This is a genomic window from Bacillus mojavensis, from assembly GCF_012648005.1.
Classification (GTDB): Bacteria; Bacillota; Bacilli; order Bacillales; family Bacillaceae; genus Bacillus; species Bacillus mojavensis.
On the sequence record NZ_CP051464.1, the window covers coordinates 1,976,379 to 2,089,898 of the forward strand.

Consider the following 113,520-nt stretch of genomic DNA (forward strand, 5'->3'; position numbering starts at 1 on the left):
TGGGCACTAAACGCGCCGCCGCTATTGAGCGTCATACTTGTGTTCCCATAATCCTTCCACAATTCATAGTCATAGCCATCTTGGGAGCCAGTTTGATTTGAGGTGATTGTAGTTGCCGCCTGTGCGGACCATGCAGGTAATGTCAGCACTAGACTAAATAAAACCGCTAAAAAAAACTTCATTCTTTTTTGTTTCATTTGGTATACCTCCTGTTTGATTAGATTGTATTTGAGTCTTACCGTAATGTTTGTCCCTCACCACCTTTCAAAAGAAAGCAGCCTAGTAGCTATAATATTCTTCTGCTATGCTATCCCCCTAAAAATTTAGCTTGGTAATGTAATAGCTTTGTGTTTTTTGATTATCAATAGAATGGCATTAAATGATTTTTTGATACCGCTTTCAATTTTGTTAACAGATATATAAACCCAACTTCTATGATGCAGCTGTAGTTATATGATTAAAGGGGCTTATGATCATGATGAGCCGTTAATTGTTCTTTCATTGATCTCCTGGAAAAAATAAACGCTTACCGGCCCTCACTAATCATTAGTTTGTTCGAAAGCTCTTCAAAGCTGTATTGAGATCCTTAGTGTGAGTGTAAATTTTCTTATATAAATCGAATAGCGTTTTATATTGTTGAACATTTTGTTCCTTGGGATAAAATGTAGAAGCCTTGTGAATAAACTGCTTTGCACATTCTTCAAGGGATTCAAACCACCCACTTCCAAAGGCAGCTAGCATAGCAGCCCCCATGGCTGGGCCTTGTTCATTTTCTAACTTAATCACGCTCGCATTGAAAATATCAGCTTGCATTTGCAGCCACGTTTCATTTTTAGCTCCCCCACCAATAGAAATAACAGTATTTACTGATTTTCCGGCTTCGCGGAATAGCTCAATTGATTCATGTAAAGAGAATGTGATGCCTTCCATTATTGCCCTCAAAAAATGCTCTCTTTTGTGGGCTCCATCCATTCCGATCAAGCTTCCCCGAATAGAAGAATCAGCATGTGGCGTTCTTTCACCAACCAAATAAGGAGTGTATAGCAGGCCATTTGCTCCTATCGGAATAGATTCCACTCCCTGCAATAATTGCTCAAACGATTCGTTTGGTGCAAATGTTCTTTTAAACCAGTCCAAGCTGTACCCTGCAGCGAGTGTGACTCCCATTGTATAAAAAGAATCCTTTTTTCCATGATTAAAAAAGTGCACTTTTCCTTTAAAGTCTCTTTCTTTGTCTTCTTCGTGGGAAAGTATGACCCCTGACGTCCCAATACTGCATAGTGTTTTTTCGGAAGAAAGAATACCCGCTCCAATAGCACCGCAAGCATTATCAGCTCCCCCGGCGTATACTTTTGTTTTTTCCAATAGCCCTGTCTCCGCCGCAACGTGCGGAAGCAGCGATCCTACACAATCATGAGATTCAACAAGCGGAGGACAAATATCTGCAGAAATACCAAATCGATTGCAAATATCATCGCTCCACTCCTTGCGAGTAATATGTAAAAGCAACGTTCCTGCTGCATCGGAGTATTCGGTGTGAATGGCACCAGTCATACGAAATCTCACATAGTCTTTCGGAAGCAAAAAAACAGCTGTTCTTTTAAAAAGTTCAGGCTCATGTTCCTTCACCCATAAAATTTTAGGTAATGTAAACCCTTCTAAAACTCGGTTTTTTGTGATATCAAGCAGATAATCGCCGAAATTTTCAGTCATCCAAATACATTGAGGCGTCGTTCTGGTGTCATTCCAAAGAATTGCATGACGCAACACCTTTAAGTCTTGGTCAAGCAGGACTAACCCATGCATTTGTCCTGAATAGCTTATCCCGTCAATATCCTTGGCTTGAACGTTGGATATGGAAACCAATTCAGCCAATGCATCAATTGTTTGCTGCACCCAGTCTTCGGGATTTTGCTCACTATACCCTGCCTTCTCTTGAATGAGCGGATAACTCTTCGACGTTTCTGCACACACCTTGCCGTTTTGATTGACTAAAATCGTTTTAACAGCACTCGTTCCAAGATCTACTCCAATGACATACTTCATTTTTTCACCCCTTACCCTTATAAAAAAACCATTCACTCAAAATAAAACCCAATTATAGAAAGTACCCGTCATAACAATAAGCAAAAGGTAAGAAATCATGACGGGCAGCCTCAGGTAACTTGGGTATCATACCTTTTATCGTGATTCTCTTTATCTGTTATACTTCTAAAATGTATTGGTTCAATAAAGCTTTTAATCGCTCTTGTCTTCCTGATTCGTTTTGAATTGATTTATTATTAAGCGCATATTGCTCAAGAGTATGGAAATTAGCTCTTCCTTCTGTAATTTCAAGACCAATTCCTTCAGTAAAGCTGCGATAACGATGTTGAATCACATCATCAAACACACGATCTTCGATCAATTTATGGGCTACTCTCAATCCTCTTGCAAATGCATCCATCCCCGCAACATGGGAATATATTAGATCATCAGGCTCAAAAGAAGATCTTCTAACCTTCGCGTCGAAGTTTAATCCGCCGCTTCCAAGGCCGCCATTTTGCAGGATTTCGTACATTGCTAATGTCGTAGAATATAAATCTGTTGGAAATTCATCTGTATCCCAGCCTAAAAGAGGATCACCCTGGTTCGCGTCAACAGAGCCAAGAAGACCGTGTACTCTTGCCATCCGTAATTCATGTTCAAATGTATGCCCGGCTAATGTGGCATGATTGGCTTCGAGATTTAATTTAAAATGATTGTCTAAGCCATATTGCTTTAAAAAGGCAATGGTTGTTGCTGCATCTGTATCATATTGATGAGTGGTCGGCTCTTTTGGTTTTGGTTCAATCAAAAACTGTCCTGTATATCCGATTTCCTTCGCATAATCCACTGCCATATGCATAAATCTCGCCAAATTATCAAGCTCCAATTTTAAATCGGTATTTAACAATGTGTCATATCCTTCACGGCCGCCCCAAAATACATAGTTCTCGGCGCCAAGCTCTTTTGCTGTTTCTAACCCTTTTTTTACTTGTGCTGCAGCATACGCAAACACATCTGCATTGCAGGAAGTTGCGGCACCATGGACGAAACGGGGATTCGTAAACATGTTTGCAGTATTCCATAATAGCTTAACGTTGCTATTGCTCATGTAATCTTTAATCATGCCCACGATGATATCTAAATTTTGATTTGTTTCTTTTAACGTATTTCCTTCTGGCGCAACATCTCGGTCATGAAAAGCAAAAAATGGTGCATCCAGTTTTTCAAACATCTCAAAAGCTGCTTCTACTCTCGCCTTCGCCAGATCCATTCCTTTATAGTGATCCCATGGTCTTTGCATCGTAGCTGCCCCAAAAACGTCTGTGCCGTCAGCGGTAAATGTGTGCCAATAGGCAATAGAAAATCGCAAATGCTCTTTCATCGTTTTTCCGCCGATTACTTCTTCAGAATTATAATATTTAAATGCTAAAGGATTAGTGGAATCTTTCCCTTCATAAACCACTTTGTTTACGCTTCCAAAATAGTTGACTGAACTAGAATGAGTTTGAGCCATCTTATTTCCCCCTTAAAAATAAATTCAAAACATGATCATACAAATACAGCATTTTTATTTCATAATGTAAGTAAGTTGCACATTAGTTTGTTGTTCGAACAAACTAACTTATTTTAATTTTATATAACCTCATCAGTATTTTCAATATTTTTTTAAGTTTTTCATGAACACATTAGATATAATAAAAGTAAATTAGCTATGTACTATGTCTCATACTGAAACCGAAAACATGTAACTTAATATAAAGTTTATACAATTGGAGTGGATGAAGTGGATATCGCTGATCAAACCTTTGTCAAAAAAGTAAATCAAAAGCTATTATTAAAAGAAATTCTTAAGAATTCACCTATTTCAAGAGCAAAATTATCTGAAAAGACCGGATTAAATAAATCAACTGTTTCATCACAGGTAAACACGCTGATGAAAGAAAATCTTGTATTTGAAATCGGTCAAGGACAATCAAGTGGCGGAAGAAGACCTGTCATGCTTGTTTTTAATAAAAAGGCGGGATACTCCATAGGAATAGATGTTGGTGTGGATTATATTAATGGCATTTTAACAGACCTTGAAGGAACGATCGTTCTTGATCAACACCACCATTTGGAATCGAATTCTCCAGAAATAACCAAAGATATTTTAATTGATATGATTCATCACTTTATTACGCATATGCCACAATCTCCGTACAGGCTTATTGGTATAGGCATATGCGTGCCTGGACTAGTTGATAAAAATCAAAAAATTGTTTTCACTCCGAACTCCAACTGGAAAGATATTGACTTAAAATCTTTCATACAAGAGAAGTTCAATGTGCCCGTTTTTATTGAAAATGAGGCAAATGCCGGCGCATATGGAGAAAAAGTATTTGGTGCTGCAAAAAATCACGATAACATTATATATGCAAGTATCAGTACAGGGATAGGGATTGGTGTTATTATCAATAATGATTTATATAGAGGGATAAGCGGATTCTCCGGAGAAATGGGACATATGACAATAGACTTTAATGGTCCTAAATGCAGTTGCGGAAACCGGGGTTGCTGGGAATTGTATGCTTCAGAGAAGGCTTTATTAAAATCTCTTCAGACTAAAGAGAAAAAAGTGTCCTATCAAGAGATCATAGACCTCGCCCATCTGAATGATATCGGCACTTTAAATGCATTACAGACTTTTGGATTTTATTTAGGAGTAGGCCTTACCAATATTCTAAATACATTCAATCCACAAGCCATCATTTTAAGAAACAGCATAATTGAATCGCATCCTATGGTACTAAATTCAATTAGAAGCGAAGTGTCGTCCAGGGTTTATTCCCAATTAGGCAATAGCTATGAATTATTGCCTTCTTTCTTAGGAAAAAATGCACCAGCATTAGGAATGTCCTCCATTGTTATTGATCATTTTCTAGATATGATTACAATGTAATTTAAGATTAAAATGTCAAATCCCTATGTTCTAGCTCATCTTTAGATGAGCTCTTTTGTTTTGTTATTTTAAAGCTGAATAGGAGTATTTCTGAAGACATATTTGCATATGACACCTTCTAATATGAAAAAAGGAGTTCTAAAATAGAAGTCTCCTTTTTTCATGCAACAATTATTTTTCTTTATAGCGAAAATATCTAAAGTCGGCCGGAATATGATTACCACTGGTATCTTGACATTGCATCCCTACAAAGGCTCCTGTGAAGAACCCTCCCCACGGATGTAGTCATCAGATAATTTTTTCGATTCCAATGCAATGTCAATTTTGTGCCAATCTTCGTTGTTAAAAGAATAGAAATAATAATACTTTTCCTTTTCAATATTTACTCTTAAATATACATACTTTACTTCACGAGGAATAGCAATTTTATTTTTTAATGGTTGAGAAAAAGAAAAGTTATCACATATTGTTAATTCAAGAATACGGCCAAGTTCTTCATCATGCGTGACTTGAAGAGCCGTCCAGTTCTCAGTATTGTAATAGTTCACCAATCCAGCGGCTTGTTGAAAATTCTCCGGGTAAAACTCTACAGCAGTTTCCGCTTCAAAATGAAGACTTTGCCAACGTCTGGCTACAAATGCCTGAGTAAATGTCGAGGTTAATGATTCATGACCGTATAATCGTAAATGATTTGGCACCTGAGTCAATGAACCTAATTCATTCGTAAAAGGAATCCTTAAAGTTTGAAAATTTATATTTAATGTTGAATCCTCAAATTCATCAACTTCCGGGTACGTTGCTTCGAACATTGTTTCGGGTATAGAAGGTGCTTCTACCTCCAAGCTTCCTTCTTTTCCACCTACTACATAAGGCCATTCATCTTTCCAATAGAGTTTTTGAATAGCAGTTTCTCTGCCTAAAGGACAATATCCTCTCTGCTGATAAATTGAATCATGGTCAGGATGAATAGGACGTCCCGTTAAATGAGCCAAATACCACTCACCTGTATGTGTTTGAACAATGGATGCATGACCACATTTTTGCAATGGATTTCCAGGGTCATGCCATGACGTTAAGATTGGATTATCGGGATGAACTTCATATGGACCCTCTATATTTGTAGAGCGGGCCATTGTTGCAGCGTGTTCAAACCGTGTTCCTCCTTCTGCAGTTAATAAATAATAATACTTCCCGATATGATAAAGGTGCGGAGCTTCTGTTAGTTTTCTATCTGTTCCTTTAAAAATAACTTTCGGTTTACCAATTAATTTTTTCTCCTCATCAGAATATTCCTGTATAACAATTCCTCCAAATGAATGCCGGTCAATACGCTGATCCCATAACATATTTAATAAATATTTTTTTCCATCCGTATCATGGAACAAAGAAGCATCAAATCCTGAGCTATTTAATTTGATTGGGTCCCCCCAATCACCATTAACCGTTTCACAAGTAACTAAATAATTATGACAATCTTTCCAAGCGCCATCTACTACCTTAACATCCGTATAGATTAGCCAAAACTTTCCGTCACTATAACTTAAACATGGCGCCCAAACCCCGCCTGAATTAGGGTTTCCTTTCATGTCTAATTGTGAAACTCTCTGTAACGGATGTGCGACTAAACGCCAATTCACTAAATCTTTTGAATGGTGTATCTGGACACCTGGAAACCACTCAAATGTAGAGACAGCGATATAATAATCCTCTCCTACCTTACAAATACTTGGATCGGGATTGAATCCTTTAAGTACTGGATTAATAATCTTCATTTGAACTCCTCCTCAGCCATTTTCTTTTATTTAAGCCTTGAATTCCTCGATATTATCCAAATAAACTTTATCTCTATTCTCTAATTCTCGTACCATTTTTTTGTATTTCTCTTCATCTAAATTATAGAAATTAATATCAATCATGGCTAGAACCAGCAAGAATACTGGAATGATAGTTGCTGTAATTAAAATTCCCGTTAATGCCTCCGGGGTTTGTGTTTGATTTGCCACGTATCCAAACTTATCTAGAACCAATCCAGGAACAATCCCTCCCAGTGCCATACCGAATTTAAAGAAAAATCCGATAATAGCATAAATGAGCCCACCCATTCTTTTCCCAGTCCTATACTCTCCATATTCTATTGTTTCAGGAATGAGCGCCCACATATATCCCCCGGCGGTGATACTTCCAGCAGCAGCAATTAATCGAAAGAAGAGGATAAGATATACATTACTTGACGGAACAAATAGTAAAGCTAAGAGGCCGATAATATTCAGTAATAATGCATAGTTTAGTAGTTTTTTCTTCCCCAATAATTGGTGAAGCCTTGGAATAAACGGTAAAATGACCAAAGCAGGCAAACTTCCAATCAAACCGTACCACTTCACTAAATCCTCTCTTCCTAAGTTATATGTCACGTAATAGATGCCAACTGAATTACTTATTGAATTTACTCCAAAAATAATAATAAAGAAAATGCTTAATACAACAAGTGGACGATTCACATGAAATTGCTCAAATATATCCGATAATTTAATTTTCTCCTCAGACTTTTGAAGAGTGACACGCTCTTTTGTGCTTTTAAAACAAAAGATTAAAAGGCACCCACCTATCATTCCCAAAATACCCATGGTTAGCTGCCAGCCAAGAGATTCGTTGCCGGAAGTATCGCTTAAATAAGCAGCCAATAAGGGAACAAAAAATGCAACGACAAGTCCCCCAAGATTTGCAAATAACATACGAACAGATGTTATACTAACAACTTCTTGATTATTTCTGGTCATTGCAGAAGTTAACGCGCCATATGGAACGTTTATGGTTGTGTATGTAAGCGACAAGCCAACATAGGTAACATAGGCATATATTAATTTCCCCATATCTGAGAAATCTGGAGTTGTAAAACAGAGTATTGCAAGTACTACAAATGGGAAAGCTCCAAATAAAAGATACGGTCGAAAGCGTCCAAATTTGCTATTTGTTCTGTCTACTATTGTTCCAATAAAAGGATCAGCGAGAGCGTCAATGATTCTAACCACTAAGAACATGGTGCCGGCTGCTGCAGCCGATAAACCAAATACATCGGTGTAGAAGAACAAAAGATAAGTAGACACCGTTGCATAAATTAAATTACATGCAAAATCTCCAGAAGCATAACCAACCTTTTCAGTCATGCTAATCTTCCTTAAATTTTCACTGATCATGACTTTTCCTCCCTTTTCGATCCTTAAATAAGGAACAGTATGAAATGGTTTAAAAATTTCTCAATCACATCGGCCGGAAGCGTTTTATTAAAGCGCTTTCAAAAAAAAAACACAAAGTGGTTTAATTTCAAAGAGCATTTTTCATCGTACAAAATGGTCTGTATCAGCAAGCAATAAATTCATTTTTTCGTAATATCTCGTATACTCGGGAAAGAATTTAAAGATTCATTCTTTTGTGTTATATATAGCTCCAATTGGATCGAGCCTCTTATTCCCCCTTTATATTAAGTTTTCTTATGGAACTAATAAGCACCCTTCGTTAGTTTGTTGACTGAACAAACTAACTTGACTTCATATTATATAATCCTATTCACTTTTTCAATGCTTTTTCAGAAAATTTAAATCACCCTGCAGCAAATGGTGATGATCGCCTTCTTTTTTTATACACTCAGTTTCTCAAATATCCTGATGATTCTCTTCAAAAAAACCTGACAAAGTAATGATCGTACCTCATACCATTTTGTTTAATATCTAAGAAGCCTGTAAAATTTTGAATCTAAACCTCACTTTGAATAAAAATATTATTTTATTCCTGCAATTTTCCATGGTAGCCCTAAAAAAAGCAGTCTATTCAGATCTGCTCCTTTACGTTCTCTTCTTTTAACTTTTTGTTTAGCTTGAAACTAATGAAGACATTGATAATCGCAGCTGGAACATATAAAATTCCTGATCCCATTATTCCTAACGCAGTACTTGAACCTACTATAAAAGCCTGTATTTCTGTATTTCTTGACTTCAAACTAAGTAACACTAGAATACCCGCTAATACCCCTATAAACCGAGCAATGCCTGGAATAAAGAAATCGGTTAGGATTCCAAATATTTGTCCAATCATTGATAACACAATTCCCATAAAACTGGATAACACAACTAATGTTTTGATGGCTTTTCACCCCTTTTTAAATCCGTTCCATTATTAAACCGCTTTTGATACAGGTTTACAAGTATAGCAGCCCACTCTACAAACCCTCTCAGCTGCCATGCTTTTTGACTCACCATCCTCTTTCCACTCTATTCCTATACAAATAAATACTCCTTACCCTCAACAAAGGCGATTAGTTTTATTCAAAAGCCTCTGTAAAGAGCGGTGTATTCTTACTTGAATGCCGGAGATGTGGAATGGAAAAGAGCATTTAACTTAATACTCTTTAAGAATCTCACAGTCCATTTCCATAAACTTATATCATTTACTTTTCCTGTTTAAGTTCTTTCTTTTTATTCCTTTTGTAACCTGCATAAGAGCCGCCAAAAATAGCTATAAACATGGCAATCCAAATAAAAATGTTCAAGTTAAACCCCCCAATTTTAAATAAAACACTTCTTTTATCATGACCCCTTTGCCTCTCCCACTAAAAGCTCATATCGTGTTATGGTTTAACAAAACTTCCTAGGAGTGGTTCTTTGCTTAAAGCTTCAAAAATTTTGATCTCATGTGTAGCTTTAATCCTATGCGTGTATTCCTTATATCATCAAAGTGCATTCCTCTTGTTTTCTCTCCAAGTATTGGTTGCACTTCTCTTTGTTTTAATGGGAGTGGAGACACTTTCAAAGAAACAAACAAGGTCTGCGTATTTGTTGTTCGGATCAGCGGCTTTTATACTTGTTGTGAACGTTGTGAAATACATGATTTAAATTGTAGATAAACTACTTCTGCAGGCATATGGAATCCCAGAACCAATAAATTAACGCAGCAGCAATGCTCATTATGTAATAATGTAAGCTCCTGAACACTGTAAAAGCACTAGGCGGATAATCAATAAACAAGAACACGAACACAGCTAAAAAAGCTACTGCAGTATAAATTAAAAAATAGATCAAACTGAACTTTCTGGGATTTCTTCTTAGTAATAATTGTAAAGGAAAAGCAAATATTAAGTAAGTGATAAAAGAGTAGAATGCAATGATGCCTATTGTGATTAATGCGATCGCCATAAAATCTGAATAAACAAACATATACAAGCCAAAGACTAGACCATATGACAAACTTGAGAATACCAGCGTATAAACATAACTGTTTAACGTCTTTTGATTGAGGCTCAATTCAGCACCCCCTACCATGTATCCTTTTTAACCGTTATTGAATTGTTCAACATCTTCATTGATTTTCACGTCATTTTAAAAATTAGACTCCGGATAACAAAGTTCTTAGTAATCTATGTATTGAGCAAACAACTATTAAAGTTTAAAAAAGATCGGCAGATGCATGAACATCTAACCGATCGGCAATAGTATAGCTTCCTCTAAGTAGCTTCACAGTATATGATTCTGAAACTTCCACACTCAAACACTCTGTGTCCTCCCGATTCGTTACAGTTTCATTCGTTGTTACAGTAAAGCTGGTGATGGCTTATCGGATATACTCATCGCTTTTACCGGTATAGTCATAACTATTGGCAGCTATTAAAACCTCAGCGGTAAACACTGTGCCAGATGCGGTGGCAATTTTCTGATGAAGCCTCATATTCTTGTCCATTGGGATTAAGTTTTGTCGTTGGAGGTTAACATCATTGCATTAGGTTTACATCAATTACATTATAAAAGGCATTAGAGGTATCCGCAACGTCCCACACCCCTAGAATGACATGATAACCACTGCGATCAGTTGGTACATAAATCTTATGAGAAAGATTAGTATCTGCCTTAGAACCATCGTGATCTACTGTTCCAATTAATTCAAACTCATCTCTTGTTAATGGTTTGTTTGGATTCCAATCTTTCTTGGTTATATAATAGTGCCACTTTGATGTAGCGTGAGGAGCAGTATAGTGCCAAGTAAAGGTGTTTAGACCTCCATGCATGTTTTGTTTTACCCAATGATCTGCAGTCTGCCTGTCTAGCCCAAAGTCAATTTGACCAGAGCCTCCATTTGCAGATGCAATTTTCCCATCTGGCGGACCCGCGGATGGAAAACCTTTTGGGCCTTCTACCGATTGAGGACTATCAACTACAGAACCATATTTTTGTGTAGCTGCCGTCCAACCAATTATTTGTTTTTCTAATGACCCCATGTACGCTCTACTGGCAGGTTCTTTTATATACCCGTGCGCCGATACCTCACCTGCAAATAAAGTAACACCAACACCTAGAACAGCAGTTAGAACAGCGCCTTTGATAAAACCCTTCATTACCAACTCATTCCTCCCTTTGCTGTAACGTTTTTCTCTTTCCTGATATAATAATTCATTATATGTCAGGTAATCTCCTTCTTTATTTTTGATGGCAAGCACTCTTCAATCTCTACTTTGGCAACTCCAAAACACATATCATATGCAGCATCATTTACCCATGCGGCTCGATATATGTGTTCTGTATATTCTTAAAGTGATTCACCAATTTATTACTTGAATCATTCTTGTCTAAAGTTTTGTTCTTTTTACCTAAACGGGCAGGTATAATGAAACTGTAAAAAGAAAACAAAAAAAATCTTAAGGAGGATTTTTGTGTTTCAAACCTTAGACCATTTTTTGAAATCTTGGGAGTTCGAAGCCGATGCTACACAGAAACTGCTAAATAGTCTAACTGATGAATCACTTAAACAAGAAATCACTTCACAAAATTGGACTTTAGGCCGTATTGCTTGGCATACTGTTGCAGCCATTCGCATCATTACCTCAAATACAGACTTAACATTTCATGCCCCTGCTGATGATTACCCTGTTCCTACTTCGGCTCAGTTTATAGCAGACAGCTATCATCAAGCCAGTAATGCATTTGTACAGGCATTAAAAACCCAATGGACGGATCATACACTTCAAGAACGTATCAACTTTATTGGTCAACAATTGCCAAATGGTTCACTTTTGATGTTTTTGATTCAACATCAAAATCACCACCGAGGACAAATGACTGTTCTTATGAGACAAGCAGGATTAACTGTTCCTGGTATTTATGGTCCAGCAAAAGAGGAATGGACAACATTTGGTTTGGAACCCCCGCAAATGTAAGCAAACTTTTTTATAAAGAAGTTAACCCATTACAATATATAAAAGCATGTGTTGATCAATTTTTTTCAAAACATGCTCTTTTTCTTTTGTTCACATCAGAAATAATGTCTGGCATTTTTTTAATTTCTTTTTAAATTGTGTTGATACACATTAAAATGGGTAAAAATTTATTAAGGTGATTTCTTTGAATAATGATCAAAAAGGTACTCATTACTCTTCATTTATTTTTTCAACGATAATGGTGTTGTTGGTCGCAATCTTTCCTCCATACACTTCTTGGCTTGTGACTGTCTTCTTTTTGGGCTTTGCACTTATATATACTTTCCAAAAACATAAAGCAAGTTCGTCAAAAGCAATATCTTATATTTCATATTTCTTGTTCATCGTTGCGTTGGTTTACACATTAGTAAATATATCGTTTTAATCCTCCCAGAAAGAGAGGATTTTTATTTAACTCTATTCAGCTACCTTTGGGTTACCTCTATCTGTAATGATAAAGCTATCAGATCCAGCAAAATACGATGACCAATGCAAACCCTAGTGTCTGACAAGATACTTCATATAAATTATTGTACTCACCCTTATTAGGAGAGTCTTTCTTATTCTTAATTATATTGTAATAGGGTTTTAAGCCTCCTTGAATACTGAATTTATTACAGTATTCAAGGGCATATCCACTTACCATTTCTACCTGCAATTTATCGTTTTTGAATTGTGAGGGGTTGCTTCTGTCCACTCTTTTTAAGTTAACTCATTTTTGCCGATATAAAAGCTCGATAACTTTTTATAAAAGTTAGACTTTTTGTTCTTAACAGTCCCATCTTTAACGAGGATAACGTTTTGAGGATCTGGTTCAACTACCGAGATATTTTTAATTTGCTTAAGGCTTATATTTGATGAAGAAGGATTATATGAAGGTGTCTGTTGAGAGCAAGAGCAAAAAATTGAAAGCATTCTCATTTAATACTATTCCATTAAACTTATAGGGAAAATTAAAACCTGATGTAGAATACCCTACCAGCAATGCCAAGGCCGTTTGCCTAGTAGAAAACGACCTTTAACCATTACTAACGATTTTAATAATCATTTACCATGCCCGAGGCATATATTAGAATTCCAACTAAAAGACTGTCGCCTCTTAATAACTCACAACCACAATGATTATAAAACTTCTCAAGGAACGATCAGCAGCCCGTTAGCTACCCCTGATTAAAGATGAGCTGTTACCACACTGTTACGTTAGAACTTCCACTACTTCGATATCCCTCTGTCGCTAAGACTTGGTAAGACCAATTACTACCCAGATTCATCCCATATCTCTTCCATGCGTTAACGTGATTGCTGAAAGTGATTGTAGCGTTGCTTCCAGTTGGTCTCTTCGACTGGCGAACACTCCAGTACTGCGTAAAAGTAGTTTTATCGCCATCAATGGAAGGTGCATCATAACGTGTAGTTGTGTACACGTCATATGTACCCCCATCACTGTAAACCGTACCTTTATACGTTCCAGTAGGTCTATAAGTCCCCCATGAATCCACTACATAATATTCTATGAGGGGTGATCGCGTCCAACCATATAAAGTCAAATATGCATTGCCATTCGGCGCCCAAACTCCGGCATTATAGTTTATCGTCCTAAATGGCGAACCTGTAGTCCAACCTTTACCAACAACGAAATTTCCGGTATTAGACCAATTCACGCTGTAATTCCCGCCAGACCCATTGACAGCGTTTACTGTTCCGCCCCCATCAGTCCAATTTTGCCAGTAGTCTGTATTAGCTGCAGAGGCGTTTGCCGAAAACAAGCTCATACTCATCAATGCTGCCGTTAACCCAACTAAGAATTTCTTTGTAAACTTAAACATATGTTACCTCCTATAATATTTTTTCTGACTTTGACATGAGGTAGCACTCGTATCTATTTAAAACATCCTTAATTACTACCCCCAAAGCTTCTGATCGTTCCCTTCAATATAATACCATGAATTTATGAGTGAATATTACAAATATTTGCAATTTAATTACAAGGACCCAAAAATTACATTATAAGTAATCTTGTTTCACCATAACCTAATCCTTTTTTCGTAGAATCGCAATTCTTGTTTCTAAATCTGATGGAGTCTTTATTAATGAAAGCAGCCATATGAATGCCATATAAAAGAGAGTTCATTTTTCAGCTCCTTGAAATCTAAATAACATCACGATTTTAAGTTAAGTTTAAAGAGTATCATCTTGAGAAACTCCCCTTTAATTGGTAAGCTGACACATAGGTCATAAAAGCAGGTGATATCTTGAATAAAAGAATCGGAATAATTGGATTAATTGTTTCCTTAATTGTTCAAGGGTTTTCAGCAAGTGATTCGTTGACTCATGAAATTGCTATGGTTTCTCTATTTGTATTCTTAATGATTTATAATTTCGAACATGCTAAAGATTTCTCTAAAAAATCTCTAATAGCATTAGGAGCAATTTTTATAACTCTAATGCTAGGTATTTATCAGCTCCTTTCCTTGACCGGTGATTACTTTGATAGCCACAACGTAAATATTGGACTTATCATCTTACTTGAGATCGCTTTGATCATTGTATTGGTATCTATTGCAGTGAATTTAATGAAGCTTATTGCGAATCGGTTAAGGAAAACACCTCATGGTAAAGAGTTTTAGCTCTTTGCCTTGTGGTCTCTTATGTATGAAATCACATGTAATATCAAATTTCTCAGTTCTATTTCCTCTGTAATCGCTGCGCAACAATAAAAAACTTGTTTCAGCATTTCCAGCGTTCGCTGCAAGTACAAGCCCGGATCAGGGAATTGCAAATGTTACAAATGATGATTTTAAAGCCCAAGCTATCAAATGGGATCTACCTAGCACTACAGGTATTTTTGCCAACACATTTGAAAAAGACGGAATCCGCTGGTAAAAAGGATTACAAAAGTCTCAGAAGGACATTGGATTCGCCATTACGAAGGTGTACGAATATAAAGATTGCAATTGGGGGCTTCTAGCTCCCTTTTTTAACCTCAAGAACTTCTTCTCGAGTATGATTGAAATATTTGTGCCTAGAACCTTAAGTTTATTCGTATACAACAACGACCCCTCATCATTGGCTAAAAACAGATCTTCCCCATTTGATAAGTGCACCCAAAAAGCTTTCTCTGGTTCATCCCTATAGTCATAAATTGCGACTACCTTTTTATTTGACTCCGCTTATCGGTTTTCCGACAGTTATTTTTGTATTCTCTTTAGCAAAATAATCGATTTAATCATAAACTCCAATCCAAGTTTGACCACGTTTGTACCTTCAAGTAACTTCTAATCACAAGATTGAATATTATTCGTTAACACACTTGGTCCCAACTGTTGAGTTCTAGAATTAGTAAGACGAACTTGAACTTTAACATTCTTCATTTCGGCTGTAATTAAGTCAAACCTTCCCGCCCAACTAGGGATCTCTTCCTCAGGAGTAGGATAAAGTTTAAACCGCCAACTAATCTCACCTGGTATAGTAGCAAATCCTTCGTAACTGTCGTAATTTCCAAAAGAAGAAGGAGCAGGAAGATGGACAGCAAGAATGCTTATATTGGTTCTGGCAGCACTCGGCGGGTTCAATTGCACCTTATAGATTAATGCTACACCTTTAGCATTTTTAAGATTTTTATTTACCGGCTCCAGTATTACACTGCAAGGCATTGGACTCGCGTTTGTTTGAAGGGGATAGGCAACAATCATACTTAATAAGGATAAAACTAAAATAAATTGTTTCATTGAAAGTTCCTCACAATTTTTTCGTTAATTTTCCTGATTTCTGGATTGATTATTCATATGTATATGATTAATACTTCATTTTTTTATCCCTTCAGAAAAATGCTCTTCCTAAATTATTGTTTCTCCCTTTGCACAAGTATTTAAATTTCCTTAACTTCCTCTGTTCAAGTGAACATCATGTTTATGTTTTATAAAGCATCAAAAATCCTTATGTTTACTACTTTTTCAGCTCTTTTTAAATTTTTATGATAAGCCTGTTAATCGTAGAGGAAATATGATTTGACTGTATATGGTGACGATTTGACAGAGAAATTTAATGCCCTTCTAACTGTTTTAACCAATGGATCATATTGTTGGCCCAACTACTCAAGGAATGTCTGATAGTGAACAGGCATTGGAATATGATTCACCAAAAAAAAACCCCCTATCCATCTCTTGTTTTTCCGTTTTTTAAGATAATATTAATCTTCCTTATTCATTTAAATATGATAAAATATTACATATTTAGATATTTCATATAGGAGGGAGATGCAGCGAAGTATTACAATGAAAAAGGAGACCATAAAGTGGCTGTTGCTTATTATGAGAAAGTGCTTTATGCCCGTAAACAAATTCAGAGAGGGGATTGTCTTTATGAAACTTAAGCATGCATCTGTCTTTATTTTAGCCATTGTTTTAATTGGATTTGTTAGCATTTATTTAACTAACACTCAAAAAGATGTCCAAGAAGCACGCAGAGGACATACAGCCAGTATTGGTTTTACTGATGGTCATTCGTATGAAATTGCAAGCAGAGGACATACTTCTTAATATGTTTTTCTTATACCCCCTCCAAATTGAGGGGGGTTATTTTTATGATTTATGTCCCCCAGTAAGTCCAGCTCTGTGAAGTGCAGTTCCTGCGGGTGTATAAGAGACTGCTCTCAGAATGGCTTTCGATCCATACTTGCTTCTAATCCCATCCATTACAAACCTGAGTCTCCTTCTCTTTTCATTATTCACTTCAAATAAACTCAACTGCTGATTAACATCATCCTCAATATTTGATAGTGTGACTGAGATACTTCACACAGTCTTACCCGAGTAAAACGTATGAAAGAGCATCAAGCAGTATTAATCTTATTCATTATGCAATAATTCAAAACGTGCAATTTCCCATTCTTTTTTCGCTTTTAATGGTGTTGTATTAACCTTTTTCCCTGATTTTAAGTCATAGGAGGTTATTTCCCCTAAGACTTTCTCTTTTTGCATGTCAAACCCTTTGATAAGGACGTACATGTTACTATCATCAAATTTAATATCATTCAATAACATTTCACTATTGCCTGCATAAAATTCGAAAGATTTTTTCTTATTTAGATTTTCATCAAAAAAGCTAACTTTTCCATTGTATGAGACAGCAACAATCTCATCATTTATTCTTTTTAATTTTGTTGGTATGAATCCATTCTCCATTACAACTTCTTTTTTTGTTTTTAATGTCTCCTTATCAATCAACAGTATTTTTGAAGCTTCTTTTTCATTTACATTATCATTAATAGCTAACATAAATGTTCTTTCATCAAAAATTTGGAATGCATCTTTATCATCTGTGAAATAAACAGTTTTATTTGGAATGGAGGCCTTCTTTTCCTGCTTGTTCGTTTTGGGATTAATTGAGATGATGGACATATTCTCTTCATCACTAGCAATAGCGTAAATTTTATTATCTAGGACTTGTGCTGAAACAATCTCTCCATCAAGTTTAATTTGGTTTTTCTTTTGTTTGTCATCTTTCCAATAAACCAATTCACCTTGTAATCCTGAGTCAGTGTACCCAACGTTTATATCATGTATCACATAATTCTCTGAAGTGTTAATGAAAAAAGCTCCTTCATCTTCGGTTGCTTTAGACAAGCTTTTATCATTAAATTTCTTAATACGCCCAGGTTTATTATTGACCATAAAATGGTGATTGCTTCTGTTTGAAGAAAAAAACGTATCATCTTTATTGTATGATGATGTGCTAAGATTAACAGCATCCTTTATTATGATGCTATCCTGTATTGATCCATTCTCTTTGTATATAGCAAACTCAGCACCTCTGTTTAATGTGTGTGAAAAGCCAACAATGAAGTCTCCTTTGCTTATATTTTTTAATTCAGTTTTATGATTGCTGCTCCTTTCTGTTTTATTTCCTGTCGGTTGTAAATCACAAGAACACGTGACTATAAGAATACTCGCCAGAATAAAAAGGGTCTTTAGCCTTTTCATTTTTTCCTCCTTATGAAGCAACAAAACAATCGGTTTTAATCCGATTGTTTTGGCTTTTTCTGATTTGTTTAAATCATCATTTTCTGTGGCGGAATATTACCGTATTGTCTGATTTGACTAATTCCATTGGACTTATATTGTCAATGTCGTGTCCTTGTTTTTTCCAAGAACGCCATGCTAGTTGAGAGCAGTAGAATTTTAGGTAAGTAGAATGGTAGTTATAGCTGCTAAACAATTAATAACTATTATAAATGTGTACAAATCCATTTAGTTTCACACCTTTTGATTAAAAGGATTCTTTTATCTTAATGGCTCTCCCGAAGCTATATGCCAATGTAGATGCTTCGAATCCTGATACTTTCCCAAGTTTGTAAGTACTCTACAAGAACCGCTTTCTTTTGTTACCATAGCTGCAACCTTTTTTATTACACCAAGCAACTCAACTAGTAGCTCGTTATCCTCTTCTTCCAAAGTTATTAAAGAAGAAATATGCTTTTTAGGTATTGCAACTATATGGACGGGCCAAAAAGGTCTTGTATGATGATACGCCAATACATTCTCGGTTTCTAAAACTTTATTTACTTTTGTTTTTCCACTTAATACTTCATCGCAATAAAAGTCTTCACTCATTATTAATCCCCCTTATAGTGTTTAGATTTGATCATCATAGCCAATTACAAATTAACCAAATACTCTTCTCAAGTATTTGGTTCTTTGTTGGTTCTATACCATCCTTTAAAGTGGTCAACCAAATGAATCATTTATTTTCTCTGCTTTTCCTTTTGAATCCATGCCTAATTGGGTAAAGCCACCTTTGCTGCTTAGCGGTTCTCCATCCCCTTGCTTATCAGATTGTATAAGAGCTATGTAGTATCTCCTAAGTCTAGGCCAAAAGGTTATAGAGCCACCAAAGTGATCTCGATAGTGATTAACATTAAGCTTTGGTTTATTGCCCTTTGACTTTAAATATTCGGCAATTTCTTTAGCGCCAAATTCTTGATCTATTTGACCTCTTTCTTTAAGCACATTCTAAACCTCACTATAATTAAAATGATTATTTTATTACTATTATACTACAATTTTCCATTGTCACACTAAACAAAAAGCAGTCTATTCAGATCTGCTTTTTATTGTTTTTCTTCTTTTAACTTTTTGTTTAGTTTGAACCCAATTAAGATATTGACAATAGCTGCTGGAAGATATAAAACTCCTGCACCTATTATTCCTAATGCAATACTTGAACTCACTATAAATGTCTGCATTTCTGTGTTTCTTGACTTCAAGCAAAGTAATACTAGGAGGCCAGCTAAAACCCCCATAAGTCGTGCAATACCTGAAATAAAGAAATCTGTTAGGACTCCAAATAATTGCCCTATAATTGATAGCATAATCCCGAAAAAACTGGATAATAAAATTAAATTTTTAATGTCATTTCACTCCTTTTCAAAGCCGCTTCCATTCTACATATTCAAACTGCTTTTGATACATATCTTCCAATATAGCAGCCCATTCAATCCATCCTTCCGCCACTATTCTTTTCTCCGTCCTCAATCCACATCCAATACACCTGAACACTCCTAACGCTTTACGACTTGAATTTCTCTTACCTCACATTGCACATTACACTTTGTTTTGAGCTCACTTGCTATCTTAATGACTTCATAACATTGTTTGCAATTTAGAAGCGCCGTGAAGGTCGCTAGATGTCAAATAACCGTCCTCATCTAACTTAAATGATTTGAAATATTCCTTGTTTTCAAACTGCAGTACATAAAAATCAACCAAAGGCATAAATCAAACTCTTATAAATAATTTTGTAATCCTCATTTTTAATGAGTAACAAACCGATTAACATGAAAAAGGCAATCACTTTAAGCCTATTTTTTCAAAAAAAGATTGGCCAAATTTCTTTCCATTCCAGCTGACGTTTCTTGGTTCATGATCTCTTTAAACTCTTCATCGTAGTCCTGGTCAACAAAAATGAACTTAATGCCGGTCAACTCCAAACTAGATATGCGACATTGCGATTACACTCTGTTCAAAAGCTCAGTAAAAAGTGGTGTATTCTTGCGAGATGCCGGCATTGTGGTATGAAAAAAGAGCATTTAATTTAATGCTCTTTTCAGTTAAATTCTGTGCCTATTTCGGAATTTTAATAGCAGGAACCACTGCTTCACCATCAAAAATATTGATAATCTCCATTCAATCACAGTTGCTTTAACACCAACAAGAGCCTATCTTTTTTCAGAGATGCCTGCGTCTCGGATTAAGACACGTCATCGTGTTAAGGTTAATTCATGACTGCATAAGGAGTGATACCTTGCTAAAAGTTGCAAAATTTTCGGTTTCTTGCATTGCATTATTCTTGTGCGTATACTCACTGTTTAATCAAGATGAATTGTTGTTGCTGGTTGTTCAATTATTTGTTGCAGGCCTTTAATCAGTAGTCGGAGTTGAACCGATATTAAGCAACCAAAAACTGTCTGGATATTTACTGTTTGGATCAGCAGCCTTCTTACTTGTTGTATAAACGTTGTTAAATCCATTATTTAATTTGATTCTTGATAAATACTGAATCCCAGAACCAGTAAACCGCTGCTGCTACAAAACTCAAATAATAAAAGCTCACATGTTTAACCTCACTAAGCACATAAGATGGATCACTCGCTAAGGAAAACAAGAATAATGCGATTAGCGCTACTACGATATAAATTAATAAGTACTGCACACTGAATTTCTTTACTTTTTTTCGAAGTAAAATTTGTAACGGAACAGCAAATATTGTATATGGAATAAATGCATATAATGGTATGATAAAAATGGTTATCAGCATCCAAGGTTCGAAATTGGAGTAAACAAAACCATAAAACCCAATGATAATTCCGTATGTAATGCATGAGAGCGCTAGTGTAAGACCGTATATAGCCAAATTTTTTTTATTAATATTCAAAACTCTTAACCTCCAAAAAAATAACTCACTCTAAAAAGAATTGTAATTCAGTTATGCAATTGATCAAATCTTCGTCCATTTTCGTCAAACTCCAAATAACAAAGTCCCGCCTATAAACCAGAAAAAAGGAAATGGAAACATAATTGCATTTAAGACTATTCCATATACAGCACACCGTTTATTTGCCTTTATTGAGACCAACGCCAAGATGATCCCCATAGGGGAAAGTATTAATGGAAAAAACACCGGCATACCTTGCCATGGTATTGAAATAACTCCAGTAAAAAAATTAATAATTAAGATAGCTGAGATAGTTGGAATAGTGATTGAAAAAACAGCTGCAGTTTTTTTAACATTCATATTGAAGGCATGTCTCCGTTCTCTTTTAAATCGTAGTTTTATTTAAATATATTTCTAATAAAGTTGCTTATCTCAGGAGTATAAGCTGCTATAAACATTGGGATTAACACTACACCAAATATTCACTATATAATATTGAATTTTTGAAAGCACACTGTTAGAAAACTTGTAATTCTTTCCCAACCTTGTAACTTTAGTATACCATTTTTTTCTGAGTGATCGATATTGTTATGATCTTGCTTTTTGAAAATCAATAACTCATGCATCTCAATGTTTAAGTAAGTACAGACTTTATCCAACAGCTCTCTTAGATACTGCTCCATCAGCAATACTTAAAAATCCTTAATAGTTCATTTCCACTCTTCCTCTAAAATAGCGTAGTAATATTCATCCCACCATTCATTGCCTCGTGGAATACATCTCTTGAAAAAGCCTTCTCTTCTCATACCGATTTTCTCCATAACTCGGTATGAGGGAATATTCTCAGGTTGACAAGTAGCTATAATCCTATGTAAATTCATTTCTTTAAATCCATATTCCAAGATCGCTTGTGCTGCTTCAGAAGCATATCCTCTATTTTGATAATTCGGATTAAATACCCACCCAATTTCATATGTATGTTCACCAAAATACTTATAAAAAACAATATGCCCTATAAGGAAATCTTCATCTATTAGTATTACAGGAAATTTTTCAGCGTTATCACCCTTGTTTTTATTTACAAATTCTTTTGCATCTTCTTCAGTAAAAGTCCCTTCTGGTATATACTTCATAACATTAATATCTGATGTATAATCATATACATATTTCCAATCTTTAAATTTAAATTCACGTATTAATAACCTTTTTGTTGTTATATGCATAAAGGAACTCCCTTCAAAATACTTAAACTTAGTCTTTATTTCGATAAAAAGACATCAATAACCTCTTAAACACTACCCTTATTCACAAACAACTCAGGAAATTCTGATAGGGAACAAGCAATAGAATACGATTCACCGAGATAAAACCCCTACCCTTCTCTTAATTGAGGAGGGTATTTAAATGAAAAATCGCCAAAAACTTTACACCCTTTTACATTTTTTTCAATGATTATGTTATGATTGTTTTCTAGAGATTTTTGAAATATTCAGAAAGAGGGGTTTGAATGAGTAAGATTGCTGCAGAAGTTGTCGCTACTACACTGAATGACTGGTACATTGCTATAAAAAAACAAAAGGTAGATGAATCAATTAAATATTATTCAGAGATAAAAAAACTTTTTGATGATATGGAAGAAGATCAAGAAGTTCTCGCGTATTATAGTCTATTAGAAGAAAGACATAAAATGTTGCTGCATTCCTCACGAGGAGAACCTTTGCAAAAGCACACCTATTTTACTGAAGACAATCAAAACTTCATTAAAAAAACAAATGATAAATTAGAATACAACTTTTATTTATTTGAAGCAATGTATGAGGCATACAATAAAAACTATGATCGAGCAATTAACTTATATGGATTAGCTGAGAAAAAGCTTGCAGAAATTCCGGATGAAATTGAAGCAGCTGAATTTTACTCTAAAGTCTCTTACTTATACACTCTTGTTAAACAAAGCATTGTGGCACAACACTATATAAAAAATGCAATTTCAATATATAAGCGACACCCTGATTATAAATGCAAACTAGCTACATCAACAATGATTGCAGCTGCAAACTATGCTGATATGAAACGCTTTGAGGAAGCAGAAAAATATTATTTAGAAGCAATTGATATTGCAAAAGAAACAAAAGATGAATTTTTGAAAGCTCAATTATACCACAATCTTAGTATCGTTTATTCTGATTGGAACAAACCTGATAAATGCATTGAATCTCTTGAAAAAGCAATAGGATATGAATCTTGGTTACATTCAATTTATTATATAAATTCTTTATTCATGATGATTAAAGAACTCTTTAAAATTGACGAAAAAATGAAATCCATTAATTTTTACAATAAAGCACAGGAAAGACTCATATTAATGGAGAATAAAGTATACGAAGCCAAAATTAGCATCTTATATAACCTTTATTGTGGGGAATTAAAAAATAATTTTAATAATTGTAATAGTAATATTGAGTTTTTAAAACAACAAAATGAACTTGAAAGTGTAGATGAATTGTCCTACATCGCTGCAAAAAGGTTTGAATCAATAGGTGCTTTTGAAGAAGCAACAAGCTTTTTCAATGCGAAAATTTGGGCTGAACAGAAAATGAACCAGGTGGAGGGAATCTTATGAAAAAACTTGTGCTTTGCGTATCTATTTTAGCTGTAATTTTAAGTGGGGTAGCTTTAACGCAATTAAGTACAGATTCACCATCTAACATCCAGGTAGCTGAAAGGCCTGTCGGAGGTTAAAAAAGGTTGATTCATTAATCTAGCCCTACTCATACTTTGAGTGGGCTTTTATTTTATGATTTATGTCCCCAGTAAGCCCAGCTCTATGAAGCGTTGTCCCTGCGGGTGTATAAGAAACTGCTCTTAGAATTGCTTTAGAGCCGTATTTACTTCTGATCCCATCCATCACAAACCCGAGTTTCCTTCTCTTTTCATTATCCACTTCAAATAAATTCAACTGCTGATTAACATCACCCTCAATATTTGATAACGTGACAGAAATACTTCTCACTGTCTTACCCAAGTAAAACTTATTAAAGAGCATCAGGCAGCATCTATAAATGTCCATCGTGATATTGTGGAAAGATCAATTGTTTTGGATCGATGGAATCCACCACCAAGCTCTTCTTTACTGTATCCAATTCCCACGCTGATTGTTCGACCAACTTCATCATGCGTACGTGCCTTCTTGCGACTTCCTCACATATCTCCAAAAGAACGGCTTTAATCTCTTCTCTCTTTGTATAATCCCTAAGCAAAATCTGACTCTTGCCAAAACTAATCTGCCCTTGCATCAGTGGAGCTCCTATTTCAGATAAATCGATTCCATGAGCATGATAATACAACTGGTTCCCCATTATTCCAAATCTCTTCTCAAGCAACTCTAAGGGAAAATTAGCTAACTGACCTACAGTTGATATCCCCATTCGGTTCAGGTTTCTTTCCATCCTCCCTCCTATTCCCCACATTTTAGACAACGGGTGAACCTTCCAGAGTTTATTTGGCACATCTTCATATCTCCAACGTGCAATGCCACTCTTCGTTTTCTTACTCTCCAGGTCAAGTTCAAGCTTACTTAGCAACATATTATCTCCAATGCCTACTGTGCACATCAAACCAAATTCTCTCCACATGCTGCTTTGGATTGCTTTGGCCATTTCTTCAGGATCTTCTTTTCCTGCATCTAAATAAGATTCATCAATTAAAGGTGTTCCGCCAACAAAATGCGGATTTCGCATGCCAAGTATTTTTCACATAAAAAAACCGGATTCCCACTCCATGGGTTCCGGCTTTGCTTATATTAAAGTAATGTTTTTACATTTCGTGTATATTTCATTGATTCTCTGATCTTGTCGAAAATAGCTAGGACCTCAATGTGTGTAGCAAACCATCAATATTCATCATTCACTAAGTATCGTTATCGCTGCTCAAGAAGATAAAAGAATAACCGTCCACTTTGACAGTGATTTTTAATTTGATTTAAGCATTACAATATTTCAATGTATCCTTCTGTTCCATTCACGCGAATTCGTTGCCCGTCTTTGATTAGTCTGGTTGCGTTTTCCACTCCGACAACTGCCGGCAAGCCATATTCACGCGCGATAACCGATCCATGGGTCATCAGTCCCCCAACTTCGGTGACTAGACCTTCTATGGATACAAATAATGGTGTCCAGCCAGGGTCGGTAAAGGAGGTGACTAATATATCTCCGTCTTCCAGATCGGCATTTTCCATGTTTAAAATGACACGCGCTCTTCCTTCTATCACTCCGGAAGAAACAGGTAGACCTACAATCGCATTAGCCGGCAAATTTTCTCGCTTGTACTCACCGGAGAATATTTCACCATCAGACGTAAAAACACGCGGAGGGGTTAGTTTTTCGAAAAATTTGTAATCCTCTTTTCGTTTGTTGATGATCTGATCACCAAGTTTGTTTGCGCGTACGACTTCGTGAAGTTCTTCAAAAGTGAGATAGTACACATCTTCTTTGTCATGGATAACGCCAGCTTGAACGAGTCGCTCAGCTTCTTTCAGTAAAGCCTGCTTATAAACGAAGAAACGGCTAACATAACCGTATTTGGGATACTCTCTATACCCAATGAAATTCCGAATGAGGTCAATCATTCGTTTGGTTTCTTTAGCCTTTTGTTCACCATCTGGCAATTGCTTCAATCGACCTATTAACTCTTGTTCTTTTTCTAAAGCTTCTTGGCGGCCTTGCTCAAATTTTCGATTGCCTGCATTAGGCTCAAAGTTCTTGATGTTACCAAGAATCATCGGGACAAGTGTAATTGGTTTTTCACTCCAACGAGCTTTCGTAATATCGATTTCTCCGGCACATCGCATCCCGTATTTGCTTAGATAATCACAGATAGCGTCTTTGGTTTCCCTTCCTCCATCAAACTTAACCAATTCATCCAGAAAGTTATCTTCTTTTGCATGCTGCAAATAATCAATCACTTCTGGATATGGGCGAATCACATCCGCGACATCCATCAGCGCCAGACCCATTTCCGACGTAATATTACCCGGTACAGATTGAGAAAGCGTATCAGCTGCGTTTGTTTCGCCTAACCACGTGTTCATGTTTTCATTGATCCATGCTGAGGCATTCATCGCAGCCATAAAAACAGCCGAACTTTGCGGGTCAAATAAAATCTTCTTTAATTCCTGGATATCTTCCAGAATAAAATCAAACAAATCCGATCCCGATTTCGTTAGAATGTTTTGTTTTAACTCTTTTATTGATGCTTGACTACGCTTAATCAAATCAGAAACGATTGTCGGATCGTTCTCGAATTGTGCCAGCATATCTGTATGACTTCTGCCCAAAATCGGTGCCGTTTGATCATTTGGTAACAATTTAATAAAATCTCGCTCTATTATGGTCATAAGTGCGCCTTTTATAAGCGGATCGGATTCCATGGTATTTAATAAATTTTTTCGGCCGACAGGTGTAGCCAGCCTAGGTGCAACATCTACAAACAACCTTCCACCGGCTTTATGCATAGGCGCAGGAGTAATTAACAGGTAAAAAGACAATCCAAGAGGTTTTATGGGATCTGTCATCATTTGTTGATGACCAACAGATACATAGACGTGATTATCTTGATCATTCGCTTCAGGGATCGGGTATAAAGTAGTGATCGGCCGACTCTGAACAATATAAAACGTATCATCAGCCAAACACCATTCGATATCTTGCGGCTGGCCGAAATGAGCTTCGATCTCCCTTCCAATGTGTTCCAGCTGTAGAATTTGCCCGTCAGTGAGTGTTTGAGACATCTGCCGATCAGGTTCAATCTGCTTAGTCTCTGTTCCGCCTTCTTCCCTTCCATAGATAGCTAATTTTTTGGTTGCGATCCTCTTCTCAACGATTTCCTCTTCCCGCACTTTATAACAATCTGCAGATACGAAGCCAGAAACCAGTGCTTCACCAAGTCCAAAACCGGCATCGATGGATAACACCTTTCGGTTAGAGGTAATCGGATCAGCGGTAAATAAAACCCCCGAAGCCTGAGGGAAAACCATCCTTTGAACGATAACGGATAAATAAACTTGTTTGTGGTCGAATCCATTTTGCATGCGGTAGATTACCGCTCGTTCTGTAAATAGGGAAGCCCAGCATTTGCTGATATGCTGCAAGATCGCTTCTTTGCCGATAATATTTAGATAGGTATCATGTTGACCTGCAAAAGAAGCATGTGGTAGATCTTCAGCAGTCGCACTCGAACGCACGGCATAGGCATGTTCCTCGCCAAACTGGGAGAGATAGTGAGCAACTGCTTTCACAACATCGGAAGGAATTTCTACTTCCATAATGATTTGTCGAATTTTCCTGCTGATTTTACCAATTTGATCTCGATCCTCAACTTTTAACACGGCCAATTGATCCAACAACACTTGTAACGTTAAGTTTTGTTCGATAGCTTTTTGATATCCTATTGTTGTGACACAAAATCCTTCTGGTACTTGTATACCTTGAATTTTTGATAATTCACCTACATTTAACCCTTTTCCTCCAACAAGCAAATGCTGTGTTTTTTCAATTTCGTGAAAACCAAGAACCAAAGAACTCATTCTACATCTCCCCTTCAAAAATAAAAATTGACAAGAGCTTTACAGCATGATATAATGAAAATATAAGATGGATAACTATAACTTTTATTAATAAAGCACACGTAGCATGATTATATCACCGTGTCTATTTTTGTGCAATATAAAAAGAACCTGGGCAATTTCACCAGGTTCTTTTTTAATCTCCCGCTACCATTAACACGACATTAAAAAACAAGGTTTCCTCCAATCTTGTTTATGTAACGCACCCGATTCTGGAACAATTAACTGTCTTATATAAGACGGTTCTCTAAAGATTCGATTGCCAGTTTTAGTGCAGTTAAGCGACGCTCGTTTAATGTTTTTTGAGAACTGCCTTCTTTTGCTTTTGCTATTTGTTTTTTTATAGAAGGAATGATATCTTGTAGAACTTCTTTAGAGGTCAATATGATTTCTTGTTCATAACAAAAATCGTCGCCATTCCAAGTACCTTTTAGACTTTCCAAACCAATTTTTACGGCGTTTAGTCTCTTTTTGACAAGAGTTGTGTTTGAACCTTTTTCTGTCGCGCTTTTATAAGCATTTGAAAGTTTACTAAAAGTTGACTCCAAGGATGTAATGGATAAATCTTGGATTTCTTGACTAACAGTCTTCATATACAATCCTCACTTTTCGTTTTTAATAATCCTACAGTTATTAAATTTCTATTCAGGAATATAGACCGATTGCTGAAAACAACAAATCAACACTTTTTAACAATCCTACTCAATAGTTGAATTAGGGCTGCACATTGAATTTTGCGAGTCGCAAACTACCATATGTGTCTGTCATTTCAAATATAAATGATGTTGATAGAAATTCTTTCACATGCTCGTTGACAGTATATTGTTAATTTTTAACAACAAGGGGATTTATGTATAATATAATATTTCCTGTACACTAAGTTTGCTCACTGAAGGGAGTCTTACTCATCCCCTAACGAAAGGGGGTGATGCTATGTCAACATTACAGGCATTAATGATGCTTGCATTCGGGTCGTTTATAATCGCCCTGTTGACGTATATAAATAAAAAATAGACCTCCCTTGAGCCTCAGAACCTGAAGGGATAAGTCTACCAAGAAACCACATCGAGCAAGCCCTTTGATGGGCAGCTTTTTGTACAAAACCGGGGTGCGCCAACACCCTGGTTTTTTTTATTTTATGCACTTCCATTAAGCACATGCAAAAAATAATTATATTATCTTTCCCTAATTATAACCAGATGGCAATGTTATTTGCAATACAATTGCTTTATGGATAAAACCATTATTTTATTGAATTGGATGCTTATTTCTGCAAGATCTCATACAATTGCAATACTTTTGCTTAGTCGTCTAAACTAACTTTCAATGCATCAGCTAGCATGGCGTTAAAATCATCAAATTTGTTCATAGGCGTTCCAGAGGGTTTATCAAGCTCTAGGTACTCATTTTCAATTACATCTAAGCAATACCAGGCTGTATCTGAGTCACCAAAAAACAGATATTTTTTCTGCTCATCATTTTCGTGCCAAAGTTCATTTGTTTCAAGATAGCCGTAAACCTCTTCATCTTTTTCTTCTTCCAATAAATCATTGTCGATCCCGTTAATCACTATACCATTGTAGTCTAATCCGTTTACACTTTGAAGGAATTCCTTATAACCTGTTGGAATCTCCTTTATTGGAAACTTGCCTACAACCTCCGCTTCAAATTTATTGATTTCTTTTTCTGTGGCGGGAGAGTTCGGTTCATCTCCATACTTTGCTTTTCTTTTTCGAATTTCTCCTAATAAATTATTTACCGACATAAAACTGCCCCCTTTTATCTCGGCTAAATTCTAATCCACTCTTGTACTTTAATAAAAAAGCTCTCCTATCGAGAGCTTAAACATTATCTTTGCAATACTTTTGCTTAACTGTTTAGTAAATCATCATCTAATTCCATGAAAAGAATACCGTCATCTTCTTCATCTGAATCCTCTTCAACTGATAAGCTTTGAATAAAGTCTTCAAATGTATCAGCAATCAGAAAGGTGTCTTTTACTCCATTCGTCAACTCATGATCCCAGAAATAAACCTTTCCTGTTCCTTCCCCTTTTATACCAAGGCATATTTGGTTTCCACCATCAGCATCAGCTATTGGTATTATCCAATCAGGCATTTGATCATCGTATGTATCAGTAAGAGCTGCAATATTAAAGTCGTCCTCGTCCAAGCCAAACCCATAGAATATACCTAATCTAGGTTTGTTATCATCTGCCCATGGGTTTTTCTCAAGTACTGGGAAAACAACATTGTCTGCCAGTATATTACTACCCCCGTAGTACAGTACAAATTGCTTAAATAGATCATCTATTGCGACCCCTAAGTCTTTTTCAAATTTCTCAATTGCTTCGCTACTTTTTTTATGAGAACCTTCTCCATAGTACTTAAGCTCAAATTGCTTCATTTTATTATTGATATCTTGAAAGCTCATATTAATAACCTCTCCTTAAGTCCGATGCAGACCCTATATGCGGTACATTCTTATGTAGTGCAGTTGGGATCAACTGAATAGTTTTGTTGTCTAGGTGGTGTGGAGTAAGCTTTGCAGTATATTTCAACCAATCTTCAGCTTCGGCCTGTGTTTTAAAACCTTTCATTTTTTTGATACGTTTATAAACTTTAGCGAAGTCAGAGTTTTCTCCAGTTAGTTCGCCCTTTTTAAACTTAATTGTTCCCTTAGACCAAGGTGTAAAAATTGGCCTATTGTCTTTAAATACTATAGGCTCTCCTTTAGTTACTGCATTTACTTCTGGTTTATCAGAGTACCATTTACTGTTACCTGGAGTACCTTCCCAGCGCCCTTTAGTTCTCGGCAATCTGGTTCTTGGATTTGCAGATTGAATTAATTGGAGTAGCCTATTTTTTAAACTTTCTCCGTTTACTACATTGTATGGCACGCCCCCTGCCATGGCAAGGTCGTACTTAGGATTATAAGGCAGAAAATCTGGAATCTTGACGTCATTAATTTTCTTCCCTGCCTGACTTGCTTTGTTTATGACCTTACCCGCTGCATCTGCTTTATTAATGGCTCCTGCACCTTTGGTTCCAAAAACAGCTACAGCCACTGAACCAACAGCATAGGTAACCCATCTTGATCTAGAATAGGCATCTCCATTCACCATATCTTTTTGATACGACTCTTCTATTGCTGCTGAAACAGCATCATATGTTTTGACCGGATGAAGAACTGTATTGCCCAGTGCTGACAATGTTTCTCCTGGATCGGTGATGAAATCCCATATGCCGGTTACAGTGTCTTTTCCAACATCGTATAAACCAACTCCTACACCTTTTACGATATCCCAGGTGATTTCTCCTGCTCCTTTTAGTTGCTTCGCTTGTTCAATTTGCACTGCAAGCTGAACTTGAGCCGGCTCGAGATTCTCGTAGCCTACTTTCTTAGCAATCTCTAAATACTCATCAGGGTCAGAAACACCATCATTAAGTTTCTTTTTCAATTCCTTAATTTCTCGTTCTTTTGCTTCCTCTTTCTTCACGCTTAAATAAGCTTCAGAATGCTTCTCAATATCGGCTTTTTTCTTATGTATGTCACTTTCCCTATATGCTTTGGCGTTATAGTGAATCGGTGTGGCGTTCTTCCCTTTACCTGTTGACTCCTGCAACTTTTTAAAATCTTGCTGAATAAATTGTTCGTTTGGCTCAGTCTCAGCGTACTCAGTTTTTAAATCCTCATCAAGTTTGTTTAGCTTATCGATTGTTTTTTCACGTTTGTTATCTGCAGAAGAAAGTTTGTCTTTGAAGTCTTCTGTTGAGAATATCTCAAGGGGGAGAATATCATTGATGTCGTTTAAAATATCTTTCATTGCTTTCTTTTGTTCAGACATAATGGATTTTGATTTTGTGTATGCATTGACAAGTTCATGTTCTAAAAAAGATTCTTCTATGTAAGCATCAGACATCTTGGCATCTTCAAGTTTTGCAGAAATGCTGCTTAAGAAAGCAATTTTCATATCAATAAGGTCAATCCATTGATCGGTAACACCGACATGATCATGATAAAATGCTTTAATGTTGTCTGCTCCCTTACCTGAAAACTCGCTGTCATCTAGGTCAGCTACGTCCTTAAACGCTTTTCTTAGCTTAACCATTTGCGACCTTAGTTCCTTATACTCTTTGGCTCTTTTATCTGCTTCAGAGAGTAATGAATCAGCCTCAAATACCTTCATATCATTCTCCTTCCTAGCCCTACTCTATGTAACTTTTACCACAATCATCTATTTGAATAACAGAAAAAGACAGCCAAAATGACTGTCTTATACATCACACTATCTTGTTCTATAATAATTTTCTGCGGTATAGTAGCGCCAATCCCAAAAAGGTTCCCCATTAGCCAATATATACCGGTCTAAAAATATTTCAAAGTTTAAATTTAATGGATTGTATTCTAAACCACTTTCAAATATATAGAGATAGTTAGGATCACCTTGATTAATTTTATCTTTATCGATCATTAAATGGCATTCTTCCAATAAGTAGCCAATTGGGATACCATTGATACCTTCAAACAAATCCTCATAGTTTAGTCCCTCTTCAATCTCTTCAAGGCTAAATAGCTGAAGTCCTCCCCCTATATTCTCCCCATCAGCAAGAATCTCAAAAATTTTCGCACCGTTATGCAGTGTAATAAACTTTTGATAATCCTCTGGAAGGGTAAGCTGGTGTTTAGCCTCAAAGCTTTGAATCTCGTTAGAGGTTGCTTTGTCCGGTGAAAAAGTAACAAGGCATTCCATGGTATCTCCTTCAGAACAAAGCAATGTAATGGCTCCTTTTTCATCTAAGAGACTTTTCAAACCGTTTACAGTCTTATGAACAAAGTTAGTCATATAACTCACCCCAAATGTAAATACCTATTTATCATTGCCAATACATGGTGAATGAACTTAAAATATTTTAAGCATTAACAATTTTATTCATAATCTTAGCTGCATGAGTGGTGAACAAAATATAAGTGCTATTAGCTGTTTTAATCACTACCCTATCCGTAGAGCCATAAGGAAACCCTATCCTTACTGCACGTTTCTCCTCTCCCCCGTAATATGGATCAAGGAATACATCGTTGATTTCTCTTATTGGAATTTCAACTTTTGATAGTTGCCAATGAATAATTAAGTTTTCGTTTGATTTCTCAACTTTAATCCCTAGCATAATCTCATTCCCCTTTTGATTATGAATCAGTAAAATTTTAACATACCCTGCGTATAAACTGGGCTTGATAATATTATGGGAAAATTAAATTCTCAATAATTGGATACAGGATTATAATTATTGATGGTCTACCAATATAAAGAAAGGAAAATGAAGTTGAAGCAGGAGCTCTCACCCTGATTACCAATCTAAAATGGACAGGGATCTTGACAACTATGCATTTGAACGATGAATGAAAGACCTTTGCGGCTCTCTTTTTTTATTTCTCGGATTGTTTATCATTGAGTAAAAATAATAGTGTCTCTTCAATTTCTATTTCTAAATCATTTTTATTTAAATCGAATAATGTTCCACAACCGGTTCCTTTATATCCACCGTAGAAATACCATAATTCAATTGTATAACAGTCCAAATCTTCATTGTAGGCTTTCGTAGCTCCATAGTTAAATGTTATTTGTGAACGGTATTCTTTTTCAAAACACCTCTCAGCTGTTAAATCACTCAATATGTCACCATCTATGTCCCTACAAATTTGGATGCTAAGGTTTGATTTACCCTGAATTTCAAAAGCATCTGTATACTTATTTTGCAGTTTTTCGGATACTGCTTCCCCTAATCTCTCCAATTCAATTACCTTTTGTTTCAAATCAAGATTTAAATCCTTTTCTGGAATCTGTAAATAACGTTCGTCTATTTGACTGTGATCTTTCTGTTTCTTGAGTAACTGTCTTAAAGCTTTCCACACAGCGTTGTCCTCCTGTCATTTCAAAAGCGAAACAAAAAAAACAAAGGGGAAAGAAGTGGCACCAACGATGATACATATACAGGGCACTTTCTATTCGAGATGTATTCAAATTCGGGCTTATGCTTCGTATCTCCTGCTGTTAGAATTCTAGGTTCCATAAAGATGAAAATGTTAAGCGGCAGCCCAAATTAATTTAGAATGCCAAAAAATAAAAACACCCCCTCAAAATTTGTGAAGGGGTTATTTTAACTATTTAGTTTTAATACTTCTCAGAAAAGCACTTCTGTTCTCTGTGGCGTTTGTCAGCATTGTTGCATTTTCATTGAGTCTTTGTACTAATGCTTCTTTAGCTTTACCTTCAAATGAAGAGAGTAAAGCAACATACACTTCAGCTATAACCTGTTGAGCTGAGGAAAAGTCTGATGCGTTTTTTGCGTCTTCCTTTAGGTTTTGACAATGGTTTTTAAACTTGTACCCACCAGTTTTTTTAATTCTTCATTTTGTTGCAGCCGTCTGTAAAACTCATCTGCATCCATATTAACTCCATATGGCAATTTAAATCCCCCTTACAACCTTAACCAGCTTGCTAATTCATTATCCTTATCTTTTAAATCCTCAGCCATTTTAACAATAAACTCACTAATATCCTCTAAATCTCTAATCAAATAATGAAGAGAAGCCTCAGTTTGATACTGTTCTTCTGAGTCATAAAATGCTGCCCCATCTTTCACATAAGGTGCGTGAAACAATACAGCTTTATCAACATCGCTTGGATCTAGATCCTTGAATTCTCCTAACCTCTTCCCGCAAATCGATTTTACGTCATAAACCATTTTGCTGTGATCATTAGGAAATCGTTCAATTGAAGGATTCCTTTAAATATATTCAAAAGTATTAAAATACAAGGACAGGGATATTATTTTTTATTAAAAGTCAAGAAAATGTTTAATATTATTAATATTTAAGCAACCAAATGAAATGTCACACATTTTATAAACAAAAAGAGAGGATAGATGAACAGGGTGAAAATGCCTGTATTCAACTATCCTTTTTTCGTACAACAAATGACCTCATTTACTACAACAACGGTGTTGTTTGTTCTTCAACTAACGCCCCCGTTACTTTAAGTACATTTATTCACAAAGTAATCTTTTTTACAGGTCATTTAGTGGTAGCCCCAGGAAAATGCGAATTTACAACGTTAATCAAATTCAAACATAAAAAAGTCGAATTCCCTGTCCTTTAAGGAAAACGACTTTTTTATACGACTTCTTCAAGTAAATCCCCATTAACCTTTTTTGGGGACTATTTGTAATCTCTGCGCAGTGAAATTATACCTGTGCTAGTCCGCCATCTACGAACAATTCAACACCCGTCAAGTAACTGCTTTCGTCTGAAGCAAGGAAAGATACAGCGTTTGCTACTTCTTCAGGTGTCCCAACTTTTCCAGCTGGAACAGTATTTCTGGTATTTTCAATTGCTCCTTCAAGTGCATCACCAAAAAGCTCATCGTATGCAGGTGTAAGAATAACTCCTGGACTAACCACATTTACACGGATTTCAGTACCTTTTAGGTCAAGAATCCAGTTGCGAACTAGTGCTCTTAATGCTGCTTTAGATGCTCCATATACACTAAACGCTGGGTTGCCAATTGATCCAGCAGTAGAGCCCGTTACAATAATAGAACCTACTTTGTCCGGGAATAGTGATAACGCTTTTTGAACAGTAAAGATGGTTCCTTTAACGTTAATGTCGAACGTTCTATCAACCTGCTCTTCAGTAATTTCACCTAATGGAAGGAAGTTGCCGGTGCCTGCATTAGCAAAAAGAATGTCCAACTTACCTTTTTCTTGCTTTATCATGTCATATAGTTTGTCTAAGTCTTCAAGCTTAGAAATATCACCTTGAACACCGGTTACGTTCTTGCCAATTTGGTTAACAGCTTTATCAAGTTCGTTTTGTCTACGTCCCGTGATATAAACATATGCACCTTCGTTTACAAATTTTTGTGCTGTAGCAAGACCAATCCCACTTGTTCCACCCGTTACGAGCGCTATTTTACCTTTAAATTTACCCATACTTAACACTCCTTTAGAATTAATTTTATTTTATGTCTAGTACCTTTAAGTACTTGAAGAACAACTTACAAGATATAGTATCCTTCAGTAAGCACATTATCGGAAGTACCCACTTTTTTGTGATATAGTAACTAAAAAGTAATAAATGTGGAATGGAGAGCTTTAGACATGAAAAAATTTAGCTGTGGGTTTGAAGTGACAAAGGAAGTTATTGGTGGAAAATGGAAAGGCCTTGTATTATACTTTTTAATGAATGGACCAAAGAGAACGAGTGAATTAAAGCGCATTATCCCAAATATAACTCAGAAAATGCTGATTCAAACACTTAGAGAGCTTGAAGCCAGTGGACTTGTGAGCAGAAAGATGTATAATCAAGTACCACCGAAGGTTGAATATTCATCCACTGAACTTGGAGAATCTCTTAAACCTATCTTGCAGGAGCTCTGTCAATGGGGAAGCCATTATGCGGAGCAAGAGTATGCAGAAGGTGAATATGAAATTGTACAACCAGAACAACTAAGTTAGGATTGATGTAGCTGCTGAAGTAAATGCTAAACAACTTTCAATACCATCACCTAACAGATGAAGAACAGTCAGAAATAAATGAGATATTCAATTTTGAAAGTGAAGTTCTAATAAGAAGTGTCATGGACTATATTCAGGAGAACTTTGATGAAATTCAAAAAAGAGCTGTTTCAAATGTTAAAGAGAAGGTTCAGAAACTTAGCCAAAAAGTAAATGAAGATATTGATAATAATATTTAATGCCTATGATCCTTTTGTGCATAAAAAAAGACCTGAATTAAAAATCCAGGTCACACTACTCCCCTGTATTCACCTTATCATTTAGTACGTTTTCGTTGATTTAACAGCATTTATTCACTTTCACAAAACGGTGTTTCAGATCACACTCAGGTCACAGTTAAGTCACATTGCGATTGTTGATGACAAGGATAGAACCAATTATTGTCATACAAATTAACAATAATACAGTAATCATAGTCGATTTTTGATTATTTTCGACAAATTTCGTCAAAAGAAGACACGTTTTTACAACAAATTTAATCACAATAACGCAAAGTAACCCTTGCAATTCCTTCCCCACCATGCTATATTCATATAGCGATGAGCTGAATTGTGTAAGCCGATGTACATGCCCTTTGCGGCACACACGAATGTGGCGTGTGGTGCATCGCCTCAATACGCAAAGACGTTTGCCTCTTAGGCAAACGTCTTTTTTGTGTTATCCGATTTTTGTTCCGTTTGGTAACGGTTGTCCCGGTTGAAGCAGGACGACGTCACCTTGGCCGGGAATGCCGCCGAGGACTAACACTTCGGACTTAAAACCTGCGATTCGGCGCGGCGGAAAGTTCACGACAGCGATAATTTGTGAGTTGGTCAGTTCTTCTGGGCGGTAGCGCTTTGTGATTTGCGCGCTTGATTGTTTGACGCCGATCTCTTCTCCAAAATCAATGAACAGTTTAATCGCCGGGACTCTTGCTTCAGGAAATTCTTCTGCTTTGATAATGGTCCCAGTTCTGATATCCAATTTTTCAAAATCCTCAATTACAGCCATCATTATATCTCCTTTTTCTTACTATTTTAAAAGAGACACTTGTTAATTGTTTAACCAAAAGCTCATATTTTTTTATCCGAATGAAAGGTGTTCCGGTATATTCGGGGCGATACACCTGTACTTTTTGCAAACCATCTTGTAAAAGAAGAAAGGTTTTGAAAGCCGAGCGATTGGCTCACAACAGTCAGTGTTTCATTTTTCTCAATCAGCATCCGTTTCGCTTCCTCGAGACGGAGGTCAGCTATATAGGCTTGAGGGGATTTTCCGGTCTGTTTCTTGAACCAGCTTGAATAGTAAGCTGGGTGATAATGTTCAATTTTCGCCAGCTTTTGTATTGTCAGCGGCTCAGACAAATGGCTATGGATGTATGCGATTGAAGCATGAGTATGGGTTTGCAGTTTTTCTTTTATGTATTGAACAAGCAGATGGAGCGTATGTGCTGAGCGTGTATTTGCTTCCTCTATTAATAAGTGCCTGATCGATGACCAAAAAGGATCGATTGCAGCTTCAACCCCTGCGGCTGCATGATACTCCTCAATTTTCATCGCATGAAGCGGCACATCCAGCACAAGACATTCATTTCTGCCAATAGAGCGGAACCGATGCTCGCACTCTGGCGGAATGTATAAAAAATGATCCGGCTTTAATTTGACCTGACGCTCCTCTGTTTCAAGATCGATATTCCCTTCAAGGGGAAAAAGAAATTGGCTGTACGCGTGCTTATGTGAGGAATAAAGGCGTGTATATGTCCGTTTTTCACAGATAATCTCTTGAAGCGAATTCATCAGCCATCCTCCTTTTTGATCCGGTAATGGTGTTCCGATATAGGCGAGAACCCGATTTTTTCATACAAAGAAACGGCGGCTGAGTTTTCTTTCATCACTTGCAAGTACATATACTTAGCTCCATTGTTCATTGACCATTCAGTCAGAGCCCTGATGACTTGAGTCCCTGCCCCTTTTCCTCTATGTTCCTTTGCTACAACAACGTTGCTGAGTCCCCCATAGCCATCGATAACGGAGGACGTGCCCACTGCTGTCAGGCTGCCTTGGTCATACATAGTGAGAAAGGTTTTACACGGCTGCATTCGTTTGAAAATGCTTGAATAGCCGCAATGCCGTTCTTGTGAAAATTCTTCCAATCGGATAAAATCATCAATCCATAAAGACGATGGCTCCTGCTCCCATTTATATGTAAATCGGCTGTTGTCAAAAGTACGTTCTAACATATCACAGCATGATGCTGTCATTTGAAAACATTCATCTATCTTTTCATATCCGCTGTCTGCCAATGCATCATCCAGTCCTTCCGGAGATGCGTCACTGATTTGAATACAAACAGGCAGGCCTGAACTTTTATAAAAATGCTCGATCTCTTTTTGGTAATCTCCTTCTGGCATATCCGCCGATGTCCATACGCTGTTCGCACGTTTGGTTACGCCAAAATTCGCTCTAAGAAGCCATTTCCCTATTCTCTTTTGAATATAAGACGGCCATGATGCTGCCGCTAATTGCTCAATTTTGTAAATAGCATGCATAGCCTCTTGCCTCTCTCTTATCTATACTGCAAGATATATTATACAATATTCAGAAATATAAGACATATATTATTTGGTTTACATAATATTTTTATTGTTTATCGACAGACCCGATAAAAATAATTGAATTGAAAATGCTAAGCTGTCTGAAATGTCTTCCTTTAGTTCAAACGCTTCTTTTCCGATTAAAGTCGCGAATCCGTGCAGCAAGCTTCGCAGCCCTCTTGTTGCATGAATCACAGTCTGTTCGTTTGCATAACCGCTGTCAATAAGCAGTTTCGCGACAAGCCGGACAATTTGGTTTGACAGGCTTTCAGCTCTTTCATCTTGAATTTTAAGCAAAGTCGCTTCATAATAACCCGGATTTTCAACTGCAAACCCAACATATGCATCGCTTAAAGATAGCAAGGCGGACTCCCCCTTCTGTTCTTTGACGGAATCAGCCATCTGATCAAAAAGTTTTGTCAAACCGCTGACAGCAAGCTCTGTTCTGATTCCCCGCAGCCCGCTTATGTGATTATACAGAGACGGGGGCCGTACATTCATTTTTTTAGAGAGTGCGGCCAGCGTCACGCCGTTTATTCCTTCCTGATCAGCAATCTCTGCCGCCGCCTCTATAATCATCTTTTGATGTAGACCTGCTCTCGGTGACATGTTCAAACCCCTTTCTTTGCTTTTTGAATGGCTAATTTCATCGACTGTTCAGGTGAAGCAAGAAAATGACCATGTCCGACCGCAAGACAGCTCGGCGCCTTGTCAACGAGCCGTTCCGCACTTCTTACAGCAGCCTCCTTATTCCAAGTGGCGAAGGCAGGAAAAGGAAATGTCCATCTCATTTGGCCGGAAACGGCTATCCCCCCGCGTAATTGAAATGCATCCCCAGCTATTACAATTCCGTTTCTTGTGTCCAGAAACGACATGCTTCCCGGGGTATGACCGGGAGTTGAAATCGCAAGGAGAGAACCGATTGTTTCGCCACCCGCCAGCAAAACGTCAGGCTTTGTTTTGATATTTTTTGGAATTCCTCCTTTTATAGGCGTCTGCGGTTCATCTTTCCGCAAAGAAACATCACCTTTTAACAAAAATGAATCACGCTCGGAAATGACAACCTTTGCATCAGGAAAAGCTTGGGACAGTACATCCAACGAACCGACATGATCACCGTGCGCATGAGTCAGTAAAATATGTTGCAGTGGTTTTCCCAGCTGATTCACTGCTTGGATAATCCCTTTATAGCTGTTCGGAAGACCAGTATCTATTAAGGTTACTTCATTTTCTTCCTCTACAAGATAACAATTGACCGGAAATAATGCCGGATAAAACGTCAGCTGCCGCATAGTTTGATTCTGAATCATTCTCATATGATAACTCCTCCTGAATAAAAAACTAATGGTGTTAGTTTTATTATTAACTAATACCATTAGTTTTTCAAGAGTGTTATGCTGATTTTATGGCGACAAATATTTTCACCTGCGCCCTCTGCGGTGAAAGCGCACTTTGATCATACTGTTCGAAGTCTCCCGAAAACGTACGCAAATGCCGCTTGTCCCAAGTCCAAATTTCCTTCCACGTCTCGAGTACAACGTCTTCAATAGGACCGATTTTTGAAGTAAAAACAGCATAAGCGGAAGCCGGTAAATATATATCTTCATACGGTTCCGGAAGCATGTCGCTATGCTCGGTAAAAGCGCCGACAGAAAATGTGTAAAACCCATTCTCCTGCTGTTCGTAATGAGAGTATAAAGCGATAATGCTCTGATCCTTTTTATGAGGCGGGAGTAACACGCTCGTATCCTGCTGCCAAAATCGATTCCATAAGAGCGGAATTTGTCTTTTTTCTGTCATTTCCAGTGCATTGCTTGTTCTTTGAGACAGTCCTGAAAAACGCTTTTGTTCTAAATGTGTCACATGTGAATAGTTCATATGATACCTCCTTTTTACCTAGATTATAAAAGAAGAAACCTGACAGCATTGTGTCAGGTTTCATATATTTTTTGCATATGAAAAATCGTTTCTTTTACCTTTTCCCGGATATGAAGAGGTTCCAGGACCTCAATATCCTTGCCAAATTGCAGCAAGAAACCGATCAACCATTGATCCTCGGGCAGGGATATCACCGCTCGGCAGGCTTCATTTTCATCAAATTGAAGGCTATCATGTCCAAACCATTCACTTATACGCTGACGCGCCCCGGGCTGAACAAGAATGACCAGCTCAGTTAAACGATCCTTTCGATACCAATTCACATCCCAGGGCAGAGTCTCCAGCTGTATGTCTTTTCTCATAAATGATTGATGTAAAATAGTCATATCTTTTATGCGGCTTAATTTAAAAAAGCGGAAATCGTTTCTAACCAGACAGTAGGCGTATAAATACCAGCGGCCTGCCTTGCATACCAGCGTGTAAGGCTCTGTTTCACGGAGAAGTGTTTCCCCGTTTGCATTTGTATATGTAAACGATATGGTTGACGACCGATCGATTGCATCACTGATGTTTTCTCGAAGCGCCTTTTGGTCCTCTGTTTGTCCCCATGCCGTCATGTCAATAAACCATTTTTCCGTTTCACGCTTAAATGCCTCTGCGGCCTGGTCTGGTATGAGATGTTTTATTTTTTGATAAGCCGCGCTGTGAGAAGCGGGTTCATACATGGATGAGATGCTCTGCAAAGCGGAAGCAATAGCAAATAGCTCCTCTTCTTTCAGCCACTCTCTTTCTAGCCGATACGTTTCCATCACACTGATCCCGCCCCCGGCGCCTTGTGAGGTTACAATCGGAATGCCCGCTCTGCTGATCGTATCAATATCTCGGTAAATCGTTCTGACTGATACTTCAAATAAATCAGCTAGATCAGCAGCCTGCACTTGTTTTTTGCTGATTAATAACATCACCATCGCTAACATACGTTCCAGTTTCATTTTTCGCACCTTGTCTCCTGCTTTTATTTTCCAATATTATCATACCATTTTATGAGGCTTGGGCATATCTATTATGCAGCCTAAAGGCATCGTGCATATATTATGAAAACAGGGGCCTCCCCTTCTTTTTTTATGGTCATTGTTTATTTAGACTACTATTTCAAAACGGATAAGCATACACTTCTCAACGGAGGGGATTCACATCATGCATCTTACACTTCAAAGCGTTTATCCTGTCATGATTATCGTCTTTTTTCTGTATAAAAAAATCAAGCGCTCCATCGGATATCAGCCGCTGAAGCCTCGCTGGCTTTTTACTCGTTTGGTTCTTTTTTCAATGTTTGCATTCGGTCTCACCATTTTCAGCCTCATTCATCCATTTTTGTACGGATATTTCATTATCGGTATTCTCGGCGGATGTCTGCTGGTTTTTTTCGCCAGGAAAAATCTCTCCTTTGAAAAACGCAGAGGAAAAATTTATTTTCGGACTCATATTTGGGTGGAGCTTATTCTGCTAACCCTATTTCTATCGAGATTTCTTTATCGTGTAACAGAGCTTTACCTTGCCGCGCCTGATTTACACAGCCTGGGATCTTACAGCCAGTCTATCGGAACTGATCCTTTCACGATTGGCGTCTGTTTTCTGATCGCCGTCTATTATATCGGTTTTTCCTCTATTGTCATCAAAATCAGCAGAAACGGGCTGGAGCAAAATGGGCACAGTAAAGAAAAAGACATCCTTGCTTAATCGCGACATGCGGCAGCAAGGATGTCTTTTTTAATCGTGTCTTGTATGGTGGATCATTTGCTGAAGCACATCTAAAACATGCTCATCCTCGGGAGAATAGTAGATTGATGTTCCTTCTCTGCGCGATTTCACGAGCCGGAGATTTTTTAAAAACCTGAGCTGATGGGATACTGTTGATTGCAGTAAATTCAGTTTCTCAGCGATCCCGTTCACAGCATGTTCACCCTGAGAAAGCAAATGGAGAATCCTGATTCTGGTAGGATCAGAAAGCGCTTTGAAGGTTTGTGCGACTAGAAATAAAGTTTCTTCATCCAAATCAGTCACCGTTTCATTTGCACGGTCCGCTTCTCGAAATTCAGTCATGTGTCTCACCTTTCTTATTTCATAGTTTTATCTTATAACAAATGACCTTTCATGCAAACCTGTCTCTTCTTGTTTCAATTCAACCTCACAGTTTAAATTTATGTTTCAAATCAGGTTTTTACTTGGTCTGGTATACGTTCTATGTCATAATAAAAAAGTCATACTGCTGCAAACATTGAGGGTGAAACACAGTGAAGAAAAAGAGAAAAGGCTGTTTCGCTGCTGCGGGTTTTATGATGATTTCTGTCTTTGTCATGGCCTCTTTTTTATTGGTCCTGCTTTTGTTCAACCGCGATTTAATCAAAAAACTTCCGATTGACACGAAAACCATTGTCCTCGAACGTTTAACTGATTATAAACCGCTGGTTGAGGACGAGCTTGAAAACCGGGGACTCTCCAATTACACATCGCTGATACTCGGCATGATGTATCAGGAGTCAAAAGGAAAAGGCAATGATCCGATGCAGTCCTCTGAATCTCTGGGTTTAAAGCGTAATGAGATAACAGACCCTCAACTCAGTATTAAACAAGGCATCAAGCAATTTACCCTCATGTACAAAACCGGTAAAGAAAAAGGTGTGGATTTGGACACGATTATTCAAAGCTACAACATGGGGGCAGGTTATATTGATTTTGTAGCTGAACATGGAGGAACGCATACTGAGGAATTGGCAAAACAATACTCCGAGCAGCAAGTCGAAAAAAATCCCGGGCTCTATACTTGCGGAGGAAATGAAAACAATTTCCGTTATCCGTATTGCTACGGTGATTACACGTACGCGGAAAAAGTAAAAGAAAAAACGAAAACGGTTGAAAAATCTTTACAAGTCGCAACACTTGAAACCATGGAATCAACGGCTCATTAAAGGAGCCTGTTAATTTACTGACAAAGCCCAAAACGATATTTGGGCTTTTGTCATGTTTACAAACCTCAAAAAAGCCATACTGAGTATGGCTTTTAATAATACGGTGATATCATCAAATAAACAATAACACCTGTAAGGCTGACATACAGCCACAGCGGCATTGTCCATCTGGCGATTTTTTTATGACGCTCCACCTGCATGCTGAAGCCTCTGATCAGCGTAAACAGCGCAAGCGGCACGATGATTGCAGAAAGGCAGATATGCGTAATTAATATAAAGAAATAAATCGGACGCATAATACCTTCTCCGCCATACAGCGTATTCTCCGCAATCGAATGGTATGTGACATAGCAAATCAAAAACAATAATGTTGTCGTAAAAGCAGCTAAAATAAAGCGTTTATGCGCCTTAATGTTTTTTTGTTTAATCATAATCAATGCCGCCAACAAGAAGATAAACGTAAAGCTGTTGAATATCGCATTCAGCATTGGCAAAATGTGAATATTCGCATGGCTGAACTGATCTAATTTAGGCATAAAAAACAGCACTGCGATCAAACCGTTAATCAGAACTGTCAGTGTAAGGACAATTCCAGTATAATTTTTCGGTTTATTTTCTGTTTGATTCATTTGGTGACCTCTCCTAATTTGTACTGGCTATCCAAATCGTATGCAAATTCAACGGAGATGTCAACGTTTTCTATGGCTTCGTCAGAAATTAGACACACTTCAGAAGGCCGATGCTTAAAAAGCACCAGCCTTTTGGTTTATGCCTCTTGCATTAAATGATCAACGACCTTATGTTCATTTTCATTCAGCAAATTCTTTTGGATTTTCGAATGAATGGGTTTGTTCATATGCTGATCTAGGATGTCAGCTGTTTTTTTATCACCGGCAATGATCATTCGCTCCCATTTTTTTGCCGCGGCTTTCTGGTCGAGATTGGCCGCCAGCCGCTTGTACAGTCTCGTTTGATTCTCCGTTACATGATTCTTCAGGTGTTCCTCTTCTAATGATGCCGATTTGGTTTTAGAAGACTGGCTGCTCTCCCAAGACTCATTGATTGCGTCATATTCATAATGTTCGACCGCTTCAATTTTGCCTAAAACGGTTTCTATAATTTTCACTTCATTTTGCTGCGTTAAAATAAAAGCTGTACTTGGATACGTTTTGCGCAAATTTTCCAGCTGGTCAAGTACAGCTGTCTCCTCCCAGAAAAATGTTGTTTCAACAGGAATCTGAAGCGTGATCGCTTCCCATATCCCGCTATTTGAAACAAAAAATACAAGGCTGCGCGGCATATTTTTTCCTATTCCGTTAAGGTGCTGATAGATTTTGTCACTGATTGCATTCAGACACTTTTCTTCCTCCGGGTCACTTGCTGCCAGATATTCTTTTAATCTCCCGAACCCTGACTTAAGGGTAATTTTCCATTCTCCCCCCTGTTGCTCTGGATCCCTCATATCTGTGTTGAGATATAACGAAAGAATTTTGTCAGGGGGTTCCAATTGGACATAACGCAATTTCTTAATCAATGAATCAATCGGCATTCATCTTCCTCCTTTTGCAACGGGTTACTTTTCTTTTTCCTCTCTTAAAACCAACTAAACCTTACTTGCGCTAAATTCTAGCAATTATGGATTTATCATTTACAAACGCCTCTTCTATCTACTACAATTGGTTACTGTGTTTCTAACTATTTTTGAAAGGGGTTTGATTTTGATTACCATTAAGGAAAAAAACCGCCAAGAGCTTGAAGAAGAGCTGAATCATTTAGAATTTCAACTTTATCGCATGCAGGAAAATATAAAGGATCTATCGAAAGATGCCAGAGTGCTTGGTATTGATCAATCGAAAGATGAAGATTGGATGATTGTTTCCTCGATTGATGATGGCCAAACATGCAAAATTATGCTCACGGATTGTGAAACAGCTTATAGAGGGGAAAGCTGCTTTTCACTTGTAGCATCCTATCAGGACGATGCCATTCATATTGGAGATATTAAAGGACCTCCGAATTACGGTTTCGGTTCTATTTGTATGAAATATTTAAAGGATATTGCCAGAGACTGCAATATCCCGAAAGTTACCGGCGACATAGCCAAACGGGATTGGAATCATGTGGACAGGCTCATTCATTTTTATGAAAAACATCAATTTGAAGTATGTATTGACTACGATACACAATCAGGAAGCATTAAATGGACAGATTTCTAAAAAAAATCTGGAAGAATATGCCGAAATATGCTGTAATGGTGTAAAACCGCTTAGGAGGACCTGAAGTGTTTGCACCCAAACTGAAACCGGGAGACGAAATTCGAATCGTGTCTCCCGCCACCAGCATGTCCATATTAACAAATGAAGCAAAGTTGCACGCAAAAACGACATTAGAACAATTGGGTTTTCGGGTGACCATTGCTGAACACGCAGAGGAATTAAACGAATTCCAGTCATCCTCTATTGAATCAAGAGTAAGTGATCTGCACAGCGCCTTTTTCGATCCCGACGTCAAAGCTATTTTAACGACACTTGGCGGATTCAACAGCAATCAGCTGCTGCGTTATCTTGATTACGAGAAAATCAAACAGAATCCAAAAATTCTTTGCGGCTATTCCGATATTACGGCTCTCGCCAATGCCATTTATCAAAAAACGGGCCTCGTTACATATTCTGGCCCCCACTTTTCTACATTTGCAATGAAAAAAGGATTGGAATATATAAAAGATTATTTTCTGGCTTGCTGCGCTTCGGATGAAGCCTTTGAAATTCTGCCATCACAAGAGTGGAGCGATGATCAATGGTTTTTAGATCAAGAGAACAGGCACTTTCACCCTCATTCCGGTCCTATTGTGATCCAGGATGGCTATGCTGAAGGCACATTGATTGGCGGCAACCTGTGTACACTTAATTTGCTGCAGGGAACGGAGTATTTTCCTGAGACAGACAACACAATTTTACTGATTGAAGATGATTATATGTCAGACGCAAACATGTTTGACCGCGATTTACAATCGCTCATCCACCTCCCTTCTTTTTCAAATGTAAAGGGGATATTGATCGGCAGGTTCCAAAAAGCATCAAACGTATCAATAGATCACGTAAAAGCGATAATTGGTACAAAAAAAGAATTATCCGGCCTCCCCGTCGTCGCAAACATAAATGCCGGGCACACCTCTCCAATTGCCACGTTCCCTATTGGGGGAACATGCAGGCTTGAAGCTGTTTCGGGTACATCACGAATATGGATTGACAAACATTAAACAGCTTGTAAAATCTTTTACAAGCTGTTTTCACATCTGCACGCCATCTCTATCCACATGACAAATGTCATATATGATGTATGATGTGTGCTACTACAAAGACATCCTTCTCTTTCGTATACTTAAGCGAGACACACAATGAGAGGATCCTTTACTATGACTGAACCAACCCTTAAACACAAACAAAAACTGCTGACAAAGCAAGTCGCTGCTTTTGCTCAGCCCGAAACAAAAAACAGTCTGATTCAGCTTTTAAACACGTTTATCCCTTTCTTCGGACTTTGGTTTCTTGCTTATTTCAGCCTCAATGTCTCCTATCTTCTTACTTTAGCATTAACAGTGGTTGCCTCAGGGTTTTTGACAAGAATTTTCATTATCTTTCATGACTGCTGCCATCAATCATTTTTCAAACAAAAGCGCTATAACCATATTCTCGGCTTTCTGACAGGTGTTCTGACTTTGTTCCCTTACCTTCAATGGCAGCACAGCCATTCGATTCATCACGCGACCAGCAGCAATCTGGATAAACGCGGAACAGGTGACATCTGGCTGTTAACGGTAAACGAATATATAGCCGCATCTAGACGCACAAAACTTGCATACAGACTTTATAGAAATCCGTTTATCATGTTTATTCTCGGACCAATTTATGTTTTTCTGATCACCAACCGTTTTAACAAAAAAGGCGCAAGACGTAAGGAGCGCGTGAACACGTACCTTACAAACCTGGCAATTGTGTCATTGGCTACTGTTTGCTGTCTCATCTTTGGCTGGCAATCGTTTTTGCTCGTGCAAGGCCCTATCTTTCTGATCTCAGGTTCAATCGGCGTGTGGCTGTTTTATGTACAGCATACATTTGAAGATTCTTATTTTGAAGCAGATGAAAACTGGAGCTACGTTCAGGCCGCTGTGGAGGGCAGTTCATTTTATAAACTCCCGAAACTCCTTCAATGGCTGACAGGCAACATCGGTTACCACCACGTTCACCATTTGAGCCCAAAGGTGCCCAACTACAAGCTTGAAGTTGCTCATGAACATCACGAACCATTAAAAAACGTACCGACAATTACCTTAAAAACAAGCCTGCAATCACTCGCCTTCCGCCTTTGGGATGAAGACAAAAAACAATTTGTATCATTTCGGGGTATAAAACAAATATCTTTCCGCCTTCCGCCTGATTCAACAGAAAAACAGAAGCTGCGGGAGAACGCCTGACTATTAGGAGGTCTTCTTATACAACAAGAAGACTTCCTTTTTATTGTTCGGTGGTGCAATCTGGCTTTTACAATGGTAAAGTTACATTTAAGATGAAAAGCTGAAAATGAGGTTATATCATGATCAAAAAGCATTTTACATTTCAAAAACTAAGCGGAATCACGCCTTATATATGGACGATATTTTTCATCCTGCCGTTCTACTTTATATTTAAATCATCTTCTACATTTGTTATTATCGTCGGAATTATTTTGACGCTTTTATTTTTTTCGGTTTATCGATTTGCTTTTGTCTCAAAAGGCTGGGCCATTTATTTATGGGCGTTTCTGTTAATCGGCATTTCAACCGCCTCCATTACGCTGTTCAGCTATATTTATTTTGCTTTTTTTATCGCGTATTTTATCGGAAACATAAAAGAACGCGTTCCTTTCCACATTTTATATTACGTACATTTAATAAGCGCAGCTGTCGCAGCGAATTTCAGCCTTGTGTTAAAAAAGGAATTCTTTCTGACACAAATTCCTTTTGTCGTCATCACCCTCATCAGTGCGATTTTATTGCCGTTCAGTATCAAAAGCCGCAAGGAGCGCGAACAGCTGGAAGAAAAACTCGAATTTGCAAATGAACGGATTGCCGATTTGGTAAAATTAGAAGAAAGGCAGCGGATTGCCCGCGATCTCCACGATACGCTTGGTCAAAAGCTTTCTCTTATCGGTTTAAAAAGCGACTTGGCGAGAAAATTAATATACAAAGATCCCGAACAAGCAGCGCGTGAGCTGAAAAGCGTTCAGCAAACAGCGAGAACTTCTTTAAATGAAGTCAGAAAAATCGTATCCTCTATGAAAGGCATCCGGCTCAAGGATGAAATCATAAACATCAAACAAATTCTCGAAGCTGCTGACATTACATTTATCTACGAAGATGAGAAAATGCCCGAAAATATCTCATTGCTTAATGAAAACATTTTGAGCATGTGCTTAAAGGAAGCTGTCACAAATGTTGTCAAACACAGTCAGGCTAAAACATGCCGAGTTGATATCCAGGAGCTCTGGAAGGAAGTTGTTATTACAGTGTCAGACGATGGAACATTTCAAGGAGGAGAAACGTGCTTTTCAAAAGGACATGGCTTACTCGGTATGAGAGAGCGTCTTGAATTTGCAAACGGGAGCCTTCACATCAACACCAAAAACGGAACCAAGCTTACCATGAAAATTCCTAATAACTCAAAATAAACAAAAAGGATGGCTTACATGATTAGTATATTTATTGCAGAAGATCAGCAGATGCTGTTGGGCGCTTTAGGATCACTATTAAACTTAGAAGACGATATGAAAGTCGTCGGCAAAGGAACAACCGGACAGGATGCTGTCGAGTTTGCAAAAAAACACCAGCCCGATGTATGCATTATGGACATTGAAATGCCCGGTAAGACAGGACTTGAAGCAGCTGAGGAATTAAAGGATACAGGTTGCAAAATTATTATCTTAACCACTTTTGCCCGCCCCGGCTACTTTCAGAGAGCCATTAAAGCCGGCGTTAAAGGCTATTTGTTAAAGGACAGTCCGAGCGAAGAGCTCGCGAGCGCCATCCGAAGCGTCATGAATGGAAAGCGTATCTACGCACCTGAGCTGATGGAGGATATGTATAGCGAGGCCAACCCTCTCACAGATAGAGAAAAAGAAGTGCTCGAACTTGTGGCTGACGGAAAAAACACAAAAGAAATCGCCCAAGAACTCAGCATTAAAAGCGGAACGGTGCGAAATTATATCTCCATGATTCTAGAAAAGCTTGAAGTGAAAAACCGTATAGAAGCCATTACGCGTTCAAAGGAAAAAGGCTGGTTTAAGTAAAAGAGAATCTTGACATATGTCCAAGATCCTCTTTTTGTTAATCTGCCGCGACCCGCGCTGCACCGATTTCTATGATTTACAAAAATAAAGCCGGTCAGTATATTTATATTTATTGGAGAGACGGGTTAAAAAACTTGCCTTCCACCTGGAATGACAGATTTTCCTCCTTAAGTACGGCTTCGCCTATTTCAAGCTATTCAACGACGCTCTGGGAGCACACTTCAACAATTTAGACATTCTGATTGGTAAGGCAAAACTGCCAATATGGCTTCAGATTGGGACAACAAGGCTTCAGCAATCCAAATCAAATAATCTAGGTAGAAGTTTCAAAATCACTATTCTCTAAAGAAGCATGAGAATAGTGATTTTTTGTATTGTCCTCACAGTTGCTGCCAGTCTGCTGTGCTTAATCCTGAATTTTCACTTACACAAGAGTCAGGTCCGGTTTCAGAATCTATTTTCTTATTAAATTCTGCCTTTTCATGAGAGCCGTCAATCTATCTGTTTAAGTTGGTCCATGTGGCACCCGCCTTGTGCGCAATAATTTTCTCTTTCTAATACGTTCTAATGTATTTATAAGGGAAGATTCATTTTAAATTTTGTAAGCCATAACAACACACCTCATTGGTGCCAGCTAATGCCTTCAACTTTAGACTCCGTACGTCTGTCTCCATGTCTTCAGAAGACATAAAACTATATCTCTCGGCACGATAGGTGTAAAACTCCAACAGCGAACCAGTACAACATTTGCGTTTCCTCGCATCAACATCACCAAACATTATTCCGTAACCAGCATCAGACATTAAACCTAATGACACGGAAGCTGAACTGATCACGAATACCGTCAACCACGATTTCCTATATGAACAGTTAGTATGTTAGGAAGACAGGCAAGATATTTCATTGTTTTGGGAGAACAGCGCAGACAAAGCCCTCTTCCATTTCCACGTCCACCAAATCACAAAATAAGGCGTTATCCCAAGTCTAGGAAACGGCTCATGTCCCTGGCTATACGTATTTAGATGTGATTATCTGATTAAGGGATCTTTCCTTTAGCAGCCTTCTCATTTAAAAACAGTTTTTCATTTTAAATCGCAAATGAACGTGCTGATGCCAAACGACTCCGTAATGCGGAAGGCTTGATTTAAAACAAGATCCCCTGAATACAGCACTTCGGCAGAAATGAAACAGTGTAACCTATGATCAAAAGCTCAGAAACGATCTGTTGTTCTTTAATCAAATCGCTGCTCCAAAAAAATCAGGTATCGTCATGATTCTTGATTTCAAGTAACCTGGCCAAAAGACAAATGCCAGAGAAATTAACGCCAGCGGCGCACAAGCTTCCGAAGACATTCTGTCATAGAGGCCGCGTCGCTTTGTCTTTAACCCCACCATCTTTTCGGTTGATACATTCGTTAATAAAAGCGAGCTTCCAATAATAAAGCAGTAAGGCTTCTCCCCCTAAGGAATAACGGTTAGAGGATGCAAGCTGAGCCCCTTGTCCTTCGCCATAAAAATATGCAGGTATTCATGATAAGAAACGATACAATCTTCAAAGCAAAAGCCAGCAGCTCCTTCTGCAAAGATAAAGATGATAGGGGCCGTTTACCTTCTATTTATCATTGCAGAAGGAGCACAATTTTTTTATCGGCATATTATGTTTTACGTCTCTAAAAACAAAAAAAGGACACGAGCTTAGAGCTACATGTCCTTTATCTTCATCTATTCTATTAATTTAACACTTTTACACTTACTGTTCTGACGCCCCAATTATGTGCATCACTTTTGTTTGGTACAAATACGTCAATTTTATTTCCTTTTATTGCGCCGCCAGTGTCTGCTGCTGTTGCTTCTCCATAACCTTCAACATAGACTTTAGAACCTAGCGGAATCACGTTTGGATCAACCGCAATAACTTTAGCATTCGGGTTCTTGTTTAAGTCGATGCCTGTTGCTGTAACGCCGGAAATGCCGCCGTCGTTAGCAGAGTAAGCAGTAGCCGTAACTGTTAGTTCTTTTGTCGCTTCTTGTTGATTTGTATTAGATTCAACAGCCTTTTCTTCTGTTTTAACAGAAGTGTCTGCTGCAGCCTTTGTTTCTTGTTTAGGTTGCTGTTGAACAGCTTCTTGTTTAGGTTGCTCTTTTTGCACAGCCTCTTGTTTTGTTTCAGTTTGAGGTGCGCTTGTTTGCGCATTCTCAGTCACTGTGTTTGCTGCTGTTGCCTGACCTTTTACTGAAAGTGTAGATCCAGCATAGATCATGTCAGAGCTTAAGTTATTCCAACCTTTCAGGTTGTTAACTGTCGTACCGAATTTTTGAGCAATCTTAGAAAGCGTATCTCCCGCTTTAATTGTATATTGCCCAGATGTGGTTGTTTCTTCTGAAGAAATGGTCAGTTTTTCTCCCGTAATGATTGTATCAGAAGTTAACTTGTTCCATTCTTTTAGGTCCTTCAGGTTCACTCCGTTTTTCTGAGAGATCCCCCAGAGCGTATCACCCTTTTGCACCGTGATTTCTTTTGCAGAAGCGTGAGCTCCGAATGCAGTTGTTGAAAGTGCTGCAACTGCTACAAAGGACATAATCGTCTTCTTCATAAGTAAATCCTCCCTTGTTAGCTTTTTATTGGCGGCTAACAGGTGATATCGTAACACATGTAAATGTCAAATCAATAACAAAAAGATATGATTTAGATTACAGTTCCTTTACATGAAGGATTTCTCTCTGTTGGAAAGTCTTACTGAACCCTTGATATAATAGGCTTTTCAAGTCTTTTAAGTTTGAGTCAAAAAAAAGAAAAGAAAATGTGTTTTTCAAAGAAAAAAAGGTTGATTTATGCTTTTTTTGGGGCTGTCACCTGTACATAAGCTTGTATTTCTTCTAAAAAAAGCCGGCCATATTTTGCTCTTTTTTGTTCTCCGACTCCTTTTATAGACAAAAGTTCTTCATCATTTACAGGCTGTTTTCCTGACATATCTTTCAGTGTCTGATCAGAAAAAACGACAAAAGGCGGCACACCCTGCTCTGCTGCAATTTGCTTGCGTAAGGTGCGCAGGCGTTCAAACAGCTCGTCATTTTCCGTAATGGCTTCTGCTTTTAATGCTTCTTTTCTCGCTACTGCCAATTCGCTTCTCAGCACATTTCTCCCTTTGCCGCTAACAAATAGAGTCGGAAATGTTCCATCTGACATCCTAATAAAGTCGTCAGCAATCAGAAATTCAATAAAGTCGCTGATTTCACTAACTGATCGGTGCTTTAATATTCCGTATGTTGAAAGGCTGCTAAAGCCGTTTTCGAGCACTTTTTTATTTTTTGATCCAGCGAGCACCTGGGCAACCATCGTCTTCCCAAAACGTTCATTCATACGAATGATACACGATAAGACCATTTGCGCTTCTCTCGTCACGTCATGGGCTGTTCTTGTATCTGTACAGTTTCCGCACTGTCCGCAGGCGTCAGGTTCCTTTTCTCCGAAATACATCAGAATAAATCGCTGCAGACAATCTTCCGTATGGCAGTAGTCAACCATTTGTCGCAGTTTTTTCAAGTCCTGCTTTTGCTTTTCTTCATTTTCCGATTGCTCGATTAAAAAGCGCTGCACCATAATATCTTGCGGAGAAAATAAAAGCACACATTCACTGTCGAGGCCATCCCGTCCAGCTCGTCCCGCCTCCTGATAGTAGCTTTCCATATCTTTCGGTATCTGTGCATGAAGAACAAACCTGATATTTGATTTATCGATGCCCATCCCGAAAGCAGATGTGGCAACCATGACCTGCAGCTCATCGTTCAGAAACCTTTCCTGCTGTTCTTTTCTGACTTCGTCCTGTAAGCCCCCGTGATACCGCCCTGCGCTAATTTGATTTCGTTTTAACCGCTCATAAATCCGATCTGCTTCTTTTCTTGTCGCGGTATAGACGATTCCTGCTTCATGTTTGTTTCTTTTTACATACTCATCAATAAAACGATCTTTGTTTTCCCCTTTTGCGACTTTCAAAGTCAGGTTGTCACGGGAGAAACCGGTATACACCGTGTTTTCTTTTTGAATATGCAGCTGACGGCATATATCATCATGCACCTCAGGTGTTGCTGTTGCCGTTAATGCCATGATGACAGGTTTGTCATTTAACTCGTGAAACAGAATTTCAATGTTTCTGTAGCTTGGCCTGAAATCGTGGCCCCATTGAGAAATACAGTGCGCTTCATCTATTGCTACTAAAGGAACGTCGATGCTTTGCAAAATACGTATAAATTCTGTTGAGGTTAACCGCTCTGGTGTAATGTAAAAAAGCTTATAGGCCCCTTCTTTCAGGCCGTTCAGCCTTTCATATATTTCTTGATTGGTTTGCGAACTGTTGATGTAAGCGGCTTTGATTCCCGCTTCTTCAAGAGCATCAACCTGATCCTTCATTAATGATATTAACGGCGAAATGACAATCGTTGTTCCTTCAAACATCAGTGCCGGAATTTGATAGCATATTGATTTTCCCCCGCCCGTCGGCATAATGCAGACCGTGTTTTGTCTCGCTTCTGTCACCGAACGGATGGCTTCCTCCTGCCCTCTGCGCAGCTTTTCATAACCGAAATAATGCGCCAACAGAGATTGGGCTTTATGTAACATAACGTCTAACCCTCGCTTTTCCTTCAATTTCTCCCATCATATCACAAAAAATAGACCTGCATTTCTTCCCGAATGGAAATTGAATTTTCGATATAAAAATCCTTTTTCAGATAAAATAAAAAGCCATTTCCATAAAGGAAATGGCCTTCGCTACATCTTGCCGTATGCAAGTAAGAAAGTTTTAAACCACCACTCCTCAAAGTGGGTGTTTGCAGAAACGTTCCTGTCGTCCTCTGCAATGGAGGCATGACATTCCGGCTTCGATATAAAACTCCCTATTACAGCTTAAAGGTTAAAACTTAATTAACAATACGTACAAAGTAGCTTCTTTTATATAGTACACCATTGGACATATTTTATCAAGGGGGTAAATCAATTGTTCAGAAAAACTTTTTTTCATTCATAAAACTGTTTTTTCGCTAATATATCTAATGATTCGACAAACAAAAGATATATTACAATAAAAAAACATCATTTTTTAGCGGCAAGAAGTGATCACTTTCTTCTATATAATATGTACGCAAAAAAACTCCTATCTCACGGATAGGAGTCTTCATTCATTAAAACTTAGCAGCAAGCTCTTTCGCTTCTTGCAAGCCTTTTTCAACAATTTCTTGTGCTTTATCAGGCGCTGCGTTATGTCCCTCGATGACAACTGTGTGCAAGTCTTGAACACCCCAGAAACCAAGAACTGTTTTCATGAAGTTTAAGGACATTTCTAGTGAAGCCATTGGTCCTTCTGAATAAACGCCGCCGCGCGCGTTAAGAAGTGCAACTTTTTTGTCGCCCATTAAACCAACTGGTCCTTCTTGTGTGTATTTGAATGTAACGCCTGCGCGAGACAGGTAATCCACATAAGTATGAAGCACTGCTGGCACTGTGAAGTTCCAAAGCGGGAATGCGAACACCACTTTATCAGCTTTTACAAATTGGTTCAGATATTTGTCAGCTGTTGCAGCTTGTTTTTTTTCTTCCTCAGTCATTTCCATACCTTGGCCTGCTTTAAATGTTCCGTTAATCATATCTCTTCCAAGGTAAGGAAGGTTTTCTTTATGAAGATCTAATTCAATCACTTCATCATTAGGGTTGTTTTCTTTATATGCAGCTAAAAATGCTTCGTATAGTTTAACTGAAACACCTTCTTCAGCTGTACGGTCACTTGATTTTACAAATAAAACTGTAGACATTTGTATTCCTCCCGGTAAACTTTTTATATCAACTTACAAATAGTATGTTACTTTCTTTTTTATGCAAAGTCAATCACTTTATTTCGAATATGAGATTTTTTTATAAAAAAAAGCAAGTACACCTTATATCGGTGTACTTGCTTGCGATTTTCAATTTGAATCCTGCTCGCGGTCTAAAATCTCATACGTTTGAGAACTTTTTTGATCAATTGTTTCTTTATTAGAAAGATCTTTAACTTGTTGGTGAAACTCCCTTTCAAATGACGGAGCATCCGTTTCCAAATCGTCCTCTACATCAGCTTGGGCTTCCACTGTCATTCTTGCGTATGGAACAGCTTCCAATCTTTCGTATGGGATATCTTGACCTGTTTTTTCACAAATTCCGTACGTTCCGTCTTTTATCTTTTGTAAAGCGTGATTAACTTCCTCCAAAAGCTCCCGGTCTATTTCTTTTACCGTTTGGTCTGTCATGCGGTCTGTTACAAGCGTTCCGTGGTCAGCCATATGGTTATCAACCCCATTAGACAGCTCTCCTACTTCTTCAGTCATTGATTGTGTTTTCTTTTTTTCACCAGACAATTCTTTTTGCATATGAAGCAATTTATGGTAGAGATGCTGAGTTTGTTCTTTAGTCAGTGCCATGTGTATCCTCTCCTTTTTTTCTCTGTTCCCAGTTTTGAATACTGACAAACCAAAAAAGGCGTTTTTACGGCACAAAAAAAGCCAAACCATTCTTTAGAGACGGCTGGCCTCAGTTAGTTTATTCAGTTGCATAAATACTTCGTCAATACCGCTTGCACTTCGCTTAAATCGGTATCTTTCGCAAATTCTAATTCAAAGGTTTTGCTTCTTGTCATTAATAAAAGTCCGGTGTCGGGATCAAACATTCCCGCTTCTTGAATGGCAAAGCTTTCAATCGTTTTATATGGAAGAAATACACGAACCTTCTTTTTAGAAAACACCTTATTATCAAAGAAAATAATACGTTTATTTGTAAAGCAAATTTGGTCAACCCGGAGCTTATAAATCGATTCTATTCTTTCCCCTTCAACGAGCAAAGCTTCAAGCTTCTTTGCGTCAGTTGGTCTGCTAACAGAAAAAATACCCAATGAAGAACCCCTCTTTCTGCATTTATCTATTTTTCTTATGACGAGATTACATTAAATAAAATAAGTCCTTTATCCCTATATAAGAATACGACATAGAAGACATTTAAACCATTACGAACAGATTACATTTTTCACTTTTTTGATTTGTTTCTTGTTTTTTTGTATTGCTGTCATCATGTAGTACGCACCAATAGAGAAAAAAGTTTCATTTTCACAAATATTTTTTGAAAAATGAGTTTTTTAACGTTTTCTTCTTTGTATCTGTTTTATTTTCCCTTTTTGAATCAAAGAAGAACCGCAGCTTAGCTGCGGTCCTTTGCATAACGATCTGTATCTTCAATTGTGCCATCTTATTAGAGTCTGAAATTGATGTGACCTCTTCTGTTTCTTCTTCCATCAGAAATTCAATCGGTGATTATACCTCTTCAAAATATTCTTTATAGTATCCGCCGATTTTATTTGTATTATCGACGACAAACAGAAATTCCTCTGTCTCATTCTTCACTTCATATTCTTTCCCTGGTGTTAATACGCGATTTACAATGTATTTCTTTGCGTTTGTCTGAACACACTTTACTTTTTTAACCGTTTCTTTTTCAAGCCAATTTTTATGTATCATGTTGAAATCTCCTTTACTTGTCTATAAGCCTATTGTAGCTTTTTTCTTTTGTAGATTGCAATATCGGTTATTCATTGATTTTGTCATGTTTTCTAGTATAGAATGGTTGTATACGCTTACTTCCATAGTAACGATCACAGCTAATTTCTGCTCTTCAATGAAGCAATATCCATTCTATCACCAAGAATCTCAGAACAGGCCATAAAAATGACTGGAGGTTTGTTACGAATGAGTTCTTTAACGATGCAAGTGAGTAAAAGGCTGGAGACATTTTTACAGGGAACGAAAAAGCTTTATATTGATGGGAAGTTTGTTCCGAGTGCCTCAGGGGCAACCTTTGACACGCCCAACCCGGCGACAGGCGAAACCTTAATGTCGCTGTATGAAGCCCGGGCAGAAGATGTGGACAAAGCCGTTAAAGCTGCCCGCAAAGCCTTTGATCAAGGCGAGTGGAGAACAATGTCTCCAGCATCGAGAAGCAGACTGATGTATAAGCTGGCAGATTTAATGGAAGAGCATAAAACTGAGCTTGCTCAGCTTGAAACCCTTGATAACGGAAAGCCAATAAACGAAACAACAAATGGAGATATCCCGCTGGCTATTGAGCATATGCGCTATTACGCCGGCTGGTGCACAAAAATAACAGGGCAGACAATCCCTGTTTCCGGCTCCTATTTTAATTATACACGCCATGAGCCTGTCGGCGTCGTCGGCCAAATCATCCCATGGAATTTCCCGCTCCTTATGGCGATGTGGAAAATGGGTGCGGCTCTTGCAACCGGCTGTACAATTGTGCTTAAGCCTGCTGAGCAAACCCCGCTTTCAGCTCTTTATTTGGCTGAGTTAATTGATAAAGCCGGTTTCCCTGACGGTGTGATCAATATCATTCCGGGATTCGGTGAGGATGCTGGAGAAGCACTTACCAACCATGAAGCGGTTGACAAAATTGCCTTTACCGGATCAACAGAAATCGGAAAGAAAATCATGGCCACGGCGGCAAAAAGCATTAAGCGTGTCACCCTGGAACTGGGCGGAAAATCACCTAATATCCTGCTACCGGATGCCAATTTGAAAAAAGCCATTCCAGGCGCTTTAAACGGTGTCATGTTTAACCAAGGCCAAGTCTGCTGTGCGGGCTCACGCGTCTTTATTCATAAAGACCAGTATAATGAAGTTGTCAATGAGATGGTGTCTTATGCTGAATCACTCCGCCAAGGAGCCGGACTTCATAAAGATACCCAAATCGGCCCGCTCGTGAGCAAGGAGCAGCATGAACGCGTTCTTTCTTATATTCAAAAAGGGAAAGATGAAGGAGCAAAAGCTGTCACTGGCGGAAGCTGCCCTTATGAAGAAGGCTACTTTGTCGCGCCGACTGTGTTTGCGAATGTTGAAGACGATATGACAATCGCCAAAGAAGAAATCTTTGGACCAGTCCTGACGGCGATTCCGTATGAAACAGTGGATGAAGTCATTGAACGAGCCAACCATTCTGAATACGGACTTGCTGCCGGCCTATGGACTGAGAATGTAAAACAAGCCCATTATATTGCAGATCGCCTTCAAGCCGGGACTGTCTGGGTAAACTGCTATAATGTGTTTGACGCAGCTTCGCCGTTCGGCGGTTATAAACAATCCGGACTAGGAAGAGAAATGGGCTCATATGCTCTAGATAACTACACAGAAGTCAAAAGTGTATGGATTAATCTTGAAGACTAAAAGCTTTTAAAAAAACTGCTGCCTGCCAGCAGTTTTTTTCTTTCAGTAATGGCAGCAAAAGCTGATGAATATATATCTTTCTGAAGGAGTTGAGCGTGATGAGCACACTTCAGGAGAAGGTGAGGCGCTATCAGCAAAACACGATTTCAGAGCTGAAAGATAGGCAAAATGGTGACGGTTCTTGGACATTTTGCTTTGAAGGGCCAATCATGACGAATTCTTTTTTTATTCTGCTCCTCACCTCACTTGATGAAGGTGAAAATGAAAAAGAACTCATTTCGGCGCTCGCAGCCGGCATTCGCGAAAATCAGCAGCCAGACGGAACGTTTAACAATTTCCCTGACGAAACAGGCGGCAATATAACAGCTACCGTCCAAGGTTATGTCGGAATGCTGGCTTCAGGATGCTACCATCGAACTGATCCGCACATGAAAAAAGCTGAACAATTTATTACATCACATTGCGGCTTGAGGAATATTCATTTCATGACAAAATGGATGCTTGCAGCAAACAGCCTTTACCCTTGGCCCGCATTATATGTACCATTGTCGCTTTTAGCAATTCCCCCAACATTCCCGGTTCATTTCTATCAGTTCAGCACCTATGCCCGTATTCACTTTGCGCCGATGGCTGTCACACTCAATCAGCGATACACACTAAAAAACCGCAATATTCAATCTCTCCGCCACCTCGACCCGCACATGACAAAAAACCCTTTGACATGGCTCCGTTCTGATGCTTTCGAGGAGAGAGACCTCTCTTCTGTTCTGACTCATTGGAAGCGGCTTTTTCGTGCACCCTTTGCTCTTCAGGAGCTTGGCTTACACACTGCTAAAACATATATGCTTGACCGAATTGAAGAAGACGGCACACTGTACAGTTATGCAAGCGCCACAATATTTATGGTATACAGCCTTCTGTCACTTGGTGTGTCACGCCATTCACCGGTCATCCGAAGGGCCATTAATGGCATCAAAGCATTGGTGACTGAATGTGGCGGCATTCCTTATTTAGAAAATTCCACTTCCACTGTTTGGGATACTGCATTAATCACTTATGCGCTTCAGCAAAACGGCGTTGCCGAAACAGACGGTACAATTACAAAAGCCGTTTCTTTTTTACAAAAGCGGCAGCATACCAAGATAGCAGATTGGTCTGTCAACAATCCAAACGTATCTCCAGGCGGCTGGGGATTTTCAAATATTAACACGAATAACCCTGATTGTGACGACACTGCAGCCGTCTTAAAAGCAATTCCCCGCAGCTTCTCTCCTTTTTCTTGGGAGCGAGGCGTGGCTTGGCTTTTATCGATGCAGAACAATGATGGAGGGTTTTCCGCCTTTGAAAAAAATGTGAACCACCCTCTTATCCGCCACCTCCCGCTTGAATCCGCCGAGGATGCGGCTGTTGATCCCTCAACCGCCGACCTTACCGGGCGTGTGCTGCACTTTTTAGGTGAAAAAGCCGGCTTTTCAGTAAAACATCACCACATTCAGCGTGCTGTGAACTGGCTTTATGAAAATCAGGAACATAATGGATCTTGGTACGGACGTTGGGGTGTTTGCTACATTTACGGCACATGGGCTGCCTTAACCGGCATGCACGCCTGCGGAGTTGTTCGAACCCACCCTTCGATACAAAAGGCAATCCGGTGGCTCAAAACCATACAAAATGATGACGGCAGCTGGGGTGAATCCTGCAAAAGCGCGGAGGTCAAAACCTATGTGCCGCTTAAAAAAGGAACCATTATACAAACTGCCTGGGCTTTAGATGCTTTATTGCTATATGAAAAACCCAGTCATCCAGCAATTGTGAAAGGAATGAACTACCTCATGGACAGCAGTTCTCATGACGGTAGAAGCTTGACTTATCCAGTGGGAATCGGGCTGCCAAAGCAGTTTTATATTCGTTACCACAGTTATCCTTATGTGTTCCCTTTGCTGGCTGTCGGCAAATATTTGAATTCTATTGAAAAGGAGACAGCATATGAAACGTGAATCTTATCAAACCGAGATGTTCAATTGGTGTGAAGCCTTAAAAGATCAGATTCAAAAACGAGGACAGCTTGATCAATTTGAGGATCAAATCGAAAGGATGATTGAAGCGCTGGAGGATGACCAGACGACAGAAGAACAGTGGTATCAGCAGGCCGCCACACTCTATCGTGATATTACACAATCAGAAGAAACAGGTGAAAGACGTGCCTTCGTTCCTATAGGAAAACATGTTCTTCCAAAGCTTCCGTACAAGTACTCTGCTTTAGAGCCTTATATTTCACGTGATATTATGGTACTTCATCATACAAAACATCACCAAAGCTATGTTGACGGACTGAATAAAGCAGAATTGGAGCTTAAGAAAGCCAGAGCTTCAAAGAACTATGACTTGATCACTCATTGGGAAAGAGAGCTTGCGTTTCATGGAGCGGGCCATTATTTGCACAGTATTTTTTGGTTTTCTATGCATCCAAACGGAAAAAGACGTCCTACTGGAGCATTGTTTCAAATGATCGATCTTTCATTTGGAAGCTATTCGGCCTTTAAGGAGCATTTTACCCAAGCTGCAAAAAAAGTGGAGGGTGTCGGGTGGGCCATTCTTGTCTGGTCCCCTCGTTCCGGGCGGCTGGAGATTTTAGCCGCAGAGAAGCACCAGCTCTTCAGCCAATGGGATGTAATCCCTCTTTTACCGCTTGATGTATGGGAACATGCTTACTATTTGCAATATAAAAATGACCGCGGAAGCTATGTTGATCATTGGTGGAATGTAGTCGATTGGCGTGAAGCCGAAAAACGTTTTGAACAGGCAAAAGAAGTCGTATGGAAACTCTATTAAAAAAGCCCCCTTTCCAGGGGGCTTCATTTTTTAAAAAATACCTAATACGTGTAAAAATACGATAATGATTGCAACAGGTGAAAGATAACGTATGAGCAGAAGCCAAACCGCAAACCACTTTCGCTTGAGATTTGAGCCGCTTTTCAGCTCGTTAAACAAGTCTTCTTTCGGTATTTTTAACGGTACAAAGATAGAAATCAATAACGCTCCTAACGGCATTAAAATATTGCTGACCAGAAAATCAGCTGCGTCAAAAATGGACATGTGAAAAATGGTGATATCACTTAAAATACCGTATGATAACGCAGACGGTACGCCGACCAGAAAGATAGCCATCCCGCCGATCCAGGCAAATCGTTTTCTTTTACTCACATCGCCTTTAGAAAGCACAGCGACCAAAATTTCAAGCATTGAAAAGGCGGATGTCAGTGCCGCAAATAAAAATAGAATTAAAAATGCTAATAAAAAGACAATTCCAAACGGCATTTGATTAAATACAGTCGGCAGCACATTAAATAACAGGACAGGTCCTTGATCCGGTTTGAGGCCGAATGAAAAAACAGCTGGAAAGATTGCGATTCCCGCCATAATGGCGACAAGAACATTCAAAACCGTAACAGATACAGCAGACTGCACCAGATTTTCTTGTTTTTCTAGATAGGCACTATACGTTACCATTACAGATACACCGACACTTAATAAGAAGAAGGACTGGCCCATCGCATATAATATTGTATTGGCGTCAATAGCGGAGATATCAGGTGTCAGGAAAAACGTAAGGCCTTCCATCGCTCCATGAAGAGTAACTGAACGCACCATTAAAATAATAAATAATATAAATAGCGCCGGCATTAAAATTTGGCTTGCTTTTTCAATTCCGCTGCTTACACCCTTTGCGACAACCAAAATTGTGACCAGCATAAACAGCAGCTGGCCTCCTACAGCCAAATATGGATTTGAAATGGTATTCGCAAACAGCGTATCAAACCCTGATGTATGCGATAAACCGCCGGTAAAGCCTTTAAAAATGTAATTTAAAATCCATCCGCCGACAACGCTGTAGAATGATAACAGAATAAAGCACGTCGCCATGCCCAAATAGCCTATCCAATGCCATTTAGACCCAGGAGCAAGAGATTTATAGGATTGGACGGCATCTTGCTGTGTTTTTCTGCCTATGATGAATTCACCGAGCAATAATGGCAGTCCGATTAATATTGTAAATAAAATGAAAATAAATAAAAACGCGCCTCCTCCGCTGGTGCCTGCGACATATGGGAATTTCCATATCGCACCGAGACCGATAGCCGATCCAGCCGCTGCTAAAATAAAGCCCAGCTTCGAAGACCATTGATTAGCTTCCTTCACCCTATCACTCCTATTTTTCAAAACAGTTTAAAGGTTCATTGTAAGAATATCTACCTATATAGTCAAGAATATTTTGATTAGTTTACATAATATATTTATCATCTATCTACATAGATATATCAGAATACAGTCAATTTATTAATATTGAATTATTCAGAAAATTAATTATAATAGGGGAATACCAAAAAATCTGTAAGAATTTCTGCTGAAGTTCTTGATCAGTGTATGAGGAGTGTTTGTATGGAAAACATCAGAAAGATTAGTCAATTCGCGGGACAAACCTTCGGCATCTGGGTTATTGTTTTTGCCGTACTCGGATTTTCGTTCCCGTTATTATTTTCTTGGATCAGTTCTTATATTACGATTTTTCTCGGCATTATCATGTTTGGAATGGGGCTAACACTGCAAACCGATGATTTTAAAGAGCTGATCAGAAAACCTTTGTACGTCATTATCGGAGTGATTGCCCAATATACGATTATGCCGCTTGTTGCTTTCGGCTTAGCCTATGGCTTGCATCTCCCCTCGGAGATCGCGGTAGGCGTCATTCTTGTTGGCTGCTGTCCGGGTGGAACTGCCTCTAATGTCATGACATTTTTAGCAAAAGGCAACACGGCCCTGTCTGTTGCTGTCACTACAATTTCCACCTTGTTGGCACCTGTTTTGACGCCGGTATTGATTATGCTGTTTGCCAAGGAATGGCTGCCTGTCTCGCCTGGCTCATTATTTATTTCGATTTTGCAGGCTGTATTGTTTCCAATCATTGCAGGCCTAATCGTCAAAATGTTTTTCAAAAAACAGGTCGCAAAAGCCGTTCATGTCCTGCCGCTTGTTTCAGTCATCGGTATCGTTGCGATTGTATCAGCTGTTGTAAGCGGCAATCGGGAAAACCTGCTTCAATCAGGATGGCTTATTTTTTCAGTAGTTATCCTGCATAATGGCATTGGATATTTACTGGGGTTTCTTTGTGCAAAGCTGTTAAAAATGGATTATGCATCTCAAAAAGCGGTTGCAATTGAAGTCGGCATGCAAAACTCAGGGCTTGGCGCAGCACTTGCTACGGCACATTTTTCACCGCTATCCGCTGTTCCTAGCGCGATTTTCAGTGTTTGGCACAACCTTTCAGGCTCTCTGCTCGCTACATATTGGTCTAAAAAAGGTAAGAATCAAAAAGAAGATTCAAACAGCACAGAACTGACTCTTTAACATTCTATTCTATATAAAAAGGTACATCACGTTTAGCCGTGATGTACCTTTTTTGTTTTATCCCTCTAACAAAAGCTGTTCAGGATCTTCTAGTAAGTTCTTAATAGTGACAAGGAATCCAACTGCTTCTTTACCATCTACGATCCGATGATCATAAGATAAAGCAATATACATCATTGGACGGTTTTCAAAACGTTCTTCATCAATTGCGACAGGGCGCAGCTGAATCTTATGCATACCCAGAATACCAACTTGAGGGCTGTTTAAAATCGGTGTCGACATGAGTGAACCGAAAGTCCCTCCGTTTGTAATTGTAAATGAGCCTCCTTGCAGCTCACCAAGGGTTAATTTATTGTTTCTCGCTTTTTTCGCAAGCTCGCCGATTTCTTTTTCAATGCCTGCAAATGTCAGACGGTCTGCATCCCTTACAACTGGAACGACAAGTCCTTCTTCAGCTGCAACAGCGATTCCGATATCATAGAATTTTTTAACAATCAGCTCATCGCCTTGAATTTCTGCATTCAAGAGCGGATATTTTTTCAATGCCGCTACAACAGCTTTAGTAAAGAAAGACATAAAGCCCAGCTTCACTTCATTTTGCTCAAAGAATTGGTCTTTGCGACGTTTTCTGAGATTCATAACAGCCGTCATGTCAACTTCATTAAATGTAGTCAGCATCGCAGATGTTTGCTGAACTTCGACTAGACGTTTAGCAATCGTCTGTCTGCGGCGTGACATTTTTTGCACTTCAACAGGTTTGTCAAAGCTTTGCTGTGTTTTTTGAGCCTGCGGCTGTTGTTTTTGCTGCTGAGGAGCTGGTTTCGCCGCTGGTTTTTCATACGCCTCAACATCCTGTTTGCGCACTCTTCCAAGCGGGTCGCCAGTTGGAACCTGAGACAGGTCAATCCCTTTCTCTCTCGCCAGCTTACGGGCAGAAGGAGATGCAATTGTTCTTGATTTTGCTTCCGTTTGCGCTTCCTGGCTCACTTCTTGCGCCGCTGGTTCAGCTTGCTTTTCTTCTTTTTCACTTTCTTTGCTTTCAGCCTTCTCTGAAGGAGCAGGGGCAGAACTTTCACCCGCGCCTTCTGTAATGGTACCGATAATTTCTCCAACTTGGACGGTATCACCCGAATCTTTCAATACCTCTTGAAGAACACCCGATTCTTCTGCTGTCAATTCAACATTAACTTTATCCGTTTCAAGTTCAAGCAGATATTCACCCTGTTCTACATAATCACCGGGCTGCTTTAACCATTGGGCTATAGTTCCTTCTGAGATTGATTCTGCTAATTCAGGTACCTTAATTTCCGCCATTTTTTCATTTCCCCCTTAGTTTTTGCGAGTCAAGCTATCAGATACAATACGTTCCTGTTCTTTTTTATGAACTGTCGGATCTCCCTCTGCAGGACTGGATCGTCTTCTTCGTCCAATATATTGAACGCTTACTCCTTCTGGTGCAAGTTCTGTCAAATAAGGGCTGATATAGCTCCATGCCCCCATGTTCTGCGGCTCTTCCTGAACCCAAACGATTTCTTTAAGATTCGGAAGCTTTGCAAATAATTCTTTGACTCCTTTTGCAGGGAATGGATACAGCTGTTCAATTCTCGCAATGTGAAGCCACTCTTTCCCGTCTTCTAACTTGTTGAAATGATCGCTGATGTCTATAGATACTTTACCGCTGGATAATACGAGCCGCGTCACTTTTTCATATTCATGAGAAAGTCCTGACTGTTCGTAAACAGGCTGGAAGCGGCTTTCGCTGAGCTCCTGCACTTCAGAAACGGTATTCGGATTGCGCAGAAGGCTCTTCGGCGTCATGATGACGAGCGGACGAATTTCCTCACGCAGCAGCATTTTAGCCTGTCTTCTTAATATATGAAAATATTGAGCGGCGCTTGTCAGGTTGGCAACCGTCCAGTTGTTCTCAGCAGCTAGTTGCAGGAACCGCTCGATTCTACCGCTTGAATGCTCAGGACCCTGTCCCTCGTAACCGTGCGGGAGCAGCATCACTAATCCGGATTTTTGGCCCCATTTTGCGCGTCCGGCAGAAATAAATTGGTCAAAGTACACTTGAGCAGCATTGGCGAAATCTCCATACTGCGCTTCCCACAGGACAAGTGTTTCCGGTGAATGCACGTTATACCCGTATTCAAAGCCGAGAACCGATCCTTCAGACAGCGGGCTGTTATGAACGGCAAATGATGTATCACAATCTGACAAATGGTGCAACGGCACAAATTCTTTGCCTGTCTCACTGTCGTGAAGTACAAGGTTTCTTTGGGCAAACGTTCCGCGCTCAGAATCCTGTCCTGTTAATCGAATCGGTGTTCCGTCTTTCAGAATGGAAGCAAACGCGAGAGATTCAGCCAATGACCATTCCACTTTTCTGTCATCATCAAACGCCTTGGCCCGTCTTTCTAAAATGCGTTTTAGCTTACCGAATACATTAAACGACTCCGGCCAATTGACCAATTCGCCATTCAGCTTGCGGAGCACATCAAAATCAATAGATGTGTCTACATCCGGAAAACCGTTTGAAACAGGTTCCGGAAGTTCTATTTCACAAGCGACAGGTTCCTTTTTAGCCGGCACTTTTTGATAAGCGTCTTCTATGCGTTTCGTTACCGACTTTTCAATGTTTTGAACAACTTCCTCGGTCAGCACCCCATCTTTAATGAGCTTTTCCGCGAAAATATGTTTGACAGTCGGATGCTTTCTTACAGCATCATACAGCATCGGCTGAGTAGTTGACGGCTCATCCATTTCGTTGTGTCCGTAACGTCTGTACCCGATTAAGTCAATCAGAAAGTCCTTGTTGAATGTTTTTCGGTATTCTACCGCAAACTTAACAGCTGAAAGACAGGCTTCAGGATCGTCCGCATTTACGTGAACAATCGGTATTTCATAGCCCTTCGCCAGGTCACTGGCATAGTTTGTTGATCTTGATTCAGCGCTTTCTGTTGTGAATCCGATCATGTTATTGGCGATAATATGAATCGCACCGCCTACTTGATACCCTTTTAAAGAGCTTAAATTCAATGTTTCAGCGACAATTCCTTCCCCAGGGAATGCAGCGTCTCCATGAATTAAAATCGCAAGTGATTTTGTTTCATCCTGAACCGGGTATCCGCTTTGTGTTCTTGTTTCCTGCGCCGCTCTTGTGCTGCCTTCAACGATCGGGTTGATAAATTCCAAGTGGCTCGGGTTATTCGCCAGCGTAATACGCGCCGACTTCGTTTCAGCGTCTTGAAGCTCGCGGTTCGCTCCCAGGTGATACTTGACATCCCCCGTCCATCCGTAGCTGATGCCGATAGATCCTTCAGACGGGACTAAATCTTTGTTCGGCGCGTGCTGGAACTCTGAGAATATGATTTCATACGGTTTGCCCAGCACATGTGCCAGCACATTCAGGCGGCCCCTGTGCGCCATACCGATGTTAACGCTCGTTGTACCTGATTTGACAGATTGTGCGATAATGTCATCAAGCACTGGAACAAGAGCGTCCAGACCCTCAATTGAAAAACGCTTCTGCCCGACGAAGGTCCGGTGTAAAAATTGCTCGAATCCCTCTACTTCCGTCAGTCTTTCCAGCACAGCTGACAGCTTTTCGGCTGAGTTCTTTTGGAACAATTCACCGGATTCAATCTTTTGAGTCAGCCACTCTCGCTCTTTAAAGTCGTGTACATGATCAAATTCAAATGAGATGGTTCTTTTATACGTATTTCGTAAATACTGAATGGCTTCTAAACCGTTCGTAATGTTTTTAGGAGCGTCTTTACAAATGACCGACGCAGGTATTTCTTTTATTTCCTCTTCTGTTAGCCCGTAATCGGATAGTGGAAAGAGCTCGCTCTTTTTCCCATCCTTTCTGAGCGGATTGACGGAAGCGTTCAAATGGCCATAGGTTCGTATATCTTCTGCAAGTCTGATTGCTGATGCGATCTTTTGTATCAGATCGGCTGTAACACGTCCCTTTTCTTTTGTTCCCGATGCCTCTTTTATATCGCTTGGAGGAGCTCCTAGTTCATCGAACATGTCCTTCAGATCCGGATCAATGCTGTTCGGATCCTGGGTGTACTGATCGTAAAGCTCCAGCGCATAGCCGAGGTTCGGACCGTAAAAATCTTCCCAATTCATTCGTTGTTTCATATTATTTTGAAACATTTGAATATTACCCCCAACCTAGATAATCAAGTGATTCATTCACTATCTTAAAATAACTTTCGAACGCTGTGTCCAAAATTATGTAATAAAAACGCTTCCAACGATATTTTACCACTGTTTGCAATTTGATTCTACCTTGATTGTTCACAAAATAGTAAAAAACCTTTATAAAAAACAAAAAATTTAATCATTTACAAAAAGAAACGCCAAAAAGCATAGAATAAAGGGTTATCCTATGCTTTTATGGAGAAGTTTTTTAAGAAGCGGATACAGAACATCCGGAAGCTGATCGACATCCGGGACAAATATACTGAACTTCCCGTACATATCCTGTATCGTTTTCATTTGTGATTCTTCAATTTCTGAGTTGGAGAGAAAAACATTTATGACTTCTATTCCCCTTTTTCGAGCTTCTATAACCGCTTCACTTGTATCGACAATCCCATTTTGCTCATAACCAAATGCGGCCGGCTCTCCGTCAGAGAACACAATTAAGAATTTTTGCGCCTCGCTCCGCTGCAGCATTTTTTTCGTCATTTGCCTGATCGCATAGCCGTCACGGTTGTCTTCCTCAGGTTCAAGCTGCATAATCGCCGGTCCCGCTGCCTGTCTTAAGGACGACTGAAATGGAATTACCGTATTAAAATAGTTCGGCTGACTCGTTTCGGTCGCATCGTTTGTATCCTCCCAGAAGCCGACAATTTGATGCGGAACTGCTACTGATTTCAAGGCTTCATGAAACAATACGATACCCCGCTTCGTTTCATCCATTTTGTCGAACATACTGGCTGAACAGTCGACCAGTAATGTAAAAACAGCGTCAATTTCTGAAGAAGGCTCTTGTTTTTTGTAAAAAAGACGCGGATTCCGCTCCGTAAAATAACGGAGAAGCTTGTTGTTCAGACGGCCCGCGTGGAGGTCAGTCCTTGGCAGCGTTTTTTTGTGTTCAAGCGTTTTTTGAATCATCTGTTTCAAACGCTTCTGATACGATTCGATCGATTTTGCCTGCTGTTTATAAGAAAGCTCTTCATCTTTTGTTGCAGGCTCCGGTTCTTTATAAATCGCAAACGCGAATTTATTTTCCTTTCCGTCGGCAAGACCCGCGCCGTTCGGCTGGTCTTTTTTGGACTCTAGCGCTTCCAGTTTGGAATAGTCTTTTCGTTTTGTCTGTCTAGCTGAACCTTGAACAGAGCCGAGAGCTTGGTCTCCATCGTCCCCTTCACGAGAAGCATCTTTTCCTAAATCGGATTTTGCGCCGTGTTCAATATCAAATTGAAGGAAGCTTTTAGACGGCGCTTCTGTTTCACGGTGCCAAGTCGGCATTTCTTCATCGTGAATATCTTCATCGCCGTCTGATTTTTTCGGAAGCGTTACGTCATCACTCAGCTTCGGCGCTTTTTTCTCTTCTTCAAATAACGGCTGCTCTGCGGCTTTAGCGTAATCTAACTCAGGCAAAAAGAAGTAGGTATTCAGCATGTCTTTATCAAGTACCTCTTCAAGTCCGTCCATGATGTCTTCGACAATTTTCAGAACGTGGCGTGTAGAGTCAGCTTCATACACACGCAAGAGCTGCTGTTCAATAAACGGTCGCATCAGATCAATATCATCACGCATAGACGGGATGGTTTCCAGAGGCGATTCCGCCGTCAGCTTGGTATACATGGCGCAAAAGAGCGCATCCGTAAAAATGCTTCGTTCTAAATTTAAAGTGAGCTGTGTGGAGAAATGTTTTCTGTACATGTCTTTTCGTTTTGCAAATACATGTTTTGTGCCGGGACGCTCGTGTTTGATACATTCTTCAATTCTGATGTCCTCAAGCAGCATAAACAGCTGTTTGGCAAAGCTTTTGAATGTAAGATGCCGATGGATATTATCCAAAAAGTTCGTAAACTCTTGCAGCGAGCTGTATTTAGTTCCGACCGATCGAAGGTAGACATCGCTTTTGAGACCTGCTTCCATATCTTCAGCTGCTCTGTCCTTCCAAAAGTGGCTCATGTAGATTTTTTTTTCAAATGGGTTGTAGTAGGACTGAACGCCATACTCCACTTCCACCGCCTCACTTTTGGTGAGCGTTTTGGCCAAATCGGTCAGCATCATAAATAAAAACGAGTCAATTGTGCTGTCATTAAATTTGATAAATTTCATCGCACATCCCTCATTCAAACAGAGTTTCTGCGATATTTCGGACCGCCGCCTTTTCACGGTCATCGTCAAGCTTTTCTACAATTCCCCGTTCGATGGCCCGTAGCGGCGGAATATAAGCGGCTAAATCACACGTATCAATTAAAGCTCTGATAGATGCCGCTTCTTCAGACACCTGCCCGTTATTGGCCTGAACGATCAAATCAGAAGACAGCGTGATAAACCGGTCAATTAATTTCTCATCATGAAGAGCAGACTGAGACATGAGTACTTGTTTCAGCAGTTCGCCTTTAATATATGGCACATCAATAATGACAAAACGGTTTTTAAGCGCTTCATTCAGCGGTACGGTTCCAACGTAGCCTTCATTGATAGCAGCAATGACTCCAAACCCTTCTTTTGCCCGAACGACTTCTCCTGTAAACGGATTTGTCATCATTTTTCTATAGTCCAATACACCATTTAAGATGGGCAGGGTTTCCGGCTTTGCCATATTGATTTCGTCTATATAAAGAAAGTGGCCTTCATTCATGGCTGTTGTCACAGGCCCCGAGACAAACTCGATCGTTGCCTGGCCAGATTGATTTTCAATGGTTTTATAGCCAACCAGTGCTTCAGCATCCAAATCAACTGAGCAGTTGACACTGTGCATTGGTTTATGAAAATAACTGGACAATGTTTCCGCCAGCTTAGTTTTACCTGAGCCTGTAGGCCCTTTTAACAGGATATTTTTTCCCATCGCCAATGCGATAATGGCATCGAATAAAATGGCTTCATCCTCCGCCTCATAGCCTGATGCCCCGATAAGTGATTGAAATTCTGGAGAAATCGGCTGGCTTTTATATGATAAAAGCTTATTTTGTATATCTTCCGGCAATGTTAAGTGCTGCAATTGAGATGTCATAGACAGGTTTCCTTTCCTATTCGTATTCCATTAACGAGTATACTAAAAAAGCCCCTGTATGCTCAATACAAAGGGCTCCCGCTATATTACTGTTTCTCGTTATTGCCAGAAAGCGCTCCGCACACAATTCGCGCTCCTGAATTTCCGCTCGGATTCGTCAGATAGTCGTCAGCCTGTTCGTGAATAACAAACGCGCTGCCATCGTGGTCGAGAATATTCAATTTGCTTCCTTTTTGTAAAGAGGTTTCAGGCGCATTCATAATAACATCTACTTTCCCGTCAGCACCGACTTCAAGATTCGGAAGATCTCCGGCATGATGTCCCATCGGATTATTGAAGCCGTGTTCTTTGTTCAGCGGATTAAAGGGTCCGCCCGCAGATTCAAAATCCGGCCTGACACATGATCCTTTTTCATAAATATGAAAACCGAGTGAAGCTCCGGGTGTCAGGCTGTGTGCTGAGATGTGAAAATCGAGCCCTTCGTCTTCTGATTCTTTTATTTCAATAAACCCGACTTTTTTGCCTTCTCTATTGACCAGCTGGATCTGATGACTAAACGCTGACGTTTCTATCACCTTTTTATCCGGTACCCGCCGCGGATGGTCAGGCGGTGTTTCCTGACTGCATCCTGCAAGACCCAATGCCGCCACCACGATAAGGAGCAAGAAACGATTCATGCTGTCTCCCCCTTGTTTTTTCTAACAGTGTGGTCAATCATATTCCGATATAAACTAAAAAAAAGCCTTTTAAAAGGCTTTTACATTAGGGCAGCAGGACGTCCTGCCCAAACGCCCCGTCTGTCTAATGTCCATGCTCAAAGTTTAAAAATAGCTTCGTGCTCCTAAGTAGCGCTGTTTCCAATACGAATTGCTGAGATTGGAAATGCCCACACCGTCGGAGCTTGCATGAATAAAATTGCCGCCGCCCAAGTAAATCCCCATGTGAGACGGTCCGGATTTATACGTAGTAAAGAAAACAAAGTCACCGACTGACGGCTGGCTGACTTTTTGCATCACATTCCAGTACCCTGCCGTGCTCAGCCTTGAAATAGATGATACTTTATTAATGAGGTAATAAATATAGCCGCTGCAATCGAAACCGGAAGGCGTATTTCCTCCCCAGCGATACGGAACACCGACATATTTTTTTGCCTCCGTTATCATTCTGTCAATCTTTGTTCCTATTTGAACGTTTGATCCTGATTTGTCTTTCGGGACATTCTTATTGGAATTATTTGATTTAGTCGTTCCTGAAATTGTGAGAATCTGCCCGATTCGCAGAACATCGCTAGACAAATTGTTTCTATCACGAATACTTTGCACAGTGACGCCCAGCTGATTCGCAATCTTCCATAACGAATCACCTGATTTCACTTTGTATGTAGTTGTTGTTGAAGAATTTGAGTTTGACGGCTTTTTTGAACCGCTGCTACCGCTATTGGATGAGCTGCCTTTTTTTATTTTTAATACTTGCTTAGGGTAAAGTGTATCTGATGTTAAGCCATTTAAGGTTTTCAATTCGGCAACCGTCATATTTAAACTGTTTGCGATTTTCCACAGAGAATCACCAAGCTTTACAGTATATGTACTTTTTGATGGACCTGTAGAATTTGAACCGTTGCTTTTTTTCGGTCCATTCGAACCGTTTGAACTGCTTGTCCCTTTAATTCTCAGTTTTTGGCCGGGACGAATCAAATCACTGTTCAGGCTGTTTAAGCTTTTAAGCTCTGAAACACTCATTTTATGATTTTTGGCAATCATCCATAAAGAATCACCATATGCCACGGTGTATGTTGACGTTTTGTTTGAGTTTGATGAGGATGTTTTGCTTTTTTTGCTGCTTTCTGGAACTTTAAGACTTTGTCCGACATAAAGCATTGACGATTTCAATTTGTTTTCGGATTTCAATGCAGAAATACTCGTATGATACTGGCGCGAAAGTTTCCAAAGAGAGTCACCGCTTTTCACCTTTATCGTTTTTGCATCCGCGGGTGCTGCTGCCATCGATGACCCAACAACTGCGGAAACAGCCAAACTGGCTACGATCTTCTTTTTCATTCATGCAACCTCCTAAACTTTTTATGACACAAACAGAAAGAATTAGTATTCCGTTTCCAAAAATGGCACACATACGTTATATCGTCACTTTTTTAGCGTTATAAACAAATTTTTATAGATCCGGCAGCAAATGTAGCTTGGTTCGACCTTAAACCTCTAGATAAACACCTAATATTTTACATAATTTGGATAGGTTTATCGAAAGTCTAAGGAACTATTTAAGCGGGGGTAAAATGATTGGTTTATGTTGATGAAAGAAGCAGATTTTCCTCCTTTTCTGTCTGTTTTTCTTTCAATTCTCTATCAAAGTGTCAAATCCCTTCTTCTGATTGCAACACTGCCCAGCTTTTCTAAACAGTTAAAAGCCTGTCCATTTCAAATGAACAAGCTGAATCCATTATGCATTAGCTGATTGAGTATTGTGTTTAACATATGCAAGAATGCTGACGGCAGCTTTTTCAGCACCGCCTGCCGCTTTCAGTGACTGGCCAATTGCTTTTGCTTTCTTGGCATAGATAGGATTGCTGATCACTTCTTGAATGGTTTCTTTCAGAAGGCTTTCAGACAACTGTTCTTTTTTCAGCACTTTCCCAGCACCTACTTGCTCCACCTGTTTTCCGACAGCGAATTGATCGGCTCCCATCGGAATGACAATGAGCGGTGTTTCAAAATACAAGCCTTCGCTTGTGCTGTTCATTCCGCCGTGGGTGACAAACAAACTGGCTCTTTTCAGGATTTCAAGCTGAGGCACATACGGGCGCACAATAAAATTATGCGGAATATCGTTTAACTCACTTTGTTTAACATGCTTCCCAATGGACAGCACAACTTTTCCGTCAAAGTCTTTGCATACCTCAAGACATTGATTGAAAAACTCTTTTTGATTATTAAAAATAGTTCCCATAGAAATAAACAGCACGTTTTCATTGTTCATTTGATCGAATGGAAAGTCATTGCTTTTGGCTCTTTTTGCAATTGAAGGACCAACAAAAACATAGTTTTCTCCGAATTGCTCTGCCATTGGCTGAAATTCTCTTGACGTAAAGACGATCGTCAAATCTCCATCGGACGAAAAAACGTCAAACGGCTTGGTAATTTCCGCTTGAAACTCGGAATTTAAGGTTTCTGCGAGCTGCTGATAGGATTCGAAATAAGGTGAGTCTTCAAATGGGCTGCTATTGAATGTATCCATCATTTCCTTTAAAAAATCCTCATTCATCGCAAAAGTCGTACATAATGAAAATCTCGGCAGCTTCAGCAGATTGGCAATGATTTTACCGGCCAAGAAATGGTGATCATATATGACATAATCATATGATTCGTTTTTGACTTCATTATAAATATGGGTGGCGATGTCCTTACACGCTTTTAAAAAGGCACATATCATTTCGGCAAAATCTCTTTCCTCATTACCAGTTGCGTTTTTTCCGAAATAATCTTCTCTAAAATCGTTATATTCACGAAATTCAATATCAAGCGCGGTGATTTTTTCTTCGTATTCCTTTACTGCATAGTAAGTAATGTTTTCTCCTCTTGATTTCAGTTCCTTCATTACACCGATAGACGGATTAATATGGCCCTCTCCCGGAAAACCGATCATTAATACATTAGCCATGCGGCCACGCCCTTTCATTAAAATTTATGTAATATTTTATACAGTACTATAAATACAAAATCAGGTAAAGTATTTAACTTAATTAATATTAATCTTATATAACTTTTATACCAGATTACATTTCCCGACTTTCTATTTTCAAGAAAAAAAGCATTCAGTATGGCATGAATGCTTTTGAAAAAGGGTTCTATTTCAGTCTTTTTGTCTCATGAGACAAAAGCAGTTCGGGTCCTTTTGTTTATTTTTATGTTCTCGGCGAGATGAGCGGGTATAACACGCCATCCTTCGCAAACGACATCTTGCCTGTTTCCTCAGAAACAACCAGTACAAGCGCATCTGTATATCCAGACATCCCCAAAGCTGCCCGGTGTCTGGTTCCCAGATGAGTATCCACTTCTTGGGTCGTCAGCGGGAGAACGTTTCCTGCTGAGACGAGTGTATTTTCCCTCACTAATAAAGCGCCGTCATGAAGAGGATTTCCCGGAAAAAAGATGCTTTCAATTAATGAAGCACTGATTTCTGCATGAAGCGATGTTCCTTTTTGAATAAACTTGTCAACCGAGTCTGTCCTTTCAATGACAATTAACGCGCCATGCTTATTTTCCGATAAATTTTTAATCGCCTTGGCCAGTTCCACAAATGACGGTGTAAATTGTTCAATGTATGATTGCAAATAAAAGGATGAGGCGATGCCATGCATATTCTGAAAAATACGTCCCAAATCATCCAATTCACAAAGGAGGCATTGATCTTTTTCATGAAGCGTTTTCAAAATAAGAGAAGCATCCCCTAATATCTGTTCTAAATGCGATTGTATCTTTGCCGTGAATACACTTTCTGTCATCTGTTCGTAATGCATGGGCCTTCATCTCCTTTTCATATTTTCAACTTTGCACGCATGCTTATCTTATTGATGCACATTCTATTGGTAAAGGAGGTATGTAAAGAATGGAAATGGAAAGAATCATTCAGTATATCTGCACCTTTTTAGGCGTTATTTCGCTTTCTTTTATTTATGCCCAAATGTTTAGAAAAACGAAACCGACAAAAAAAGAATAGGCCAGGCGTTCATTGCTTTTTATACATAAAATGTTATAATTTCTCTCGTTATGATAAAGAAACGGGGATCAATGTATGAAAGAAACAAAAAACGCCGGACAAAAGGTAAAACAGCTTTTGCACATTTTAATTCCGATTTTAATCACTCAGGCGGGCCTTTCTCTCATAACCTTTTTAGATACGGTGATGTCAGGGAAAGTCAGCGCCGCCGATTTAGCCGGTGTGGCCATTGGATCAAGTCTTTGGACGCCTGTCTATACTGGACTGGCGGGGATATTAATGGCAGTCACCCCAATCGTCGCGCAGCTATTAGGCGCTGAGAATACCAAACAAATACCCTTTACTGTCTTACAGGCAGTATATGTGGCCGCGCTTCTAAGCATCGCCGTTTTAGCGGCTGGATATGGAATAGTTGATCCTGTTCTATCCCGATTGAACCTTGAGGCTCACGTACATGACATTGCGAAGCACTTTTTAGGTTTTTTATCTTTGGGGATTTTTCCTTTATTTGTTTACACCGTTTTGAGATCGTTCATTGATTCATTAGGAAAAACACGAGTCACCATGATGATTACACTATGTTCACTGCCGATAAATTTTGTGTTAAACTACGTATTTATTTTCGGGAAATTCGGCATGCCTGCCCTTGGCGGAGTCGGCGCCGGGCTTGCATCAGCGCTTACGTATTGGTGCATCTGTATCATCAGTTTTATCATCATTCGTAAAGCAGCGCCGTTTTCTGGATATGGCATTTTCCTTACCATGTATAAGTTCTCTTGGGAAGCGTGCAAAAATATGCTAAAAATCGGATTGCCTATCGGGTTTGCCGTGTTTTTTGAAACGAGCATCTTCGCGGCTGTCACTTTGCTGATGAGCCATTTTAATACAGTGACCATCGCGTCCCATCAGGCCGCCATGAACTTTGCGTCACTTTTATATATGCTGCCGCTCAGCGTGTCCATGGCTTTAACGATAGTTGTCGGGTTTGAGGCCGGAGCAGCTCGTTTTAAAGACGCTCGCTCTTACAGCTTTATCGGCATCATGATGGCGGTAGGCTTTTCTTTGTTAACAGCTGCCTGTATCCTTTTATTCAGAGAGCAAATCGCAGGCATGTACACTTCTGATCCGGATGTCCTCCGGCTCACGCAGCACTTTTTAATTTACGCGCTGTTTTTTCAGCTTTCCGACGCAGTGGCAGCACCTATTCAGGGCGCCCTCAGAGGATATAAAGATGTCAATTATACACTTGCAGCGGCTTTTATTTCTTATTGGGTTATCGGCCTTCCTGTCGGATATGCGGTCGGCACGTTTACAGGACTTGGCGCGTACGGTTATTGGATCGGGTTAATTGCAGGGCTAGCGGCAGGAGCAGTCGGTCTGTTTTTCAGGCTGGTTAAACTGCAAAAACGTTATTTATTGAAACAGGAATTTTAAAAGAGGTGATATGCATGGCACAAAATCAGAAATTATATGAGTATCTGTCTCAGCATGCGGAAGAAATAAGTTCAGCATGGTATGAAACAATCGAGGAAACTGACCCAAATTCAATCTATGCATCAACAGACCCAGCCGTCATTAGAAATTTAAAGAGCCAGAACCTTGCTTTCAATTATAAGATCAGCCGTATCTTTATAGATGAAGAAGAGGTATACTTACCCATTCTAAAAGCCTGGGCTTTTGAAGTCACTCAGGATCAAGAGCATTTAAAAACGCCTATCCACTATATTATTCGTGAGTTTGTCAGAGTAAGAGACTTGTTTGTTTCCTATGTGAAGGAATTTGTTCATATCAATCAGGATACCGTGAAAAGCGAAGAAGCCGAGGATTTGTATCACACTCTTATTAAGGCGTTTGATCTTGTAATTCATATTTTTATAGAAGAAATGTACAAAAACACAAGCCTTCAGCTTCAGGCCCAAAAGGATATGATCACTGAATTGAGCGCACCGGTGATCGTGCTGTTCCACAGTGTGGGACTGCTTCCGTTAATCGGAGATATTGATACCGTCCGTGCTAAATTGATCATGGAAAATACCTTGAATCAATGTGCGAAAAAAAAGGTGACGCAGCTTTACATTGACTTGTCCGGGGTAGCGGTCATTGATACCATGGTTGCCCACCAGCTTTTCAGTCTGATTGAGGCGTTGCGTTTAATTGGCGTTTCATCCACATTGTCGGGGATCCGACCGGAAATTGCGCAAACAGCGGTTCAGCTCGGTTTGTCTTTTGAGGACATCTCACTGAGATCTACCCTTGCGTCAGCAATTGCATCCGACTTGAAATTAAAAAAGGTATAAGGTCCCTATAGACCTTATACCTTTTTTTAATCATCCCATTGATATGTCCAATACACTTCTTCTTCAAACCATGTTGCCATAACAGGTTCATTGTTTTTCAGTTTTTCCTCAAGCTCGCGAAGCATACCTTCCGTCTGGGTGCGATGAGCTCTTAACGCGTTCATTTTAATATCTGCTACTTCTTTGATATCAAGTACGACGTCTGCTTCACCAAGCACCTCTTCTCTATTGCGTGTAATAGCCATGCATAGTGTGCGCGGACGGTCTTCTTTCTTTTTGCGGTACAATGCCCGGATGACCGCTTCCCCGCATGCATCATGGTCAGGGTGCACGCCATGTCCCGGATAAAATGTGACAATTAAGCTTGGTTTTACATCATCTATGATTTCTTCCATGATATCAGCTAAATATTCATCATCTTCAAACTCAAGCGTTTTGTCACGAAGCCCAAGCATCCGCAGGTCATTGATATCCATTGCTTTGCAGGCGTTGATAAGCTCTTGTTTTCTTAATAATGGCAAGGTTTCCCGGTTAGCAAAAAATGGATCTCCCATATTTCTGCCCATTTCGCCTAACGTAGCGCAAGCATATGTAACGGGCACCTCTTTTTTTCTGTTTAAAGCTATCAGACCCGCCACACCGTATGATTCGTCATCAGGGTGAGGCAGGATTACAAGCACGTGTTCTTTCATCATTTTTTCACCCTTTTCTTTAAACTGTGAACGGTTTTTCACTGATTTGAAGTGAAATAGCAAGTTTCCCGCCCGGCAAGTGTCCTGCCATTAATAAGCGGTTTTCTTCATCAACTGTATACTCAGTCAGGCCTTCAGCATAAATCCAGCCTTCTTCTGTTTTTAAGCCGACCCTGTAAGGCCCGCTCCCTTTGATTTTAGCTTGATGATAGGTTACTTTTGCATTGCGTATATAAGCAACAACCGTCATGTTTTTTTCATTTAAATGTGCCGAGTAAGAACCGGTTGTGGTTTCTAAATGGATATATACAGGGCGGTCCGCATATCGTTCTAAAGATGCTTGCACATCTTCTTTTATGATTGCTTTCATAATTGCTCCCCTCTTTCTTCTTTTAAATACTGTACGCGTTCTGTATGTAATTTGACCAGTTGATATTTGACAGCCGGTTCCAGCTGTGAATTCACAATGCGCTGTATAGCGGCATAATATTTTTCCAGCATAGATTTACGGAGTCTCGGATGTGTTCTCTTATCCAAAAGCTCAAGATCAATTGCCTCTGTAATCGCTTCTTCATCTTCATTTGAGAAAGAGCGGCTGTTCCATAGCGAGGCGTATGCTTTTCCTATTTCTATATCATTGTCCATCGTCCTGCTCCTTTATGTCTTACATACATGAAATGATTATACATAATATATAGGCAAACTGAAAAGCCAAAGGCTCAATGGCTTTTTGATGCCCGTTTCCATTTTACTTGTGAAAACGTAAACAAGACTAAAGCAGCCCATATACAGGCAAAAGTAAATGCCTTCGAGCTTGAAAATGGCTCATGATAAACGAACAGCCCGATCAGCAAGGTGATGGTCGGTGCAATATATTGTAATATACCGACTTGATACAGCGGCAGCCGCTTCGCCCCTTCAGCAAACAATAAAAGCGGCAGCGCGGTAAACACACCGGCAAAAAAGAGAAGCACCCATGCCCCGCCGCTTTCTGCACCCGCAGGCTGAATATGGCCGCTAAGCAGCAAATACCCCAATGCAATCGGCATAATCATGAATGTCTCCAGCGTTAAACCGATAGCGCTTGAAAGACTTGTTCTTTTTTTGGTAAACCCGTATAAGCCGAAGCTGAATGCAAGCAGCAGCGCGATATACGGAATGGATCCGTATTGAAACGCAGAAATAATTACACCGGCTGCCGCAATCGAAACAGCAACCAATTGAAGGCGATTCAGCTTTTCCTTTAAAAACAAAATGCCGAGAAGAACTGACACAAGCGGATTTATGTAGTAGCCAAGGCTTGCTTCAAGCAGAAATCCATGATTGACAGCCCATATGTATACAAACCAGTTAATCGAAATAAGGATTGAAGCGAGAAATAAGGATAGTATGCCTCCGTTCTTTTTTAAAGACCGCAGCTCATGCCATCCCATTTTCCATTGACGAAAGAAAAATAGCACGATACACATAAAAACAAAAGACCAAATGATACGGTGAGCTAAAATATCAAGTGCAGGCAGCTGTTCAAGAAGCTTCCAATAGAGCGGAAACAGCCCCCACATGGTAAAGGAAACGGCTGTGTAAAGAACGCCTTTTTTTGTTTCTGAATGATGCATATTTTGTCCCTGCCTTTCTTTAGAGCATCTTATATTATATCACGTGAAAGATCGAGCAGACATATACTATTTTGTCCGTGAAGAAAGGGTGTGACGAAGATGTTTGAGTGGAACAAATACTTTCCTTTCCACAATCAATTTTCCAAGGAAGCATTAAAAAAGGCTGATCCAAAAGAGGTTGAGCATTATGTAAACAGTGTAATGGAAAGTGTGTTCGGAAGTGATTCCGCGGCTCAATTTCCATTTCGCGATCCCCTCCCGACTAAAGAAAAAACACAGCGCACCGAACCTGATATAGATATATTCGAAACAGCAGACCATGTGTTTGTAAAGGTTGCAGTAACCGAAAGCCAGCTGGAACAGCTTAAAATTAAACATACATCTCACAGATTACTGATAGAACATTTCCCAGGTTCGATCCATCCTAAAAAAGTAAATCTTCCGTGTCTTGTCAAGCGGAAAGGGACGAAAGCCGTTTATAAAGACGGCCAGTTGGAAGTCATGTTTCATAAACAGCAGGACTACAATATGTCCGAGGTAGAAATAATGCGATAAAAAACGGCCTGCTTCTGTGCAGGCCGTTTTTGCTAATAGAAACCGGGATAACCTCCGCCATACGGCACTGGACCGTATGGTGCACCTCCGTAACCGTAGGGAACAGGCGGATACGCATAGGGACGCGGATAATTAAAAAGAGCACTCCCAAGAAAACCGCCTAATAAACCGCCGACTAAAGGAGCGCCAAACAAAAAAGGGTTTCGTTCCGGGTATCCGGCCGGACCTGGGTTCCCGCGAAGATACGAGTGTTGAGGGTACATGACTTTTTCCTCCTTTATGTCTGCCTATATGTAAGGTATTCATCCAGGAAGAAAAACGATTGGGCTAGAGGCTATTGTTACATTAATTTTTATTGATAGCATTGTTACAAAAATAATCCAGCCAATAAAACACAGCCCCGCCCTGTTACCGAGAGGACCGTTGAAAGCAGTGTTCATGTTTGAAACGTTTCCTTCGTGCTCAAGCCGAAAAATTCCTTTATCATCCAAAACACTGCGTCATTTACGTGACATGCGATCACGCTTCCCGCACCGGTCGCAAGCACCATCAATCCCGGATTCACACTGCTGTCCGCCATAAGCGGAGCAGCCATCGGGATTCCCAAATAGAGTAAAGGCACCTTTAATTCTATCGCTATGGCATAAACAATAGGAATCAATAGAACAAGGCCGACTTCAAAAAACAGAGCAATGCCAATAATAAATGAGGCAATAACCACAGCTGTCTGTATTCTTTTCCTTCCGAATTTGTCAATCAGTGTAATGGCTATCCGATAACCGCCTCCCGCGTCTGAGACAAGTCTCCCAAGCATTGCAACAAACCCAAATACTAAAGCTAAATGTCCCAACTGACCGCCGATTCCCGCTTTTATAGAAGGTACGATTTTGCTTAGATCCATTCCCAGGCCGATCGCCACTAGAAATGAAACGACAATAAGAGATACAAACGTATGTAATTTCATTTTAATGATCAGAAATAACATAATAAGAACCCCGGTTGCAACGATAAAAATCGGCATGACTAACCTCCATTGCATTTTTGTTTTCTGATATAGCACAGGATGCTTATCAGAAAGCGTTTTCGTTTTTTGCCGAAATAAAATCCTTGGCGATATGATTGTCATCTTTTGATCAACTAGTATTTTCACACTAATCTTCTAATCAACTATTGTCAATAATATTTATGATTTTATAGGCTGTCAGATAATATTATGGTTATATATTGATCAATTATTGGTTATATGTTATGTTTTTTATCAAGCCAGCAAATTTTTAGCTATCAATTGGCTCCGATAACAAAACAATGTGTTAACAAGGCTGATAAAATCTGTGTCTCAAAAGGAGGTATTCAAATGCCATTATTACGTTTCGATCTAATAGAAGGCCGTGATCAAAAAGCATTACAAGCACTATTAGACACTGCTCATCAAGCAATGGTAGAAGCATTTGGCGTGCCGGAGAGTGACCGATATCAAATTGTCCACCAGCATCCCGAGAATGAGCTCGTGATTCACGATACCGGACTAGGGTTTCATAGAAGCAAGGATTTGATCGTCATCAGCATTACAAGTAAAACAAGAACAAAGAGCCAAAAAGAAAAATTATATGCCTTGCTGGCTGAAAAACTAGAAGCAGAATGCGGTATTTCCCCGGAAGACCTCATGGTTTCCATTACAGAAAACGGTGATGCTGATTGGAGTTTCGGGCTCGGCGAAGCACAGTTTTTGAATGGCAAGTTATAAAATGGTGAAACGTATTCATCTGCTTTACACTTAGAAAATGGCCAGTCAATGAAATAAAAAAGAGAGATCCTTATTCAAGACCTCTCTTTTATTATTTCTTTTTCAGAAAAGCTGAAATAACCAGAATGAAAACAGCCAGCAAAACAAAATATAACGGAGTGATCCAGATTTGGTGGATAGAATTAGGGTCTCCCTTTTTATATCCAGTTTCAATGCCTATGTAATTCCAATGAAAGCTGACAGGGTTTTGATCGTAAATATAAAATTCAGGCAGATAGAGTTCCGGTTTGCTGATTTGAACAACAAGATAAATGATGATTCCCATTAACAACAGGATAGCTGTTAGTAACTTTTTCAAGGAAGGACCCCTTCCTATTTATGTATGTTGAATTCATCCTAACATCTCTTTTTATCCATGTAAAATAAAAGCTGATACACATCATGGCCTAAAATAAAAAGTCATGTAAACGGCATGACCCACTTACATGACTTTCTCACTGAAACAAACCCTTTTCTGTTCCCTTCCATTATTTCTCTTCTTCGCATACTGTGACACCAGGCTCACAAAATTGATCGGCCCACGCTTGCATTTCTTGAAATACAGCTTCCAGCGCTGTTCCTTTTTCAGTCAGCGTGTAGATCACTTTTACCGGTGTCTCGGGAAGAACCCGGCGTTCTACAATTTCGTTTTGCTCTAGCTCTTTAAGGCGCTCTGCCAGCATTTTTTGGCTGATCATCGGTATGGTTTCCGTTATCTCTTTAAATCGTTTCGGCCCATCCATTAGTACATGGATGATCAGACCGTTCCATCGTTTTCCCAGCAATGAGAAAGCTGACTCCATTTTAGGGCACATTGTATTTCCCACTAGTCTTCATCCCTTCATCTATTGTTTGACAAGTATTCACTGATCCATTAAAATGATCTTTCAAGTTACATTTAGTAAGCTTCTAACTTTTCTATTATCATACCACGTTTACCCGAAGGAGGAAACATTATGACTGATACTCTGGACATTTTGCAAGCACGGGCATCTGTTAAGGAATATGATACGAATGCCCCGATCTCTAAAGAGGAACTGACTGAACTTTTGGAGCTCGCGACTAAAGCGCCTTCTGCATGGAACCTGCAGCACTGGCATTTTACAGTATTCCACAGCGATGAATCAAAAGCGGCTCTTCTGCCTGTAGCATATAACCAAAAGCAAATTGTTGAATCATCTGCTGTTGTTGCCATTTTAGGCGATCTAAAAGCGAATGAAAACGGTGAAGACGTTTACGCTGAATTGGCAAACCAAGGTTTCATCACGGACGAAATCAAACAAACGCTGCTGGGCCAAATTAACGGTGCTTACCAAAGTGAACAGTTCGCACGCGATTCTGCTTTCTTAAATGCTTCATTGGCTGCTATGCAGCTTATGATTGCCGCAAAAGCGAAAGGCTATGACACCTGCGCAATCGGAGGATTTAATAAGGAGCAGTTCCAAAAGGAATTTGATATCAGCGAGCGCTATGTTCCGGTTATGCTTATTTCTATCGGTAAAGCAGTGAAACCTGCACATCAAAGCAACCGCTTGCCTCTAACAAAAGTGTCAACTTGGCTGTAAATCTAAGAAAAACCTTAGTCCGGATAAACACGGACTAAGGTTTTTTTATTGAAACGTATCTTTGTACCATTGGCGAGCCTGTTCAGCTTCATGCTGTGTGAGCTGATGGCCCCCATCCTGCCAAAAAACTGAAGCAGATGCCCCGCTGTCAAGCAAACAGCGGTGAAGCTCTTCCGATTCTTCCTTTGTGCAGAGCGGATCATATTTCCCGGCCCCAATGAAAACAGGAAGCCCTGTCATATCGGGAAGCTCAAGCCCCCGGATCGGCACCATAGGATGATGCAGAATAGCCCCCTTTAAAACATCCGCATAGTGAAAAAGCAGGCTTGCCGCGATATTTGCACCGTTTGAGTAGCCGACTGCAATCACTCGGCTCCGGTCAAATTGATGCGTTTGTGCCGCCTCGTCGATAAAATCTTTTAATTCTTTTGTCCGCTCAACGAGATCCTTTTCATCAAATACACCTTCGCTGAGGCGTTTGAAAAAGCGCGGCATTCCATTTTCGAGCGCTGATCCCCTGACACCGAGCAAATGAGCATCCGGATCTATAAAACGTCCCAATGAAAGGAGATCATGCTCATTTCCTCCGGTTCCATGTAACAGCAGTAAGACGTTGTCAGATGTTCCTTTTTCAAAAATATGCTTCATCATGTTCCCCTCCTACAATTCAGGCAAAAGATCTGTAATTTGTTTGCGGTGTTGCTCCAGCCATTCGGGCAGCTTTAATGATGTCCCCAGCTCATCAAACGTTTCATCTGTCATAAAGCCTGGTTCATCTGTGGCGATCTCAAATAAGATGCCTCCTTTTTCCCTGAAATAAATTGATGTGAAATACTCCCTGTCAAGAATTTCTGATGAAGGGAGATGTTTTTCAGCAATCACCGGCTGCCAATTGGCCTGCTCCTCACTCGTTGTCCGAAACGCTATATGATGAACTGTTCCATAACCGCCGACGCCTCTTTTTTCCGGCTGCAAATGAACGTCGATCACGTTTCCGACAGCCGCTGCGGATTTGAGTCTAACGATCTGATCTTCTTCCGCCACTTTGCTGTATCCGAAGCTTTCCACTAACAATTGAATCGTCGCTTGCGGATCATAGGAGTACAGCAGCACGCCTTTCATCCCGGTGATGGCTTCATGTTCTGAAATGCCGTCAGGTGTCCACTCGCTTTTTTCGCTATCGCCGTCTTCCATGATCGCTAACGGAAGGTCTTCCGTATCATCAAAGATAAGCGCCTGTTCCCCGCATAGCATTTTCTCCTCTGCATTCAGCCCATTATTTTGAAGGCGTTCCTTCCAGAAAGCCAGAGAGTCTTTAGGGACTGAAAAGTAAATCCGGCCGGCTTGGCCTTTCCCTACCGTCCCCTGCCCGCTTCCTTGAAACGGGAAAAAGGTAATAATGGTCCCTGGATCTCCATTTTGATTCCCAAAGTAAAAATGATATGTTCCCGGGTCATCGAAATTCACTGTTTTTTTGACAAGCCGAAGCCCGAGCACTTCTGTATAAAATCGCAAATTTTCTTGCGGATCTCTTGCAAATGCTGTGACATGGTGCAATCCTTCTGTTTTCATCTCTTCACTCCTTAATTATCTTGATTTCGAGATATTTATTATTTTAAACCTATATTGTGCAGGATGCAAACCATGTGATTTAATTAAATAATTGAAAAAATCATTTTTTTCTAATAATTATCTTGTGATCTTATCTTACAACTGCTATTATAGTGAGCATTATCATGTTTCAGGAGGAAAGTAAATGGTTAAAAAAGCACTTATTGTTATACTCATCATTTTACCATTCGTTCAGCTTGCGCTTTTGCCGCTTGTGAATCGAATTGACCCGATTATTTTCGGCCTTCCTTTTTTCCACTTTTGGCTGCTGCTGTGGATTATTATTACGCCGGTATGTTCATTTGGCATTTACCTGGTGCAAAGAAAAGATGGAGGAATTGAATAATGCAAGGAAATCTCACTGCACTTATGATTACGGCTATTATCGTATTAACTGTTGTCTGTATCGGATTTCTCGCCGGGAGAGACAAATCATCGCGAACCTCGGTGGAAGAATGGTCTGTCGGCGGCAGACGTTTTGGCGGCCTTCTCGTTTGGTTTTTAGTAGGCGCAGACCTTTACACGGCATATACTTTCTTAGGCCTGACCAGTACGGCTTACACAGGCGGTAGTGTTGCGTTTTTTGCCATTCCTTACTCTGTATTGGCTTATTTTATCGCCTATTTCTTCCTGCCGAAGCTTTGGAATGTTGCGAAAATTCACAAATTAACAACTCTCGCAGATTATGCGCGGGAACGTTTTGACAGTAAGCTGTTGGCAAGTCTCGTTGCAATTGTCGGGGTCCTGATGCTTATCCCGTATATCTGTCTTCAGCTTAGCGGAATTCAAGATACGCTTCAGGTTGCGGGCACCGGCTATATCAACGTAAAGTTCGTTGTCATTATCTCATTCATCCTTGTTGCTCTTTACACGTTTTTCAGCGGGATTAAAGGGCCAACTTTTACAGCCATTATTAAAGATATTTTAGTATGGGTGATTATGCTGTTTATGGTCGTTTCACTCCCGCTTATTCATTTCAACGGCTGGACGCCGATGATTGATACATTGGTGAAGGAAGCGCCGCAAATGCTGACGATACCGACAGAAGGCCCAAAAGGCATCCCTTGGTTTATTACAGCATCTATTGTATCCGCCTTGGCACTTTTTATGTGGGCGCATGCCGCTACAGGTGTATTTACGGCGAAAAGTGCCGATGCAGTTAGAAAAAACAGCATGTTTTTGCCGCTTTATAACATCGTTTTAATCTTAGTTATTTTCCTTGGTTTTATCGCTTTTCTTGTGCTGCCGGAAGATACAAATCCAAGACTGGCGCTGCTGCATCTAATTCAGGCGTCTTACGGCGGCGTGGCACAAGGTTTTGCCTATGCCACTATCGCCCTTGCCTCATTGATCCCTTGTTCGATCATGGCTATCGGAGCGTCGAATTTATTTGCCAATAACTTATACCGTGACTTGATCCATCCAAATGTGTCACAAAGCAAGCTGACCCTTATTACACGTTCCATGGTGTTTGTTGTGATCGGTCTTGCTCTTCTATTTGGAATGCTGTTCCCAACTGCCTTAGTGACACTTCAGCTTTTAGGCGTTTCCGGCATGGTGCAGATCTTCCCGGCGATTGCCGTCAGCTTATTCTGGAAGAACCAAACGAGAGAGGCGACAATAATCGGATTATTAGCCGGCCTTGCGGTTACGTTTATTGTGTATATCACGCAATCTGCACACGGTATTTATGAAGGTTTCTGGGGATTGTCCGCCAATATCATCGCTGTAGTCATTCTCAATCCGCTGTTTGTAAAAAGAGCAGGTTCAAATCCAGTCAAGGAAGGTTTATTTGCTAAAAAAACTGAACCGAATTCGAACCAGAAGGGTGCTTAAAAAAAACCATACGCGGTAACCGCGTATGGTTTTTTACATTTCTTTTTTCAGCGTTTCAATTGCTTTTTTCATTTGCGTATCATTATTTGACAGCTTTTGTTGAAGTTCTGTCATTAGTTTTGTTGTAGTATCGCCAGTCAGCACGCCTGTTTCTTTCAGATTCTCTTTTTTCTGGAACTGTTTGATGACTGATACAAAATCTTGATCATACGCACTGTTTACCTTTACCTGATAGCCAAGTGCTTTCAGCATTTGCTGAGCGACTTTGACTTCCGTGCCTGTATTGCCCGATTTGTACGTTTTATCAGCGTCCAAATATGGGAGCTTCGCGTAATCAGGAAGCTCTGCTTTCACTTGCGGTTTGATGCCTTTTTTATGGATCCATTCACCGTCAGCAGTCAGCCATTTGGCCATTGTCAGTTTGACGGTTGAACCATCCTCATACTCTTTTGCGGTTTGCACTGTGCCTTTTCCGAATGTGGTTTCTCCAATTAACGGAATGCCTGATGATTCATGAAGAGCAGCGGCCATGATTTCTGCAGCGCTCGCTGTTCCGTCATTTACTAAAACGACAGTCGGCTTGGTGACTTTTCGTTCTTTTTCTGCTTTCATGACTTCTTTTGAGCCGTTTTTGTACTCAACCTGCATAATATTTTTCCCTTTATCAATAAACAGATTGCTCATTGTAATCGCCTGGTCCATTAATCCGCCCGGGTTGCCCCTCAAGTCTAAAATATAGCCTTTGGCACCTTTTTTCTCTAAACTGTCAATGGCATTTGTCAGCTCTTTAGCAGTTGTTTCAGAGAAAGAAGTGATTTGGATCTCACCGATGCTGTTGTCTTTCATCTCAGAATAGACGGTCTCAACAGGAATCGTATCGCGCTGAATGGAAAGATCAATCTCTCCCACTCCCGCTCTGTTCAGGTCAAGTTTCACTTTTGTGCCCTTTTTGCCGCGGATTAAAGCGACAGCTTCATTTACATTCATGCCTTTTACGCTTTTACCGTTTACTTTCAGGATTTGATCCTTCGGTTTGACTCCGGCTTTTTCAGCAGGTGATCCTTTGATTGGCGCAACAATAAGGATTTCACCGTCTTTTTCCTCTACTTGCGCTCCTATTCCTTCAAAGGATGCAGAAATGCTTTCTTCGAATGATTTTCCTTCCTCTTGATCCATATATGTAGAGTAAGGATCGTCCAGAGACTCAATCATTCCTTTAATTGCTCCATCTACTAATTTGTCATCATTTGTTTTCTTGTAATAATCACTTTTGATTTGCTCATACGCTTTATTTAATTTATCGAACTTACTGTCTCCTGTGCTTGTTGATTTCTGGCCCAGAATGCTTGAATTGCCCGTAATAAATAAAGTCAGCGCCGAAGCGACAACCGCAGTGATCAGCACAACAAAAAACAGTTTCAATTGCCGTTTCAATTAAACACCACCTTTTTCTTCTTACATTATTATCATGGACGATTTCCTATTCGTCAACTCGGAGCAGAAAATATAGAGATAGTGCCCTTCTTTAGCGTTTCATAAACCTATGCCTTTTCACGACATATAATAACGAAAAAGGAGGATACCATTTTGAGCCGATATTTAGAAATGCTGTCCTTATTCGGTGTCTCTGGTGCACATCCAGGCGGGCTTGCTTTTTCAAAAGCCCTATTGCAAAAAGCCGCGCCTCCGCCTGACCAGCCGATTCTTGATGCCGGATGCGGAACGGGGCAAACTGCGGCTTATTTAGGACATTTGCTTTATCCTGTCACAGTCGTTGATAGAGACCCTGTCATGCTTGAGAAGGCCAAAAAAAGATTTGCAAATGAAGGGCTGGCCATCCCTGCATATCTTGGAGAGCTGGAACGTCTTCCGTTTTCTTCAGCATCCTTTTCCTGCGTCCTGTCCGAATCTGTCCTCAGTTTTTCCCATGTGACATCCTCCCTTCAAGAAATTAATAGAGTATTGAAGCCGGGCGGAATGCTGATCGGTATTGAAGCGGCGCTCAAAAAACCGATGCCTCCGCGCGAAAAGAAGCAAATGATGGACTTTTACGGTTTTACAAAGCTTTATGACGAATTGGAGTGGATGGAATCGATTCGTGCCCATGGATTTCAGAAAACAGAAACGATCACCCTTTTGCCGGAAGATATGGAATTTGAACCGACTACAGAAATGGATGTATCGCATGCAATTGATCCTATCTACTACGATACGCTTCAGTCCCACTATGACCTCATGCAGGCATACAGCGAGTATATGGGTCATTGTATCTTTATCGCATACAAGTAAAACGGCGCTTCCCCCCCTCTTTTCGTCCAACCTTTTTTGTCTATCTTTCATAAGCTGATAGAAAGACGGATTAGGAGGGAATTGTATTGGAAAAATACTATCATATTTGCCGCCAGCACCAAGGAAAAGTTGCTAGAATTACAGAAAGAAACGGCAGAGTCCACGTGGGCAGAATTACACGGGTCACCAACAGTAAAGTCTTTATTGCTCCAGTTACTTCAGGTGGCCCCAGAGGCGGATTTGGCTATGGATATTGGGGCGGCTACGGATATGGATATGGAGCCGCGTACGGCATTGGCCTTGGGCTGATTGCAGGTGTGGCGCTCGCCGGTTTATTCTTTTTTTAATGGAAAAACCCGCTTATCCAATGATAAGCGGGTTTTTTATTTTATATCTTCTTCACTTTTTCAAAGTATTCTTCTAATGTTAAGTCATGATCATGGATGACCTTTGCAGCCTTTTTGCCTACATAACGCAAGTGCCATGGTTCGTATTCGTACTTTGTGATGTCTTCTTTGTTTTTAGGGTAGCGAATGATAAAACCGTATTTATATGCATTGTTCTGCACCCATTTTCCGTCTTCGGTGCTGCCGAACGCTTCATTTAGCTCAAAACCATTGCTTCGGCTGGAAATATCCATTGCAAGCCCTGTTTGATGCTCGCTTTCACCAGGATATGCGACTGCTTCTCTTGCTTTCTTTTCCCCTTTTAGGCTAACTTCATTTTTAAAGATAGCCTGCTGTCTGTCATACGAGCGGTATCCTGACACGGCTGCCAGCTCATAGCCATCCTTTTTCGCGGCGTCAAACATCGTTTTTAATGCGTCTGCTGCTTCTTTTCTGATGTATCGCTTTTGAATTTTTTCTTCAAAAGAAAACTCGACATCAGGGATAACTAGATCGCTAGGTTCATAGTCTCCTGGCAGTGCGTATTGCTTATTGACAAGGGCGAGGATATTTTTTGGATTTTGAATGGTTTCCAAACCGTCCACTTTTTTAATGTTATTGAAAAACTTGCTTTCCAATAAGAACTCACTGTCCTGCATATTTGTTTTTTTGCTGTCAGCTGTTTTTTCTTCTGTCTGTTTTGATTCTGCGGTGGTTTTCGTATCCTTTTCAGCATCTCCGTTTGACATGCTGCAGCCGGCTCCGACAATTGCCGTCACACTCAAAGCGGCAGCCAGTGAAAACCATTTACCGGGCTTTTTCATCATCACATTACCTTCCTTTTATCAATCGTTTCCGTATCCATAAAGAAGAGGCTGCCGGCACCCAGCACGCCTCTTGATTTATTTTATTGTGATACAGAATGTAAAGCTACTTCTATCATATCATGAAAAGTGGTTTGACGCTCTTCCGCCGTTGTTTCTTCTCCTGTTAATACGTGATCGCTCACGGTCAGGATCGACAGCGCTTTTCTTCCATGCTTCGCTGCCAATGTATATAGAGCGGTTGTTTCCATCTCTACACCGAGCACACCGTAGTTGGCAAGCTTTTCAATTTGAGAATCGTCATTGTAGAACTGGTCAGCAGTAAATACACTGCCTACCGTCACCGGTACGCCTTTATCCTTAGCTGCGTCATAGGCATTTTTCAAAAGCTCGAAATCTGCATTAGGCGCGAAATCGATACTTCCAAAAGCGACTCTGTTCATTTGTGAATCAGTAGAAGAAGTCATGGCCAAAATGACGTCGCGCACTTTGACATCTTTACGGATGGCGCCGCAAGAGCCTACTCTTATTAAATTTTGCACATCATAGCTTTGGATTAATTCATTGACGTAAATTGAAATGGACGGAACACCCATGCCCGTGCCCTGCACAGAGATTTTTTTGCCTTTATATGTACCTGTAAATCCATACATGCCTCTGACTTCATTATAGCATTCCACATTTTCAAGATACGTTTCAGCGATAAATTTTGCTCTGAGAGGGTCTCCCGGCAAAAGCACCGTATCTGCAATTTGTCCTTTTTCCGCACCGATATGTACACTCATCTCATATCCTCCTATAAACCAAAATTAACAAGCAGTCCGTTCATTTTACAACGGATGTCATGATGAGACAAACTTCAGCATTGATTATAAAGGAATGTTCCGAAAAAAGAAAATGATCCGGGGTATTTTTAAGCGCCTTAGAGAAAATCGGGATAATTGCGCTGCTGATATGAGAACCTAACGGCAAAAGGAGGGATGAAACATGGGTAAAAAACAGCGCAACCGAATTACCGGACAAAAAAAGAACAACCACATACCTGCTAAAGACGTTATCGCGGCTGAAGAGGCGCACGAAAAAGAGTATTCCGCGGCCAAACGAAAACCTTAAAAAACAGAAAACTGCGGATGTCCGCAGTTTTCTTTCGTTATGTTGTTTGCACAATCAGACGATTGATTTTCCTCCATCCGGCGGGAAGCAGTTTATAATATGTTTTCCCTTTTCTGCCTTCATCAATCAAAATCACATCCCCTGTGGCCATAAATCTCGCATCATAATCACTTGGAACCGTATCGAATACATTAAACAGAGAGAATGCTCTTTTTAGCACGTCTTGATGATTGCTCCCGTTCAGTTCAGTTCGATAGACGGCTCTGTAGCCTTTTTTTTCACCAAACCGGGGTGTTTGAAATATTGTCACATCGTAAGAACAAGACTTCTTTTTAAACACGGATAACATCATCAAGATCCCTCCCTTTTATTTCTATAACATATTGGCGTTTCGCCCTCTTTTTCCTCTCTCTACTTTTGTCGAAACGAATGAAACTTTTCGTCAAAACCTTTCATGAGGAAAAACAGCAGCAGGCCGAGACTGAAGCCTCCTAAAACGTCAGTTAAAAAATGCACGCCGAGGTAGACTCTGCTGGCACCAACCAAAATAACCACAGTACCGGCGATTATGTATACCGCTTTTTTATGCTTTGACAAAAACGGGAGGTGTTTCACTAAAAAGTAGGCGATTACAGGATAAACACAAGCAGCGTTCATGGAGTGGCCGCTCGGAAAGCTGAAGGACGACTCATGAACGAGCGGTTCAAAGTCGGGCCTTGCCCGTTCGATCCACTCTTTTAATATTTTGTTTAATAGACGATCGGCACCGAATATGAAGAGCATCAAAAGACCGGCCCAGGTTCTTGTGTAAAAAAACAGCCCTGCCCCAATGACTACGATAAGAGGCAGTAAAAAGGAAGTAGCCCCAAGATGAGTCATCCAAATCATCACATCATTCAGCCAAGGCTGACGGATAGCTGCGGCTGACTTACTGATCATTTCATCTGCTGATTGAACAGCATTTGTATGAATAACCGCGGCTAAAAAAAGAAAGAGAAGAAACAGACTGACTGGCTTGTACAAGATTTTCCCTCCTTTAGTTCTAAACATTCCTATCAGCCGAATAAAAAACCGGAGCTGGCCGCTCCGGTTTCAAGCCTTAACAATCTTCATCCAGCTCTTCATCTATCATACATTTTTCTATCAGATAATCAAAGGTAATATCGGCGATTTCAAACAGCTCATCTTCACTCGGTATGTAGCCCCGTCTTGCAAGCTCTCTGTAAAAAAATTCAGCGATTTCTTCCGTGTCAATCACAAGATCTATTTCTTTCATAACCGTACCGCCTCCTTTTTTATGTTTTATGAAAAAACGGGATGAATTATACCCGGTGTTCTAAACAATTCTTTTATTCATATACATTGAATAAAAAAACAAGCCATAGGAGGCTGACTTATGATCGCTAAAATGATGGAAGCACTGGACGGAGAAAGATTCGATAAGGTGATGGAAAAAACGCTCAGAGGTATGACACATGTCATGATGTGGGGCTGTCTGCCTTATTTTTTATATGTCATCATCCGCTTGTTCACAAACTAACTGAAATGTTCTTTTAAACTTTCCAGCACAAACATCATCATATCTTTATACTCTTCATCTTTAAACATTTCGTACAGAATTTTGTAGTCGTTGTAAATATCCAAAAGCTCATCAACAATTGATACAGCCAGGATGCGCAGGGTATCTTGATCTTCATCTTCGCCTTCAAACTGAAGAAGAGCAGACGGTACAATATCTTCACCGATCTCATGGGCAGTTTCTCCGACATAGTGGACAAACAAAAGCTGATGCACAAACTGGTCCATTTCATACTTTCTGAGAACCAGCGTGAGATCCTCTTCCTCCGTTTCAAGCCACTCTCCATCCTTTAAACGAGTTAGCTCATAAATAATATCTTCCCAGCCATCTTCCAAATACCTCCAAATTTCGGTTCTGTGGCCGATAATGCGAAAGAGTTCTTTTCCATAATCTTTTACATAAACGACATCTCCAATGAGGAATTCATATTCAATATCAAGTTTTTCCATATCGACAATGACGCCTTCATAATCTTTATATAATTGAATGGATGATTCAAAATATAAGACTTCATTGTGGTTTACTTCATAAAGGTAGTGCTTATCGATTTGGTGTACTTTTGTGATTGTGCCGACTGTCCCATACATAATGACGACTACGATATCCCCTACTTGGAATTTCGGTTTATTTTGCTTCATGGTGTCTCCCCCTCGCCGCAACATTTCTGATACGCTATCGTATGCTGGGTTTCACCAATTCGCATGGGCATGAAAACCATAGGAAATATCCAATTATGGTATATGTATGTGCAGAAAAAAATCCGCAGTGGCTCTGCGGATTCAAACGTGCACCTCGGCCTCGTATTTTTCCCAAGCTTCATCAAACGTCGCCATCGTGTCCAGATAATCAACATTCAGCTCCAAATAGGAACTGATTTCGTGATAATCGGTTGATGTTTTTGGGAAGCTGTGATCCTCATACGCCTGATTGGCAAACTCGCTGATGCTGTCCTGCGGCTTGGGATGTCTGTATTTCAATAAATAGTGATAAAAGGATTTCATGGGTTTCCCCTCCTGGTGTCTGTCTTTTGTTGTTCTATTATACAGTGCAAGTGTGAAATTACAACAAAAGAATAACGAAACATCATTCAGGAGAAATCAAAATAGTTGCGTTTTAATATCCTTTCGGTTTCCATGAGCTGTTGATACGTCAGACTTTCAGGGAGTTTTTTTGTGTTGATTAAAAACAGCTGATCCTCAATATCCTTTATCGTCGAATCCTCTTGGTAGGCCATTCCGCAGGAAGAACAAATCATCGCGGGGGTGTTTGTCAGCTCTATGGCTCTCGTGCCGTCAGGAAGCTCCCAGTAAACTGTATTCGTGCCAGACAGCGCCTCAGGCTCGCCGCACCATTCGCATGACTTCATGAAGAATCTCCTCCGCTTTCTACCTCTTTTTCTTTTTTCTGCTGGGCTAAAAATTTCTTTTTCTTTAACTGGTCTCTTTTCTCCCGCCGGTCCTTTAATGTTTCATGCCCCGGATTCGCTGTATATGCTTCTCTCCTTTTGATTCTGACCACGTTATCCGGTGTAAAAGAAATCTGTTTGTCAGCAAAAATGGCACTCAGTCCAATTGGTTCTTTTTTGTCAGCGGTTTCAGGAAAAACAGACTCAAAATAGGCGTCAGCCTGGTTAGGGATATAATTTTCAGGTTCCGGATAAGAGGTAATGACTCCTTCAAAATTTCTCAAAATGATTTTGTCAGGGCTTTGCGACAAAACATAGTTTGGCTGCAGGGCGATCTTCCCCCCGCCGCCTGGTGCGTCAACGACAAAGGTAGGAACCGCGTAGCCTGAAGTATGACCTCGCAGCCCTTCAATAATTTCCAGCCCTTTTGAAACTGGAGCTCTGAAATGTCCGATGCCTTCTGACAGATCACATTGATATATATAATAGGGACGGACTCTGATTTTCACCAAGTCATGCATAAGCTTTTTCATAATGGTTACCGAATCATTAATGCCTGCTAACACGACGGCCTGATTTCCGACCGGCACCCCTGCGTTCACCAGCTTTTCGCAAGCCTCAACGGATTCCTCCGTCATTTCGATGCTTGTGTTGAAATGGGTGTTCAGCCAGACCGGATGATATTTCTTTAAGATATCGCACAGTTGATCGGTGATTCGCTGAGGAAAAACGACAGGCGCTCTTGTACCGATTCTGATAATTTCCAGATGCGGAATACTGCGCAGCTCTTTTAAAATGTATTCTAAAATTTGATCATTGATCAGCAACCCGTCCCCGCCTGAAATCAGGCAGTCCCGGATCTCAGGTGTCTCCCGAATGTAGGCGATCGCGGCATCAAGCTGCTTTTTAGGGACACCCATTCCGATTTGACCGGAAAAACGCCTCCTTGTGCAGTAGCGGCAATACATAGAGCATTGGTTCGTGACAAGGAACAGGACTCGGTCGGGATAACGGTGTGTCAGACCGGGTACAGGAGAGTCTTCATCCTCATGAAGCGGGTCTTCCTGGTCGTATTTTGTTTTGTGCATCTCTTCAGAGAGCGGCACAGACTGCATTCGTATCGGGCATCTCGGGTTGTCGGGATCCATTAAGGAAGCATAGTAGGGTGTGATATTCAAAGGGATCGTTTTGGTAGAAATTCTGACGCCTTCTTCTTCTTCTTCGGTCAGGTTAATCACTTTTTTCAAGTCATCTAAGGTTCTTACAGTATGGGTCAGCTGCCACAGCCAATCATTCCATTTTTCTTCCGGAACATCTTTCCATAGCTCTATCTCCTTCCAATGCCGTTTCGGTTTATACCATTTGTTTGTCAAATGAAATTCCTCCTCGTACATTTCTTTTTGACTTACAGGCGTTTGCACCAGATATTCATATTTTCTAGCCCTTCTCCTATATAACAATTATTGATCAGCCTTCCGCTATACTGATACCCGGAATGATACAGGACAGCATTCATTCCGAAAGACGCAGCGCGGGCGAGTGAAAATACTTGAAAGATATCTTGCTTTATCATTTCTTTTTCTAATACATCTATTAAGATACTAGTCAGCGAACGGCCCCGATAATCCGGAAGCACGGCGCAGTCTGTCATTTCGGCATGACCCAGCTCAGGATTGATATCTGCGCTTGCCGCGCCGATCAGACGGTCATCTTCAAGCATGACATAATAAAGCGTATGCTCATTCATTGTCTTTTCAATATAGGCGGGATCAAACACAGGAGCCGGATACGTGCGGAATACTTTTTTATACAGCATAGATAACTGATACATATCGTTTGTTTCTGCTTTTCTCATTGTAAAAGGAGACTTGATTTCGATTTGTGGCTGAGGCTTTGTTTTATATAATAGCTCTATCATTTCCTGTTCGGCTAAATAGGTATCTGTTTGTCTTCGTTTTTCTGTGAGATAACGGACCATGACGGAAGCGCGATGGCCGAGATAGTAGCCTTCGAGAAAGCCCTCTGGCGTAAACAATTGTTTAGCCAGCTCCGCCTCGTCATGCTGCTTGGTGTACACGATGATTTTTTCGGCACCCTCCTCTTCGGCCGCTGTCATAATATCAGTCAAGGCTTCTTGAATAAAGCCTTCATAACGAATGACTCTAATTCGTTTATTAAAGCGGTCATTGTCTATGACAGCCGTGACACCGCTATTCTTTACCGTTTTGATCATCAGCATCCTCCCCGTCTGTATGAAGCCCGCACCAATCCATCACAAAAAGAGCTATAATTTTAGCTGATTCTAACATGGCTTCAACCTCGATATACTCGTTTGCCTGATGTGCCGTTTTCGTCTCTCCCGGTCCAAAAACGATAACAGGAGTATCTCCCGCATGATACAAAAGGCCGCCGTCTGTTCCCCAAGGCGACGCTTCGATGATCGGCTCTGTTTGTTTCATTTTTTGATAGGCTGATTGCAAGACTGATAGTAAAGGATGGTCATCAGGCAAATCATTCGGCAGCCATTGAGCCCCGAACCATTCCACTTGAATTGGATGGCGTTTAAACCATTCATCATGGTATTGTAAATCTTTCAGCCAGTTTTCCAATTCAATTTTTACGGCTTCAGGTTTTTCATGAGGAGCAATTCCGCATCTTCCTTCTATGACGACGCGGTCTGCTACCGAGGACGGCCATGTTCCGCCTGAGATGGTGCCAATATTGATTGGAACCGGGATTGGAATATGATCATACAGCGGGTCAGAGATTTTTGCGTTTCGGACTTTTTCAAGCTCTTGAATGGCTGTAATGACATGCATGCTTTTTTCAATGGCGCTGACACCTTCATAGCGTGTGCCTCCGTGTGCCGCTAATCCTTTAACCGTAATCCGAAACCACATCGAGCCCTGCTGTTTAATAAAAAGCTTCATATTGGTCGGTTCCGGAATTAACGCCCCATCCGCACGATAGCCTCTCATAATGGCAGAAAGTGTTCCGGCGCCGCCGCACTCTTCATCTATAACACTCTGAAACAACACATCGCCTTTCAGTTTGACATCGCAGGCGTGCAGAGCTTCTAATGCAAATAGAAGGGCTGTATTGCCTCCCTTCATATCAGTGGAGCCGCGGCCGTAAATTTTACCATTTACTTCAGCAGCTTGAAACGGTTCATACTTCCACTCCTTCAAATTTCCTTCTGGCACAACATCGATATGCCCGTTTAATATCAGAGATCGTCCCCCGCCCTCTCCCGCTTTTTTAGCAACAATGTTCGGGCTCTCATGAAAGTCTGTCCGGTCTGATATAAAATAGGGATGCTGTTTTAATTGCTTTAGGCTCGGCTCCCACACATCAATGTCCATATGAAATTGCCGGAGCTTTTCAAGGACCACTGCCTGTGCGTTAAATTCCTTGCCGAGTGTGCTTTTTTCTCCAACCAGCCTTTTCAAAAGACGAATGGCTTTGGCTGAATTCTGATCTAGCCATTCAATTACTTTTCTTTCAATGTCCTGCATCATCACTCCCCCTTATTAAGAAAAAGGCATATCCACTATTATTTCAGCGTCGGTCAACCCGATCACCTCGTCAATTGTTGAGCCATTCATCAGTTCTTTTAAAACAAAATGATCCCGGCCAACTGTAAGAACTGCTTTTTCAGTAATGATCATATCTACACAGCCTGCTGCTGTTAACGGAAGGGTGCAGGCTTCTGTTAATTTGGGCCTCCCTTTTTGGTCAGTATGGCTCATGACGACAACCACTTTTTTCGCTTTCTGGGCGAGCTCCATCGCACCGCCCATGCCCGGCACCTTTTTTCCGGGTACAAGCCAATTCGCAAGGTCTCCCGACTGGCTTACCTGCAGGGCGCCTAAAATCGTAATGTCAATCATGCCTCTTCTGATCATGGCAAAGGACATTGTTGTATCAAAGTAAGATGCTCCCTTTACAGCACGGACAGGGAATCCCGCAGCGTTGCATAAATTTTCATCCTCATTCCCTTTTTCGGGACTTTCTCCAATTCCGAGTACACCGTTTTCCGCCTGCAGCATAACCTGCATATCAGTCGGCAAAAAGTTCGGCACCAAGGAAGGGATGCCGATACCAAGATTCACGATCATGCCCGGCTTGATTTCAGAAGCAGCCCGTCTGGCGATCTGCTCTCTTTCTGTTACTCCCAAGCCCATTTCCACCTCACCCCTTCACTTCTCACAACCCCCTCAACAAAAACCCCGGGCGTTACAATCATTTCTTCTGCCATATTTCCCATCGGCACAATCGTCTCAGCCTCGGCAAAGGTTCTTTTGGCGGCCATTGCCATAAGCGGATTCATGTTGCGCGCTGTTTTGTCATACGTTAAGTTGCCGAATTCATCTGCAATGCAGGCATTGATGAAGGCAAAATCAGCCGTCAGCGCTTCTTCAACCAAGTATTGCTTCCCCGCTACAGACACAATCTCTTTTTTCTCACAAACCATTTGATTATCAATGCCGATATCGGTCAAAATGCCGCCAAGACCGGATCCACCGGCGCGAATCCGTTCTGCGAGCGTGCCCTGAGGCGAAAATCGAACCTCTAATGTGCCGTCTGTCATCTGTTTTCCGGCTACAGGATTTGAACCGATATGCGATGCAATCAGCGTCTTGACTCTCTTATTGACAATAAGCGGTCCAATCCCAATTCCCGGGAATCCGGCATCATTGCAAATGACAGTTAATTCTTTTACACCGCTGTCCAATATCGCTTCAATCAAAGAAGGCGGAGAGCCGACCCCACCGAAGCCGCCAAACATAAGGACCGACCCATCACACACATCTGCAATTGCCGATTCAATGCTGATTGTTTTTTGAAATGGTGACATATTGATTTCAATCCCTTTTCAGTTTTTTTCAACTTCTGCAACTGTTTCCGAAAAAGTTGATATAAGCTCTTCCATCTCTTCGTCTGATATTGTGAATGGAGGAGCGATGATTACGGCATCTCCTTCCCCGCTGTCGATTCCAGCCTTGGCAGGATAGACAATGAGCCCGCGTTTTTTTGCTTCGCTGATGATACGCTGGGTCATCGACCGTTCTTGCGGAAACACTCGCTTTGTCTTTTTATCAGCCACAAATTCAACGCCTAAAAGCAGTCCTTTGCCGCGGACATCTCCAATGATGCCGCTCCGATGCATCATCGCTTCAAGTTTCTTTTTCAGCTTGAATCCCTTTTCTTCAGACTGTTTGATCAAGCCGTGTCTGATAACATAACGCAAAACCTCAAGAGCGGCTTTGGCTGAATAGGGATGAGCACTGTAGGTGTGACCGCTCATAATAACACCCGATCCTTGTTTTATCGTTCGGAGGATCGTATCAGACACAACTGCAGCTGCAATAGGCGCATACCCGGCACCGAGTCCCTTTCCAAGCACAGCGATATCAGGAACGGTATGCCAATGTTCTGTCGCAAGCATCCTTCCAGTTCTCCCGAGTCCTGTCATCACTTCATCCGCAATAAACAGCACACCGTGTGAGCGGCACACCTCTTTCAATCTCTCATAATATCCAGAAGGAGGAGTAATCGCTGCTCCCGCGGCTCCAATAATAGGTTCTGCCACAAAGCCCGCAATAAACTGACTTCCGATTCTTTTTATAGCGGTTTCCAGCTCCTCCGCGGCCGTTTGAACAAAATCTTTTTTTGCCTCTTGATTCAGCCGATATATATGCGGGGCTGAGAGAGCGGGATAACGCTCAAGCAAATGTGTGAACCGGTACCTTCGTTCATAAAATCCCGATAATGAAAGCGCTCCCAAAGTTATTCCGTGGTAACTGCTCCATCTTGAGAGAAAGATGGATTTCTGTGTCTGCTTTTTTTCCTGCCAATATTGAATGGCGATTTTCATTGCCGTTTCTATGGCTTCTGATCCGCTATTGACAAAAAAAGACCAATTCAATTCTCCCGGCAGCTGCTCGGACAGTAAAGCAGCTAATTGCTCGGCCGGCTCACTCGTAAACTGCGAGCGATAAGCAAAAGATACCTTATCAAGCTGTTCTTTCAGCTGCTCAGTTACTTCATCTACCCCGTGACCGATATTGCATGTCACCGCACCAGATGAGCCGTCAAGATATTTTTTTCCGTTCTGATCATACACATATGTGCCCTTTGCATGACTGACAACCGGATATTCCGCACTAAGCTCTGGCTTAATTAAATAACTGCTCATGCTTCCACCTCAAAACACCTTTTCTATATTGTATGAGTGTTTAAATAGCGGCATGACGTTCCCTATAAAACTTTTTCGCACAAAAAAAGAGCCCTTCCGAATTCCGAAAGGCCCTTATGATATGTCATCTTCTAGCAAATAAAAGCGGCTCCGACAATAATTAATAAAATGAACAAGACAACAATCAATACAAATGTATTTGTCCCGCAGCCAAATCCTCCGTAACCGTACCCCTGATATCCATGCATATTGTTTTTCATCCTTTCTTATCACGATATACGGCATTGTATGCGGGCCAAGTCCCAAACGGTCTGTGCAAATGCCCATCTATGTAAGGAAATAATGAAAAACAGTGTGCACCCGCTCATATTTTTGAAACTTGAGCTTTTCATAAAAATGAGTGACGCCGTCAGAATTTGAGGCCACTAAATAAGCATCGTCCATTCCTAAAGATTTGGCAATGGACAGCATCTCACCCACAAGAATACTGCCGTAGCCCCTTCTTTGAAACTGATCCAAAATCGCCACCTCTTCAATTTTAGCCGTTTTCTCTTGCGAATCAATAAAAAGTTCCCCGCAGCCAATCGGAATGTTCTGTGATGAATCGCTGTAACAAACAACAAGCAATATCGTACCCTCTTTGTAAAAAGGATATTTTCTCACTAATTTTTGTTCTGCAATTGCCTCTCCTATATAAAGCGAGTCATAAATTTTCATGATAGAAGAACCGTCACTAAGACTCTTTGCCGTCCCCCATGCCGTGAAAGGGTGTCCCGTCTGTCCCTTCCAGTCTCCAAGCTTCATGCTGTATAACAGCTCATCTTCAACCACAAAACCGCTTTTCACAAGCGACTGCTTCAAAACGAGCGGAAAAACATGCTGAGGAGACGCTTTTAAATGGATATAATTCGCATCAAGCAGCTTCGGTATGAACGGCAAAAAGTCCGGTATATGCTCCATGGGAAACGTATCATGAAGCTGTACAAAATTATGAGAAAAAATTTGCGGCAGATTGGGATCTTTATATACACTGTAATGATCAAACAACTTCGATTCAGACGTTAACGATAGATATTGATGCTCCGTTTTTGAAAAATATCCTGTCATGAATATCTCCTTTTTATGACCTATACATTTACTCGATTGCAATATTTAAATTCTTTATAATCTCATCGTACACCGGATAAAACGGCTTTCCAATTGGAAATTGTTGAATGTTCCGGAAAGAAGCGGGTATTGGTTTCTGCTGTAAAAAGAATTTCCTCACCACTTGCTCGCTGATTGGATGAAAAACACCATGTAGAAATAGAAACCGCTCTCGTTCTATAAAAAACAGCCTTCGTCCAGGCGGATTGGCGATCACCCCAGATCTCTCCCGCGTGATAGGCGGCCCTTCCGGCAGACTCTCGAGCACTTCTTTGTCAATCGTCAAAATATCTTTTCTTTTAAATTGATAAAATTGAAAAGCATGCTGACTTTCTATCCGTCTTTTTTTTCCGGCGTCAATGTAAAATACTGCAGGCCGGTCAGCTTCTTTTACCAAAACATAATTCGGAATGTTTAAACATTTTCCCATATGATATTGAAATAAATACGGATCTGGGATAATAACAGTCCGATCTAGATACACTGAACGCCATCTCTCTCCCACAGGATGCCGTACACCTTGATCAAGAAAATACACATGTTGATCAGATCCTTTTACAAACGTGCCGTCAATCAAATCGGCGGGCAGAAACTGAAAAGCGTTTTGAAAGGAATTCGGGGTCTTATACGTTGTATCTAATACTTCATTTATCGGCAGGAACGGGGCAAATGTGTTTACTCTTAGCCAAAAAATTGAGTCGCCGTGATTCCAATGCTTCATATCATCGTCCCAATAGCTGCCATATTTATCTTTGATTCGATCAAGCAGCAATCGGCGATGCATAACAGAGCAATGGTCGACTTGAAAAGCGGCCTGATCAAGCACCGTATTGGCATTTCTGTAAAAATGGGACATTTCCTCTCCTCTTTCGTTTACATGAACAACTTTTTGTTTGGAATAGACTGCCTGTGCTTCAGGATGACACAAAAATGTCTGCACCATACGGCTCAATCGATTTGGATGATAAACGGTATCATCGGTGAGATAAGAAATATAGTCGCCGGTTGCATACGGTAGTGCGTCATTAATTAGTGTGGCATAACGGGTTGTTTTTAATCGATGTTGAGGATGGACGAAGCTGTTTTTATAGTGAATGCGGTGGTCATAAAGGTACTTGTGAATCACCGCAGTCGTTTCCTCATTTGAATGGTCATCCATGACAAAAAGCTCCCAATTGCTATGAGTTTGATTGATGACACTTTCAATCGCCTTTTGCAGATAATCAGGTTTGTTATAACTCGTTAAAATAATGGAAACTTTGTCCCCCATCTCTCCAAGCCTCCTATTGTCACACATGAAAACGGCTCCGCAGCAAGCAGAGCCTCTGTCATCATTTAAAAAGAACCCCAGCTTACAGTACTTGAGAGGGCAACATTTGATCTCGTTTGATGGTTCTGAAAAATCACCAAATCACCCTTGACTTCTTTAACGATAACATTTTGAAGCGTATCTCCATTGATCAGATTAACTCTTGAAACCGGCACACCAAGCTCTTTAGCAAATACGAGATGGCGTCTGAGATCAGATGGATTTCCGTCTGAAGCTGTTTGACGTATAAGCAGAATCAAATGCGATTCGTCGTCATTTTCTTCTCGGTTCGCTTTGTTTTCTAACTCCAAACAATCCCTCTCATTTATCCTTATGCTCTGTTTCACAATATGAACATGCTGTCAATTGCGGTATAGGCATTGTCCATCCATAGAAAAAAATCAGCATTTTCCTTAAATATATGAAAAATAGCTCAGCTACGGCATTCGACTCATACCAATTGCCAATCAAAAGAATATGATTAAACGTGAGTTCAATAATTTATAGGAGGTGTGTGTGTTGAGCAGTGAAAATGCGCAGTTAAAAAAGGATATTATTAAAAGCCTTTTAAGCCCTTTATTTACAAATGCAACAGAAGGAGGAGAAAACGTGGATAATAACCTTAAAGAATTACTTGAAGCCGCTATAGATAATAAAGTGGACGAAAGCGAAACGGTTACTGCCGAATCTGTTTTAGATCCTTCCCTGCCTGCAAGATGGATTTTTGCCAGAATTACACCTGGCACTACCATCAGCATTGTGACAGATTCCGGTGACATGATCGGTCCGGTTGTCTTTGTTGCTTTTGATCAAGTTCACGGCATCGTATTTGTCACACAGGAAAGCTCTGTAACTCCGCCAGGTCAAGCGACAACATTGATTGATGTAGATAAAGTAGAAAGCGTTACATTCTTCTCATAACCTCTGATGAAAGTTTTATATATCCAGTCGGGATATGGAGGAATATACAGTTATTTTGACCGCTGGGCTGAAGATTGCTTTCGGCGCGCTCAGACAGAATTCATGTCTGCAAATACAACAGACACAGAAGCGCTGTCAAGCATTGAAACGTTTCAGCCGGACTTCGCACTCATGATGGTTGGAGATCACGTTCCTCACGACTGGCTGACCTGGTTAAAGGGTAAGGGTATCCCCGTATATGTTTGGCTGACAGAAGACCCATTTTATATTGATATCAGTCTTCAGGTGATAAAATACGCTGACGCGGTGCTAACAATTGATCAAAATGCTGCTCTCTGTTATCAGGAGCTTGGTTATCAGCATATCTATTATGTTCCGATTCCTGTTAATCATCGGCTGTTTAAAAAAATGGACACCGAACATTCCTTTCATTCACAATTGCTTATCATCGGCTATCCTTACCCTAATCGGGTTCAGCTTGTGAAAGAAGCGGCATATCTCCCGTACACCGTTCGGGTCATCGGAAAGGAATGGAGAAAATACCTGCCTAAAAAAGTACTCAAACAGCCGCATATAGATGTAGTCAGCACATGGGTTCCGCCTGAACAGGCGGTTCATTATTATAACGGGGCAGACATCGTGATCAATCCACATCGGCCGTATCATTTTACGTTCAACAAAAATAAAAGCCGCATTAAAAATGCAAGCTTTAATAACCGCACCTTTGATATCGCTGCATGCGAAGCATTTCAACTAGTGGATCTCCCCGCGGCACATCCTTTTTCATCCTTTATTTCTTATCACAGCGTCGACGACTTTAAGGAAAAAGCCGCTTTCTATATCAATCATTCTGAGGAACGAGACAAAGCTGCGGCGCTAAATTATAAAGAGACGGTTCCTGCTCATACATTTGATGAGCTTCCCGAAAAACTGAAAGCCATTCATCTGGCGCTTACTTGAAAAATCGTTCATTTCATATGAACGATTTTTTCGTGAACATAAAAAAGCAGCCGAAAATAGGCTGCTTTTTTAATCATCAGATCTGTCCTTCAGCTGTCTTGGATTCACCTGTTTATTCAGGTTAGGTTTTCCGCCAAGATGCTGAGAAATCTGTTCCCATGATACAATTTTGAAATTTTGATTGACAGCTTGTCCATTTTCTATATTTTCTCCGTCCTGCGCTACAAAAATGCCATAAGGATATTTTGGCCCCAGCCCGAAACCAAGAACATCAATACCGTCAGTATCACTCGTCCCGTCTATTTTCTCGCCATCCGTAATTTCAAAATTGGCAATATACCGATTGCCTCTTTGCCTTTCATACATCGCATAGCTGTTATTGCCTTGACTTGAGGCGATGAGATAACCTTTTCCGTCCGGCGCATAATAGATGGCCAGTCCCTCAATATCAGCTGTTAAATGCTTTCCATCAGCACGATCAATGACTTTGCCCTGTGATCCTCCAGATGGTTCAGCATTAAATTTCCAAATTGCTGTGTCTTCCTCCGCTATATAGAGATTTCCGTACTCATCATCTGCGACGAGACCTTCAGTTTGAGAATTTAATTTGAATTGCCGCACTTTTTTCCCTGTTACATATCCCTTTCCATTGTCGGCCATTTCATATTGCTCGAACTCTCCTTGTTTTCCCGACACCAACGCATAAAATGCCCCTGTTTTTTGGCTGTGATACAGGCTGAAACCGTAAACCTCAGACATATCAGTGGAAATGGGATGTTTCGGATCTGTGATGCTTTTCAATTCACCTTTTTCCCCATCAATGGCGTAAACTTCAATCGAATTTTTTCCTTCTGTCCGGTTTGAAGCAGCGACAATGTCAATCTGTTTGCCGTTGAGGGGAAAATCATAGCGCAGATCGACATTATTCAGCTTGCCAAACTCGTAAGAATTGATCTGTTTGCCATCCAAATCATACACGACTAACCCGGACTTCTTGTTTGTCGTTATCAATTTGCTTTTTTCCGGATGCTTTGCATCAACCCAAATGGACGGATCATCTGCAGCGTCATCTCCGGAAGCAACCGGCTCAGTCTCTCCCTTTGCCGTCACTTTGAAATGATTCACTTCACCAGCATGATGAGCCGATACCGAATTTGCAGATAGGCTAAGCAATAAACATGCAGCAGCACTAAACAGAATGGTTTTTGGATACTTCATTTTTCAGCCCCCTTATTTAAACCTTCTTTCTTATTGTAAAATATATGAAGTTGGTGAATAGTGAGACAATTGAACCTTTTTTACGTAAAGTTTCTGACTCAAAAGAACGCTTTTTTATATCGGCGTGAGAAGATGAAATGGGACCTGCTTATAAGGCGCGAAAATAGAGAATAAGAATATTTAGTACACTGTTTGTTTAGTTTATATTAAGCCCATCTCTACAATTTCTCTTAAAAATTCCCTGCATTTTGTCTTATTGATTGCTTTTCATTAACTCGAATAAAAAGTTGAACCTATGATGCATGGTAGAGATAAGAATATAAACCAGAAGTTTTAGTCACTGGCGGAGCGGGATCAATCGGAAGTCAGATTGTCAAGCATCTTTTGCTGCTTATACCTTGTATTCAGCAAAGACGACTGTAAACAGTATGGTAAGGAGCCAAAAGTATGCGGAGGATCGGCGGCTTTCAATTGTACTGGGAGATGTTATTACAAAAGACAGAGCTGCCCAAATTATTAAAGATCTGCATATAGAAAAAAAGCATAAAACAAACCTGTCTATCGATTAGACAGGCTTGTTTTTGCTTGCATTTTATTTGTCAAATAGGTGCTGATAGTTTTCATATCCCTCTTCTTTGAGCTTATCCTTAGGAATAAACCGCAGCGCCGCAGAATTGATGCAGTAACGAAGTCCGCTTGGCCCAGGTCCGTCATTAAATACATGTCCCAGATGGGAATCGGCTGTTCGGCTTCTGACTTCTGTTCGAATCATTCCGTGGCTCGTATCCTGTTTTTCTTCCACTTCTTCTTCCTCAATCGGCTTAGTAAAGCTTGGCCAGCCGCAATGGGAATCAAATTTATCCTTGGACGTAAACAAAGGCTTTCCTGACACTATGTCAACATAAAGCCCTTCTTCCTTATGATCCCAATACTCATTTTGAAACGGCGGCTCCGTTCCGTTATTTTGTGTGACCTCGTATTGCATACGGTTTAATGATTTTATTCTTTCTTCTTTATTTAGCGTCATTTATTTCGCCCCCCAATGCTCACTGATAAATCCAGCTCTTCCGGAGCCTGTCCGGTAACGCTGATAATGCCCTGGATTCTTTTTATAAAAATGCTGATGGTAATCTTCCGCTTCATAGAATGGTTCAGCCTTTAAAATGTCTGTCACGATAGGACCTTTAAAAATGCCGCTTTCCGACAGCCGCTGTTTTGATGCTTCAGCAAGCTCCTTTTGTTTTTCAGTATGATAAAAAATCGCTGCACGGTAAGAGCTGCCGCGATCAGCGAACTGGCCGCCTGCATCTGTCGGATCAATTTGCTGCCAGAACAGCTCTAATAGCTTTTCATAAGGGAATACATCAGGTTCAAACGTGATTTGTACGGCTTCACGATGCCCTGTTGTTTCGCTGCATACTTCTTCATAGGTAGGGTTTTCAGTATGGCCGCCTGTATACCCGGACACCACTTTTTCGATTCCAGGCTGTTCGTCAAAAGGTTTGACCATACACCAAAAACAGCCGCCTGCAAATGTGGCGAGTTCTTTTTTTTCAGACATACTGGTGCCTCCTTTGTTAATACGTGGTATTATTATATTATAGCATGTAAAAATAGAATGAAAATGATTCTGCTTTTCAATAAAATTCTATAGGTTTTGAGTATTAGCAATTATGTAATGGGGGTTCACAAATTTGAAAGTAAGAACACAAATGATGTATGATATGGAAACTTTACTCCGTAAAGTTTTTAAACAAATACGCAATGAAATCAATGACATTCTAGATAAAGAGCTGTCGCGGAATGAATTTACCATTTTGCGCATTTTAAGTGAACAGGGACCTAAAAAAGTGACTGAATTTGCGCCCATTTTGGAAGTATCAGCAAGCCACATTACAGCAGTGACTGACGCGCTTGTAGAAAAGGAATGGATCACGAGAATCAGATCGAAGGAAGATCGGCGGATCATCCGCATCCACATCACTGAAGCAGGTGAAAAAATCGTTCAGCATTTCAATGAGAAAAAAACTGAATATTTCTTTAAACGCTTTGATTGTTATACTGATACTGAACTTGCCACATTAATCGAGCTTTTCAGCAAACTTGATAAAAAACGGTAAAAAAAGCACATACCCTCTATCAGGGTATGTGCTTTTCGAAGCGCCTTTCTTATCTATCAGTAAACAATTTCATCGTTTTCCAGCGGCCGTATCTGTAGTACAAAAACGCCACACAGCTGCTGAATAAGAAACTCATACCGATTCCGAGACCGATCCCTTTCTGTCCAAGCCAAGCTGAAAACAGAGCCGTGAAAGGATATCTCAAAACCCAGAAAGAAATTAAATTTAAAATCAAGACCTGCAACATGGCCCCAGCGGCTCTGACAATTCCGTTCAGCACAAAATTAATACCGATAAACGGATAGAAAAACGCAATCCACCGCAAATATTGTTCACCAAACGCTACCGCGTCAGGCTCACTAATAAATAACCTCATTAAGTATTTTCCAAATATCCAAATGATAATAGCAATGACGAGCATGAATGAAATAACAGATATCACCCCAAGCTTCGCAATCGATTCCACTCTTTTATAGTTTCCGAGTCCGATATTCTGCCCAGCCATGCTGTTGACCGCCGTACCGGCCGCCATAGCCGGAAGTGTGATGATGCTGTCCAGCCGCTGCACCGCGCCAAATCCAGAGACCACATGTTCTCCATATGAGTTGACGACACTCATGATCGCCATCATTCCGCCTGTAATTACCATCATCTGCAGACCGGCGGGAATACCGAGTTTCAGAATCAATGCAGTCTCTTCCCACTTAGGAGCTCTTGGCATAGAAAACGGAACTAGCTGATGTTTGATGACATAAAACAAACCATATAGAAACGCAATCCCCTGTGACAAAACAGTTGAATAAGCTGCTCCCGCAATCCCCATGCGGAAAACAGAAATAAAGAGCGGTGCCAGCACAGCATTCAGCACAACGGCAAAAGCGATGAACCTTAACGGTGTTTTGCTGTCACCAAGCGCCCGAAGAACCGTACTGATAAAGTTATAACCAAACAAAAACAGTATGCCGATAAATTGAATCTGCAAATAGATCTCGGCAAGCGGAATCATGGATTCTGGCGTTTGCAGAAGACGCAGCAATGGTTCTGACAAGAAAAAACCGGCTGCGCCGAACCCGATGCTTAAGCCTGTCAATAAAACGACAAAGGCATTGATGTACGACGCCATTCCTTTCTCATCATCTTTTCCTTTTTGCTGAGACAAAATGGTTAAGGTCGCATTATTAAGTCCCAAAATAAAAGACAGCACGGTTAATACAATCGTGCTTGATACCGCGGCCGCGCCAAGCGCTTTTGCCCCCAGCAAATTGCCGACCCATAAACTGTCTATGAATTGAAAAGAAACCTGCAGAGCATTTCCCAGCATAATAGGCATCGAAAATAGGATGAGCTGCCTCAGTACGTTTCCCTTCGTAAAATCGTATGCTTTCATTTCTTCTCCTTGTTCTCTTATATTTTCGTCCAGCCGCATGAAAAAAGAGACGATGCAGCATGTCTCTTTTTTTCACGATTTATCGGCTTTTTTTCGGTCTTTCATGCCAAATGTAAACACCATCACACTCAGAAACAATGCGCAGTACGAAATGTTCAAGTACATTTGATCCATATCTTCAGCGGCCAGATGATGATAAGCAAGCCAGCCGAAGTAAAGGGAAAACGTAAATGATAACAAACTGAAATACTGGTAAATCCGCTTCATTTCAGTCACCTCTATTGTTTAGGATGGTAATAGGAAAATTCAATTTCATCTTGTTCTAAATTAATTTTATTTGCTTTAACATACATACCGTTCGTTAATGGCATTTCAGACAGACGGACCTCAATGCTTTTATCGCCGGGATGAACATGCACAAAGGATGGAAGTTCATAGAAGCTGTCCATATAATTTAACACAAAGCTAATAGGAATACTCAATTTCCCTAAGGAAAATTTCGTTACATTCAGCTCGACATCGCCATTCTTTTTCACGGTCGGCTCAAATGCGATAAACGCGTCAATTGACGTGGAAAATGCTTTGATTTTCCCCGCTACATGGACATCGTCACCAATATCCACTTTGTAATCAAGCTTGTTTGACGCTTTCTCGTTTAAATATGAGTTGACAAAAGCAGCTAAAGATTCTTTTGTGCTGGTCACTTGAAATCCGTACTCGCTTTTAGAGGTATCCTCTACCTGAGCTTGCTTGCCCGGCAGCATGAGCAGCGTCACAAACCCTACTGCTAATACAATATTGATTGCAAGCAATATAAAAAACAGTCGTTTCCAGTTATTCATGATTTCACCCTACTCTTTCGGTAATCCTTCTTTTTCAATTGCTTGATAGACCCGTTTTGCTATTAAGGAATAACCCGTTCCATTAGGATGAAAATCATCTTCCTCAGAAATTCGTTTACTGTCACTTTTTTGATTGAACAAGTCTTCTATATTAATGATTTTTGCATGTTTATCTTTTTTCAGCTCTTTTTTAGCAATGTTGTTCCAATCTGTGACTACCCCGTTAATTTCCTGTAATTCAGATAGAGTAAATGTAAACGGATTATACATGCTGACATAAATCAGTTCTGCGTGATTATTCAGCGCCCGGATCTCTGAAATGATTTTTTTAAAACGCTTTTCGTACGGCTTTTCCTCTTCCTGGAACGGTTCGACGGTTAATTGCAGGAAGTTTTGGCGAAGGACCTTCATCAGATCATTACCGCCAATTGTTAAAAAGACATAATCTGCATCTTTTATGCCTTTTTGAACGTTTTTATCTTTTAGTTTCTCTAACAAATCTTCTGTACGATTCCCTTTGACGGCATAATTTTTGACGTCTACCTTTTTGACTTGCTCATTTGACCGGATAGAATCCGCCACCTTGCCAACATATCCCTTGCCCTCGGGATCTCCGACACCTTCTGTAAGCGAATCTCCGACAGCGGCAATGACAATGTGCTCTTTCGTTTTCAGTTCATGGGCTTTTTGTTTTCCCTCAGATGCTGTACGTAAGCTAGTACACGCAGTAAGAAGCAAAATCAAACTGGCCATGAGTGCAAAAATGCGCAGTTTCAATCTTGTTGCTCCTCCCCATTCTACTAGTGGAAAGTGTATCATGTTTTAGGAGATTTGAAAATGCCTTGTCTTCGAGATTACTTGAGTTTGCTGGCTGTTTTCACATCAGCGATGATGTCATCGTATGGTGTATTTTCTACTCCATTGTAATCTTTCAGCACTTTACCGTCAGGGCCTACTAAATAAAAAGAAGATTGATGAATGACCTGGTCCTGGCCTTCAGGTTTCTTCACGATCGCTTTAAAGCTCTCAAACGCAAACGTCTCGATGTCACTTTGACTGTATCCCGTTAGAAAATCCCAGTTATCAAAAGATAAAGGATAATTTGCCGCAAATTTTTTCAGCTGCTCCGGGTTATCTTTCTCAGGATCAACACTGAAGGATACAATGCGCACATCTATATTCTCAGCCTTTAATTT

At 40.2% G+C, this 113,520-nt stretch carries 123 protein-coding genes, 1 other RNA gene and 15 pseudogenes (2 of these 139 running past the window's edge); 41 read left to right on the plus strand and 98 right to left on the minus strand.

Features of this window, described 5'->3' with window-relative positions; all coding sequences use genetic code 11:
- The 3 genes from HC660_RS10080 to xylA form a co-directional block, all read right to left on the minus strand.
- Positions 1-197 carry the 5' end (the start) of a glycoside hydrolase family 11 protein gene (locus tag HC660_RS10080; protein ID WP_010334501.1) on the minus strand. Its footprint begins 499 nt before the window's first position, so only the first 197 of its 696 coding nucleotides appear in the window; its start codon is at positions 195-197; its stop codon lies beyond the left edge, outside the window.
- Positions 198-546: 349 nt separating this feature from the next.
- Positions 547-2,046: a xylulokinase gene (gene xylB, locus HC660_RS10085; protein WP_168748012.1), complete on the minus strand. Its 1,500-nt coding sequence runs from the start codon at positions 2,044-2,046 to the stop codon at positions 547-549.
- Positions 2,047-2,203: 157 nt separating this feature from the next.
- The gene (xylA, locus tag HC660_RS10090; RefSeq protein ID WP_168748013.1) at positions 2,204-3,541 is read right to left on the minus strand and encodes a xylose isomerase; all 1,338 of its coding nucleotides are present in this window, start codon (positions 3,539-3,541) and stop codon (positions 2,204-2,206) included.
- 270 nt (positions 3,542-3,811) lie between these two features.
- On the opposite strand from xylA, the gene xylR reads away from it, so the two are divergent.
- Positions 3,812-4,966 (plus strand): transcriptional repressor XylR, encoded by a 1,155-nt coding sequence (gene xylR, locus HC660_RS10095; RefSeq protein ID WP_168748014.1) that lies wholly within the window; start codon positions 3,812-3,814, stop codon positions 4,964-4,966.
- Positions 4,967-5,137: 171 nt separating this feature from the next.
- Here the strand turns inward: xylR and xynB are convergent.
- The 3 genes and pseudogenes from xynB to HC660_RS10110 all read right to left on the minus strand — a co-directional run bounded on the left by xynB (position 5,138) and on the right by HC660_RS10110 (position 9,055).
- A pseudogene (gene xynB / locus HC660_RS10100) lies at positions 5,138-6,738 on the minus strand (xylan 1,4-beta-xylosidase).
- A gap of 30 nt (positions 6,739-6,768) precedes the next feature.
- Positions 6,769-8,160, minus strand: a complete 1,392-nt coding sequence (locus HC660_RS10105; protein WP_168748015.1) for an MFS transporter — start codon at positions 8,158-8,160, stop codon at positions 6,769-6,771.
- A gap of 631 nt (positions 8,161-8,791) precedes the next feature.
- Positions 8,792-9,055 (minus strand): hypothetical protein, encoded by a 264-nt coding sequence (locus tag HC660_RS10110; RefSeq protein WP_010334507.1) that lies wholly within the window; start codon positions 9,053-9,055, stop codon positions 8,792-8,794.
- A gap of 566 nt (positions 9,056-9,621) precedes the next feature.
- Between HC660_RS10110 and HC660_RS21050 the strand changes: the two genes are divergently transcribed.
- Entirely contained in the window at positions 9,622-9,852 is a 231-nt protein-coding gene (locus HC660_RS21050) for a hypothetical protein (protein WP_061573089.1), read from the plus strand.
- A 12-nt stretch (positions 9,853-9,864) separates the two neighbouring features.
- Here HC660_RS21050 and HC660_RS10115 read toward each other — a convergent pair whose 3' ends face one another.
- Entirely contained in the window at positions 9,865-10,260 is a 396-nt protein-coding gene (locus tag HC660_RS10115) for a UPF0715 family protein (protein WP_168748016.1), read from the minus strand.
- Between the two features lie 464 nt (positions 10,261-10,724).
- The gene (locus tag HC660_RS10120; RefSeq protein ID WP_168749445.1) at positions 10,725-11,345 is read right to left on the minus strand and encodes a lytic polysaccharide monooxygenase auxiliary activity family 9 protein; all 621 of its coding nucleotides are present in this window, start codon (positions 11,343-11,345) and stop codon (positions 10,725-10,727) included.
- 315 nt (positions 11,346-11,660) lie between these two features.
- Between HC660_RS10120 and HC660_RS10125 the strand changes: the two genes are divergently transcribed.
- Both HC660_RS10125 and HC660_RS21055 read left to right on the plus strand, forming a co-directional pair.
- Entirely contained in the window at positions 11,661-12,164 is a 504-nt protein-coding gene (locus HC660_RS10125; protein WP_168748017.1) for a DinB family protein, read from the plus strand.
- 184 nt (positions 12,165-12,348) lie between these two features.
- A complete protein-coding gene (locus tag HC660_RS21055) occupies positions 12,349-12,588 on the plus strand; it encodes a hypothetical protein (RefSeq protein WP_244956490.1) in 240 nt (79 codons plus the stop codon).
- 799 nt (positions 12,589-13,387) lie between these two features.
- On the opposite strand, the gene HC660_RS10130 is transcribed toward HC660_RS21055, so the two are convergent.
- Complete coding sequence (locus tag HC660_RS10130; RefSeq protein WP_010334513.1) at positions 13,388-14,029, minus strand: endo-1,4-beta-xylanase XynA; 642 nt, start codon at positions 14,027-14,029, stop codon at positions 13,388-13,390.
- A gap of 426 nt (positions 14,030-14,455) precedes the next feature.
- On the opposite strand from HC660_RS10130, the gene HC660_RS10135 reads away from it, so the two are divergent.
- A complete protein-coding gene (locus tag HC660_RS10135) occupies positions 14,456-14,830 on the plus strand; it encodes a YoqO family protein (RefSeq protein ID WP_168748018.1) in 375 nt (124 codons plus the stop codon).
- Between the two features lie 432 nt (positions 14,831-15,262).
- Here HC660_RS10135 and HC660_RS10145 read toward each other — a convergent pair.
- Together HC660_RS10145 and HC660_RS10150 are read right to left on the minus strand one after the other, a co-directional pair.
- Positions 15,263-15,433 (minus strand): annotated as a pseudogene (locus HC660_RS10145) (hypothetical protein); the annotation flags it as partial.
- A 45-nt stretch (positions 15,434-15,478) separates the two neighbouring features.
- Complete coding sequence (locus HC660_RS10150; protein WP_168748019.1) at positions 15,479-15,931, minus strand: YoqH family protein; 453 nt, start codon at positions 15,929-15,931, stop codon at positions 15,479-15,481.
- Positions 15,932-16,304: 373 nt separating this feature from the next.
- On the opposite strand from HC660_RS10150, the gene HC660_RS21065 reads away from it, so the two are divergent.
- From HC660_RS21065 to HC660_RS10160, 3 genes and pseudogenes are all read left to right on the plus strand, one after another.
- Positions 16,305-16,385, plus strand: coding sequence for a hypothetical protein (locus HC660_RS21065; RefSeq protein ID WP_229147583.1), 81 nt, complete (start codon positions 16,305-16,307; stop codon positions 16,383-16,385).
- Between the two features lie 73 nt (positions 16,386-16,458).
- Positions 16,459-16,575, plus strand: a pseudogene (locus HC660_RS21070) (aspartate phosphatase); the annotation flags it as partial.
- Complete coding sequence (locus HC660_RS10160) at positions 16,565-16,741, plus strand: hypothetical protein (RefSeq protein WP_019712878.1); 177 nt, start codon at positions 16,565-16,567, stop codon at positions 16,739-16,741. The pseudogene HC660_RS21070 and the gene HC660_RS10160, both read left to right, overlap by 11 nt.
- Positions 16,742-16,783: 42 nt before the next feature.
- On the opposite strand, the pseudogene HC660_RS21075 reads toward HC660_RS10160, so the two are convergent.
- From HC660_RS21075 to HC660_RS10195, 8 genes and pseudogenes are all read right to left on the minus strand, one after another.
- Positions 16,784-17,041 (minus strand): annotated as a pseudogene (locus HC660_RS21075) (UV damage repair protein UvrX); the annotation flags it as partial.
- Positions 17,042-17,050: 9 nt separating this feature from the next.
- Positions 17,051-18,184 (minus strand): eIF2A family protein, encoded by a 1,134-nt coding sequence (locus HC660_RS10165; protein WP_168748020.1) that lies wholly within the window; start codon positions 18,182-18,184, stop codon positions 17,051-17,053.
- A 300-nt stretch (positions 18,185-18,484) separates the two neighbouring features.
- Positions 18,485-18,814 (minus strand): HIT domain-containing protein, encoded by a 330-nt coding sequence (locus HC660_RS10175; protein ID WP_168748021.1) that lies wholly within the window; start codon positions 18,812-18,814, stop codon positions 18,485-18,487.
- A 114-nt stretch (positions 18,815-18,928) separates the two neighbouring features.
- Positions 18,929-19,210, minus strand: a complete 282-nt coding sequence (locus HC660_RS10180) for a hypothetical protein (protein ID WP_244956491.1) — start codon at positions 19,208-19,210, stop codon at positions 18,929-18,931.
- 88 nt (positions 19,211-19,298) lie between these two features.
- Positions 19,299-19,572, minus strand: a pseudogene (locus HC660_RS21080) (hypothetical protein).
- 55 nt (positions 19,573-19,627) lie between these two features.
- A pseudogene (locus HC660_RS10185) lies at positions 19,628-19,751 on the minus strand (hypothetical protein).
- A 10-nt stretch (positions 19,752-19,761) separates the two neighbouring features.
- Positions 19,762-19,975: pseudogene (locus tag HC660_RS10190) on the minus strand (hypothetical protein).
- A 3-nt stretch (positions 19,976-19,978) separates the two neighbouring features.
- Positions 19,979-20,199 (minus strand): annotated as a pseudogene (locus HC660_RS10195) (hypothetical protein).
- 4 nt (positions 20,200-20,203) lie between these two features.
- Here HC660_RS10195 and HC660_RS21085 point away from each other — a divergent pair.
- Both HC660_RS21085 and HC660_RS10200 read left to right on the plus strand, forming a co-directional pair.
- Positions 20,204-20,298 (plus strand): annotated as a pseudogene (locus HC660_RS21085) (DUF8096 family protein); the annotation flags it as partial.
- A 206-nt stretch (positions 20,299-20,504) separates the two neighbouring features.
- A pseudogene (locus HC660_RS10200) lies at positions 20,505-20,737 on the plus strand (hypothetical protein).
- Here the strand turns inward: HC660_RS10200 and HC660_RS10205 are convergent.
- The 4 genes and pseudogenes from HC660_RS10205 to HC660_RS10220 form a co-directional block, all read right to left on the minus strand.
- Complete coding sequence (locus HC660_RS10205; RefSeq protein ID WP_168748022.1) at positions 20,730-21,134, minus strand: UPF0715 family protein; 405 nt, start codon at positions 21,132-21,134, stop codon at positions 20,730-20,732. The pseudogene HC660_RS10200 and the gene HC660_RS10205 sit on opposite strands and share 8 nt — an antisense overlap.
- 84 nt (positions 21,135-21,218) lie before the next feature.
- Entirely contained in the window at positions 21,219-21,494 is a 276-nt protein-coding gene (locus tag HC660_RS10210; RefSeq protein WP_168748023.1) for a YnaG family membrane protein, read from the minus strand.
- A gap of 212 nt (positions 21,495-21,706) precedes the next feature.
- Positions 21,707-21,817: pseudogene (locus tag HC660_RS10215) on the minus strand (helix-turn-helix domain-containing protein); the annotation flags it as partial.
- Positions 21,818-21,844: 27 nt separating this feature from the next.
- Positions 21,845-22,357, minus strand: coding sequence for a GNAT family N-acetyltransferase (locus tag HC660_RS10220; RefSeq protein WP_168748024.1), 513 nt, complete (start codon positions 22,355-22,357; stop codon positions 21,845-21,847).
- Positions 22,358-22,641: 284 nt separating this feature from the next.
- Here HC660_RS10220 and rapK point away from each other — a divergent pair, with 284 nt between their 5' ends.
- Positions 22,642-23,757 (plus strand): response regulator aspartate phosphatase RapK, encoded by a 1,116-nt coding sequence (gene rapK / locus HC660_RS10225; RefSeq protein ID WP_168748025.1) that lies wholly within the window; start codon positions 22,642-22,644, stop codon positions 23,755-23,757.
- The gene (gene phrK, locus HC660_RS10230; RefSeq protein WP_004399440.1) at positions 23,754-23,876 is read left to right on the plus strand and encodes a phosphatase RapK inhibitor PhrK; all 123 of its coding nucleotides are present in this window, start codon (positions 23,754-23,756) and stop codon (positions 23,874-23,876) included. Before rapK ends, phrK begins: the two co-directional genes overlap by 4 nt.
- A 25-nt stretch (positions 23,877-23,901) precedes the next feature.
- Here the strand turns inward: phrK and HC660_RS10235 are convergent.
- The 3 genes and pseudogenes from HC660_RS10235 to HC660_RS10245 all read right to left on the minus strand — a co-directional run.
- Positions 23,902-24,838: pseudogene (locus tag HC660_RS10235) on the minus strand (DinB/UmuC family translesion DNA polymerase); the annotation flags it as partial.
- A gap of 284 nt (positions 24,839-25,122) precedes the next feature.
- Positions 25,123-27,717 (minus strand): phosphoenolpyruvate synthase, encoded by a 2,595-nt coding sequence (ppsA, locus tag HC660_RS10240; RefSeq protein WP_168748026.1) that lies wholly within the window; start codon positions 27,715-27,717, stop codon positions 25,123-25,125.
- Positions 27,718-27,986: 269 nt separating this feature from the next.
- The gene (locus HC660_RS10245; protein WP_168748027.1) at positions 27,987-28,349 is read right to left on the minus strand and encodes a hypothetical protein; all 363 of its coding nucleotides are present in this window, start codon (positions 28,347-28,349) and stop codon (positions 27,987-27,989) included.
- 340 nt (positions 28,350-28,689) lie between these two features.
- Between HC660_RS10245 and HC660_RS10250 the strand changes: the two genes are divergently transcribed.
- Positions 28,690-28,770 carry a putative holin-like toxin gene (locus HC660_RS10250; RefSeq protein WP_168749447.1) on the plus strand — a complete coding sequence of 27 codons (81 nt, stop codon included), beginning with the start codon at positions 28,690-28,692 and terminating at the stop codon, positions 28,768-28,770.
- A 289-nt stretch (positions 28,771-29,059) separates the two neighbouring features.
- Here the strand turns inward: HC660_RS10250 and HC660_RS10255 are convergent, their stop codons facing one another.
- The 8 genes from HC660_RS10255 to HC660_RS10295 all read right to left on the minus strand — a co-directional run bounded on the left by HC660_RS10255 (position 29,060) and on the right by HC660_RS10295 (position 35,747).
- Complete coding sequence (locus tag HC660_RS10255) at positions 29,060-29,521, minus strand: YrhA family protein (RefSeq protein ID WP_168748028.1); 462 nt, start codon at positions 29,519-29,521, stop codon at positions 29,060-29,062.
- Positions 29,522-29,625: 104 nt separating this feature from the next.
- Complete coding sequence (locus HC660_RS10260) at positions 29,626-30,189, minus strand: SMI1/KNR4 family protein (protein ID WP_168748029.1); 564 nt, start codon at positions 30,187-30,189, stop codon at positions 29,626-29,628.
- Between the two features lies 1 nt (position 30,190).
- The gene (locus HC660_RS10265) at positions 30,191-31,945 is read right to left on the minus strand and encodes a T7SS effector LXG polymorphic toxin (RefSeq protein ID WP_168748030.1); all 1,755 of its coding nucleotides are present in this window, start codon (positions 31,943-31,945) and stop codon (positions 30,191-30,193) included.
- Positions 31,946-32,044: 99 nt separating this feature from the next.
- A complete protein-coding gene (locus HC660_RS10270; protein ID WP_168748031.1) occupies positions 32,045-32,602 on the minus strand; it encodes an SMI1/KNR4 family protein in 558 nt (185 codons plus the stop codon).
- Between the two features lie 67 nt (positions 32,603-32,669).
- The gene (locus HC660_RS10275) at positions 32,670-32,924 is read right to left on the minus strand and encodes a SunI/YnzG family protein (RefSeq protein WP_168748032.1); all 255 of its coding nucleotides are present in this window, start codon (positions 32,922-32,924) and stop codon (positions 32,670-32,672) included.
- A gap of 259 nt (positions 32,925-33,183) precedes the next feature.
- Positions 33,184-33,669, minus strand: coding sequence for a hypothetical protein (locus HC660_RS10280; protein WP_168748033.1), 486 nt, complete (start codon positions 33,667-33,669; stop codon positions 33,184-33,186).
- A gap of 566 nt (positions 33,670-34,235) precedes the next feature.
- Positions 34,236-34,502 (minus strand): hypothetical protein, encoded by a 267-nt coding sequence (locus tag HC660_RS10290; RefSeq protein WP_244956492.1) that lies wholly within the window; start codon positions 34,500-34,502, stop codon positions 34,236-34,238.
- Positions 34,503-35,000: 498 nt separating this feature from the next.
- A complete protein-coding gene (locus HC660_RS10295; protein ID WP_168748034.1) occupies positions 35,001-35,747 on the minus strand; it encodes an SDR family NAD(P)-dependent oxidoreductase in 747 nt (248 codons plus the stop codon).
- A gap of 168 nt (positions 35,748-35,915) precedes the next feature.
- Here HC660_RS10295 and HC660_RS10300 point away from each other — a divergent pair, with 168 nt between their 5' ends.
- Positions 35,916-36,272: a winged helix-turn-helix transcriptional regulator gene (locus HC660_RS10300; RefSeq protein WP_022553431.1), complete on the plus strand. Its 357-nt coding sequence runs from the start codon at positions 35,916-35,918 to the stop codon at positions 36,270-36,272.
- A 23-nt stretch (positions 36,273-36,295) separates the two neighbouring features.
- Entirely contained in the window at positions 36,296-36,511 is a 216-nt protein-coding gene (locus HC660_RS10305; RefSeq protein ID WP_168746728.1) for a hypothetical protein, read from the plus strand.
- A 478-nt stretch (positions 36,512-36,989) separates the two neighbouring features.
- Here the strand turns inward: HC660_RS10305 and csaA are convergent, their stop codons facing one another.
- From csaA to HC660_RS10340, 7 genes are all read right to left on the minus strand, one after another.
- The gene (csaA, locus tag HC660_RS10310) at positions 36,990-37,322 is read right to left on the minus strand and encodes a chaperone CsaA (RefSeq protein ID WP_010334556.1); all 333 of its coding nucleotides are present in this window, start codon (positions 37,320-37,322) and stop codon (positions 36,990-36,992) included.
- Positions 37,323-37,384: 62 nt separating this feature from the next.
- Positions 37,385-38,107, minus strand: coding sequence for a helix-turn-helix domain-containing protein (locus HC660_RS10315; RefSeq protein WP_168748035.1), 723 nt, complete (start codon positions 38,105-38,107; stop codon positions 37,385-37,387).
- Positions 38,107-38,859 (minus strand): GNAT family N-acetyltransferase, encoded by a 753-nt coding sequence (locus tag HC660_RS10320; protein ID WP_168748036.1) that lies wholly within the window; start codon positions 38,857-38,859, stop codon positions 38,107-38,109. The genes HC660_RS10315 and HC660_RS10320 overlap by 1 nt, the downstream gene beginning before the upstream one ends.
- Positions 38,860-38,937: 78 nt before the next feature.
- Complete coding sequence (locus HC660_RS10325; protein WP_168748037.1) at positions 38,938-39,513, minus strand: TetR/AcrR family transcriptional regulator; 576 nt, start codon at positions 39,511-39,513, stop codon at positions 38,938-38,940.
- A gap of 2 nt (positions 39,514-39,515) precedes the next feature.
- Positions 39,516-40,220, minus strand: coding sequence for an MBL fold metallo-hydrolase (locus HC660_RS10330; protein WP_168748038.1), 705 nt, complete (start codon positions 40,218-40,220; stop codon positions 39,516-39,518).
- Positions 40,221-40,296: 76 nt separating this feature from the next.
- A complete protein-coding gene (locus tag HC660_RS10335) occupies positions 40,297-40,782 on the minus strand; it encodes a GyrI-like domain-containing protein (protein ID WP_010334561.1) in 486 nt (161 codons plus the stop codon).
- A 53-nt stretch (positions 40,783-40,835) separates the two neighbouring features.
- Complete coding sequence (locus tag HC660_RS10340) at positions 40,836-41,774, minus strand: helix-turn-helix transcriptional regulator (protein WP_168748039.1); 939 nt, start codon at positions 41,772-41,774, stop codon at positions 40,836-40,838.
- A 205-nt stretch (positions 41,775-41,979) separates the two neighbouring features.
- On the opposite strand from HC660_RS10340, the gene csk22 reads away from it, so the two are divergent.
- Positions 41,980-42,522 (plus strand): mother cell-specific sporulation protein Csk22, encoded by a 543-nt coding sequence (csk22, locus tag HC660_RS10345; protein WP_168748040.1) that lies wholly within the window; start codon positions 41,980-41,982, stop codon positions 42,520-42,522.
- A gap of 30 nt (positions 42,523-42,552) precedes the next feature.
- Here the strand turns inward: csk22 and czrA are convergent, their stop codons facing one another.
- Positions 42,553-42,885, minus strand: coding sequence for a Zn(II)-responsive metalloregulatory transcriptional repressor CzrA (gene czrA / locus HC660_RS10350; RefSeq protein WP_010334564.1), 333 nt, complete (start codon positions 42,883-42,885; stop codon positions 42,553-42,555).
- A 191-nt stretch (positions 42,886-43,076) separates the two neighbouring features.
- Between czrA and HC660_RS10355 the strand changes: the two genes are divergently transcribed.
- Complete coding sequence (locus HC660_RS10355) at positions 43,077-43,751, plus strand: lysozyme family protein (RefSeq protein WP_024121708.1); 675 nt, start codon at positions 43,077-43,079, stop codon at positions 43,749-43,751.
- A gap of 92 nt (positions 43,752-43,843) precedes the next feature.
- Here the strand turns inward: HC660_RS10355 and HC660_RS10360 are convergent, their stop codons facing one another.
- Both HC660_RS10360 and HC660_RS10365 read right to left on the minus strand, forming a co-directional pair.
- Positions 43,844-44,380, minus strand: a complete 537-nt coding sequence (locus HC660_RS10360; protein ID WP_003231280.1) for a DUF420 domain-containing protein — start codon at positions 44,378-44,380, stop codon at positions 43,844-43,846.
- Positions 44,381-44,517: 137 nt separating this feature from the next.
- A complete protein-coding gene (locus HC660_RS10365) occupies positions 44,518-45,300 on the minus strand; it encodes a VLRF1 family aeRF1-type release factor (RefSeq protein ID WP_168748041.1) in 783 nt (260 codons plus the stop codon).
- Between the two features lie 169 nt (positions 45,301-45,469).
- Here HC660_RS10365 and HC660_RS10370 point away from each other — a divergent pair, with 169 nt between their 5' ends.
- The 6 genes and pseudogenes from HC660_RS10370 to HC660_RS21090 form a co-directional block, all read left to right on the plus strand.
- Complete coding sequence (locus HC660_RS10370; RefSeq protein WP_010334567.1) at positions 45,470-45,967, plus strand: hypothetical protein; 498 nt, start codon at positions 45,470-45,472, stop codon at positions 45,965-45,967.
- Positions 45,968-46,032: 65 nt separating this feature from the next.
- On the plus strand, positions 46,033-47,010 hold the full coding sequence (locus HC660_RS10375) for a S66 family peptidase (RefSeq protein WP_168748042.1): 978 nt from the start codon (positions 46,033-46,035) through the stop codon (positions 47,008-47,010).
- Between the two features lie 156 nt (positions 47,011-47,166).
- Positions 47,167-48,225: a Delta(5) desaturase DesA gene (desA, locus tag HC660_RS10380; protein ID WP_010334569.1), complete on the plus strand. Its 1,059-nt coding sequence runs from the start codon at positions 47,167-47,169 to the stop codon at positions 48,223-48,225.
- 119 nt (positions 48,226-48,344) lie between these two features.
- Entirely contained in the window at positions 48,345-49,457 is a 1,113-nt protein-coding gene (gene desK, locus HC660_RS10385; RefSeq protein WP_010334570.1) for a two-component sensor histidine kinase DesK, read from the plus strand.
- A gap of 18 nt (positions 49,458-49,475) precedes the next feature.
- Positions 49,476-50,075: a two-component system response regulator DesR gene (gene desR / locus HC660_RS10390; RefSeq protein ID WP_010334571.1), complete on the plus strand. Its 600-nt coding sequence runs from the start codon at positions 49,476-49,478 to the stop codon at positions 50,073-50,075.
- Between the two features lie 61 nt (positions 50,076-50,136).
- A pseudogene (locus HC660_RS21090) lies at positions 50,137-50,387 on the plus strand (hypothetical protein); the annotation flags it as partial.
- A gap of 1,418 nt (positions 50,388-51,805) precedes the next feature.
- Here the strand turns inward: HC660_RS21090 and HC660_RS10400 are convergent.
- From HC660_RS10400 to HC660_RS10430, 7 genes are all read right to left on the minus strand, one after another.
- A complete protein-coding gene (locus HC660_RS10400; protein ID WP_010334572.1) occupies positions 51,806-52,669 on the minus strand; it encodes a LysM peptidoglycan-binding and 3D domain-containing protein in 864 nt (287 codons plus the stop codon).
- A 236-nt stretch (positions 52,670-52,905) separates the two neighbouring features.
- Complete coding sequence (gene recQ, locus HC660_RS10405) at positions 52,906-54,693, minus strand: DNA helicase RecQ (protein WP_168748043.1); 1,788 nt, start codon at positions 54,691-54,693, stop codon at positions 52,906-52,908.
- A 143-nt stretch (positions 54,694-54,836) separates the two neighbouring features.
- Positions 54,837-55,023, minus strand: a non-coding RNA gene (ssrS, locus tag HC660_RS10410) — 6S RNA.
- Between the two features lie 230 nt (positions 55,024-55,253).
- On the minus strand, positions 55,254-55,880 hold the full coding sequence (azoJ, locus tag HC660_RS10415) for an FMN-dependent NADH-azoreductase AzoJ (RefSeq protein WP_168748044.1): 627 nt from the start codon (positions 55,878-55,880) through the stop codon (positions 55,254-55,256).
- 150 nt (positions 55,881-56,030) lie between these two features.
- Positions 56,031-56,522: a TraR/DksA family transcriptional regulator gene (locus HC660_RS10420; RefSeq protein ID WP_168748045.1), complete on the minus strand. Its 492-nt coding sequence runs from the start codon at positions 56,520-56,522 to the stop codon at positions 56,031-56,033.
- A gap of 122 nt (positions 56,523-56,644) precedes the next feature.
- Entirely contained in the window at positions 56,645-56,989 is a 345-nt protein-coding gene (locus HC660_RS10425; protein ID WP_010334575.1) for a PH domain-containing protein, read from the minus strand.
- A 415-nt stretch (positions 56,990-57,404) separates the two neighbouring features.
- Entirely contained in the window at positions 57,405-57,608 is a 204-nt protein-coding gene (locus HC660_RS10430) for a DUF6501 family protein (RefSeq protein ID WP_010334577.1), read from the minus strand.
- Between the two features lie 228 nt (positions 57,609-57,836).
- Here HC660_RS10430 and dhaS point away from each other — a divergent pair, with 228 nt between their 5' ends.
- The 3 genes from dhaS (at position 57,837) to HC660_RS10445 (ending at position 62,156) form a co-directional block, all read left to right on the plus strand.
- Positions 57,837-59,324, plus strand: coding sequence for an aldehyde dehydrogenase DhaS (gene dhaS / locus HC660_RS10435; protein WP_168748046.1), 1,488 nt, complete (start codon positions 57,837-57,839; stop codon positions 59,322-59,324).
- A 98-nt stretch (positions 59,325-59,422) separates the two neighbouring features.
- Positions 59,423-61,321 (plus strand): terpene cyclase/mutase family protein, encoded by a 1,899-nt coding sequence (locus HC660_RS10440; protein ID WP_168748047.1) that lies wholly within the window; start codon positions 59,423-59,425, stop codon positions 61,319-61,321.
- Entirely contained in the window at positions 61,311-62,156 is an 846-nt protein-coding gene (locus HC660_RS10445) for a superoxide dismutase (RefSeq protein ID WP_168748048.1), read from the plus strand. The genes HC660_RS10440 and HC660_RS10445 overlap by 11 nt, the downstream gene beginning before the upstream one ends.
- 30 nt (positions 62,157-62,186) lie before the next feature.
- On the opposite strand, the gene HC660_RS10450 is transcribed toward HC660_RS10445, so the two are convergent.
- A complete protein-coding gene (locus HC660_RS10450; protein WP_010334580.1) occupies positions 62,187-63,524 on the minus strand; it encodes a sodium-dependent transporter in 1,338 nt (445 codons plus the stop codon).
- A 240-nt stretch (positions 63,525-63,764) separates the two neighbouring features.
- Between HC660_RS10450 and HC660_RS10455 the strand changes: the two genes are divergently transcribed.
- Positions 63,765-64,730 (plus strand): bile acid:sodium symporter family transporter, encoded by a 966-nt coding sequence (locus HC660_RS10455; RefSeq protein WP_168748049.1) that lies wholly within the window; start codon positions 63,765-63,767, stop codon positions 64,728-64,730.
- 57 nt (positions 64,731-64,787) lie between these two features.
- On the opposite strand, the gene odhB is transcribed toward HC660_RS10455, so the two are convergent.
- From odhB to cdaS, 8 genes are all read right to left on the minus strand, one after another.
- The gene (gene odhB / locus HC660_RS10460) at positions 64,788-66,044 is read right to left on the minus strand and encodes a 2-oxoglutarate dehydrogenase complex dihydrolipoyllysine-residue succinyltransferase (protein ID WP_010334582.1); all 1,257 of its coding nucleotides are present in this window, start codon (positions 66,042-66,044) and stop codon (positions 64,788-64,790) included.
- 15 nt (positions 66,045-66,059) lie between these two features.
- Positions 66,060-68,894 carry a 2-oxoglutarate dehydrogenase E1 component gene (gene sucA, locus HC660_RS10465; protein ID WP_168748050.1) on the minus strand — a complete coding sequence of 945 codons (2,835 nt, stop codon included), beginning with the start codon at positions 68,892-68,894 and terminating at the stop codon, positions 66,060-66,062.
- A gap of 228 nt (positions 68,895-69,122) precedes the next feature.
- The gene (locus tag HC660_RS10470; RefSeq protein WP_168748051.1) at positions 69,123-71,039 is read right to left on the minus strand and encodes a vWA domain-containing protein; all 1,917 of its coding nucleotides are present in this window, start codon (positions 71,037-71,039) and stop codon (positions 69,123-69,125) included.
- 10 nt (positions 71,040-71,049) lie between these two features.
- Entirely contained in the window at positions 71,050-71,940 is an 891-nt protein-coding gene (locus HC660_RS10475; RefSeq protein ID WP_168748052.1) for an AAA family ATPase, read from the minus strand.
- A gap of 86 nt (positions 71,941-72,026) precedes the next feature.
- Entirely contained in the window at positions 72,027-72,617 is a 591-nt protein-coding gene (locus HC660_RS10480; RefSeq protein ID WP_168748053.1) for a superoxide dismutase family protein, read from the minus strand.
- A gap of 144 nt (positions 72,618-72,761) precedes the next feature.
- Positions 72,762-73,997: a C40 family peptidase gene (locus HC660_RS10485; RefSeq protein WP_168748054.1), complete on the minus strand. Its 1,236-nt coding sequence runs from the start codon at positions 73,995-73,997 to the stop codon at positions 72,762-72,764.
- A 397-nt stretch (positions 73,998-74,394) separates the two neighbouring features.
- Positions 74,395-75,612 (minus strand): macrolide family glycosyltransferase, encoded by a 1,218-nt coding sequence (locus HC660_RS10490; protein WP_168748055.1) that lies wholly within the window; start codon positions 75,610-75,612, stop codon positions 74,395-74,397.
- Between the two features lie 244 nt (positions 75,613-75,856).
- The gene (gene cdaS / locus HC660_RS10495; protein WP_010334588.1) at positions 75,857-76,471 is read right to left on the minus strand and encodes a sporulation-specific diadenylate cyclase CdaS; all 615 of its coding nucleotides are present in this window, start codon (positions 76,469-76,471) and stop codon (positions 75,857-75,859) included.
- A gap of 275 nt (positions 76,472-76,746) precedes the next feature.
- Here cdaS and HC660_RS10500 point away from each other — a divergent pair, with 275 nt between their 5' ends.
- Together HC660_RS10500 and rsbRC are read left to right on the plus strand one after the other, a co-directional pair.
- Entirely contained in the window at positions 76,747-78,105 is a 1,359-nt protein-coding gene (locus HC660_RS10500) for an MATE family efflux transporter (protein WP_168748056.1), read from the plus strand.
- Between the two features lie 14 nt (positions 78,106-78,119).
- Entirely contained in the window at positions 78,120-78,968 is an 849-nt protein-coding gene (gene rsbRC, locus HC660_RS10505; protein WP_168748057.1) for an RsbT co-antagonist RsbRC, read from the plus strand.
- A gap of 26 nt (positions 78,969-78,994) precedes the next feature.
- Here the strand turns inward: rsbRC and bshB2 are convergent, their stop codons facing one another.
- The 4 genes from bshB2 to rarD form a co-directional block, all read right to left on the minus strand.
- Positions 78,995-79,660, minus strand: coding sequence for a bacillithiol biosynthesis deacetylase BshB2 (bshB2, locus tag HC660_RS10510; RefSeq protein WP_168748058.1), 666 nt, complete (start codon positions 79,658-79,660; stop codon positions 78,995-78,997).
- A 19-nt stretch (positions 79,661-79,679) separates the two neighbouring features.
- Entirely contained in the window at positions 79,680-80,030 is a 351-nt protein-coding gene (locus tag HC660_RS10515) for a YojF family protein (protein WP_010334594.1), read from the minus strand.
- The gene (locus HC660_RS10520; RefSeq protein ID WP_010334595.1) at positions 80,027-80,305 is read right to left on the minus strand and encodes a protein YoyC; all 279 of its coding nucleotides are present in this window, start codon (positions 80,303-80,305) and stop codon (positions 80,027-80,029) included. Before HC660_RS10520 ends, HC660_RS10515 begins: the two co-directional genes overlap by 4 nt.
- A 74-nt stretch (positions 80,306-80,379) precedes the next feature.
- Positions 80,380-81,276, minus strand: a complete 897-nt coding sequence (rarD, locus tag HC660_RS10525; protein WP_168748059.1) for an EamA family transporter RarD — start codon at positions 81,274-81,276, stop codon at positions 80,380-80,382.
- 99 nt (positions 81,277-81,375) lie between these two features.
- Here rarD and HC660_RS10530 point away from each other — a divergent pair, with 99 nt between their 5' ends.
- The gene (locus HC660_RS10530) at positions 81,376-81,831 is read left to right on the plus strand and encodes an Hsp20/alpha crystallin family protein (protein ID WP_168748060.1); all 456 of its coding nucleotides are present in this window, start codon (positions 81,376-81,378) and stop codon (positions 81,829-81,831) included.
- Between the two features lie 32 nt (positions 81,832-81,863).
- On the opposite strand, the gene HC660_RS10535 is transcribed toward HC660_RS10530, so the two are convergent.
- Positions 81,864-82,094 (minus strand): hypothetical protein, encoded by a 231-nt coding sequence (locus tag HC660_RS10535; RefSeq protein ID WP_010334597.1) that lies wholly within the window; start codon positions 82,092-82,094, stop codon positions 81,864-81,866.
- A gap of 104 nt (positions 82,095-82,198) precedes the next feature.
- Positions 82,199-82,852, minus strand: a pseudogene (locus HC660_RS10540) (GntT/GntP/DsdX family permease).
- Between the two features lie 333 nt (positions 82,853-83,185).
- Between HC660_RS10540 and HC660_RS10545 the strand changes: the two are divergent.
- Positions 83,186-83,575, plus strand: coding sequence for a tautomerase family protein (locus HC660_RS10545; RefSeq protein WP_168748061.1), 390 nt, complete (start codon positions 83,186-83,188; stop codon positions 83,573-83,575).
- 91 nt (positions 83,576-83,666) lie between these two features.
- On the opposite strand, the gene HC660_RS10550 is transcribed toward HC660_RS10545, so the two are convergent.
- Positions 83,667-83,933: a hypothetical protein gene (locus tag HC660_RS10550; RefSeq protein WP_010334599.1), complete on the minus strand. Its 267-nt coding sequence runs from the start codon at positions 83,931-83,933 to the stop codon at positions 83,667-83,669.
- Between the two features lie 169 nt (positions 83,934-84,102).
- Complete coding sequence (gene yodB, locus HC660_RS10555; RefSeq protein WP_168748062.1) at positions 84,103-84,441, minus strand: transcriptional regulator YodB; 339 nt, start codon at positions 84,439-84,441, stop codon at positions 84,103-84,105.
- Positions 84,442-84,570: 129 nt separating this feature from the next.
- Between yodB and HC660_RS10560 the strand changes: the two genes are divergently transcribed.
- Positions 84,571-85,179, plus strand: a complete 609-nt coding sequence (locus tag HC660_RS10560; RefSeq protein WP_010334602.1) for a nitroreductase family protein — start codon at positions 84,571-84,573, stop codon at positions 85,177-85,179.
- Between the two features lie 45 nt (positions 85,180-85,224).
- Here the strand turns inward: HC660_RS10560 and HC660_RS10565 are convergent, their stop codons facing one another.
- The gene (locus tag HC660_RS10565; protein ID WP_168748063.1) at positions 85,225-85,827 is read right to left on the minus strand and encodes an alpha/beta hydrolase; all 603 of its coding nucleotides are present in this window, start codon (positions 85,825-85,827) and stop codon (positions 85,225-85,227) included.
- Between the two features lie 12 nt (positions 85,828-85,839).
- Positions 85,840-86,751, minus strand: a complete 912-nt coding sequence (locus HC660_RS10570) for a ring-cleaving dioxygenase (protein ID WP_168748064.1) — start codon at positions 86,749-86,751, stop codon at positions 85,840-85,842.
- A gap of 184 nt (positions 86,752-86,935) precedes the next feature.
- On the opposite strand from HC660_RS10570, the gene HC660_RS10575 reads away from it, so the two are divergent.
- Together HC660_RS10575 and HC660_RS10580 are read left to right on the plus strand one after the other, a co-directional pair.
- Positions 86,936-87,136, plus strand: a complete 201-nt coding sequence (locus HC660_RS10575) for a DUF3311 domain-containing protein (protein WP_168748065.1) — start codon at positions 86,936-86,938, stop codon at positions 87,134-87,136.
- Entirely contained in the window at positions 87,136-88,626 is a 1,491-nt protein-coding gene (locus tag HC660_RS10580) for a sodium:solute symporter family protein (RefSeq protein ID WP_010334606.1), read from the plus strand. Before HC660_RS10575 ends, HC660_RS10580 begins: the two co-directional genes overlap by 1 nt.
- 33 nt (positions 88,627-88,659) lie before the next feature.
- Here HC660_RS10580 and ctpA read toward each other — a convergent pair whose 3' ends face one another.
- Positions 88,660-90,060: a carboxy-terminal processing protease CtpA gene (ctpA, locus tag HC660_RS10585; protein ID WP_029441322.1), complete on the minus strand. Its 1,401-nt coding sequence runs from the start codon at positions 90,058-90,060 to the stop codon at positions 88,660-88,662.
- Between the two features lie 153 nt (positions 90,061-90,213).
- Between ctpA and HC660_RS10590 the strand changes: the two genes are divergently transcribed.
- Positions 90,214-90,915, plus strand: coding sequence for a class I SAM-dependent methyltransferase (locus HC660_RS10590; protein ID WP_168748066.1), 702 nt, complete (start codon positions 90,214-90,216; stop codon positions 90,913-90,915).
- A gap of 86 nt (positions 90,916-91,001) precedes the next feature.
- A complete protein-coding gene (locus tag HC660_RS10595; RefSeq protein WP_010334608.1) occupies positions 91,002-91,262 on the plus strand; it encodes a hypothetical protein in 261 nt (86 codons plus the stop codon).
- Positions 91,263-91,303: 41 nt separating this feature from the next.
- On the opposite strand, the gene HC660_RS10600 is transcribed toward HC660_RS10595, so the two are convergent.
- Together HC660_RS10600 and deoD are read right to left on the minus strand one after the other, a co-directional pair.
- Entirely contained in the window at positions 91,304-92,125 is an 822-nt protein-coding gene (locus HC660_RS10600; RefSeq protein ID WP_168749449.1) for a M15 family metallopeptidase, read from the minus strand.
- An 83-nt stretch (positions 92,126-92,208) separates the two neighbouring features.
- Positions 92,209-92,910 (minus strand): purine-nucleoside phosphorylase, encoded by a 702-nt coding sequence (deoD, locus tag HC660_RS10605; protein ID WP_010334610.1) that lies wholly within the window; start codon positions 92,908-92,910, stop codon positions 92,209-92,211.
- A 202-nt stretch (positions 92,911-93,112) separates the two neighbouring features.
- On the opposite strand from deoD, the gene HC660_RS10610 reads away from it, so the two are divergent.
- Positions 93,113-93,238 (plus strand): protein YoyE, encoded by a 126-nt coding sequence (locus tag HC660_RS10610; protein WP_003241588.1) that lies wholly within the window; start codon positions 93,113-93,115, stop codon positions 93,236-93,238.
- A 37-nt stretch (positions 93,239-93,275) separates the two neighbouring features.
- Here the strand turns inward: HC660_RS10610 and yodL are convergent, their stop codons facing one another.
- The 3 genes from yodL to HC660_RS10625 form a co-directional block, all read right to left on the minus strand.
- Complete coding sequence (gene yodL / locus HC660_RS10615; protein WP_010334611.1) at positions 93,276-93,590, minus strand: shape determination protein YodL; 315 nt, start codon at positions 93,588-93,590, stop codon at positions 93,276-93,278.
- A gap of 59 nt (positions 93,591-93,649) precedes the next feature.
- Positions 93,650-94,261 (minus strand): phosphatase PAP2 family protein, encoded by a 612-nt coding sequence (locus HC660_RS10620; protein WP_168748067.1) that lies wholly within the window; start codon positions 94,259-94,261, stop codon positions 93,650-93,652.
- Between the two features lie 76 nt (positions 94,262-94,337).
- The gene (locus HC660_RS10625) at positions 94,338-94,514 is read right to left on the minus strand and encodes a YozD family protein (RefSeq protein ID WP_010334612.1); all 177 of its coding nucleotides are present in this window, start codon (positions 94,512-94,514) and stop codon (positions 94,338-94,340) included.
- A 120-nt stretch (positions 94,515-94,634) separates the two neighbouring features.
- Between HC660_RS10625 and HC660_RS10630 the strand changes: the two genes are divergently transcribed.
- Positions 94,635-94,778, plus strand: coding sequence for a hypothetical protein (locus HC660_RS10630; protein ID WP_168748068.1), 144 nt, complete (start codon positions 94,635-94,637; stop codon positions 94,776-94,778).
- Here the strand turns inward: HC660_RS10630 and HC660_RS10635 are convergent.
- The 14 genes and pseudogenes from HC660_RS10635 to cgeC form a co-directional block, all read right to left on the minus strand.
- A complete protein-coding gene (locus tag HC660_RS10635) occupies positions 94,775-95,455 on the minus strand; it encodes a germination protein YodN (RefSeq protein WP_010334614.1) in 681 nt (226 codons plus the stop codon). The two genes, HC660_RS10630 and HC660_RS10635, sit on opposite strands and share 4 nt — an antisense overlap.
- A 141-nt stretch (positions 95,456-95,596) precedes the next feature.
- Positions 95,597-95,818, minus strand: a complete 222-nt coding sequence (locus HC660_RS10640; RefSeq protein ID WP_168748069.1) for a YozE family protein — start codon at positions 95,816-95,818, stop codon at positions 95,597-95,599.
- A gap of 86 nt (positions 95,819-95,904) precedes the next feature.
- Complete coding sequence (locus HC660_RS10645; protein WP_168748070.1) at positions 95,905-96,183, minus strand: YokU family protein; 279 nt, start codon at positions 96,181-96,183, stop codon at positions 95,905-95,907.
- Complete coding sequence (gene kamA / locus HC660_RS10650; RefSeq protein WP_168748071.1) at positions 96,180-97,595, minus strand: lysine 2,3-aminomutase; 1,416 nt, start codon at positions 97,593-97,595, stop codon at positions 96,180-96,182. Before kamA ends, HC660_RS10645 begins: the two co-directional genes overlap by 4 nt.
- Before the next feature lie 32 nt (positions 97,596-97,627).
- Positions 97,628-98,455, minus strand: coding sequence for a putative beta-lysine N-acetyltransferase (gene ablB, locus HC660_RS10655; protein ID WP_168748072.1), 828 nt, complete (start codon positions 98,453-98,455; stop codon positions 97,628-97,630).
- Positions 98,433-99,743: a peptidase gene (locus tag HC660_RS10660; protein ID WP_168748073.1), complete on the minus strand. Its 1,311-nt coding sequence runs from the start codon at positions 99,741-99,743 to the stop codon at positions 98,433-98,435. Before HC660_RS10660 ends, ablB begins: the two co-directional genes overlap by 23 nt.
- A 9-nt stretch (positions 99,744-99,752) precedes the next feature.
- Positions 99,753-100,406, minus strand: a complete 654-nt coding sequence (locus HC660_RS10665) for a 3-oxoacid CoA-transferase subunit B (RefSeq protein WP_168748074.1) — start codon at positions 100,404-100,406, stop codon at positions 99,753-99,755.
- Positions 100,391-101,080, minus strand: a complete 690-nt coding sequence (locus tag HC660_RS10670; RefSeq protein ID WP_168748075.1) for a CoA transferase subunit A — start codon at positions 101,078-101,080, stop codon at positions 100,391-100,393. The genes HC660_RS10665 and HC660_RS10670 overlap by 16 nt, the downstream gene beginning before the upstream one ends.
- An 18-nt stretch (positions 101,081-101,098) precedes the next feature.
- Positions 101,099-102,421 (minus strand): aspartate aminotransferase family protein, encoded by a 1,323-nt coding sequence (locus tag HC660_RS10675; protein WP_010334624.1) that lies wholly within the window; start codon positions 102,419-102,421, stop codon positions 101,099-101,101.
- Positions 102,402-102,510, minus strand: a pseudogene (locus HC660_RS21375) (hypothetical protein); the annotation flags it as partial. The pseudogene HC660_RS21375 and the gene HC660_RS10675, both read right to left, overlap by 20 nt.
- Positions 102,511-102,552: 42 nt before the next feature.
- Positions 102,553-102,669, minus strand: coding sequence for a YjcZ family sporulation protein (locus tag HC660_RS10680; protein WP_010334627.1), 117 nt, complete (start codon positions 102,667-102,669; stop codon positions 102,553-102,555).
- Between the two features lie 79 nt (positions 102,670-102,748).
- Complete coding sequence (locus HC660_RS10685) at positions 102,749-103,528, minus strand: spore maturation N-acetyltransferase CgeE (protein ID WP_168748076.1); 780 nt, start codon at positions 103,526-103,528, stop codon at positions 102,749-102,751.
- 28 nt (positions 103,529-103,556) lie between these two features.
- Positions 103,557-104,837, minus strand: coding sequence for a spore maturation glycosyltransferase CgeD (locus HC660_RS10690; RefSeq protein ID WP_168748077.1), 1,281 nt, complete (start codon positions 104,835-104,837; stop codon positions 103,557-103,559).
- A gap of 65 nt (positions 104,838-104,902) precedes the next feature.
- Complete coding sequence (gene cgeC, locus HC660_RS10695; protein WP_168748078.1) at positions 104,903-105,187, minus strand: spore maturation protein CgeC; 285 nt, start codon at positions 105,185-105,187, stop codon at positions 104,903-104,905.
- 208 nt (positions 105,188-105,395) lie between these two features.
- On the opposite strand from cgeC, the gene cgeA reads away from it, so the two are divergent.
- Complete coding sequence (cgeA, locus tag HC660_RS10700) at positions 105,396-105,797, plus strand: spore crust protein CgeA (protein ID WP_010334631.1); 402 nt, start codon at positions 105,396-105,398, stop codon at positions 105,795-105,797.
- A 6-nt stretch (positions 105,798-105,803) separates the two neighbouring features.
- The gene (locus tag HC660_RS10705) at positions 105,804-106,757 is read left to right on the plus strand and encodes a spore maturation protein CgeB (protein ID WP_168748079.1); all 954 of its coding nucleotides are present in this window, start codon (positions 105,804-105,806) and stop codon (positions 106,755-106,757) included.
- Positions 106,758-106,826: 69 nt separating this feature from the next.
- Here HC660_RS10705 and HC660_RS10710 read toward each other — a convergent pair whose 3' ends face one another.
- The 3 genes from HC660_RS10710 to msrA form a co-directional block, all read right to left on the minus strand.
- On the minus strand, positions 106,827-107,975 hold the full coding sequence (locus tag HC660_RS10710; RefSeq protein WP_168748080.1) for a phytase: 1,149 nt from the start codon (positions 107,973-107,975) through the stop codon (positions 106,827-106,829).
- Between the two features lie 592 nt (positions 107,976-108,567).
- Positions 108,568-109,002, minus strand: a complete 435-nt coding sequence (gene msrB / locus HC660_RS10720; RefSeq protein ID WP_029441326.1) for a peptide-methionine (R)-S-oxide reductase MsrB — start codon at positions 109,000-109,002, stop codon at positions 108,568-108,570.
- Positions 109,003-109,536: a peptide-methionine (S)-S-oxide reductase MsrA gene (gene msrA, locus HC660_RS10725; protein ID WP_168748081.1), complete on the minus strand. Its 534-nt coding sequence runs from the start codon at positions 109,534-109,536 to the stop codon at positions 109,003-109,005.
- A gap of 133 nt (positions 109,537-109,669) precedes the next feature.
- Between msrA and HC660_RS10730 the strand changes: the two genes are divergently transcribed.
- On the plus strand, positions 109,670-110,095 hold the full coding sequence (locus HC660_RS10730; RefSeq protein WP_024121778.1) for a MarR family transcriptional regulator: 426 nt from the start codon (positions 109,670-109,672) through the stop codon (positions 110,093-110,095).
- 49 nt (positions 110,096-110,144) lie between these two features.
- Here HC660_RS10730 and HC660_RS10735 read toward each other — a convergent pair whose 3' ends face one another.
- From HC660_RS10735 to HC660_RS10755, 5 genes are all read right to left on the minus strand, one after another.
- Complete coding sequence (locus tag HC660_RS10735) at positions 110,145-111,482, minus strand: MATE family efflux transporter (RefSeq protein WP_168748082.1); 1,338 nt, start codon at positions 111,480-111,482, stop codon at positions 110,145-110,147.
- Between the two features lie 72 nt (positions 111,483-111,554).
- Entirely contained in the window at positions 111,555-111,749 is a 195-nt protein-coding gene (ypmT, locus tag HC660_RS10740) for a protein YpmT (protein ID WP_010334639.1), read from the minus strand.
- A gap of 11 nt (positions 111,750-111,760) precedes the next feature.
- Entirely contained in the window at positions 111,761-112,324 is a 564-nt protein-coding gene (locus HC660_RS10745; RefSeq protein ID WP_010334640.1) for a YpmS family protein, read from the minus strand.
- A gap of 9 nt (positions 112,325-112,333) precedes the next feature.
- Entirely contained in the window at positions 112,334-113,101 is a 768-nt protein-coding gene (locus HC660_RS10750; RefSeq protein WP_010334641.1) for an SGNH/GDSL hydrolase family protein, read from the minus strand.
- Between the two features lie 77 nt (positions 113,102-113,178).
- On the minus strand, positions 113,179-113,520 hold the 3' portion of the coding sequence (locus HC660_RS10755) for a cytochrome c oxidase assembly accessory protein ScuA (protein WP_168748083.1). Its footprint extends 240 nt past the window's final position; only the last 342 of its 582 coding nucleotides appear in the window; its start codon lies off the right edge, out of view; the stop codon is at positions 113,179-113,181.

What these genes read in the sequence shown, in the direction of transcription:
- azoJ (WP_168748044.1), bottom strand. Translation starts at nt 55,880, where the DNA reads ATGTCTACAGTTTTATTTGTAAAATCAAGTGACCGTACAGCTGAAGAA.
- HC660_RS10470 (WP_168748051.1), bottom strand. Translation starts at nt 71,039, where the DNA reads ATGAAATTTATCAAATTTAATGACAGCACAATTGACTCGTTTTTATTT.
- HC660_RS10335 (WP_010334561.1), bottom strand. Translation starts at nt 40,782, where the DNA reads ATGAACTATTCACATGTGACACATTTAGAACAAAAGCGTTTTTCAGGA.
- HC660_RS10745 (WP_010334640.1), bottom strand. Translation starts at nt 112,324, where the DNA reads ATGAATAACTGGAAACGACTGTTTTTTATATTGCTTGCAATCAATATT.
- HC660_RS10365 (WP_168748041.1), bottom strand. Translation starts at nt 45,300, where the DNA reads ATGCCGATTGATTCATTGATTAAGAAATTGCGTTATGTCCAATTGGAA.
- HC660_RS10490 (WP_168748055.1), bottom strand. Translation starts at nt 75,612, where the DNA reads ATGGCTAATGTATTAATGATCGGTTTTCCGGGAGAGGGCCATATTAAT.
- HC660_RS10665 (WP_168748074.1), bottom strand. Translation starts at nt 100,406, where the DNA reads ATGGGCTTGGGAGTAACAGAAAGAGAGCAGATCGCCAGACGGGCTGCT.
- HC660_RS10630 (WP_168748068.1), top strand. Translation starts at nt 94,635, where the DNA reads ATGATCGCTAAAATGATGGAAGCACTGGACGGAGAAAGATTCGATAAG.
- HC660_RS10645 (WP_168748070.1), bottom strand. Translation starts at nt 96,183, where the DNA reads ATGAAGTCATGCGAATGGTGCGGCGAGCCTGAGGCGCTGTCTGGCACG.
- HC660_RS10735 (WP_168748082.1), bottom strand. Translation starts at nt 111,482, where the DNA reads ATGAAAGCATACGATTTTACGAAGGGAAACGTACTGAGGCAGCTCATC.
- HC660_RS10315 (WP_168748035.1), bottom strand. Translation starts at nt 38,107, where the DNA reads ATGAATTCGCTTCAAGAGATTATCTGTGAAAAACGGACATATACACGC.
- HC660_RS10105 (WP_168748015.1), bottom strand. Translation starts at nt 8,160, where the DNA reads ATGATCAGTGAAAATTTAAGGAAGATTAGCATGACTGAAAAGGTTGGT.
- HC660_RS10710 (WP_168748080.1), bottom strand. Translation starts at nt 107,975, where the DNA reads ATGAAGTATCCAAAAACCATTCTGTTTAGTGCTGCTGCATGTTTATTG.
- HC660_RS10500 (WP_168748056.1), top strand. Translation starts at nt 76,747, where the DNA reads ATGAAAGAAACAAAAAACGCCGGACAAAAGGTAAAACAGCTTTTGCAC.
- HC660_RS10675 (WP_010334624.1), bottom strand. Translation starts at nt 102,421, where the DNA reads ATGAGCAGTTATTTAATTAAGCCAGAGCTTAGTGCGGAATATCCGGTT.
- HC660_RS10445 (WP_168748048.1), top strand. Translation starts at nt 61,311, where the DNA reads ATGAAACGTGAATCTTATCAAACCGAGATGTTCAATTGGTGTGAAGCC.
- HC660_RS10120 (WP_168749445.1), bottom strand. Translation starts at nt 11,345, where the DNA reads ATGAAGGGTTTTATCAAAGGCGCTGTTCTAACTGCTGTTCTAGGTGTT.
- HC660_RS10690 (WP_168748077.1), bottom strand. Translation starts at nt 104,837, where the DNA reads ATGGGGGACAAAGTTTCCATTATTTTAACGAGTTATAACAAACCTGAT.
- HC660_RS10485 (WP_168748054.1), bottom strand. Translation starts at nt 73,997, where the DNA reads ATGAAAAAGAAGATCGTAGCCAGTTTGGCTGTTTCCGCAGTTGTTGGG.
- HC660_RS10575 (WP_168748065.1), top strand. Translation starts at nt 86,936, where the DNA reads ATGGTTAAAAAAGCACTTATTGTTATACTCATCATTTTACCATTCGTT.
- rsbRC (WP_168748057.1), top strand. Translation starts at nt 78,120, where the DNA reads ATGGCACAAAATCAGAAATTATATGAGTATCTGTCTCAGCATGCGGAA.
- HC660_RS10685 (WP_168748076.1), bottom strand. Translation starts at nt 103,528, where the DNA reads ATGACAGGATATTTTTCAAAAACGGAGCATCAATATCTATCGTTAACG.
- msrA (WP_168748081.1), bottom strand. Translation starts at nt 109,536, where the DNA reads ATGTCTGAAAAAAAAGAACTCGCCACATTTGCAGGCGGCTGTTTTTGG.
- HC660_RS10340 (WP_168748039.1), bottom strand. Translation starts at nt 41,774, where the DNA reads ATGAAACTGGAACGTATGTTAGCGATGGTGATGTTATTAATCAGCAAA.
- HC660_RS10210 (WP_168748023.1), bottom strand. Translation starts at nt 21,494, where the DNA reads ATGAATGTTAAAAAAACTGCAGCTGTTTTTTCAATCACTATTCCAACT.
- rapK (WP_168748025.1), top strand. Translation starts at nt 22,642, where the DNA reads ATGAGTAAGATTGCTGCAGAAGTTGTCGCTACTACACTGAATGACTGG.
- HC660_RS10160 (WP_019712878.1), top strand. Translation starts at nt 16,565, where the DNA reads ATGAAACTTAAGCATGCATCTGTCTTTATTTTAGCCATTGTTTTAATT.
- HC660_RS10305 (WP_168746728.1), top strand. Translation starts at nt 36,296, where the DNA reads ATGCTAAACAACTTTCAATACCATCACCTAACAGATGAAGAACAGTCA.
- msrB (WP_029441326.1), bottom strand. Translation starts at nt 109,002, where the DNA reads ATGACGCTAAATAAAGAAGAAAGAATAAAATCATTAAACCGTATGCAA.
- HC660_RS10220 (WP_168748024.1), bottom strand. Translation starts at nt 22,357, where the DNA reads ATGCATATAACAACAAAAAGGTTATTAATACGTGAATTTAAATTTAAA.
- HC660_RS10680 (WP_010334627.1), bottom strand. Translation starts at nt 102,669, where the DNA reads ATGCATGGATATCAGGGGTACGGTTACGGAGGATTTGGCTGCGGGACA.
- HC660_RS10625 (WP_010334612.1), bottom strand. Translation starts at nt 94,514, where the DNA reads ATGAAAGAAATAGATCTTGTGATTGACACGGAAGAAATCGCTGAATTT.
- HC660_RS10515 (WP_010334594.1), bottom strand. Translation starts at nt 80,030, where the DNA reads ATGAAAGCAATCATAAAAGAAGATGTGCAAGCATCTTTAGAACGATAT.
- desR (WP_010334571.1), top strand. Translation starts at nt 49,476, where the DNA reads ATGATTAGTATATTTATTGCAGAAGATCAGCAGATGCTGTTGGGCGCT.
- HC660_RS10270 (WP_168748031.1), bottom strand. Translation starts at nt 32,602, where the DNA reads ATGACTAACTTTGTTCATAAGACTGTAAACGGTTTGAAAAGTCTCTTA.
- HC660_RS10530 (WP_168748060.1), top strand. Translation starts at nt 81,376, where the DNA reads ATGTTTGAGTGGAACAAATACTTTCCTTTCCACAATCAATTTTCCAAG.
- sucA (WP_168748050.1), bottom strand. Translation starts at nt 68,894, where the DNA reads ATGTTTCAAAATAATATGAAACAACGAATGAATTGGGAAGATTTTTAC.
- HC660_RS10570 (WP_168748064.1), bottom strand. Translation starts at nt 86,751, where the DNA reads ATGAAAACAGAAGGATTGCACCATGTCACAGCATTTGCAAGAGATCCG.
- HC660_RS10175 (WP_168748021.1), bottom strand. Translation starts at nt 18,814, where the DNA reads ATGAGTGAAGACTTTTATTGCGATGAAGTATTAAGTGGAAAAACAAAA.
- xylA (WP_168748013.1), bottom strand. Translation starts at nt 3,541, where the DNA reads ATGGCTCAAACTCATTCTAGTTCAGTCAACTATTTTGGAAGCGTAAAC.
- dhaS (WP_168748046.1), top strand. Translation starts at nt 57,837, where the DNA reads ATGAGTTCTTTAACGATGCAAGTGAGTAAAAGGCTGGAGACATTTTTA.
- HC660_RS10130 (WP_010334513.1), bottom strand. Translation starts at nt 14,029, where the DNA reads ATGTTTAAGTTTACAAAGAAATTCTTAGTTGGGTTAACGGCAGCATTG.
- bshB2 (WP_168748058.1), bottom strand. Translation starts at nt 79,660, where the DNA reads ATGAAAGAACACGTGCTTGTAATCCTGCCTCACCCTGATGACGAATCA.
- desA (WP_010334569.1), top strand. Translation starts at nt 47,167, where the DNA reads ATGACTGAACCAACCCTTAAACACAAACAAAAACTGCTGACAAAGCAA.
- HC660_RS10245 (WP_168748027.1), bottom strand. Translation starts at nt 28,349, where the DNA reads ATGAAGACTGTTAGTCAAGAAATCCAAGATTTATCCATTACATCCTTG.
- HC660_RS10255 (WP_168748028.1), bottom strand. Translation starts at nt 29,521, where the DNA reads ATGTCGGTAAATAATTTATTAGGAGAAATTCGAAAAAGAAAAGCAAAG.
- yodL (WP_010334611.1), bottom strand. Translation starts at nt 93,590, where the DNA reads ATGATGTTATCCGTGTTTAAAAAGAAGTCTTGTTCTTACGATGTGACA.
- HC660_RS10250 (WP_168749447.1), top strand. Translation starts at nt 28,690, where the DNA reads ATGTCAACATTACAGGCATTAATGATGCTTGCATTCGGGTCGTTTATA.
- HC660_RS10610 (WP_003241588.1), top strand. Translation starts at nt 93,113, where the DNA reads ATGGGTAAAAAACAGCGCAACCGAATTACCGGACAAAAAAAGAACAAC.
- HC660_RS10295 (WP_168748034.1), bottom strand. Translation starts at nt 35,747, where the DNA reads ATGGGTAAATTTAAAGGTAAAATAGCGCTCGTAACGGGTGGAACAAGT.
- HC660_RS10360 (WP_003231280.1), bottom strand. Translation starts at nt 44,380, where the DNA reads ATGAATCAAACAGAAAATAAACCGAAAAATTATACTGGAATTGTCCTT.
- HC660_RS10400 (WP_010334572.1), bottom strand. Translation starts at nt 52,669, where the DNA reads ATGAAGAAGACGATTATGTCCTTTGTAGCAGTTGCAGCACTTTCAACA.
- ablB (WP_168748072.1), bottom strand. Translation starts at nt 98,455, where the DNA reads ATGATCAAAACGGTAAAGAATAGCGGTGTCACGGCTGTCATAGACAAT.
- HC660_RS10300 (WP_022553431.1), top strand. Translation starts at nt 35,916, where the DNA reads ATGAAAAAATTTAGCTGTGGGTTTGAAGTGACAAAGGAAGTTATTGGT.
- HC660_RS10535 (WP_010334597.1), bottom strand. Translation starts at nt 82,094, where the DNA reads ATGTACCCTCAACACTCGTATCTTCGCGGGAACCCAGGTCCGGCCGGA.
- HC660_RS10545 (WP_168748061.1), top strand. Translation starts at nt 83,186, where the DNA reads ATGCCATTATTACGTTTCGATCTAATAGAAGGCCGTGATCAAAAAGCA.
- HC660_RS10325 (WP_168748037.1), bottom strand. Translation starts at nt 39,513, where the DNA reads ATGTCACCGAGAGCAGGTCTACATCAAAAGATGATTATAGAGGCGGCG.
- HC660_RS10265 (WP_168748030.1), bottom strand. Translation starts at nt 31,945, where the DNA reads ATGAAGGTATTTGAGGCTGATTCATTACTCTCTGAAGCAGATAAAAGA.
- HC660_RS10150 (WP_168748019.1), bottom strand. Translation starts at nt 15,931, where the DNA reads ATGAAACAATTTATTTTAGTTTTATCCTTATTAAGTATGATTGTTGCC.
- rarD (WP_168748059.1), bottom strand. Translation starts at nt 81,276, where the DNA reads ATGCATCATTCAGAAACAAAAAAAGGCGTTCTTTACACAGCCGTTTCC.
- HC660_RS10705 (WP_168748079.1), top strand. Translation starts at nt 105,804, where the DNA reads ATGAAAGTTTTATATATCCAGTCGGGATATGGAGGAATATACAGTTAT.
- xylB (WP_168748012.1), bottom strand. Translation starts at nt 2,046, where the DNA reads ATGAAGTATGTCATTGGAGTAGATCTTGGAACGAGTGCTGTTAAAACG.
- HC660_RS10480 (WP_168748053.1), bottom strand. Translation starts at nt 72,617, where the DNA reads ATGAATCGTTTCTTGCTCCTTATCGTGGTGGCGGCATTGGGTCTTGCA.
- HC660_RS10455 (WP_168748049.1), top strand. Translation starts at nt 63,765, where the DNA reads ATGGAAAACATCAGAAAGATTAGTCAATTCGCGGGACAAACCTTCGGC.
- czrA (WP_010334564.1), bottom strand. Translation starts at nt 42,885, where the DNA reads ATGACTGAATTTCGAGAAGCGGACCGTGCAAATGAAACGGTGACTGAT.
- HC660_RS10320 (WP_168748036.1), bottom strand. Translation starts at nt 38,859, where the DNA reads ATGCATGCTATTTACAAAATTGAGCAATTAGCGGCAGCATCATGGCCG.
- HC660_RS10560 (WP_010334602.1), top strand. Translation starts at nt 84,571, where the DNA reads ATGACTGATACTCTGGACATTTTGCAAGCACGGGCATCTGTTAAGGAA.
- HC660_RS10110 (WP_010334507.1), bottom strand. Translation starts at nt 9,055, where the DNA reads ATGATTGGACAAATATTTGGAATCCTAACCGATTTCTTTATTCCAGGC.
- HC660_RS21065 (WP_229147583.1), top strand. Translation starts at nt 16,305, where the DNA reads ATGTCTGATAGTGAACAGGCATTGGAATATGATTCACCAAAAAAAAAC.
- cdaS (WP_010334588.1), bottom strand. Translation starts at nt 76,471, where the DNA reads ATGCATTACGAACAGATGACAGAAAGTGTATTCACGGCAAAGATACAA.
- csk22 (WP_168748040.1), top strand. Translation starts at nt 41,980, where the DNA reads ATGCATCTTACACTTCAAAGCGTTTATCCTGTCATGATTATCGTCTTT.
- HC660_RS10670 (WP_168748075.1), bottom strand. Translation starts at nt 101,080, where the DNA reads ATGTCACCATTTCAAAAAACAATCAGCATTGAATCGGCAATTGCAGAT.
- HC660_RS10640 (WP_168748069.1), bottom strand. Translation starts at nt 95,818, where the DNA reads ATGAAATCCTTTTATCACTATTTATTGAAATACAGACATCCCAAGCCG.
- deoD (WP_010334610.1), bottom strand. Translation starts at nt 92,910, where the DNA reads ATGAGTGTACATATCGGTGCGGAAAAAGGACAAATTGCAGATACGGTG.
- HC660_RS10635 (WP_010334614.1), bottom strand. Translation starts at nt 95,455, where the DNA reads ATGAAGCAAAATAAACCGAAATTCCAAGTAGGGGATATCGTAGTCGTC.
- ppsA (WP_168748026.1), bottom strand. Translation starts at nt 27,717, where the DNA reads ATGAGTTCTTTGGTTCTTGGTTTTCACGAAATTGAAAAAACACAGCAT.
- HC660_RS10430 (WP_010334577.1), bottom strand. Translation starts at nt 57,608, where the DNA reads ATGATACATAAAAATTGGCTTGAAAAAGAAACGGTTAAAAAAGTAAAG.
- HC660_RS10165 (WP_168748020.1), bottom strand. Translation starts at nt 18,184, where the DNA reads ATGAAAAGGCTAAAGACCCTTTTTATTCTGGCGAGTATTCTTATAGTC.
- HC660_RS10440 (WP_168748047.1), top strand. Translation starts at nt 59,423, where the DNA reads ATGAGCACACTTCAGGAGAAGGTGAGGCGCTATCAGCAAAACACGATT.
- HC660_RS10580 (WP_010334606.1), top strand. Translation starts at nt 87,136, where the DNA reads ATGCAAGGAAATCTCACTGCACTTATGATTACGGCTATTATCGTATTA.
- HC660_RS10565 (WP_168748063.1), bottom strand. Translation starts at nt 85,827, where the DNA reads ATGAAGCATATTTTTGAAAAAGGAACATCTGACAACGTCTTACTGCTG.
- csaA (WP_010334556.1), bottom strand. Translation starts at nt 37,322, where the DNA reads ATGGCTGTAATTGAGGATTTTGAAAAATTGGATATCAGAACTGGGACC.
- HC660_RS10275 (WP_168748032.1), bottom strand. Translation starts at nt 32,924, where the DNA reads ATGCTAGGGATTAAAGTTGAGAAATCAAACGAAAACTTAATTATTCAT.
- HC660_RS10290 (WP_244956492.1), bottom strand. Translation starts at nt 34,502, where the DNA reads ATGGTTTATGACGTAAAATCGATTTGCGGGAAGAGGTTAGGAGAATTC.
- ypmT (WP_010334639.1), bottom strand. Translation starts at nt 111,749, where the DNA reads ATGAAGCGGATTTACCAGTATTTCAGTTTGTTATCATTTACGTTTTCC.
- desK (WP_010334570.1), top strand. Translation starts at nt 48,345, where the DNA reads ATGATCAAAAAGCATTTTACATTTCAAAAACTAAGCGGAATCACGCCT.
- recQ (WP_168748043.1), bottom strand. Translation starts at nt 54,693, where the DNA reads ATGTTACATAAAGCCCAATCTCTGTTGGCGCATTATTTCGGTTATGAA.
- odhB (WP_010334582.1), bottom strand. Translation starts at nt 66,044, where the DNA reads ATGGCGGAAATTAAGGTACCTGAATTAGCAGAATCAATCTCAGAAGGA.
- HC660_RS10330 (WP_168748038.1), bottom strand. Translation starts at nt 40,220, where the DNA reads ATGAGAATGATTCAGAATCAAACTATGCGGCAGCTGACGTTTTATCCG.
- HC660_RS10260 (WP_168748029.1), bottom strand. Translation starts at nt 30,189, where the DNA reads ATGAGCTTTCAAGATATCAATAATAAAATGAAGCAATTTGAGCTTAAG.
- HC660_RS10600 (WP_168749449.1), bottom strand. Translation starts at nt 92,125, where the DNA reads ATGAAAAAGCCCGGTAAATGGTTTTCACTGGCTGCCGCTTTGAGTGTG.
- HC660_RS10420 (WP_168748045.1), bottom strand. Translation starts at nt 56,522, where the DNA reads ATGGCACTGACTAAAGAACAAACTCAGCATCTCTACCATAAATTGCTT.
- HC660_RS10475 (WP_168748052.1), bottom strand. Translation starts at nt 71,940, where the DNA reads ATGACATCTCAATTGCAGCACTTAACATTGCCGGAAGATATACAAAAT.
- phrK (WP_004399440.1), top strand. Translation starts at nt 23,754, where the DNA reads ATGAAAAAACTTGTGCTTTGCGTATCTATTTTAGCTGTAATTTTAAGT.
- HC660_RS10520 (WP_010334595.1), bottom strand. Translation starts at nt 80,305, where the DNA reads ATGGACAATGATATAGAAATAGGAAAAGCATACGCCTCGCTATGGAAC.